The following is a 113,163-nucleotide window of genomic DNA, read 5'->3' as shown; positions in this document are numbered from 1 at the left end:
ATCACCCGCGAGGGCTTCGAATGGGCCCTGCGGAACGCCTGCCTCTCCCACTACAAGCGCGGGTTCCACCCCGACCAGGCCACCTGGAAGCGGGAGTTGAGACAGGCGCCGGCACGCGTCCAGTGGGACCCCGAGCGCGACCCGCACCTCCGGGCACTCCCGTACCGCTCGCTCCAGCTCGGCCTGTCGGGCGAGGCGTCGCGCCGGTACGCGGACGAGTGGACGGTGTCCGTACGCGACGTGACCCCGCTCGCGCACCGGGTCCACGAACTGGTCCGCTCGGGTGACCTGGAGGCGGCGGGACTCCTGCTCCCGCGCGAGGAGCCGTACCCGGAGCCGGCAGGCCTGTTGGACCACCTGCGCGGGCAGGGCCTGCGGGAGCTCAGGCAGCCGGTGTCGGCGCTGTGACGACCGAGAAGTTGAAGTCGCCGGTGCCGAGCATCCCGTAGAGCCGCAGCCACAGCTGGACGAGCTGCTCGGTGGCGCGGGCGCTCGTCAGGTCGCCGAGGTCGAGGATCCGGTCGGGGGCCCAGCCGAAGGAGCCGAGCAGGCCGGCGACGACGGCCTTGGCGTCCTCGTCGTCGCCGCTGAGGAAGACGTTGTGGTGGCCGGGGACGCGGCCGGGCTCGACCATGACGGTGTTGGTCATGGTGTTGAGCGACTTGACGATCCGGGTCTCCGGGAAGGCGCGCTGGAGCTGCTCGGCGATGCTGACGCCGTCGGGGGTGACGACCTTGGGCGGGAAGCCCTCGGAGAAGTCGAGCCCGTTGGACACGTCGAGGAGGACCTTGCCGCGCAGCTTGTCGGCACCCACGGACTGCAGGACGGCGAGGGAGACGAGCCCACCGGTGGCGTTGACGACGAGCTCGGCGGGCCCGGCGACGTCCGCGAAGGTCCCGTGCCCGCCGCCGTACTCGTCGGCCCACTTGACGGCCTCGGCGTTGTCGGCGGTACGGGAGCCCATGGCGACGTCGTGGCCGAGGGAGGCGAGCTTGGTGGCGAGGCGGCGGCCGACATCGCCGGTGCCGAGGACGGCGATCTTCATGAGGGGTGCTCCTTCGGGGGAGACGACGGCCGGGATGCCGACCCTACGCCGGACGCCAGGCGCCCGCCGCTCCAATCGCGCCCTCGGGGGAGGTCGGATGCTGGAGGGGCGGGGTGTGGGAGTGCGGGTCCTTTGGTTTCTTGGGGTGGGCCGGGTTCGTGGGTGTCGGGTGGGACCGCCCTCTTTCCGAGAGTCGCTCCTTGAGGTGGTGCGTGGGCCGCGGTCACGGCCGGGCTTCGGGCAGCGGTCGGCGTGGGAGGGCGGATGCCGGCCGGTGGGTGGGGGCTTGGTTCGTGGCCGGGGTGGGTGGGCCTTGTTCCGTCGGTTCAGGGTGCGCGGTCGTTGAATGGGGCGGTCGGGCTCCGGCTCAGCGGGATTCCGTGGCCGGTCGGCCGGGCTTCAGGCCCCGGTGGTCACTCCCGGTGGGAGGGACGTGAGTAACTGCGCACTACTCCGAGTAACAGGCTTCGAAATATCCCCCAAGAGGCATGAATCGCCCTTATCGGGCGATGAAAGTGCAAGAAACTCACGCCACCCGCTCCCACCACCCACCAAGACAGACCAGCGGGGCCCGGACCCCAGCCCCAGGACTGCGGTCGGCCGCTAAGCCGGACCCCGGCTGCCCCATTCAACTGCCGCGCACCCCGAACCGACCGACGGAAGCCCACCCACCCCGATCGCGAACCAAGCCCCCACCCACTGGCCGGCACACGCCCACCCACCCCGGACACTGCCCGGGGCGTCCGCGTAGGCCTCGGCCCTCGGCCGCCACACTCGGAAAGAGGGCGGCCGCACCCGGGACTCCCAAATCCGGACCGCCCCAAGAAACCGAAAGACCCGCACCCCCACCCGCCGTACCCTCCCTCCCATGGACCAGGATCCCCCCGTCCCCCCGCTCCTCCGTGACGTCCACCCCTCCCTCGTCCGTGAGCTCGTGCGGCTGCTCGAAAGCGAGGGCGAGCGTGAGCTCGCCCTCGTCGTCCACGACGTGCGGATGTACGGGCCCTGCGGCTGCAGTGACGACTTCTGCCAGAGCATCCGCACCTCCGACCACCCCCAGGGGCAGCCCTTCGGCGAAGGTCATCGCTGCGTCCCGCTCCTCCCCGAGGACGGGATGCTCAACCTGGACGTCGTGAACGGCCGGATCGCCTTCATCGAGGTCATCGACCAACCCCCTCTGATCCGCGCCGACTTCAGCCCCGACACCCCCTCGCCCTCCCACTGAAACTCGGTCGAGGAGCACGCCCGGTCCTCCTACGATCACGCCCATGGCGACCTTCGTTCACCTCACCCCCGCCGCCCACTCCGCCCGCGTCCGCCGCTCCGGCCTCAAGGCCGCCGGGCACGCCCAGTGGCGCGGCGTGTTCCTCTTCCCCGTCCTCCCCTCGTACACCCTCACCCACCAGTGGTTGCGCGAGCTCGCCCGCCGCCCCGGTCCTCGCGGGCTCGTCGCCGTCCACGTACGGCTGCCCGACGACGAGCCCGTGACCGTAGGGCGCTACAGCGACCACCAGCCCCCGCGGGTGTCGGCCGCCGAGGCCGTGCGGCGGGTCGCCGACGCCGACGACTGCCGGGGCTGGGAGGTGTTCCTGCCTCGCTCCGTCGCCCCCGCCGAGGTCCGGCACATCCGGCCCGTACGCCAGGTCAACGGGTGGCGCTACCGCCCCGACGCCCACGGCAGGCCGCCGTGCCTCTGTTTCGGCTGCCGGGACCGCGGCGGCTACGGCGCCCGCCGGCTCCGCGAGCGGCGACCCCATCCGCTCGACGGGCCGCCGCCCGCCCCCCGCGTCCTGCTCGCCCGGGTCGAGGCCGCCGAGGCCCGTGGCGACACGGTGGCGCTCCGCGAGGCCCTCAGCTGGTACGGGATGCGGCGGCGCGCTCCGCTGGCGCGGCTCTCCCGGCTCGCCCGGCACGACGACCCGACCGTGCGGATCGCCCTCGTCGGGGCTGCCTCCGCCTGGTCGACGCCCGGAGTCGACCTGCTTCTGAGGGAGTTGGCGAACGACCCGGATCCGGGGGTGCGCGAGGCCGTCGTGGAGGCGCTCGTCCGGTGAGCGAACGCACCTGACCGGTTTCCGCTCTTGACGTGGAGTCAAAATCTCACTGAACATTCAGCACGCACAACAGAACATCTGAACACCCAGACAACTGAACACAGCACACGCACTCGCACAGCTCCAGCGCCTCGTGGCACTCAAGCCCGAGGCGTCTCGCACGTTCCGTCCCATCCCCGTTCGGAATCCGGAGCCCCCACAGATGAACATCTCCGTGCCCAGACGTGTCACCAAAGCCACCGCGGTCGCCGCTCTCGCGGCGCTCGCTCTCGCCGGGCTCACCGGCACCACCGCCTCGGCCAACCCGGCCGCTGCCGCGGCCGCTCCCGACATCCCGCTGGCCAACGTCAAGCAGCACTTGACGGACCTCCAGTCGATCGCCACCGCCAACGGTGGCAACCGCGCCCACGGCCGTACCGGCTACAAGGCGTCGATCGACTTCGTGAAGGCCAAGCTGGACGCCGCCGGATACACCACCACCGTCCAGCAGTTCACCTCCGGCGGGTCCACCGGCTACAACCTGATAGCCGACTGGCCCGGCGGCGACCCGAACCAGGTCCTGATGGCCGGTTCGCACCTGGACTCCGTGACCTCGGGTCCCGGCATCAACGACAACGGTTCCGGCTCCGCGGCCGTCCTGGAGACCGCCCTGGCCGTCGCCCGCTCCGGCTACCAGCCCACCAAGCACCTGCGTTTCGGCTGGTGGGGCGCGGAGGAGCTCGGTCTCGTCGGTTCGAAGTACTACGTGGCGCAGCTGCCCACCGCCGAGCGCGCCAAGCTCTCGGGCTACCTGAACTTCGACATGATCGGCTCGCCGAACCCGGGTTACTTCGTCTACGACGACGACCCGACGATCGAGACGACCTTCAAGAACTACTTCGCCGGTCTCGGCGTTCCGACGGAGATCGAGACGGAGGGCGACGGACGCTCCGACCACGCCTCCTTCAAGAACGTCGGCGTGCCCGTCGGCGGTCTGTTCACGGGTGCCAGCCGGGTCAAGTCCAGTGCCCAGGTGCAGAAGTGGGGCGGTACGGCCACGGCCTTCGACCGCTGCTACCACTCGTCCTGCGACACGACGTCGAACATCAACGACACGGCCCTCGACCGCAACAGCGACGCGATCGCGCACGCGATCTGGACGCTGTCCGCCGGTACGACCACGCCGCCCGGCACGGTCTTCGAGAACACGGCCGACGTCTCGATCCCGGACAACGGCGCCGCGGTGACCTCGACGGTCAACGTCACGGGTGTCACGGGCAACGCCCCGAGCAATCTCGCCGTCGGCGTGGACATCGTCCACACCTACCGCGGTGACCTCGTCGTCGACCTCGTCGCCCCGGACGGCTCGGTCTACAGCCTGTCCAACCGGTCGGGCGGCAGCGCCGACAACATCGTCCAGACCTTCACCGTGAACGCCTCCTCCGAGGTCGCCAACGGCGCCTGGAAGCTCCGCGTCCAGGACAAGGCCTCGGCCGACACGGGCTACATCAGCGGCTTCAAGCTGACGTTCCCGTAAGGCCGTAGGTACGGCGACACAAGAACGCCCGGGCGGGTCGGTGAACATCGCCCCCGACCCGCCCGGGGTCCCAACTCTCTGCCGCCCGGCCTTACTTGCCGGCGTTCGCCGCGGCCACCAGCGCGTCCTTCGTCACCGCGCCGACGTAGACCTTGCCGTCGTCGGTGAGGAGCGCGTTCACGATCTTCGTCTTGAAGAGGGTGCCCGAGCCGAACGGGCCGGTGACCTTGTCGCCGAAGGAGTCCAGGAGCCCCTGGACCTCCTTCGGCGCCTCGTCCGTCTTGGGTGCCGGCGCCCCGCTGTCGATCTTCGCGATCGTCGTCCAGCCCTCGCCGATGACGTTCACGCCGCCCTTGTCGGAGCCCGCGCCGGGACCGAAGCCGCCGAAGGCGTCTTCAAGGCCCTCCGGCAGCTGCCCGCCGAACGGGTCGCTCTCCTCGCCCGCCGGCTTCTCCGCCCCGCCCTCGGTGACCTTCGCGCCCTCCGGCGCCTTGAAGGTGAAGTCCGAGGCCGCCGGCTTCGAGAAGTCGACCTTCGTGAAGCCCGCGTCGACGACGGGCTTGCCGCCCTCGACCGAGGAGAGGGTGAACTTCAGCGGGGTGCCGTTCGCCGCGTCCACCGCGATCTTCACGGACTCGACCGTCGAACCGGACTGCTTCGGCTTGATCACCAGCTGGTACGCGTCCCGGCCGGCCACCTTCGCCGTACCGTCGACGGTGATCGACGTGGTGTCGCCCGCCGCCTTCAGGACCTCGTCCGCGAGCTGCTTGGGCGTGCCCGGGAGCTCCTTGCCCTTCGGGCCTTCGTGGGCGCCCGGGGCGTCCGCGCCCGCCGGGGCCTTCTCGTGGAAGACCTCCTTGGACTTGCTGTCGTAGGCCCAGACGTCGTCGCCGTTGTGGATCAGGCTGTACTCGTCGGAGCCGTCGAGCAGGGTCAGCTTCTGGCGCTCGGGGCCGTCCGCCGCCACCCGCAGGGTGTGGCTGCCGGAGACGAGCTGGGTCAGCCGCTCCGAGGGGTCGGCCGACGAGCTGCCGCCGGCGCCGCCGCCCATGCCGCCGGCGAGGCCGCCGAGGCCGGACGTCAGGCCCTCCAGGGGCAGACCGAGGTCGGTGGAGATCCGGAACGTGCCGGACAGGGTCTGGGTGTCGGAGGCGGCGATCTTCTCGATGAGCTGCTGGGCGGTGATCTCCGGCAGATCGGGGTCGCCGGACGCCGCCAGCGCCGGGACAAGGCCGATGGTCGCCGCGGCAACTCCTGCCACCGCGACCGGGACGATGTACCGGCTCGCCTTACGGGTCTGTGCCATGGTCTCCCCTACCTCCGTGCCCTTCGCGGGCCCTCGTGGTCGATGTCTCCATCTCACCAAAGGGGAGGGGCGGAAGCGTCAGCCCGGGGGATCAACCTCACGTACTGCTTCGGGATGACCCGACCCTGAGACGGGCCGCCGTGCGGCGGACCGCGCCGGGGCCGTCCGTGGGCCGTTCCCAGGGGCGGTGCGCCGTTCCCTGAGGCCGTCGGCCCGTCCGTGCGCCGTTCCCGGGGGCCTCAGCCCGCCCGGTGGACCACCGCGTCGCACATCTCGGCGAGGGCCGCCTTCGCGTACCCGTCCGGCAGCGGCGCGAGCATCGCGCGCGCCTCCTCGGCGTACCGCACGGTGTCCCGGCGGGCCTGCTCCAGGGCCGGGTGGGCGCGCAGCCGGCGCAGTACCTCGGCGTGCCGGGCGTCGTCCGTCAGATCGCCGTCGACGAGCTCGACGAGCTCCAGGTCCTCGGGGCGCCCGTGTGCGGCGGCCGCGGCCCGCAGGTGCAGGACGGGCAGGGTCGGGATGCCCTCGCGGAGGTCGGTGCCGGGGGTCTTGCCGGACTCGTGGGAGTCGGAGGCGATGTCGAGGACGTCGTCGGCGAGCTGGAAGGCGACGCCGAGCCGCTCGCCGTACTGGGTGAGGATGTCGACGACGCTCTCGTCGGCGCCGGACATCATGGCGCCGAAGCGGCAGGAGACGGCCACGAGGGAGCCGGTCTTGCCGCCGAGGACGTCGAGGTAGTGGTCGACCGGGTCGCGGTCCTCCTGCGGGCCGGCGGTCTCCAGGATCTGGCCGGTGACGAGCCGTTCGAACGCCTCGGACTGGATGCGTACGGCCTCAGGGCCGAGGTCCGCGAGCGTGTGCGAGGCGCGGGCGAAGAGGAAGTCACCCGTGAGGACGGCGATCGAGTTGCCCCAGCGGGTGTTGGCGCTGTCGACGCCGCGCCGGACGTCGGCCTCGTCCATGACGTCGTCGTGGTACAGCGTGGCCAGGTGGGTGAGTTCGACGACGACGGCGGAGGGCACGACGCCGGGCGCGTAGGGGTCGCCGAACTGGGCGGCGAGCATCACGAGCAGGGGGCGGAACCGCTTGCCACCGGCCAGGACGAGGTGCTGCGCGGCCTCCGTGATGAAGGGGACATCGCTCTTGGTGGCGTCGAGGAGGCCCGCCTCCACTGCCGCCAACCCGGTCTGGACATCGGCCTCAAGAGCCTGGTCCCGCACGCTAAGACCGAACGGCCCGACGACGGTCACGAGGGGGTCTCCTGTCTGCTGACGCCTGCTGATGTTCCCACGAATCGTTCACACGGATTGCGGGCGATCACGCTGACGATCACATGGATTGTCGATGTGTCGCTCGATTCACTCAAGCCAGCGTATCCGGTCACCTTTCGATCACCGTGGGCGCCTTCCCGTCACCCCCGGTATGTTCGGGATCAGCTCATACGACCAGGAGTATGCCCTTTGTCCCGAACAACGATCGACACCGATACGAACGGCGAGCAGCCTCCCCCCGAGGACGACCACGCCTTCTTCGGGCATCCCCGGGGTCTGCTGACCCTCTCCGGCCTGGAGGTCTGGGAGCGGTTCTCGTTCCTCGGCATGCAGGCCATCCTCGTCCTCTACTTCGCCGCGGCCGTCTCCGACGGCGGTCTCGGCATGGCGTCGGGCACCGCGGCCTCGGTCTCCGCGGCGTACGGCACGCTCGTCTACCTGGTCTCGGTGGCCGGCGGCTGGCTCGCGGACCGCATCCTCGGCTCGTACCGGGCGGTCCTCTGGGGCGGCATCCTGATCGCCTGCGGGCACTACGCGATGGCCGTGCCGACGGCCGCCATGACCTGGGTGGGCCTCGGCCTGATCAGCGCGGGCACGGGACTGCTCAAGCCGAACGTGGCGACCATGGTCGGCAAGCTGTACCGGACGGACGACGACCGCAGGGACGCCGGTTTCGCGCTCTACTACATGGCGATCAACATCGGCGCGTTCGCCGGCCCGCTGATCACCGGCTGGCTCGCCGACCACAAGGGCTACCACTGGGGCTTCTCGGCCGCCGCGCTCGGCATGACGCTCGGCCTCGTCCAGTACGTGGCGGGCCGCCGTCACCTGGCCGGACGCAAGCACTCCGCCGAGTTCGCGCTGGCCCCCGAGGCCATGCGGCGGGCGGTCCGGCTGATGATCGGCGGCGCGGTCGTCGTGGCCGTCGCCGCCACCGCCCTCGCGCTCGCGGGCTGGCTGACCATGGACCGCTTCGTGGACGTGCTGACCGTGATCTCGGTGATCGCGCCGGTCGTCTACTTCTGGGTGATGTTCACGAGCCCCCGGGTCACCGCCGAGGAGCGCGGCCGCCTCAAGCCGTACGTCGTGCTGTTCCTGGCCTCGGTCGTCTTCAACTTCATCCTCTTCCAGGCGTACTCGACGATGATCCTGCTGGCCTCCACCAACGCCCGTACGACCATCCTCGGCTTCGACTTCCCGGCGAGCTGGTACGCCTCCGCCCTCGGCGCCTTCGAGGTGGCCCTGGCACCCGTGGTGGCCGCCGTCTGGGCCCGGATGGGCCACCGGCAGCCGCACGCCTCCAACAAGATCGCCTTCGGCGTGATCCTCGGCGGTCTGTCGTTCCTCCTGATGGTCCTGCCGACCTCCGGGCACGCCGACGACACGTACCGGATGGCCGCCTGGTGGATCGTCGGCTCGTACCTGCTGCTCGGCCTCGGTGACGTGCTCCTGGAGACCTCCGGGATGTCGGCCACGAGCAAGCTCGCACCGAAGGCCTTCGCCAGCCAGACCATGTCGCTCTGGTTCCTCTCGCTCGCGCTCGCCAACGGCATCCAGGCGCAGACCGTGAAGCTCTACGACGACGTCTCCAAGCCCGTCTACTTCGGTGTGAACGGCGCCGTGGCCGTGCTCGTCGGCCTCGTCGTGATCGCCCTGGCGCCCTGGCTGCGCCGCACCATGCACCCCGTCCACTGAGGACCGCCCCGCCCGTCCATTGAGGTGACGTGATGACGAAGATCCGTACCGACTTCCCGTACGAGACCCGCCACGAGGACCTCCGCATCCCGCTGCCGGACGGAACCCGGCTGTACGCGCGCGTGTGGCGGCCGCTCACCGACGAGCCCGTGCCGGCGCTCCTGGAGTACCTGCCGTACCGGCTCACCGACTGGACGGCGCCCCGGGACTGGCAGCGCCACCCCTGGTACGCGGGCCACGGCTACGCCTCCGTACGGGTCGACGTCCGCGGCCACGGCAACAGCGAGGGCCTGCCCGGCGACGAGTACGACCCGGTCGAGCTCGCCGACGGCGTGGCCGTCGTGAACTGGCTCGCCGAACAGCCGTGGTGCACCGGCAAGGTCGGCATGTTCGGCATCTCGTGGGGCGGCTTCAACTCGCTCCAGATCGCCGCGCTCGCCCCCGAACCCCTCAAGGCGATCGTCACCGTCTGCTCCACCGACGACCGCTACGACAACGACGTCCACTACATGGGCGGCTCGGTCCTCGCCGTCGACATGCACGCCTGGGCCGCCACCATGCTCGCCTTCGTCTGCCGCCCGCCCGACCCGCGGTACGTGGGCGAGGAGTGGCGCGACATGTGGCTGAAGCGCCTGGAGGCCGTGGAACCGTTCCTGCACACCTGGCTCTCCCACCAGACCCGCGACGCGTACTGGCGGCACGGCAGCGTCTGCGAGGACTACGGCGCGATCCGGGCCGCCGTCCTCGCCGTCGGCGGCTGGCACGACCCGTACCGCGACACCGTCCTGCGGCTCGCCCAGCACCTCCCCCAGGACCGGGTGCGCGGCATCATCGGCCCCTGGTCGCACCAGTACCCGGACCGCGGGCTGCCGCCCGGTCCGGCCATCGGCTTCCTCCAGGAGACCCTGCGCTGGTGGGACCACCACCTCAAGGACGCCGACAACGACGTGATGGCCGAGCCGCTGCTCCGCTCCTGGATCAGCGACTCGCACCTGCCGGCGACGGTGTACGACGAGCTGCCGGGGCGCTGGGTCACCGACCCCGCCTGGCCCTCCCCGAACGTCACCCCCGTGACGTACGCCTTCCAGGGCGCGCCGGTCATGGTCGACTCGCCGCAGCAGACCGGGCTCGACGCGGGCCGCTTCTTCCCCTTCGGCAACGACGCCGACCTGCCGCCCGACCAGCGCGACGAGGACGCCCACTCGGCCTGCTTCGACTTCGCCGTCCCGGCGGACGGCGGCCCCGTGGAGATCCTCGGACGCCCGTCGGTGAGCCTCGCGCTGCGCACGGCCGCCCCGACCGGGCAGGTCGTCGCCCGGCTCTGCGACATCGCCCCCGACGGCTCCTCCACCCTGGTCACCCGGGGCGTGCTGAACTTCTCCGCCCGCTACGGCCGCGACCGGGCCGTGGAGGCGCAGATCGGCGAGACGGAGAGCTTCGTCTTCGAGCTGAACGGCATCGGCCACGCCTTCGCGCCCGGCCACCGGGTGCGTCTCGCGGTCTCGTCCACGTACTGGCCGTGGATCTGGCCGCAGCCGGACGCGGCGGGCTTCACCCTCGACCCGGCGGGCTCCTCCCTGACCCTGCCGGCCCGCCGCCCCACCCAGGACGCCGTCGAATGGGAGGAGCCGGAGCAGTCGGAGCCGCTCGGCGTGGTCTTCCCGAGCACCCTGGAGGAGCCGCGGCCCGAGCGGGTGGTGGTCAGGGACGTGGCGAAGGGCGAATGGACCCTGGAGGTCGACCCGAGGTACGGCGGCACGCGCGTGTACCCGGACGGCCTGGAGTTCACCGAGGACGCGGTGGAGACGTACACGATCGACGAGAGCGGCCCGCTGTCCGCCCGTACGAACTCGGAGTGGACGATCCGGCTCCACCGCCCGGAGCTGGCCTGGGACGTCACGGTCGACACCCGCTCGGAGATCACCTGCGACGCGGACGCGTTCTTCACGACGAACGAGGTGGTGTGCAAGGAGGGCGGGGAGGTCGTCTTCCACCGGACGTGGGAGAAGACGATCCCCCGTACGGCGGGCTGAGGGCACGCCGTACGGGGGACCGGAGGAGCGGGGTCTGGTTACGCGTTCGTGCCGGCCTTGCGGCGGCGGGCGATCACCAGGGCGCCGGCGCCGAGGGCGACGGTCGCGGCGGCCGCGAGGCCGAGCTGGGTGAGGTTCTCGTTCGCACCGGTGGCGGCGAGGCTGCCCTTCACCGGGGTGCTCGACGAACCGCCCTGCTGGGTGGTGTTGCTGTTGCCGCCGTTGGTGGGCGCCGGGGTGGGCGTCGCGGTGGTCTCCGACGGCGTCGGCTCGGGCTTCGGCTTGTCGGTCTTGGCCGCGAGGATGTCGAAGTTCGCGTGCGCGTACTCCTCACCGAGGCCGCAGGTCTTGTCGTTGTTCTCGTACGCGCCGACGGCGAAGGCGACACCGGGGCCGACCGGAGTCTTGGCGTCGAGCGTGAGGCGCAGCTTCACGTCGGCGTGGCCGCCCTTGGCGATCGCGCCGACCTCGACCGCGTCGAAGTCCTCCGTGACGGGCGACCAGTGCGGGTTGCCGGCGCCGGTCCACTCGACGGTGATGTACCGCTTGAAGAAGCCGTTCTCGTCTTCCGGGCCCTCGCCGTCCACGAGCGGGGTGGCGTCGGCGTAGGCCTCGACCTGGTCCAGGACCCGGTCAGTCGTGTTGGTGATACGCAGGGAGAAGATGGCGCTCGTGCCGACGGTGACCTTCTTGGGGCCGGTGAGCGCGACCTTGACGGCGTCGTCCACCTTGCAGTCGTCGAGACCGCCGTTCTCGAAGTCCTCCAGGGCCTTCTCGGCGGCCGCGAGCTCCTCCTTCGCGGTCTTCAGCTCCTTGTCGATGCGCGAGAGCTGACGGAAGAGCGCCACCAGGGCGTCGTCGTAGGCCTCGTCGGCGGCGTCGAACCGGACCTGCGCGGCGGCCTTGGCGGCGTCGGCGGCCTCGGCGGCCTTCTTCGCGTCGGCGACGGCCTTCTCGGCGTCCGCCTTCTGCTGCTCGGTGGGCGGCGTCTCGCCCTCGGCGGGGGTCTCCAGGAGCTTCTTCAGCGCCGCCTCGGCCTTGGCCAGCGTCTCGTCGGCGGTGGTCTTGGCGGCCTTGGCGGCTTCCAGGGCCTTCTTCGCCTGGGCGAGCTCGGTCGCCACGGCCTCGCCGACGTCATCGGCGTCGATCTTCTTCTCGTAGCCGTCGCGCTCGGCGTTGAGCGCCGCGATCTTCGCCTCCGCCTTCGTGACGGCGGCGACGAGCTTCTCGTACTCTTCGAAGTCCGGGTCTTCGTCACCCGGGGCGGTCTTCTGCGTCGACGCGGGCGCCGGCTTCGTGTCGGCGAACGCGGGCGCGGCCGAGAGGAACACGACAGGGGTGGTCACGGCGGCGGCCACGGCGGTCGCGAGGATGCGACGAATCTTCACAGTGCGGACCCTTTTTCCTGGTCAGGGAAGGATGAAAGACATACGGGGCGCGCCTGCGGCAACTTCACGCGGCGCGATACCACCGTGATCGTATGGCCAGGACCGGCCGTTCGGGAGACCTGTTTTCGCAGCTCGGGACGGGGTTGGGCGCACTCCGGCCACACAAAGCGCACAAAGCTCGACAGTTGCCCACGGAGGCCGCACTTTCTGTGTGATCCATGTCATCCACGCCCGACAGCGCGCCCCGTAACGTGTCCCCCACACACGTGGAAAGCGAGGCACGCACCGATGTCCGAGCACAGCCCGCTCGACCTGGCCGAGGGCGATCCCTTCGGCCCGCACAACCTCCCGTACGGCGTCTTCTCCACCGCCGACGAGCCCGACCGGCGCCGACTCGGCGTCCGGATCGGCGGGCACGTGCTGGACGCGGGTGCCGCGGCGCACGCGCTCGGCTCCCCGTACGCGGCGCTCCTCGACCGGCCGAGCCTCAACCCGCTCCTCGCGGCCGGGCGGACCGCCTGGCGTGACGTCCGCCGGGCGCTCACCGCCTGGGTGACGGTGCCCGCGCACCGGGCGGACATCGAGCCGCTGCTGCACCCGCTCGACGGGGTGACCCTGCATCTGCCGTACGAGGTCGCGGACTACGTCGACTTCTACGCGAGCGAGCACCACGCGACGAACGTGGGCCGGATCTTCCGCCCCGACGGCGACGCGCTCACCCCCAACTGGAAGCACCTGCCGATCGGTTACCACGGTCGCGCGGGCACGGTCGTGGTCTCCGCCACCGATGTCGTACGCCCTTCGGGGCAGCGCAAGGCCCCGGCGGACCCGGCGCCGGTGTTCGGCCCCTCCGTCAAGCTGGACATCGAGGCGGAGGTCGGCTTCCTGGTCGGCACCCCGTCGGAGCTCGGCAGGCCGGTCGCGCTCGGCGACTTCCGGGAGCACGTCTTCGGTCTGACGCTGCTCAACGACTGGTCGGCGCGGGACGTGCAGGCCTGGGAGTACGTGCCGCTGGGCCCGTTCCTGGGCAAGTCGTTCCAGACCTCGGTGGCGGCGTGGGTGACGCCCCTGGAGGCGCTGGACGCCGCCCGGACCGCCCCGCCCGCGCGGGACTTCCCGCTCCTTCCGTACCTGGACGACGCGGGTGAGGAGGAGCCGGGCGGCTTCGACGTGCGGATCGCGGTGGAGATCAACGGCGAGGTGGTGGCCGAGCCGCCGTTCTCCACCATGTACTGGACGGCCGCGCAGCAGCTCGCCCATATGACGGTGAACGGCGCCTCGCTGCGTACGGGTGACCTGTACGGCTCCGGGACGGTGTCCGGGCCCGAGGTGAACCAGCGCGGTTCGCTGCTCGAACTGACCTGGAACGGCCGTGACGCGATCGAACTCGCGGGTGGCAAGCGGACGTTCCTGGAGGACGGCGACGAGGTCGTGATGACGGCCTGGGCGCCGGGCCCGGACGGTACGCGGGTGGGCCTGGGCGAGGTCCGGGGCCGGATCGTCCCCTCGGCCTGACCGGTCCGCCTACACGGCCCGCCAGAGCGCGGGCACGTTCGGCGGCTCCCAGCCGGCCTGGCCCGTGTGCGCCTGCAGGCACACATAGGCCGGGCCGCCGTAGGTGACCCGGTCCCCCGCCCGGTAGGCGGTCCCGGCGGCCCAACTCCCGCCGGGCGGCTGGGTGGTCGCGGTGGCCGTCGGGCTCGGGCCGGGGTTCTGCGGCACGTTCAGGACGAAGTCGAAGGCCGCCTCCTTGGCCGCGCCCGCGTCCCGCACGCTCATCAGGAGCCGGGCGTCGAAGATGCTGTCGGTGTTGTTGCGGGGCTCGCCCGGGAAGTACAGCTGCGAGGTGAGCACCGGGCGCCCGGGGGCCTGCACCTTGACGTGGAGGTGCCGGGTGCGGCCCGGGTAGAGGCCGGGCACGATCGTGGTCAGCTTGAACGCGCCCTGGGCGTCGGTGAACTGGTGCCCGCGGAAGCGGAAGCCGGTGTTGTCGTAGGCGCCGTTGGTGTCGGCCTGCCAGAAGTCGAGCAGGGCGCCGGCTATCGGCCGGCAGGCGAGCCCGAAGACGAAGCCGCTCACCGTCAGCCGGACGCCGGCCGTGCCCGACTCCAACAGGCTGTTCCGCAGGGGCGAGTTGGGCTTGAAGTACGGGCCCTCTGTCTGCGGCACCGTGGGGTCGTCGCCGTCGTCGCACTCCGGCGTCAGCGCGGGCGCCACCTCGCCCGCCGTGAGGGTACGGGCGAGTGCCGGTACGCCCATGAGGACCGCGGGCGCCGCGATGCCTGCCGCGAGGGCGGCCCGCAGCACCGCCTTACGGGTGACGTGCCCGGTACTGGTCTCGTTGTCCATGCCTGCCTGCTCCTCGCGTGGGGGCTGAGGGGGGTCGGCACTGAACCTAGGCGGGCCGGGCGCCGCCTTCGATGGACGGATCACGGCGGTCGTGGTGTTTCCGTTCGTCGCGCCTCCGTTCGTCGCGCTTCCGTTCGTGGGACCTCCGGAAGTCCCCGGGGCTGAGACCCGTCTCACGGCGGAAGAAGCGGCAGAAGTACGCGGGGTCGTCGAAGCCGGCCCGGGCCGCCACCTGACGTATCGAAAGACCGGTTCCGACGAGCAGGCGTTGGGCCTCCCGGGAGCGCGCCTCGCGGAGCAGCGCGCCGGGGGTGCGGCCCGTGGCGGTCCTGACGGCTTCGGTGAGGTAGCCCGGGGTGACGCCGATCAGCTCGGCGCACTCCCGTACGGTCAGCCCTTCCGTTCCGGTACGGGCGAGCAGGCGGGCGAACTCCTCGGCGACGGCCGCGGGTCTGCCCGGTGGGGGCGCGTGCGTGCCGGGGCCGCGCAGTCTCGCCGTACGGACCAGGAGGACGTGCAGCAGGGAGCGCAGGACGGTCGCGAAGCCGTCGGCGCCGTGCCCGTACTCCTCGATGAGTTCGCCCATCAGACGGCCGGTACGCGCGTGCGTGGGTCCGTCGAGGGTGAGCCAGGGCCGCTCGCCGAGGCGGCGCAGGAGGTCGCGGTCGCCGGGGTGGTCGAGGAGGAAGTCCTCGGTGAAGAGGACGACGGTGCCGTCCAGTCCCCGGGTGTCCTCCCAGTGGTGCAGCTGTCCGGGCAGGATGAGGCCCAGATGGGGTGGGTGGAGCTCCCAGCGGGCGAGGTCCACGACGTGGGTGCCGGTCCCGGCGGTGACGTGGACGATCTCGTAGAAGGTGTGCCGGTGCGGGAACGCGGCCCTGGACATGGGGCCGATGGTGTCGAAGGTCCCCACGGCGAAGGGCACCTGGTCGGGCAGCCGAACCTCCAGGCGGTGCATGGGCGGGTCGCCGGCTCTCGGGGCGGTACAGGGAGTCCCGGGTAAGGCGGTCGTGCCGCTCATGGGCGGCTCCCCTCTCCTCGACTGGTACAGACCACTGGGGGTGGTTCCCACGATGGCACGGCACCCTCCCCCGGGTCACCCCCGCGTACGACGAAGGGCCCGGCTCGCCCCCGAGCCGGGCCCCTCACGCGTCCGTCCGGAGCTACCGGACGAACACGCTCGCCTGGTTCGCGAGATCCAGGAAGTACTGCGGCGCGAAGCCGAGCACCAGCGTCACCGCCACACCCGCCGCGATCGTGACCGTCGTCAGGGCCGAGGGCACGGCGACCGTGGGGCCGTCCGCCTTCGGCTCGCTGAAGAACATGAGCACGATGACCCGGATGTAGAAGAACGCGGCGATCGCCGAGGAGATCACACCGACCACGACGAGCGCGCCCGCGCCGCCGTCCGCCGCCGCCGAGAAGACCGCGAACTTCCCGGAGAAGCCGGAGGTCAGCGGGATGCCGGCGAAGGCGAGCAGGAACACCGCGAAGACCGCCGCGACGAGCGGCGAACGCCGCCCGAGACCGGCCCACTTGGAGAGGTGGGTGGCCTCGCCGCCCGCGTCCCTGACCAGCGTGACGACGGCGAAGGCGCCGATGGTCACGAAGGAGTAGGCGCCCAGGTAGAAGAGGACGGACGAGATTCCGCTGGGCGTGGCCGCGATGACACCGGCGAGCAGGAAGCCCGCGTGCGCGATCGACGAGTAGGCGAGGAGCCGCTTGATGTCGGTCTGGGTGATGGCGACGATCGCACCGCCCAGCATGGTGACGATGGCGACGCCCCACATGACCGGCCGCCAGTCCCAGGTGAGGCCCGGCAGCACCACGTACAGCAGGCGGAGCAGCGCGCCGAACGCGGCGACCTTGGTCGCGGCGGCCATGAAGCCGGTGACCGGGGTCGGGGCGCCCTGGTAGACGTCCGGGGTCCACATGTGGAACGGCACGGCGCCGACCTTGAAGAGGAGCCCGGTGAGGATCATCGCGAAGCCGATGAGCAGCAGTGCGTCGTTGCCCATGGTGTCGGCGAGCGCCGGGTTGACGGTGGCGATGGAGCCGTCGACGACCTGGGCGATGGTGGCGTACGAGACGGAGCCCGCGTAGCCGTAGAGCAGGGCGATCCCGAAGAGCAGGAAGGCCGAGGAGAACGCGCCGAGCAGGAAGTACTTGACGGCCGCCTCCTGCGACATCAGCCGCTTGCGGCGGGCGACGGCGCAGAGCAGGTAGAGCGGGAGGGAGAAGACCTCCAGGGCGACGAAGAGCGTCAGGAGGTCGTTGGCGGCCGGGAAGACGAGCATGCCGGCGATGGCGAAGAGGGCGAGCGGGAAGACCTCGGTGGTGGTGAACCCGGCCTTGACGGCGGCCTTCTCGTGGTCGCTGCCGGGGACGGCGGCGGCCTCGGCGGCGAAGGAGTCGACCTTGTGGCCGTGGTCGGCCGGGTCGAGCCTGCGCTCGGCGAAGGTGAAGATCGCGACGACGGAGGCGAGGAGAATGGTGCCCTGGAGGAAGAGGGCGGGTCCGTCGACGGCGATGGCACCCATGGCCGCGATGTGGGCCTTGGTGGAGCCGTAACCGCCGGCCGCGAGGCCGACGATGGCGGCGAAGGCGGCGACGAGCGCCACGACGCTGAGGAAGACCTGGCTGTGGTAGCGGGCCTTGCGGGGCACGAAGGCCTCGACGAGGACGCTGACGATCGCGGCGCCGAGCACGATGAGTACGGGCGAGAGCTGGACGTACTCGATGTGGGGTGCCGGGATCTTGTCCAGCGGTTCGGCAGCGGTCGTCCACAGGCTGTGGACAGAGGACGCGACGGCTGATGTGCTCACTTGGCCGCCTCCACTTCGGGGCTGGGGTCCTTCTGCTGGACGTCGGACATGGTGTGCTGCACGGCCGGGTTGACGACGTCCGTCAGCGGCTTCGGGAAGACCCCGAGGAAGATCAGGACGGCGATCAGCGGGACGACCACGGCGAGTTCACGCACCCGCAGGTCGGGCAGCTGCCGCACCTCCTCCTTCACCGGCCCGGTCATCGTCCGCTGGTACAGGACGAGGGTGTAGAGCGCGGCGAGGACGATGCCGGTGGTGGCGATGACACCGGCCACCGGGTAGCGGGCGTACGTGCCGACCAGGACGAGGAACTCGCTGACGAACGGGGCGAGTCCGGGCAGCGACAGGGTCGCGAGACCGCCGATGAGGAAGGTGCCGGCGAGCACCGGGGCGACCTTCTGCACACCGCCGTAGTCGGCGATGAGCCGCGAGCCGCGCCGGGAGATCAGGAAGCCGGCGACGAGCATCAGGGCGGCCGTCGAGATGCCGTGGTTGACCATGTAGAGCGTGGCGCCGGACTGGCCCTGGGTGGTCATCGCGAAGATGCCCAGGATGATGAAGCCGAAGTGCGAGATCGACGCGTAGGCGACCAAGCGCTTGATGTCCCGCTGGCCGACGGCGAGCAGCGCCCCGTACACGATGCTGATGAGGGCGAGGACGACGATCGCGGGGGTGGCCCACTTGCTCGCCTCGGGGAAGAGCCCGAGGCAGAAGCGGAGCATCGCGAAGGTGCCGACCTTGTCGACGACGGCGGTGATGAGGACGGCGACCGGGGCGGTCGCCTCCCCCATCGCGTTCGGCAGCCAGGTGTGCAGCGGCCAGAGCGGCGCCTTCACCGCGAAGGCGAAGAAGAAGCCGAGGAACAGCCAGCGTTCCGTGCTGGTCGCCATCTCCAGCGAGCCGTTGGCCCGGGCCTCGGCGATCTCGGTGAGCGAGAAGTTCCCCGCGACCACGTAGAGCCCGATGACGGCGGCCAGCATGATGAGGCCGCCGACCAGGTTGTAGAGGAGGAACTTGACGGCCGCGTACGAGCGCTGGGCCGCCGCGTTCTCGTCGGAGCCCGTGTGGGCGCGGTCGCCGAAGCCGCCGATGAGGAAGTACATCGGGATGAGCATGGCTTCGAACAGGATGTAGAAGAGGAAGACGTCGGTGGCCTCGAAGGAGAGGATCACCATCGCCTCGACCATGAGGATCAGGGCGAAGAAGCCCTGGGTGGGCCGCCACCGCTTGGAGGAGGTCTCCAGGGGGTCGGCGTCGTGCCAGCCCGCCAGGATGATGAACGGGATCAGGAGTGCGGTCAGCGCGATGAGCGCGACCCCGATGCCGTCGACCCCGAGCTCGTAGCGGACGCCGAAGTCCTTGATCCAGGAGTGGGACTCGGTCAGCTGGTACCGCTCGCCGCCGGGCTCGAACCGTACGAAGACGACGGCGGCGAGCACGAGCGTGGCGAGCGAGACGAGCAGCGCCAGCCACTTGGCGGCGGTGCGGCGGGCGGCGGGCACGGCGGCGGTGAGGATCGCACCGACCGCCGGAACCGCTGCCGTCACCGTAAGGAGCGGGAATGACATGGTGGTTACACCGCCCTCATCAGCAGGGTCGCGGCGATCAGCACCGCCGTACCTCCGAACATGGAGACCGCGTACGAGCGGGCGTAGCCGTTCTGGAGCTTGCGCAGCCGACCGGAGAGTCCGCCGACACCGGCCGCGGTGCCGTTGACCACGCCGTCGACCAGGGAGTGGTCGACGTAGACGAGCGAGCGGGTCAGGTGGGTGCCGCCGCGGACGAAGACGGCGTGGTTGAAGTCGTCCTGGAGGAGGTCGCGGCGGGCGGCCCGGGTGAGGAGCGAGCCGCGCGGGGCGACGACCGGGACGGGCTTGCGCCCGTACTGGACGTACGCGAGGCCGACACCGATCACCATGACGGCGACGGTGGCGGTGGTGACGGCGGCGGCGCTGAGCGGCGAGTGGCCGTGGGCGAAGCCGGTGACCGGCTCCAGCCATTCGACGAACCCGGCGAACTCGAAGTAGGCGCCCGCGGCGACGGAGCCGACGGCGAGCAGGACCATGGGGATGACCATGGACCTGGGCGACTCGTGCGGGTGCGGCGGGTTGCCGTCCGCGTCGTTCTGCCAGCGCTTCTCGCCGAAGAAGGTCATCAGCATCACGCGGGTCATGTAGTACGCGGTGATGGCCGCGCCGAGCAGGGTGACCGAGCCGAGGATCCAGCCCTCGGTGCCGCCCTTGGCGAAGGCCGCCTCGATGATCTTGTCCTTGGAGAAGAAGCCGGACAGGCCGGGGAAGCCGATGATCGCGAGGTAGCCGAGGCCGAAGGTGATGAAGGTGACCGGCATGTACTTCCGCAGGCCGCCGTACTTCCGCATGTCGACCTCGTCGTTCATGCCGTGCATGACCGAACCGGCGCCGAGGAACAGACCGGCCTTGAAGAAGCCGTGGGTCACCAGGTGCATGATCGCGAAGACGTAGCCGATGGGGCCGAGGCCGGCGGCCAGGATCATGTAGCCGATCTGCGACATCGTCGAGCCGGCGAGGGCCTTCTTGATGTCGTCCTTCGCGCAACCGACGATCGCACCGAAGAGGAGCGTGACCGCGCCCACGATGGTGACGACGAGCTGCGCGTCGGGGGCGGCGTTGAAGATGTCGGCGGAACGGACGATCAGATAGACACCGGCGGTCACCATCGTGGCCGCGTGGATGAGGGCCGAGACCGGGGTCGGGCCCTCCATCGCGTCCCCGAGCCAGGACTGCAGCGGCACCTGGGCCGACTTGCCGCAGGCGGCGAGGAGCAGCATCAGACCGATCGCGGTCAGCTTGCCCTCGCTGGTCTCGTCGGTCGCCGCCAGCACCGGCCCGAAGGCGAAGGTGCCGAAGGTGGTGAACATGATCATGATGGCGATGGAGAGGCCCATGTCGCCGACCCGGTTGACCAGGAAGGCCTTCTTCGCGGCGGTGGCCGCGGTGGGCTTGTGCTGCCAGAAGCCGATCAGGAGGTACGAGGCGAGGCCGACGCCCTCCCAGCCGAAGTACAGGAGCAGGTAGTTGTCGGCGAGGACGAGCAGGAGCATCGCCGCGACGAACAGGTTGAGGTAGCCGAAGAAGCGGCGGCGGCGCTCGTCGTGCTCCATGTATCCGATGGAGTAGACGTGGATGAGCGTGCCGACCCCGCTGATCAGCAGGACGAAGGTCATCGACAGCTGGTCGAGCTGGAAGGCCATGTCCGCCTGGAAGCCCTCGACGGGGATCCAGGTGTAGAGCCGCTGGTGCAGGGCCCGGTCGTCGGCGCTCCTGCCGAGCATGTCGGCGAAGAGCGCCAGGCCGATGGCGAAGGAGGCGGCCGCGAACAGCGTGCCGATCCAGTGCCCGGTCTTGTCGAGCCGCCGTCCGCCCAGGAGCAGGACGGCCGCGCCGAGCAGGGGTGCACCGATGAGCAGCGCAATGAGATTTTCCACGGTCAGCCCCTCACAGCTTCATCAGGCTGGCGTCGTCGACCGAGGCCGAGTGGCGGGCACGGAAGACGGACACGATGATCGCGAGCCCGACGACGACCTCCGCGGCGGCGACGACCATCGTGAAGAAGGCGATGATCTGGCCGTCGAGGTTTCCGTGCATACGGGAGAAGGTGACGAACGCGAGGTTGCAGGCGTTGAGCATGAGCTCGACGCACATGAAGACCACGATCGCGTTGCGCCGGATCAGGACCCCGGCCGCACCGATGGTGAACAGCAGCGCGGCGAGGTACAGGTAGTTGACGGGATTCACCGGGTGGCCTCCTCTTCGTCCCGGTCCCGGCCGAGCCGCTCCTCGGAGCGCTGCTCCAGGGCCTTGAGGTCGGCGAGGGCCTCGGTGGACACGTCCCGGATCTGGCCCCGCTTGCGCAGGGTCTGCATGACGGTGAGCTCCGCGGGGGTGCCGTCGGGCAGCAGACCGGCGATGTCCACGGCGTTGTGCCGGGCGTAGACGCCGGGCGCGGGCAGCGGCGGCACGTGCGTGCCCTCGCGTACGCGCTGCTCGGAGAGTTCGCGCTGGGTGCGGGCCTTCTCGGTGCGCTCGCGGTGGGTGAGCACCATCGCGCCGACGGCGGCGGTGATGAGGAGCGCGCCGGTGATCTCGAAGGCGAAGACGTACTTGGTGAAGATGAGGGCGGCGAGGCCCTCGACGTTTCCGCCGTGGGCGCTGTTGGCGGCGCCGAGTCCGGCGAACTCCTTCAGCGAGGCGTTGCCGATGCCGGCGACGAGCAGGACGCCGAAGCCGAGGCCGCAGGCGACGGCCCACCAGCGCTGGCCCTTGATGGTCTCCTTCAGCGAGTCCGCAGCCGTGACACCGACCAGCATGACGACGAAGAGGAAGAGCATCATGATCGCGCCGGTGTAGACGACGATCTGGACGATGCCGAGGAAGTACGCCCCGTTGGCCAGGTAGAAGACCGCCAGGATGATCATGGTTCCGGCGAGGCAGAGCGCCGAGTGCACGGCCCGCCTCATCAGGATCGTGCAGAGGGCGCCGATGACGGCGACGGTGCCGAGGACCCAGAACTGGAAGGCCTCGCCCGAGGACGTCGTGTACGCCGCGAGGTTCGCGCTCATGCCTCCGCCCCCTCCGGCTCGCCCTTCTCCCCCTTGGACACGGCGACCTGGCGGACGGTCCCGGGTGCGGCCCCTTCGACGAGGCCCAGGTAGTAGTCCTGCTCCGTCATGCCCGGGAAGATCGCGTGCGGCGAGTCGACCATGGTGTCCTCCAGGCCCGCGAGGAGCTGCTCCTTGGTGTAGATCAGGTTCTCGCGGGAGGAGTCGGCCAGTTCGAACTCGTTGGTCATCGTCAGCGCCCGGGTGGGGCAGGCCTCGATGCAGAGTCCGCAGAGGATGCAGCGGGCGTAGTTGATCTGGTAGACGCGGCCGTACCGCTCGCCCGGGGAGTAGCGCTCCTCGTCCGTGTTGTCCGCGCCCTCGACGTAGATGGCGTCGGCGGGACAGGCCCAGGCGCACAACTCGCAGCCGACGCACTTCTCCAGACCGTCGGGGTGACGGTTGAGCTGGTGCCGGCCGTGGAAGCGGGGCGCCGTCGTCTTCTGCTGCTCCGGGTACTGCTCGGTCAGCCGCTTCTTGAACATGGCCTTGAAGGTCACGCCGAAGCCGGCCACCGGATTCTGGAAATCAGACACCGTCCGTCTCCTTTCCATCACTCGCGGTAGCAGTATCGGGGGCGCCACTGACAACGAGGTCCCGGTCCTGCCGCGGCCTGCGCCGGGGCACGGGCGGCAGGGACTGTCCGGGCTTGGGCGGTACGGGGAAGCCTCCGGCCATCGGGTCGAAGGAGCGTGCGTCCTCCGGCGCGGGTGCCGCGGCCTTCGCCCTCCGGTCGCGGAACACGTCGACCACGAAGGAGAGCAGCAGCAGTCCGAGGACGGCGCCGGCGACGTACAGGACGATGTTGCCGAAGGCGATGTTCTCGTTCCGCAGCGCCCGGACGGTGGCGACCAGCATCAGCCACACGACGGAGACCGGGATGAGGACCTTCCAGCCGAGCTTCATCAGCTGGTCGTAGCGGACGCGGGGCAGCGTGCCGCGGAGCCAGATGAAGAAGAAGAGCAGCAGCTGCACCTTGATGACGAACCAGAGCATCGGCCACCAGCCGTGGTTCGCGCCCTCCCAGAAGGTGGACACCGGGTACGGGGCCCGCCAGCCGCCCAGGAAGAGGGTCACCGACACGGCCGAGACCGTCACCATGTTCACGTACTCGGCGAGCATGAACAGCGCGAACTTGATGGACGAGTACTCGGTGTTGAACCCGCCGACGAGGTCGCCCTCGGACTCCGGCATGTCGAACGGGGCGCGGTTCGTCTCACCGACCATCGTGACGATGTAGATGATGAACGAGACCGGCAGCAGGATCACGAACCAGCGGTCGGCCTGCGCCTCGACGATCGCCGAGGTCGACATCGACCCCGAGTAGAGGAAGACGGAGGCGAAGGCGGCGCCCATGGCGATCTCGTACGAGATCATCTGCGCGCAGGAGCGCAGACCGCCGAGCAGCGGGTACGTCGAGCCGGAGGACCAGCCGGCGAGGACGATGCCGTAGATGCCGACGGAGGCGACCGCGAGGACGTACAGCATCGCGATCGGCAGGTCGGTCAGCTGCATCGAGGTGCGGTGGCCGAAGATCGAGACCTCGTTGCCGGCCGGACCGAAGGGGATCACGGCGATCGCCATGAACGCCGGGATGGCCGCGATGATCGGGGCGAGGACGTAGACGACCTTGTCGGCCTTCTTGACGATCACGTCCTCCTTCAGCATCAGCTTGACGCCGTCCGCGAGGGACTGGAGGAGGCCCCAGGGGCCGTGCCGGTTGGGGCCGATGCGCAGCTGCATCCAGGCGACGACCTTGCGCTCCCACACGATGGAGAACAGCACGGTGATCATCAGGAAGGCGAAGCAGAAGACGGCCTTGATCAGGACGAGCCACCAGGGGTCCGTACCGAACATGGACAGGTCTTCGGCGGCGAGCGGCGTGGTCATGCCTGCACCTCCGTGACATCGACGGGGCTCGGGGTCGCCGGGCCGATGCGGACCAGGTCGCCCGGGTGGGCGCCGGTGTCGGAGAGGACGCCGCGCCCGGCCGAGTTCAGCGGGAGCCAGACGACGCGGTCGGGCATCTCGGTGACCTGGAGCGGGAAGGCGACGGAGCCCGCGGGGCCGGCGACTTCGAGGGTGTCGCCGTCCTTGACGCCGGTGTCGGCGGCGGTGGCGGCGGAGAGCCGGGCGACGGCCGCGTGCCGGGTGCCCGCGAGGGCGGTGTCGCCCTCCTGGAGCCGGCCGAGGTCGAGCAGCATCCGGTGTCCGGCGAGGACGGCCTCGCCGTCGCCGGGCCGCGGCGCGGCCTGGCCGGGCTCGACGGGCTCGGAGGCCCGCTCCTCCGTCCAGCCGCCGAGCCGGTCGAGTTCCCGGCGTACGGCCCTGAGGTCGGGCAGCGCCAGGTGGGCGTCGAGGGCGTCGGCGAGCATGTGGAGCACGCGCGCGTCCGCCGGGGCCAGGGGCCGGGTCATCTGCTCGGGCTTGAGCGCGGCCTCGAACATCCGGGCCCTGCCCTCCCAGTTGAGGAAGGTGCCGGGCTTCTCGGCGACGGCGGCGACCGGGAGGACGACGTCGGCGCGGGCGGTCACCTCGCTGGGCCGCAGCTCCAGGGAGACGACGAAGGCCGCGTCGAGGGCCTCGCGCGCGCGTGCCGGGTCCGGGAGGTCGGAGACCTCGACGGCGCCGACGAGCAGGGCGGCGAGCTCCCCGGTGGCGGCGGCCTCCACGATCTGGCCGGTGTCGCGGCCGTAGCCGTGCGGGAGTTCACGGACTCCCCAGGCGGCGGCGACCTCCTCACGCGCGCGCGGGTCGGTCGCGGGCCGGCCGCCGGGCAGCAGCGCGGGGAGCGCTCCGGCCTCGACGGCTCCGCGTTCGCCGGAGCGGCGCGGGATCCACACGAGCCGGGCGCCGGTGGCGGCGGCGGTGCGCAGAGCGGCGGTCAGGGCGCCGGGGACACCGGCGAGGCGCTCGCCGACGGCCAGGACCGCGCCGTCCTTGCGGAGGGCCTCGGCGGCGGCGAGTCCGTCGCCTTCGAGGCCGACGCGGGAGGTGAGCGCGTCGAGCCACTCGGTCTCGGTGCCGGGGGCGGCGGGCAGCAGGGTGCCGCCCGCCTTCTCCAGGCCGCGGGTGGCGAAGGCGGCGACCGCGTAGGTCTGCTGGCCGTGCTTGCGCCAGGCCTTGCGGAGCCGCAGGAAGACGCCGGGGGCCTCCTCCTCGGCCTCCAGGCCGACGAGGAGGACGGCCGGGGCGGCTTCGAGCGAGGTGTACGTGACACCCGTGCCGTCCAGGTCGCGGCCGCGTCCGGCGACGGCGGAGGCCAGGAAGTCGGCCTCCTCGCCGGAGTGGATCCGGGCCCGGAAGTCGATGTCGTTGGTGTCGAGGGCGACCCGGGCGAACTTGGCGTACGCGTAGGAGTCCTCGACGGTCAGCCTGCCGCCGGCGAGGACGCCGGTGCGGCCGCGGACGAGACCGCGGGCGGCCGCCTCCAGGGCCTCGGGCCAGGACGCGGGCTCCAGTTCACCGGTGTCGGCGTTGCGGACCAGCGGGGTGGTGAGCCGGTCGCGCTGCTGGGCGTAGCGGAAGCCGAAGCGGCCCTTGTCGCAGATCCACTCCTCGTTGACCTCGGGGTCGTCGGCGGCGAGCCGCCGCATGACCTTGCCGCGCCGGTGGTCGGTGCGGGTGGCGCAGCCACCGGCGCACTGCTCGCACACGGACGGCGAGGAGACGAGGTCGAAGGGGCGGGAGCGGAAGCGGTAGGCGGCGGAGGTGAGGGCGCCGACCGGGCAGATCTGGATGGTGTTGCCGGAGAAGTACGACTCGAAGGGGTCGCCCTCGCCGGTGCCGACCTGCTGGAGGGCGCCGCGCTCGATGAGTTCGATCATCGGGTCGCCGGCGACCTGGTTGGAGAAGCGGGTGCAGCGGGCGCAGAGGACGCAGCGCTCGCGGTCGAGCAGCACCTGGGTGGAGATCGGAATCGGCTTCTCGTAGGTGCGCTTGACGCCCTCGAAGCGGGACTCGGACTGCCCGTGGGACATGGCCTGGTTCTGCAGGGGGCACTCGCCGCCCTTGTCGCAGACCGGGCAGTCCAGCGGGTGGTTGACGAGCAGCAGCTCCATCACGCCGTGCTGGGCCTTCTCGGCGACGGGGCTGGTCAGCTGCGACTTCACCACCATGCCGTCGGTGCAGGTGATGGTGCAGGAGGCCATCGGCTTGCGCTGGCCCTCGACCTCGACGATGCACTGTCGGCAGGCGCCGGCGGGGTCGAGGAGCGGGTGGTCGCAGAAACGCGGGATCTCGATGCCGAGCTGTTCGGCGGCGCGGATGACCAGGGTCCCCTTGGGGACGGAGATCTCGATGCCGTCGATCGTCAGTGAGACCATGTCCTGGCCGGCGGCCCCTGGCGATCCGGCCGGGCTGCCGCCGCCGGCGGGCTGGGGCGTGGTGACGGTCATGCGGTCACCTCCTTGTGGTTGTCCGCCCAGGCGGTCGACTTGGCCGGGTCGAAGGGGCAGCCGCGGCCGGTGATGTGCTGCTCGTACTCGTCGCGGAAGTACTTGAGCGAGGAGAAGATCGGCGAGGCGGCGCCGTCGCCGAGGGCGCAGAACGACTTGCCGTTGATGTTGTCGGCGATGTCGTTGAGCTTGTCGAGGTCGGACAGCTTGCCCTTGCCGGCCTCGATGTCACGGAGCAACTGGACGAGCCAGTAGGTGCCTTCGCGGCAGGGCGTGCACTTGCCGCAGGACTCGTGGGCGTAGAACTCGGTCCAGCGGGTGACGGCCCGGACGACGCAGGTGGTCTCGTCGAAGCACTGGAGGGCCTTGGTGCCGAGCATCGATCCGGCGGCGCCGACGCCCTCGTAGTCGAGGGGCACGTCGAGGTGCTCGTCGGTGAACATCGGGGTGGAGGAGCCGCCGGGCGTCCAGAACTTGAGCCGGTGGCCGGCGCGCATGCCGCCGCTCATGTCGAGGAGCTGGCGCAGGGTGATGCCGAGGGGGGCCTCGTACTGGCCGGGCGAGGTGACGTGCCCGGACAGCGAGTACAGCGTGAAGCCCGGGGACTTCTCGCTGCCCATCGAGGTGAACCACTCCTTGCCCCGGTTGAGGATCGCGGGAACGGACGCGATGGACTCCACGTTGTTCACCACGGTGGGGCAGGCGTACAGACCGGCGACCGCGGGGAAGGGCGGGCGCAGCCGGGGCTGGCCGCGGCGCCCTTCGAGGGAGTCGAGCAGCGCGGTCTCCTCACCGCAGATGTACGCGCCGGCGCCGGCGTGCACGGTGATGTCCAGGTTCAGTCCGCTGCCGAGGATGTCCCGGCCGAGGTAGCCGGCGGCGTACGCCTCGCGCACCGCCTCGTGGAGGCGGCGCAGGACGGGGACGACCTCGCCGCGCAGGTAGATGAACGCGTGCTCGGAGCGGATCGCGTAGCAGGCGATGATCATTCCCTCGATGAGGGAGTGCGGGTTGGCGAAGAGGAGGGGGATGTCCTTGCAGGTGCCGGGCTCGGACTCGTCGGCGTTGACGACGAGGTAGTGCGGCTTGCCGTCGCCCTGCGGGATGAACTGCCACTTCATGCCGGTGGGGAAGCCGGCGCCGCCGCGTCCGCGGAGGCCGGATTCCTTGACGTAGGCGATGAGGGCGTCGGGGCTCATCGCGAGGGCCTGCCTGAGCCCCTGGTATCCCTCGTGCCGCTCGTACGTCTCCAGGGTCCAGGATTCGGGCTGGTCCCAGAAGGCGGAGAGGACGGGCGAAAGGAGCTTCTCGGGGCTGCTGTTGTTGATCTCGGCGGCCAAGGTCATCACTCCCCCTCCTGACCAGAGGTCTCACCGCGCGGGTGGACGATTCGGTGGTGCGGCTGCTCGCCCTTGGCGAGTCGGAGTCCCACGAGCGAGGCGGGGCCCGCGCCGCCGGTGGCCTCGACGGCGCCGGGGCGCTCGTCGGGGAAGCCGGCGAGGATGCGGGCGGTCTCCTTGAACGTGCAGATCGGGGCGCCGCGGGTGGGTTCGACGGTCCGGCCGGCCCGCAGGTCGTCGACCATGCGCTTGGCGGACTCGGGGGTCTGGTTGTCGAAGAACTCCCAGTTGACCATCACCACGGGGGCGAAGTCGCAGGCCGCGTTGCACTCGATGTGTTCGAGCGTGATCTTGCCGTCGTCGGTGGTCTCGTTGTTGCCGACGGCGAGGTGCTCCTTGAGCTCCTCGAAGATGGCGTCGCCGCCCATGACCGCGCAGAGCGTGTTCGTACAGACGCCGACCTGGTAGTCGCCGGAGGGCTTGCGCCGGTACATCGTGTAGAAGGTGGCGACGGCGGTGACCTCGGCGGTGGTCAGACCGAGGGTCTCGGCGCAGAACGCCATGCCGGTACGGGTGACATGGCCCTCCTCCGACTGCACGAGGTGCAGCATCGGCAGGAGCGCGGAGCGGGAGTCCGGGTAGCGGTCGATGATCGCCCGCGCGTCCTCGGTGAGGCGGGCGTGGACCTCGGCCGGGTAGGCGGGGGCGGGGAGCTGGGGCATGCCCAGACTGATCTGGTCGGTCATCGGTCGACGCCTCCCATCACGGGGTCGATGGAGGCGACGGCGACGATGACGTCGGCGACCTGGCCGCCCTCGCACATCGCGGCCATGGCCTGGAGGTTGGTGAAGGACGGGTCGCGGAAGTGGACCCGGAAGGGGCGGGTGCCGCCGTCGGAGACGACGTGCACGCCGAGCTCGCCCTTGGGCGACTCGACGGCCGCGTAGGCCTGCCCGGCCGGGACCCGGAAGCCCTCGGTGACCAGCTTGAAGTGGTGGATCAGGGCCTCCATGGAGGTGCCCATGATCTTCGCGATGTGGTCCATCGAGTTGCCGAGGCCGTCGGCGCCGAGCGCGAGCTGCGCGGGCCAGGCGATCTTCTTGTCGCCGACCATGACGGCGCCCGGCTCCAGACGGTCGAGGCACTGCTCGACGATCCGGAGGGACTGGCGCATCTCCTCCAGGCGGACGAGGAAGCGTCCGTAGGAGTCGCAGGTGTCGGCGGTGGGGACCTCGAACTCGTAGTTCTCGTAGCCGCAGTACGGGTCGGTCTTGCGCAGGTCGTGCGGGAGGCCCGCCGAGCGCAGGATCGGTCCGGTGGCGCCGAGCGCCATGCAGCCGGTGAGGTCGAGGTAGCCGACGTCCTGCATGCGGGCCTTGAAGATGGGGTTGCCGGTGGCGAGCTTGTCGTACTCCGGCAGGTTCTTCTTCATGGTCTTCACGAACTCGCGCACGGCGTCGACGGCGCCGGGCGGCAGGTCCTGGGCGAGGCCGCCGGGGCGGATGAACGCGTGGTTCATGCGCAGGCCGGTGATCAGCTCGTACAGGTCCAGGATCATCTCGCGGTCCCGGAAGCCGTAGATCATGATCGTGGTGGCGCCGAGCTCCATGCCGCCGGTGGCGATGCACACCAGGTGGGAGGAGAGCCGGTTGAGCTCCATCAGCAGGACGCGGATGACGCTGGCCCGGTCCGGGATCTGGTCGGTGATGCCGAGCAGCTTCTCCACGCCCAGGCAGTACGCCGTCTCGTTGTAGAACGAGGTGAGGTAGTCCATGCGCGTGACGAAGGTGGTGCCCTGCGTCCAGGTCCGGTACTCGAGGTTCTTCTCGATGCCGGTGTGGAGGTAGCCGATGCCGCAGCGGGCCTCGGTGACGGTCTCGCCGTCGATCTCCAGGATGAGCCGGAGCACGCCGTGGGTGGACGGGTGCTGGGGGCCCATGTTGACGATGATGCGCTCGTCGTCGGCCTTGGCCGCCGACTGGACGACCTCTTCCCAGTCGCCGCCGGTCACCGTGTAGACGGTGCCTTCTGTGGTCTCTCGGGGAGACGCGTGGGACGTGGACATCAGCTGTACGACCTCCGCTGGTCCGGAGCCGGGATCTGGGCGCCCTTGTACTCGATGGCGATGCCGCCGAGGGGGTAGTCCTTGCGCTGCGGGTGGCCCTGCCAGTCGTCCGGCATCATGATCCGGGTGAGGGCGGGGTGGCCGTCGAAGACGATGCCGAAGAAGTCGTACGTCTCGCGCTCGTGCCAGTCGTTCGTCGGGTAGACCGCGACGAGCGACGGCAGGTGCGGGTCGGTGTCCGGGGCGGACGTCTCCAGGCGGATCAGCCGGCCGTGGGTGAGCGAGCGCAGGTGGTAGACGGCGTGCAGCTCGCGGCCCTTGTCGCCCGGGTAGTGGACGCCCGAGACACCGGTGCACAGCTCGAAGCGGAGCGCCGGGTCGTCGCGGAGGGTCCGGGCGACGCGGACGAGGTGCTCCCGCTCGATGTGGAAGGTGAGCTCGCCGCGGTCGACGACCGTCTTCTCGATGGCGTTCCCGGGGAGCAGACCCTGCTCCTCCAGCGCGCCCTCGAGTTCGTCGGCCACCTCGTCGAACCAACCGCCGTAGGGGCGGGAGGCCGGTCCGGGGAGCCGGATCGAGCGGACGAGTCCGCCGTAGCCGGAGGTGTCGCCGCCGTTGTTGGCGCCGAACATGCCGCGCTGGACGCGGACCTCCTCGCCGTGCTCCCCGCGCTGCCCCGGCAGGTTCTGCGCGCTGAGGTCCTTCTCTGGGTTGGGTGTCTCGTCGCTCACCGGAGCAGGCCCTTCAGTTCAATCGTCGGCAGTGCCTTGAGCGCCGCCTCCTCCGCCTCCCGGGCCGCCTCCTCGGCGTTCACGCCGAGCTTGGAGCCCTGGATCTTCTGGTGGAGCTTGAGGATCGCGTCGAGCAGCATCTCCGGCCGCGGCGGGCAGCCGGGCAGGTAGATGTCGACCGGCACGATGTGGTCGACGCCCTGGACGATCGCGTAGTTGTTGAACATGCCGCCCGAGGAGGCGCAGACGCCCATGGAGATGACCCACTTGGGGTTGGGCATCTGGTCGTAGACCTGCCTCAGGACCGGCGCCATCTTCTGGCTGACCCGGCCGGCCACGATCATCAGGTCGGCCTGGCGCGGTGAGCCGCGGAAGACCTCCATGCCGAAGCGGGCCAGGTCGTACCGGCCGGCTCCGGTGGTCATCATCTCGATGGCGCAGCAGGCGAGGCCGAAGGTCGCGGGGAACACGGACGCCTTGCGCACCCAGCCCGCGGCCTGTTCGACCGTCGTCAGCAGAAAGCCGCTCGGGAGTTTCTCTTCGAGTCCCATAGGTGCCCCTCAGCCCCTCAGTCCCATTCCAGGCCGCCGCGACGCCACACATACGCGTAGGCGACGAAGACGGTGAGCACGAAGAGCAGCATCTCCACGAGCCCGAAAAGCCCCAGGGCGTCGAAGGTGACGGCCCAGGGGTAGAGGAAGACGATCTCGATGTCGAAGACGATGAAGAGCATCGCCGTCAGGTAGTACTTGATCGGGAAGCGGCCGCCTCCGGCGGGAGTGGGTGTCGGCTCGATGCCGCACTCGTACGCCTCAAGCTTTGCCCTGTTGTACCGTTTTGGCCCGATAAGCGTGGCCATGACCACGGAGAAGATCGCAAACCCCGCACCCAGGGCACCGAGCACGAGGACGGGCGCGTACGCATTCACGCTCCTCGCTCCTTCCAGTCGTCCTTGACCGTTGGACCGCACGGCCGGACCGTGAAAGATCGCCCCCATGTGAGGCAGTTCACAAGCCCGGCTGCCCCGCATCTTATGCCCGCCCCTCTGTGATCTGCGACACGGGGTACAGCAACGACTTTGTGATCTCCACCACCTGACGAAGGATCATGAAGTCGGATGAGCGGTGATCTTGTTGCGCGAAGCGCCCAGGTGATCACCAGATGTGACATCCGCACCGGAAATCGCTGCTCGGAGGGGGTGTCGCACTATCAAGTGATGGTCACTACAGGCAAATTGGTGATGGACGCATCCGGGTGATAAAGGAAGCGCCCGTCGCCCGGTCGGGGGGTCCGGCGTACGAGGGTGGACGCGTGCGCTCATTCACGAGCGTTGGCGAGACGGAAGTGTGACCTGCACCACACCTCGAAGCCCTCAAAAACATGGGGCTTGGCCACATGCGTCAAGAGGTGGTAAGCGTCGGGCAATTCGGACGTTTCATTGAAAACCCATGATCAAGGGCCAGATGAGCCGTGCCCGATTTGCCCGTTACGGCGTCAATAAGGGCGCCACGGAAGCGGATTAGGAGATTCCGAACGTAACTGTGGCGCAACCCACGTTTCTTGAAGGGAACCGTGAAGCCCTGATAGCGGTTGTCCTCATGTCCCACACCGCTCACATACCCAGCCACCGGAAGCCCCGCCGCAGCGCCTCGAAGCTCGCGCTGCGAGCCGGAGTTGCCGGTGGCGTCCTCGGCACCATCGCGGTGGCCGGTGCTGCCGGGCCGGCGAATGCCGAGCCGGTGACCGAGACCATCGAAATGCCCACCCTGGGCTCGCTCGAGACCGGCGCCGGTCTCGCCTCCGCCGTGGCCGCCTCCGCCGAGGCCTCCCAGCAGGAGGCGCTCGACCAGAGCCTCCAGACGCAGGAGAACCTGGCGCTGCAGAAGGCCGCCGCGGAGGCCAAGACGGCCAAGGCCCAGGCCGACCGCAAGGCCGCCGCCGAGAAGGCCGAGAAGGCCCGCCTCAAGGCCGAGGCGGAGGCCAAGGCCGAGCAGGAGCGCAAGGACGCCCAGGAGCGCGCCTCGCGCACCAGCGAGCGCACCCGGCTCGCCGCCGCGTCCGCGAGCGACAACTCCTCGGACTCCGGCTCCTCCAGCGGCTCCTCGGCCGGTTCCGGCGAGAGCCAGACGCAGGCCCCCTCCGGCTCCGCCGCCGCGATCGTGGCCTTCGCCCGCGCCCAGGTCGGCGACTCGTACGTCACCGGCGGCACCGGCCCCAACTCCTGGGACTGCTCCGGCCTCGTCCAGGCCGCCTACCGCCAGGCCGGCATCGACCTGCCCCGCATCTCGTACGACCAGTCGAGCATGGGCACCTCCGTCTCCCTGAGCAACCTGCAGCCGGGCGACATCCTGTACTGGGGCAGCCGCAGCGGCTCGTACCACGTCGCGATCTACGTGGGCGGCGGCAACTACGTCGGCGCGCAGAACTCGTCGACCGGTGTCGTCGAGCGCTCCCTGGACTGGGACATGCCCTCCGGCGCGGTCCGTCTCCTCTGATCACCTGAGCGCGAAGAGCCGTCACTCCTCGGGGGAATGACGGCTCTTCGTCGTTTTCGCCCTACTTGCTCCGGAAGGCCTCGATGAGCCGGGCATAGCTGTCGCCGCCGTGCCCCGCCGCCACGGCCTCCCGCATCAGCTCCAGGTGCAGCCGCGGCAGCCGCCCGTCGATCCCGCGCGCCTCGCCGGCCTCGATGAGGTGGCCGATGGTCGCCACCTGGACGTCGATGGTGGCGTCCGAGCCCGGGTACTCCCCCGCGTCGATCTGCTCGGCGTACGTGCTGAGGAACCAGGAGACCGTCTTCAGCCAGCGGTTCGCGAGCGCGGTGAACTCCTGGGCCGCCACCCCGTCCGCGCCCGCGAGGGCGGTGGCGTGCAGCCAGCCGCCGAAGACCGACCACATGAGCCCGAGCAGCCCCGCGTCGTACAGCGACGCGAGTCCGGCGTCCGCGCCGAGGTCGACCGGGTCGCCGAGCACGGCCAGGGTCGCCCGGTGTTCGGCGAACAGCGCCGGCGAGCCCGCGTAAAGGATCATGTTGCCGCTGTCGCCGATCCCCGGCGGCGTCGTCATGATGCCCCCGTCCAGGAAGCCGATGCCGTGCTCCGCCGCCCATTCCGCTTCCGCACGGGCCTGTTCGGGCGAACCGCTGGTCAGGTTGACCAGGACCCGGCCCCGCAGCGACTCGGTCACGGGGGCGAGGAGTTCACGTACGGCCCGGTGGTCGAGGACGCAGACCACGACGAGCTCGCTCGCCTCGACGGCCTCGGCGACGGAGGCGGCGAGGACGGCGCCCCGGGCGACGAGGGCGTCGGCCTTCCCGGGGGTGCGGTTCCAGACGGTGGTGCGGTGGCCGGCGGAGAGGAAGGCGTCGGCGAGGGCGGCGCCCATCTGCCCGAGACCGATGACCGTGACGTTCTGTGCGTCGGTGTTCTGTGCGCTGACGTTCTGTGCGCTGACGTTCTGTGCGTTCATGGGGTCCACGCTCGCAGCGGCGGATTCCGGCCGACAGTGGCAGGACCGACGCCGACCGCACGATTCCTGCCGCGCTCTGACGTACGGTCGGGAGCATGAACGCCGGAGTCGTCGCCATCGCCGTCGTACCCGACCGGCGGATCGGAACATCGCTGTGGGAGCTGTACGAGCTCTCCCTGGCGCTGGGGGTCTTCGGCATCCCGCATCCGGACCTCGCCGACCCCTGGTACCGGCTGCGGCTGTGCGGGGACCCCGGCGAGGGCGGCGTCTTCTCCGTGCGGACCGACCACGGTCTCGACGGACTCGTGGGCGCGGACACCGTCATCGTGCCGTCCGTGCCCGACGCGGTCGTGGAGGACGGCGAGGAGGTGCCGGCCGAGCTGGTCGAGGCCCTGCGCGCGGCCGCCGCGTCCGGCGCCCGGATGGTGTCGCTGTGCACCGGCGCCTTCGCGCTCGCCGCCGCCGGCATCCTCGACGGCCGCCGGGCCACCGCGCACTGGCAGCACAGCGCGCAACTGGCCGCCCGCCACCCCGAGGTGATCGTGGACGACTCGGTCCTCTACACGGACGAGGGATCCGTCCTGACGAGCGCCGGGGCCACCGCCGCGCTCGACCTCTGCCTGCACCTGGTGCGCACCGACCTCGGGGCGACCGTCGCCGGGCAGCTCGCCCGTCGTCTCGTCGTGCCTGCCCACCGGCCCGGCGGGCAGGCCCAGTTCATCGAGGCGCCGCTGCCGCCGAGCGACGACGACAGCCTGGGGCCTGTACTGCAGTGGGCGACCGAGCACCTGGCCGAGCCGCTGACCGTGGAGGAGCTGGCGCGGCGGGCCCGGATGAGCCCGCGCACCTTCCACCGGCGGGTGCGCGAGGAGTACGGCACCACCCCGCTGCAGTGGCTGCTGCAGCAGCGGGTGGCCCGCGCCCAGACCCTCCTGGAGTCCACCGACCTGCCCGTGGAGCTGGTCGGCGACCACAGCGGGCTGGGCTCCGCGGCCAATCTGCGCCGCCACTTCACCCGTGCCGTCGGGGTGTCCCCGTCCGGCTACCGGCAGACGTTCAGGCCTTCGGGGCCACCTTCGAAAGTCCGTTGATGATGCGGTCCATGGCGTCGCCGCCCGACGGGTCGGTCAGGTTCGCCAGCATCTTCAGCGTGAACTTCATGAGCAGCGGGTGGGTCAGACCGCGCTGGGTCGCGATCTTCATGACCTTCGGGTTGCCGATGAGCTTCACGAAGGCGCGGCCGAGCGTGTAGTAGCCGCCGTAGGTGTCCTTGAGGACCTGCGGGTAATTCTGCAGGGCGAGTTCGCGCTGGGCGGGGGTCGCGCGGGCGTGGGCCTGGACGATGACGTCGGCCGCGATCTGGCCGGACTCCATGGCGTACGCGATGCCCTCGCCGTTGAACGGGTTGACGAGGCCGCCGGCGTCACCGACGAGCAGCAGGCCCTTGGTGTAGTGCGGCTGGCGGTTGAAGGCCATCGGGAGGGCGGCGCCGCGGATCGGCATCGTCATGTTGTCCGGGGTGAAGCCCCAGTCCTCCGGCATCGAGGCGCACCAGGCCTTGAGGACCTCGCGCCAGTCCAGCTCGCGGAAGGCCTTGGAGGAGTTGAGGATGCCGAGGCCGACGTTGGACGTGCCGTCGCCCATGCCGAAGATCCAGCCGTAGCCGGGCAGGAGCCGGTCCTGCGCGCCGCGCCGGTCCCACAGCTCCAGCCAGGACTCCAGGTAGTCGTCGTCGTGCCGGGGCGAGGTGAAGTACGTGCGGACGGCGACGCCCATCGGGCGGTCCTCGCGCCGGTGCAGGCCCATCGCCAGGGAGATCCGGGTGGAGTTGCCGTCGGCGGCGACGACGAGCGGGGCGTGGAAGGTGACCTCGCGCTTCTCCTCGCCGAGCTTGGCGTGGACGCCGGTGATCCGGCCCGTGCGGTCGTCGATGATCGGGGCGCCGACGTTGCAGCGCTCGTAGAGGCGCGCGCCGGCCTTCTGGGCCTGGCGGGCGAGCTGCTCGTCGAAGTCGTCGCGCTTGCGGACGAGTCCGTAGTCCGGGTACGAGGCGAGTTCCGGCCAGTCGAGCTCCAGGCGGACGCCGCCGCCGATGATCCGCAGGCCCTTGTTCCGCAGCCAGCCGGCCTCTTCGGAGATGTCGATGCCCATGGAGACGAGCTGCTTGGTGGCGCGGGGGGTGAGGCCGTCGCCGCAGACCTTCTCGCGGGGGAACGCGGTCTTCTCCAGGAGGAGGACGTCCAGTCCGGCCTTGGCGAGGTAGTACGCGGTGGTGGATCCGGCCGGGCCTGCCCCGACGACGATGACGTCCGCGCTGTGCTCGGAGAGGGGCTGCTCGGTCACGGCGAGATCTCCCGGTGATTCGGCGATGGGAACGTAGCGAAGTCTAGGGGGGCCGGTCGCGCCGGACCCGGAGGGTCGTCCTCCTGCTCCCCGGGACGGGAAGGCCGTCCCGGGGTCGGAGGGCGCGCTCGGAGGGCCGGTGCACACTCCGCGGGCCGACCGTCCTCGGGGGACGGACGCCAGGAGGGATCAGGCGGGCTTGAAGCCCCGGTGGAGGGCGACGATGCCACCGGTCAGGTTCCGCCAGGCCACCTGCGACCAGCCGGCCTTCTGGAGCATGCCCGCCAGCGTCGGCTGGTCGGGCCAGGAGCGGATCGACTCGGCCAGGTACACGTACGCGTCCGGGTTCGAGGAGACCGCGCGGGCCACCGGCGGCAGCGCGCGCATCAGGTACTCCTCGTACACCGTGCGGAACGGCGCCCAGGTGGCGTGCGAGAACTCGCTGATGACGACCCGGCCACCGGGCTTCGTCACGCGGTACATCTCGCGCAGCGCCTGCTCGGTGTCCTGGATGTTCCGCAGGCCGAAGGAGATGGTGACGGCGTCGAACACGTCGTCGCGGAAGGGCAGCTTCGTGCCGTCGCCGGCCGTGAACGGCATCCACGGGTGGTTCTTCTTGCCGACCCGCAGCATCCCGAGCGAGAAGTCGCAGGGCACGACGTACGCGCCCGCGCGGGCGAAGGGCTGCGAGGAGGTGGCCGTACCGGCGGCCAGGTCCAGGACCTTCTGCGCGGGGCGCGCGTCGACCGCCTTCGCGACCTCCTTGCGCCAGCGCCGGTCCTGGCCCAGGGAGAGCACGTCGTTCGTGAGGTCGTAGTTCGCCGCCACGTCGTCGAACATCGAGGCGACTTCGTGCGGCTGCTTGTCCAGGGTGGCGCGGGTCACTGGCGTTCGGCCTCGCAGAATCGGGGTACGGGCGGGCCCGTCCATTGTCTCAGGGCCGCTCCCGGCCCGACCGGCAGGGCGCGCTCAGCGGGCCCGGTAGACCAACTTGCCGCCGATGACGGTGGCCACGCAGGTGGACGCGCCGAGGCGGGCCAGGGAGGCCCGGTCAGGGACGTCGAAGACGGCGAAGCGGGCCGGGGACCCCGGCGCCAGGGACGGCAGGAGCACCAGCGGCACCGGGGAGAACGACGGCCCGCCGGGGAGCTTCGCCGGGCGGCGGCCGACGGCGAGGCCGGCCCGGCGCACGGCGTCCACGGCGGCCCGGTCGCGCAGTTCGCCGGCGACGGCGACCGTCCCGTGGGCGAGGAGCCGCTGCACGCAACGGCGGGCGGAGGCGCCGCGGCGGGACGCGTCGGCCCGGAAGATCCGCTGCGCCCGCTCGCCGGTGATCGGCTCGGTGCCGAACCCCTCGGCCTCCCGGGGGTCCGGGTGGTACATGCCTTCGAGCAGCTCGGGGCCGAACGGGTTGAGGAGTCCGGGGGTGAGGATGCCGGGCCACCGCCGCACCCGGGCCTTGGGGACGACGGCGGCCAGGTCGTCGAACGGGCCGATGGCGGCGATGCGGTCGCCGTCGACGAGTACGGCGGTCTCGGGCGACGCCTCGGCGACGTGGATGGTCAGCACGGGCGCGTCAGTTGGCGTCGAGGAGCTTCAGCTCGGGGTGCGCCGTGCCGCCCTCGATCGCCGTGGAGGAGATGTGGGAGGCGACGCGCTCGTCGACCGGGTCGTTCGCCGGGTCGTCGTGGACGACGATGTGCTCGTACGTGGTGGTGCGCTGCGCCGGGACGCGGTCCGCCGTACGGATCATGTCGATCATCTCGCGCAGGTTGGAGCGGTGCTTGGCGCCGGCCGAGGAGACGACGTTCTCCTCCAGCATGATCGAGCCGAGGTCGTCCGCGCCGTAGTGCAGGGTGAGCTGGCCGATCTCCTTGCCCGTGGTGAGCCACGAGCCCTGGATGTGGGCGACGTTGTCGAGGAACAGCCGGCCGATGGCGATCATGCGCAGGTACTCGAGGAGCGTGGCCTGCGTGCGGCCCTTGAGGTGGTTGTTCTCGGGCTGGTACGTGTACGGGATGAAGGCCCGGAAGCCGCCCGTCCGGTCCTGCACGTCACGGATCATCCGCAGGTGCTCGATCCGCTCGGCGTTGGTCTCGCCGGTGCCCATCAGCATGGTGGACGTCGACTCGACGCCGAGGCCGTGCGCGATCTCCATGATCTCCAGCCAGCGCTCGCCGCTCTCCTTGAGCGGGGCGATGGCCTTGCGCGGCCGCTCCGGCAGGAGCTCGGCGCCGGCGCCCGCGAAGGAGTCGAGGCCCGCCGCGTGGATGCGGGTGATGGCCTCCTCGACGGAGACGCCGCTGATCCGGGCCATGTGCTCGACCTCGGACGCGCCGAGGGAGTGGATGACCAGCTGCGGGAACTCGGCCTTGATGGCGGCGAAGTGCTTCTCGTAGTACTCGACGCCGTAGTCCGGGTGGTGGCCGCCCTGGAACATGATCTGGGTGCCGCCGAGCTCCACGGTCTCCGCGCAGCGGCGCAGGATGTCGTCGAGGTCGCGGCTCCAGCCCTTCTTCGTGTCCTTGGGGGCGGCGTAGAAGGCGCAGAACTTGCACGCCGTCACGCAGACGTTCGTGTAGTTGATGTTCCGCTCGATGATGTACGTCGCGATGTGCTCGGTCCCCGCGTACCGGCGGCGGCGCACGGCGTCGGCGGCGGAGCCGAGGGCGTGCAGGGGCGCCGAGCGGTAGAGGTCGAGCGCCTCCTCGGGGGTGATCCGGCCACCCGCGGCGGCGCGGTCGAGAACAGACTGGAGTTCGGCCTTCTCGGTCACCGGGTGTGTCCCTTTCGGAGGGGTTCTGTCGACCGAACCAGCCTACGCCAGCGCTCCTCACGGCTTCCGTCGGGTGGCGTGCGGGGGCGGGGCGGTAATACGGACGGTCCGGACACGGATAAAGGGGTGAATTACCGAACGGGGACGCGACGGCGAATTCCGGGAAGCCGGCGGAAGGCCCGCGGGAGATCGGCCGGAAGGCCGGCGGCAGCCGAATCGGGAACCCGGAACGCGCGCGCCCCGCTAATCCCGTGCGGGCCGGAGCAGTTCGACGGCGACGTCCGCGGGGAAGCCGGTCGTGGGGCCGGTGCGGCGGGCGAACTCGCGGACCCCGGCGAGCTGCTCGGGGCCGAAGCGGAAGTCGAGCGTACGGAAGTACCGCTCCAGGAGTTCGGCGTCGAAGGTCTCCCAGCGGGCGGCCTGCTCTGCGACCTTGGCGACCTCCTCCAGGGAGAGGTCCCGGGAGGCGAGGAACGCCTGGTGCACCTCGTGGACGGTCTCCGGCTCGCGCGCCAGGAAGTCCTTGCGCGCCGCCCACACGGCGAAGACGAACGGGAGGCCCGTCCAGTCCTTCCACATGAGGCCGAGGTCGTGGACCTGGAGGCCGAGCCGGGGCGCGTCGTGCAGCGAGGCACGGAGCGCGGCGTCGCCGATGAGGACCGCCGCCTCGGCCTCCTGCATCATCAGGCCCAGGTCAGGGGGGCAGGTGTAGTAGTCCGGCGTCACCCCGTACCGCTCGGCGAGGAGCAGCTGCGCGAGGCGTACGGAGGTACGGGAGGTGGAGCCGAGCGCGACGCGTGCGCCGTCCAGGTCCTCCAGCGGCCGCTGCGAGACGATCACGCAGGACATGACGGGCCCGTCGCAGCCGACGGCGATGTCGGGGAGCGCGATCAGGTCCGACGCGTTGCGGAGGTACTCGACGAGGGTGATGGGGCCGATGTCCAGATCGCCCCGGACGAGCCGCTCGCTGAGCTTCTCGGGGGTGTCCTTGGTCAGCTCGAGGTCGAGGAGCGTTCCGGTCCTGGCCAGGCCCCAATAGAGGGGGAGGCAGTTCAGGAACTGGATGTGCCCGACGCGGGGCCGGCTGCGCTGCTGGTCGTCGGTTGCATTGTCCACATCGTGAGGCTAGACCCGTCTCGTACCGTGGGCATCGCCGGGGCACGCGCGTCAGCCCACGGAGCGAGATCAAACATGCGAGTGACGTGATCTTTCCCTCTACCGTCCTGGGCGGCCTGCGTGCTACGCTCAACGCAAGTTGCAGTTTGGTTTCCCTTGCAGTACAGAGCCTGCGGAGCATGTGACCCGCAGGCTTTTGTAGTTTTCAGACTTGTTTGCAGGTTCTGGAGCAGGGCGACCCTTTGGCCCATAGGAGGGCTCATGGCTACCGGAACCGTGAAGTGGTTCAACGCTGAAAAGGGCTTCGGCTTCATCGCCCAGGACGGCGGCGGCCCGGATGTCTTCGTCCACTACTCCGCGATCAACGCGAACGGCTTCCGTTCGCTCGAGGAGAACCAGCTCGTGACCTTCGACGTCACGCAGGGCCCGAAGGGCCCGCAGGCGGAGAACGTCTCCCCGGCCTAAGGGCCTGGGTCGGCGAACACGCACGACTAGAGCAGTACCCAAGGAGCCCCGCTCCGTGCTTTCGGGCACGAGCGGGGCTCCTGCCCTTCCGGCCCTTTGCGGCCCTTTCGGGGCTCCGCGGACCTCGGGGCCTTCCCCGGCGCTCAGCAGTCCGGGATCACGGTTCCGTTGTTGTCGCGGGCCTCGTCGTTGCCCCAGCGGGACAGGTAGTAGGCGGACACGTACGCCCCGCGCCCGTTCTTCCCGGCGTACACGGTGTCCAGGTCGGTCCTGAGCCACCAGTGGTTGAAGTTCCCGGCGCCGTCCCGGATCTCCTGGCCCCAGACCTTGCAGTAGACGTAGTTCGTGCCCTGGTTCAGGACGCCCTGGGGGGCGGCGGTGTTGGCCTGGGCGTAGCCCGTGGCGTTGGCGAAGGTGTCGACCCAGTACTTCCCGCCTCCCCCGCCCGAGCAGCCGTTGTCGCTGGTCAGAGACTTGGAACCGTACGAGCCGGGGTAGGGCGCGAGCGAGTGGCCGTTGATCACGATCGACTGGCCGACGCCGTTGTAGAGCTGCTCGTAGTGGATGTGGGCGCCGGAGCTGTTGCCGGTGCTGCCGGTGGTGCCGATCTGCTGGCCCTGGGAGACCGCGGCGCCGTTGGCGACCGAGTACGCGTTCAGGTGGAAGTAGTACGTCTTCCAGCCGCCCCCGTGGTCGACCACGATGTAGTTGCCGGCGCCGGACGGCTGGGAGTAGCGGTACGCGGTACCGGACGCCGAGGCCAGGACCGGGGTGCCGGCGGTCGTCCCGCCGTCGGACCGGATGAAGTCGAGGGCCTGGCGGACCTCGGCCGAGTGGTGGCTGTACGTCCAGGTCTGGCCGCAGGGGAACGGCGCCTTGAAGAGCGGCGCGGCCTGGGCGGGGGTGGTGGTGACGAGCGCGGTGAGCAGGCCCGCGACGAGCGCGAGCAGGGTGCCGAGGGGGGTGATCCGGGCACGCATGCGTCCTCCGGTACGTGGGGGTCGGTGGCCTGGGACAAGGGTCGACGCGCGTTGACCCACAGGGAACGGACCACAGCGTGCCGGAAGATCGCGTCTCGCAGTAGACGGCGAACACCACACCCGCACCGCGGGGCTTACGTAGTCTGGACACATGACCGAACGCAAGCCGCCCGGAGTCAGCTTCGAGTCGTTCGTGGACAAGCAGATCCGCGAGGCGTCCGAGCGTGGAGAGTTCAGCAGCCTGACGGGGTTCGGGAAGCCGCTCCCCGACGACTCGGCCCCGTACGACGAGCTGTGGTGGATCAAGGGAAAGATGCACCGCGAGGGCGCGTCCGTGCTCCCGCCCTCGCTGGCCCTGCGCAAGGCCGCCGAAGACGCGGAGGAGGCGGTGGCCGCGGCGGTCTCGGAGGGCCAGGTCCGTCGCATCCTCGGCGAGATCAACACGAGGATCACCGAGGCACTGCTCCGCCCGCCGGCCGGACCGCCGCTGAACCTCAAGCCCTTCGACGTCGAGGCGACGGTCGAGCGGTGGCGGGCGGAGCGCGGCTCGTGACCCCTGCTCAGCGGAGCCCGTAACCCCCGCGCGCCCGCCGTCGAGAGGAGCCCCTCATGTCCCCCATGAACAGCGCCGGTCTGCTGGCCGACTCGTTCGGCCGGATCCAGGAGGCCGTCCACGAGGCCGTGGAGGGCCTCACCGAGGACGAGCTCGCCGCCCGGGTCGATCCGGGCGCCAACTCGATCGCCTGGCTCGTCTGGCACCTCACCCGGATCCAGGACGATCACCTCGCGGGCGCCTTCGACACGGACCAGCTGTGGGACACGGACGGCTGGCGGGACCGCTTCGGGCTGCCCTTCGGGAAGCGGGCGACCGGTTACGGCCAGACGAGCGCCCAGGTGGGCAAGGTGCGCGCCCCGGCCGACGTGCTGCTGGGCTACTACGACGCGGTGCACGCGCGGACCCTCGGCCTGGTGCGGCCGGTGACGAACGCGGACCTGGACCGGGTCGTCGACAGCGCCTGGGACCCGCCGGTCACGCTCGGCGTGCGCCTGGTGTCGGTGATCGCGGAGGACCTCCAGCACGCGGGGCAGGCGGCGTTCGTACGGGGTGTGGTGGAGCGGCGGTAGAACGGGGCCGCCCGCGTACAACCATCGGTGTCGATCATGGGTCCAACCGGAGTGCGGTGACCGCCGCAGCCGGTTGTTCTTGGGGGGAATCCACCGTGCAGTACCGTTCGTCCACCCGTCTTCTCGCCGCCGTCGCCGCAGCCCTGGCCGTCACGGCCGGCACCGCGCTGACAGCTGTCCCCGCGACCGCCGCCCCGGTGACCGCCGTCCAGGCGCCCGCCCAGGCGGCCGCCGTGGTCACGCTGCCCCACCCCACGGAGATCGTCAGCGCCGGCGCGACCGGCTACCTCACCCGCGCCGTGTACCCGTCCGGTACGGAGTACCGCTGGACCAAGTACTCCGACGGCGCCACCACGTCCCTGACCACGCCCCGGACCACGTTCATGGGCGCCCAGTCCGACATCGTGTTCTCCCGCGAGGACACCAAGGTCACGTACTGGCTGAACGACATGACGAGCAACGACCCCATGCGGTACGGGCTGTCCCACAACAACCAGCGGTACGTGCTCAACGGCATCGCCGGCGAGACGCTGGTCATGTCGGACACCGACGAGGACACCGGTGCGCTCGACGTCGACCTGCTGAGCCGCGCCACGGGCACGAACACCATCACCGACGTCCCCGCCGTCCCCGACAACGCCCGCATAGGCCGCGTCTGGGCCAGCACCCCCGGCGTCGCGCTGATCCAGTACCACACCGGCACCGGCGCCGACCTGCGCACCTTCATCGTCGCCGTGGACACCGCTACCGGCCAGGCCGTGGACGGGCCGCGCCAGACGCACTCCGAGCGGACCGGCGCCGACGCCTTCGTCTCCCGCACCCACTGGGCCTGGATCGAGCGCACCACCACCAACCGCGTCCGGCTGGTGACCACCGTCCGCGGCGTCACCGCCCCGGAGGTCACCACGGACCTCGGCCAGGCCTCGACCAGCGCCGACATCGACGTCAACCTGGTGGGGAACTGGGTGACCACCGCCGAGCTCAACGGCCGCACCGCCACCGTCGCCTCGGGCCTCTTCCCGCTGACCGCCCGCTCCCTGGCCGACCCCAGGAGAACGGTCAAGCTCCTCGACCACGTCTCCAGCTCGGCCACCGCCCCCAACGGCGACCTCTACGCACGCGGCGGCACGGTCGCCCAGGGCGAGGGCATCTACCACATCTTCCCCGGCGACAACGGCGAGCCGGTCGCCACCCTGGTGGCCGGCACCGACGCCCCCACCGCGCTGGCTCTCACCTTCACCGACGTCCCGTCCACGGTCGACCTGGACAAGAACGGCGGGAAGGCGACGCTCCAATGGCAGCTGTCCCGCGAGAACGCGGCCGGCAAGGTCACCCTGCGCCACGTCCGCACCGGCAGGACCGTGGAGTTCCCGTTCGGGAACCAGGGCGAGATCCGCCGCGAGTGGCAGGGCACCCTGGCCGACGGCTCCCTCGCCCCCAACGGCGACTACACCTGGCAGCTCGACGCCAAGCCGCTCAACGGCATCGGCCCGGACCTGAAGAAGACCGGCACCTTCAAGGTGACCCGCAAGGCGGGCCTGCACGACTGCGACGACAACGGCGCCCCGGACCTGCTGTCCCGCGACGCCTCCGGCCGGCTGTGGCGCGACGAGGTCAGGAAGTCCGCCTCCTCCGCCGACTACTGGTCGCTGGAGAGCAAGCTCGTCGGCGCCGGATGGAACGCCTACGACCAGATCGAGGCCGTCGGCAACGTCGCCGGTGCCCCCGCCCCCGACATGGTCGCGCGGGACGCCTCCGGCGTCCTCTGGCTGTACCTCGGCAAGGGCGACGGCACCTTCGCCGACCGGACCAGGATCGGCGCCGGCTGGAACGGCTACAACAAGATCACCGGCGGCAGCGACCTCAACGGCGACGGCTGGTCCGACCTGCTCGCCACCGACGCGTCCGGCGTCCTGTGGGCGTACCGGGGCACGGGCAACTGGTCCTCGCCCTACCTCGGCCGTACGAAGGTCGGCGGAGGCTGGGGCGGGATGAACCAGATCACCGCCGTCGGCGACATCGCCGGCACGCCGCAGGGCGACCTCCTCGCCCGCGACACCTCCGGCGTCCTCTGGCTCTACCAGGGCGCCACCGGCTCCTCGTTCGCCACCCGGGTCCGGGTCGGCCCGGGCTGGGGCGCGTACACCCACCTCGTCGGCATGGGCGACGTGGACCGCGACGGACGCAACGACCTGTTCGCCTACGGCACGGGCGGCTCGTTCGTCTACCGGGGCACGGGCAGCGCCGCGGCGCCGTTCGGCCCGCGCGAGTCCAGCTCCGTCTACCCGGCGACGCCGACCCCGCGCCACCCGATCGTCTGACGGACCGTCCGGCCGGACCGGACGTCCGATGAACGGCGGGGCACCCCGCCCGTGGCCGCACCGCCGCGGGCGGGGCTCCCCGCCACCCATCGCAGTCTCCTGAGTTCGTCGCTTCCGAGAGGACCGAAAGATCTCCGTGAACCACAGACCCGTACGCCGGAGGCGGCAGACCGCCGCCGTCTCGGCGGTGCTCGCCGTCATCACCGCCGCCGGACTCGCGAGCCCGGCCCTGGCCACCACCCCGACCGCCCCCGTGCCGTCGGTCACGGACGAGCAGGGCACGCCGTTCACGCTCCCGGACGGCTCGAAACTCGTCAGCGCCGGCCGTACGGGCATGCTGAGCGTCACCGACGGATCGAGCGTCGTCTACCGCTGGACGCGCTTCTCCGACGGCGTCACCACGACGCTCCCCGGCAAGCGATGGGGAGCCCAGGGCACGGACACCGTCGCCTCCCAGGATGGGGCCGTGGTCACGCTCACCGACATGAGCGGGGACGCGGAGCCCGTCGTGATCGACACCTCCGCCTTCAGCACGGCCGCCACCCCGTACGCCCTCAACCGGGTCATCGGCTCCGCCCTCCTCATGACGACAAGCGTGTCCGGCGCCCTGGAGTACCACCTGGTCTCCGAGGAGGAGGGCCGGGCCGTCGACCGCGAGGTCGCCCTGCCCGAGGGCGCGCGGCCCCTGCTGGCTTACACCAACGGCCCCGGCAGCTTCGTACTCCACTACAACCGCGTCGTCGGCGAGACCTGGACGAAGCACGTGGCCGTCGTGGACTCCGCCACCGGCGCGATCACCCGGACGTACGACACCCTGCCGGCCACCGTCACCCGCTCCACCACCCTGTCCCCCACCCACGTGGCCTGGACCGAGACCCCCGCCGGCGGCACGGCGACCCTCGCCGTCGCCCGCCGGGACGGCCCGCAGGTCGAGCGGACGACGCTGGACCCGCTCAGGAACGCGGAGGGCATCCTCCTCCACGTCGTCGGCGACTGGCTGACGTACAACCGGAACGGCGGCGGCACGGCCGGCTGGACCGACGCCCTCCACCCCCTGACGGCGCGCTCCCTGGAGACCGGCGACACGGTCGCGGTCATGGACCACGTCCAGTCCAGCACCGTCGACCCGGACGGCAACCTGCTCGCCCTCGGCGGCACGGTCGAGCACGGCGAAGGCCTGTACCGCGTCGCCCCCGGCGCCGACGGCACCCCGGTCGCCACCCTGCTGACCGGCACCGGCCGGCCCACCGCCCTCACCCTGACGAACGAGAGCCTCCCGCCGGCCGGCGCCGTCGACTTCGACCGCAACGGCGGCGTGCTGAAGGCCTCGGGGAAGGTGAGCCGGTCCAACGCGAGGGTGAGCCTCTCCGTCACCCACATCGCGTCCGGACTGACAGGGGGCGCCGGCCTGTCCCTGGCCACGGGAGTGACCGACTTCGCCCTCACCTGGAACGGCCTCTTCCTCAACGGCGTCCCGGCCTACAACGGCGACTACACCTGGACGCTGACGGCGAAGCCCACCAACGGCATCGGCCCCGACGTCGTCCGCACCGGCACCTTCACCCTCACCCGCGCGCCGAAGCCCCACGACTTCGACGACAACGGCTCGCCGGACCTGCTCGCCCGGGACGGGGCGGGCCGCCTGCGCTCGTACGACATCCAGCAGATCGAGGGCTCCTCCACGATCCATGCGCTCGACCCGGTGAACCTCGGGACGGGCTGGTCCGCGTACGACCGGATCACGGCCACCGGCGACATCGTCGGCACGACCGCCCCCGACCTCGTCGGCCGCGACAGGACCGGCGTCCTCTGGCTCTACCAGGGCAACGGCAAGGGCCTCGCCCCCCGGACCCGGATCGGCGCCGGCTGGCAGATCTACAACACGCTCACCGCCGGCTCCGACGTCACCGGCGACGGCCGCCCCGACCTCCTCGGCACCGACACCGCAGGCGCCCTCTGGCTCTACAAGGCCACCGGCGACGCCACCGCGCCCTTCGCCAAGCGGGTGAAGGTCGGCGGCGGCTGGGGCGTCTACAACCAGCTCACCGCCACCGGGAACCTCGCCGGCGCCCCCGCCGGAGACCTCCTCGCCCGCGACACGACCGGCACGCTCTGGCTCTACCTCGGCAAGGGCGACGGCACCTTCGCGCCCCGCGTCAAGGTCGGCGTCGGCTGGAACACGTACGTGAGCCTCGTCGGCGCGGGCGACGTGGACCGGGACGGCCGGAACGACCTGATCACGTACGACGCGAACGGCGGCTTCTACAGCTCCCTCTACGTCTACAAGGGCACGGGCAACTGGAACGCGCCCTTCGGCACGCGCCGGGCCCCCTACAACCCCGGCCTGGGTGAGGGCTCGATCGATCTCTTCTGAACCGGTGCGGTCGCCTGCTTCGCCTCCGTGGCCGGCCGGCGGCCGTTTCCGTCATGCGTCACCCACACCCTATTATCGTCACATTGACGGTAATAGGGTTGATCGCAACGGGTGAAGGGACTCCATGCACTGGATGTCCGAGGAGCACGCCTTCGACAGGTTCAGCTCCTCCATGCGGGGCCGCTTCAAAAGGGATGCGGGAGTCGTCACGGTCTACGCGACGACGGCGCGGATGACCCGGCCCCAGGGCGAACGACTGACCGGCATGACGGACCCGTACTACTGGGAACCCGCCGCCCGCATCGCACGGTTCGTAGGGACTCCGGACAGCACGCGCGTGCGGCGGTTCCGTGGCAACGCCTGGGCACGGATCACCCAAGAGGAGTCGAACCACGCCTACTGGGTGGCGGCCGAAGGCAGGGTCGACATCTCCACTCCCTCACGGGAGCCGGGCGACGACATCGAGCAGGAGATCCGGACCACCACCGACCACCTGCAGTGGGCGGAGAAGCCGGAGCACGAGCAGTGGGAGAGGGAGTTCGGCCTCCCGCGCCCCCCGGTGCGCGGCCTGGTGGTGGTCCGGCTGCACGTCACCGAGATCTACGGCGCGTTCCGCCCCGAGGGCGAGCTGGACGAGTGGGTGGAGCCGATGTACTGGTGATGGGGCCGCTGATGGGGCCGCGCCCCCAGGAAGGATGAGGGGATGGCGTCGATCATTACCGCTCTCCCGGCAGAGTTCTGGACCGTCCGGTACGAGGGCTCGCGCTTCCCGGGCGCCGCCGCCGTGGCCGCCCGGCCGGGACTGGCGGCCGGCGCCAACTGCCAGCTGTTCGCGTACGAGGTGCTCAGGCACTTCGGCCTGACCCCTCCGGAACTGCGCTCCTCCGAGCTGTGGAGCGACACCGAAGCCACGGTCCACGTGCCGGTCGCGCAGCCCCTGGACCTGGTCCTGTTCAACTCCACGGCCGGCGCGTACGGGGCTCATGTCGGCGTCCAGGTCGATGACGACGCGATCCTCCACCTGTGCGCTGAGGCCGGACGCCCGGTGGTGTGGGCAGCGGCGGACTTCGCGGCACGAGAGCGGTACGCCGTCCGGCTCGGCGCCAAGAGAGTCCTTCCCCGGCCTGCCTGAGACGTCCCCGGGCGGCCCGAGACGACCATGGGCCCGTCGCGGGCCGGCCGGCGGGGGACGAGGCGGCCCGCACGCAAAAACACATCGACAGGAACGCGGTGTTCGGAGACCCTTCGTGCGATGACCAGAATCGGCGACACTCCGTCCGCGTGGGACGAGCGCACCCAGCTCACCACGTTCCTCGACTACGCACGTGACACCGCCCGCGCCAAGTGCGAGGGCGTCTCCGCGGAGAACGCCCGCACGGCGCCTCTCCCGGGCTCACCCCTGATGACCCTGAGCGGAGTGGTCAACCACCTCCGCTGGGTCGAGTACTACTGGTTCCAGGTGGTCTTCCTCGGCGAAGAGGACAAGGGCCCCTGGACCGAGGAGGACCCCGACCGCGAGATGCGCATCGCGGTCGACTTCCCCCTCACGCAGCTGCTCGACGAATACGCCGAACAGAGCGCCCGCTACCGCGAACTCGTCGCCCGGAACGACCTGGACACCCGGGCCGAGCGAACCATCCGCGACGGCCTGCACGTCGACCTCCGCTGGATCCTCCACCACCTCGTCGAGGAGACCGCCCGGCACAACGGCCATCTGGACATCCTGCGCGAGCTGGCCGACGGCACGACCGGCTCCTAACATCGGGCACATGACCAGCACGTTCGTTCTCTTCGACGTCGACGGCACCCTCATGGACGCCGTCGCCAACCAGCGCCGCGTCTGGCACGAGTGGGCCGCCCGGTACGGGGTCGACGGGGACGAGGTGTACGCCGTCGCACTCCGGACGCGGCCCGTCGAGACGTTCGCGGCCGTGGTCCCGGAGCGGGACCCGGGCGAGTGCCTCGCCCTGCTGCACGCACTGGAGGACGAGGACGTCCGGACGGGCTCGTACGGGGCCTTCGACGGGGCCGCCGAGCTGCTCAACGCCCTTCCGGTGGACCGGTGGGCGCTCGTCACGTCGAACTACGAGCACCGGGTGCGGGGGCGGTTCGAGCGGACCGGTCTTCCGATGCCGGGGCTGATCGTTGACGCGGCGTCGGTGGCCGAGGGGAAGCCGTCCCCGGTGCCGTACCTGCTCGCGGCGGAGAAGCTGGGCGCGGACCCGGCGGACTGCCTGGTGATCGAGGACGCGCCGTCCGGCGTCCGCTCCGGCCTCGCGGCCGGGATGACGGTCTGGACGGTCAACACCGAGACCCCGCACCCCGAGGCCCATCGGCACTTCAGGTCCCTGGCGGAGGCCGCGCCGCACATCGTGGGTGCGCTGTCTTGAGGAAGTGCCGGACGTCAAAGGGTCGTTGACGCCTTGCCCGCGTTTCGGGACGGTCGCCCCGAGCCCATGATGCGGGTATGAAGATTCCCGACCGACGGATCGAACTGTTCACCGGCGCCGAGAGCGAGCGCCGGTTCGGCGGCCCCGCGACCGGCGACGAGAGGACCATGCTCGTGGCCATGCTGGACGCCCAGCGGGCCACTTTGAAGCTGAAGTGCTCAGGGCTGTCGGCGGAGTTGGCCGTACGGTCCGTGCCGCCTTCCTCACTGTCCCTGCTCGGCCTCGTACGGCACCTCGCCGACGTGGAACGCCGCTGGTTCCGGTCCGTGCTCGCCGGACACGACGTCGAGCTGCGCTTCTCCTCCGTCGAAGCCCCCGAGGGCGACTTCGACGGCTCCGGCCCCGAACCCGAGGTCGTCGCGGAGTCCTGGGAGGCCTGGGAGGCCGAAGTCGCCTTCGCGGAGAGCCTCGTGACCGAGGCTCCGCACCTCGACGTCGAGGGCCATGACTCGTGGCGGGGAGCGGTCTCACTGCGCTGGGTGCTGATCCACATGATCGAGGAGTACGCCCGCCACAACGGTCACGCCGACCTGATCCGCGAACGGATCGACGGAGCGGTCGGGGTGTGATCCCGCGCCGGTTCACCCGTGCTTCGGGCTCGTGTCGATTCCCGTACAACCTCCTCACGGGCTCGCGGGTCTTTCGTCGCGTGGGCGTACGAAGCGCCCACATCGCCGCACGCAGGGAAACCGTGGGACTCGCGTCATCGGTCCCCTGAAAGGAACACGTTGCCTCCCATACGCCATACCGGCACCCGCACCCGCTCCCGGCGTCTGACGGCGGCGATCGCGGCCGCGCTCGCCGTCACGGCCGGCAGCATGGCAGCGGCTCCGGCGGCCACCGCCACCACCCAGGCGGCGGCCGCCGCGACGACGACGGTCGATGCCGTGCCCGCGTTCCCGCTGGACTCCGAGATCATCAGCGCGGGCACCACCGGCTACCTCAGCAGGAACGCGTCCGGCGAGTACCGCTGGACACGCACCGCCGACGGCACCTCGACCGTGGTCGACTCCCAGGCCCCCGTACTCGGTGCCGCCTCCGACGTCCTCGTCGCCACCGTCGGCGACCGCGTCCTGCGTCTCACGGACATGGCCACCACCGGAGCGACCCCGGTCGACATCGACCTCAAGACACTCACCGACGGCACCCACACCGCCTTCGGCGCGGTCGGCACCACCGTCCTCACCAGCGTGACCACCCCGGCGGGGGCCACGGAGCTCCACCTCGTCTCCCCCGGCGACAACGGCACCGCCACCAACCGCACCGTCACCGGACTCCCGGCCGGGGCCGGGTCGTTCACCCTCGCCTCCGCGATCCCCGGCACCGCCCTCGTCGGCTTCAAAGTCGGCGGCAAGACCCAGTTCGCGGTGATCGACCTCGCGACGAACACGGCGCCCGAGACCTACCAGGCCCCGCTGTCGACCTCGGAATCACCGTCCGCCGCCCTCTCCGCCACCCACGTGGCCTGGGTCGAGACGACGCGGGACCGGAACGGAGAGCCGCAGGCCGACGTCGTCGTCACCGACCGCAAGACAGCCGAGAGTCCCCAGAGCCGACGCTTCAGAGTCCAGTGGGAGCCCATGGGCATTCGCGTCGGCCTGACGGGAAACTGGGTGACGTACGGCGAGGACGCCACCGACCCCGTCCACTTCCGCCATCCGTTCATCGCCCAGCCCCTCACCGCGGGCTCCGGCTCGGACAAGCCGCTTCTGGCGCACGCGACGAGCCTCACGACCGCTCCCGACGGAAGCCTGCTCGTACGCGGCGGTTCACTGACGGACGGCGAAGGCGAAGGGCTGTACCGGGTCGTCGCGGGTGCCGACGGCACCATCGACCGCAGACTCGTCGCCGGGACCGGCGAGACGACCCGGTTCGTGGTGACGGGACACAACATCACGGACACCATCGAGTTCGACAAGAACGGCGTCGGCTTCCCCTTCACGTTCTCCACGAACCGGAAGGGCGCGCACGTCTCCTTCGAGATCAAGTACGCCGGTGCCAATTACCGCTACGACTGGCGGGGCGAGGCATCCGTCCTGGACAGCGGGAGCGGTCCCGGTTCGGTCACTCTCCGGTGGGACGGCCACCGCCTGGACAGCGATGGCGAGCCCTCGTCGTCATATGGGCTCATGCGCAACGGCCCCGTCGAGTGGACCGCGATCGTCTCACCGGTCGACGGTGTGGGCGGGTCCGTGGAGCTGAGCGGCACGAGCACGATCACGCGCAAGCCACATCCGCACGACTTCACCGACGACGGATCGCCGGACCTGCTCATGCACAACCAGGGGTACGTGTCCTTGAAGAACAGCATGTTCCACCCGAAGGACGGCTCCTTCTCCTGGGAGGACATGAGTACGCCCTACACCGGCTGGAGCGTCTACGACCGCTTCTCCGTCCCCGGGGACCTCGGCGGAAGCAACGCGCCGGAGATCATCACCCGGGACAAGAGCGGCGACCTGTGGCTCTACTCGAAGGCGGAGGGGAACAGCTACATCCCGAAGCTGGCCCCGCGTGTGCGGATCGGAAGCAACTGGGGTGTCTACGACAAGATCGTCGGTGGCAGTGACGTCACCGCCGACGGCAAGCCGGACCTCCTCGCCACGGACAAGTCCGGCGGCCTGTGGCTCTACCCCGGCACCGGCGACCTCAAGGCCCCGTTCGGTGACCGCAAGAAGATCGGCGGCGGCTGGGGCATCTACAACCAGATCGTCGCCACCGGAAACCTCGCCGGAGCCCCGGCGGGCGACCTGGTCGCCCGCGACGCGGCGGGCGTCCTGTGGATGTACCTCGGCAACGGGGACGGCACCTTCGCCCCACGCGTGAAGCTCGGCGGCGGCTGGAACGAGTACACACGGATCGTCAGCGTCGGAGACCTCAACTACGACGGTTATGGGGACCTGATCACGTACGCCCCCGAGAACGTGGACATCCCCACCTCCCCGTCGTCCACGAACGCCTATGTGTACTGGGGCACGGGCGACTGGCGGGCCCCGTTCAAGCCGAGGGTCGCACGCTGGGTCCCCGGCAAGGGCGTGCAGGACGTGTTCTAGCGGCGAGGTCCCACCCGGCCGGACTACGGCGGCACAGAGTCGACGTGCCTGGAGAGTCTCGGGTGGGACCGCCCTCTCTCCGAGAGTCGCTCCTTCCGGCGGCGCGTCAAGGGCGCTCCCTGCGGTCGCGTCGCTGCGCGATGGCCTACGGCCACCCTTGACCCACCACCTCCAGGAGCGAAAACACTCTCGGAGGGCGGTCCGGGGGCCGGGGTCCACGCCGGGCTTCGGGCATTGTCGGGGGTGGGAGGGCGCGTGCCGGCCGGTGGGTGGGGGCTGGGCGTGTGGCGGGGGTGGGCTTCCGTCGGTGGGTTCGGGGTGCGCGGTTGTTGAATGGGGCGGTTGGCGTCCGGCTCAGCGGGATTCCGTGGCCGGTTGGCCGGGCCGAAGGTTGCCGGGTACGGGAAGTGTGCGGTGTTCGACAAACGAGGATGCTGTTGTCGTTCAGCGTGAGGCGGGGGAAGGAAGAGGTACGGACGATGCTGTTCTCGGTTCCGGATCAGGCCTGGTGGTGGATCGCGGCTGGGGCGACCGTGGCGGCCGTGATCACGTTCGTGGTGCTGCCGCCCGAGCCCGACGAGGTGCCAGAAGCGGTCCGAGCCGCAGTCGAGCGGAACAGGAGGATCGGCAAGTGGGGTGCCTGCCTCGGGGTCCCCGTCCTCTGTGCCATGGCCGCCCTGACAGCGCTGATCCGGCCGGAGCCGGCGCCAGTCATTCTGTTCCTGTACAGCGTTGCGGCCGGATCCATGCCGATCGCCCTGCTCCCGATCCGGCGTCGGATGTATCGGCACTACTTCGCCCAGCTGCAGACCCCCGGGAGCAAAATCACCTTGGACCGCCTCTCGGCCACCTGGCTCTACAGCATCCTTGGCATTGTGATCCTCGCATCGACTGCGGCAGTGATGTCGGCGACGTATGAGCCCAGAGGTCTTTGAGGCAGCGCCCTACCCGGTGAGTCGTCGGTAGTTGATGAGGTTGGTGGCGATGGCCGTGAAAGCGAGGAAGTGTTCTGGCTCGCGTTCGTAGCGTCGGGGGAGCCGATTGCAGCCGGCGAGCCAGGACATGGTCCGCTCGATGACCCATCGGTGACGGCCGAGCCGCCCGGAGGTCTCGATGCCCCGGCGGGCGATCCGTGGCGCGATGCCGCGGACCGTCGGCCAGGCCGGCCCGAACAGCGGTGGCACCTGCCGCCACGTGCAGCCCGACGTGGCCACGAACACGATCGCGGCCAGACACTCGCGATCCCCCGCCCGCCGGCGACCCCCTCCTTGCGGGCGTATCACCACCGTCTCCGGCACCACTCTGCGGAACAACTCCCACAACTCATCCGGCACCAACCGCTCGGCAAGACTCGTCAAGCCCAGCGCAACGAGCCAAACCGCCAAGAGAAACGAGGTCTAACTGCGCGCTACTCCGAGTAACAGGCGGGGAATTACTCCTCATTGGGGATGAATCGCCCTTATCGGGCGGTGAAAGTGCAAGAAAATCACGCCACCAGGTCCCACCACCCACCAAGACAGACCAGCGGGGCGTGGAGCCCAGCCCGAGGACTGCGGTCGGCCGCTAAGCCGGACCCCGGCTGCCCCATTCAACTGCCGCGCACCCCGAACCCACCGACGAAGACCCACCGGTCCCCGCAACGAACCAAGCCCCCACCCCCCGGCCGGCACACGCCGGCCAACCCCCGACACTGCCCGGGGCGTCCGCGTAGGCCTCGGCCCTCGGCCGCCCTCCGAGTGTGAAAAGGCGGCCTCCGCCGCCGGGTCAAGGGTGGGCGCAGCCCATCGCGCAGCGACGCGACCGCAGGGAGCGCCCTTGACGCGGCGGCGGAGGACGCCACACTCGGAAAGAGGGCGGCCGCACCAGAGACCCACACATCCGGCCCACCCCCAGAACCCCCACCTGCCGCACCCCCAGCCCCAGCCCCAGCCCCCAGCCGCGTTCACCCCTTCTTCGAACGCAAGTTGATTCCCGTACAACCTCTCCGTCGGCTCGTGGGTCTGTTGAGGTGTGGCGCGCGAAGCGCCCACACCTCAACAATCGGGGGGATACCCACCATGCCTCGTGCAGCCCGCACCCTGGCAGCCGCCGTCACCACCGTGCTCGCACTGACCTCGGGAGCGCTCGCCACCGTGCCCGCGACCGCCGCCCCGGCGGCCGGTACCGCGAACGCGGCCGTCGGCGCCGAGGAGCAGACCGCGCTGTCGTTCCCCGCCAAGAGCGAGATCGTCAGCGCGGGACCGCACGGTTTCCTCACCAAGGGTGAGAAGTACCAGGATCTCCTCTGGACGCGTTACGCCGACGGCTCCACCACCAAGCTCACCGGCACCCCGCTCGGCAACACTCGGTCGGACGCCGTCGTCGTGGAGTCGTCATGGGACGTCTACCAGATCCACGACATGGCCGGGGGCGGCGAGCCCGTGACCATCGACCTGTCCGATCGAGGCATCCCCTACCGCTTCCTGGCGCTCAGCGGCTCGACGCTCGTCATGTGGTCCGACGATGCTCTCCACCTGGTCAGCAAGGCGGGCGGCCGGATCGTGGACCGGAGGGTGGAGGGGCTGTCCTCCACGATCGCGGAGGCCACGCCCGACACGATCCTGGTCGAGCGTGGCTCGTCCGACGGCACGCCGCAGTACAGCGTCGTGGACGTCTCCACCGGCACCGTCACCGGGACCGTCACCGGCACGGCAGCGGTGCCGGAACTGAGCGACAAGGTCGCCTCCTCGGCCACCACCCTCGCGACCAGCCGGCGGGCGGCCGACGGGACCCGCGGGCTCGTCCTCGTCGACCGGGCCTCCGGCACGGTCACGACCAAGCCGTTGGGAACCGGCGACCGCGTCCAGGTCGAGATGATCGGCGACTGGGCCCTCACGGCGGACCCGCTCGGCCTGACCCAGGCCGTCTCCCCCGACCTGGTCCCCCTGACCGCGCACCACATCAAGGACGGACGGACGGTCACCCTGCTCGACCACCGCTCGTCCTCGGTCGTCGCCCCCGACGGGACCCTGCTGATGCGCGGTGGCACCAAGGCGCACGGTGAGGGTCTCTACCGGATCTCGCTCGGCTCCGACGGGGTCCCGGCCGCCGAGCCCGTCGCGAGCAGCGGCGAGTCCGCCGCTCTCAGCCTGCTGCAGTCCGACGTCGCCGAAGCCGTCACCTTCGGTGGCCCGGGCGGCCACGACGAGGTCCTCACGTGGGAGCTGTCGCGGCACAACGTGCGCTTCGAGGTCGTCCTGCGCCACACCGCGACGGGTCTGACCCGGCGGCACACGAGTACGTCGTATCCGCAATCACACAGCCTGTACTACTGGTGGAACGGCAACCTGGACGGTGCGGCCGGTCCCAGCGGCGCCTACACGTGGGAGCTGACCGCCACCCCGCTCAACGGCGTCGGCGAACCCGTCCGCACCTCGGGCGAGTTCACCGTCTCCCACACAGGCACCCCGCACGACTTCAACAGCGACGGCTCGCCGGACATCCTCGCCCGGGACGCCGCCGGCCGGCTGTGGCGGGACGACACGTACTACGAGAACTCCAAGCTGAAGTCCTCGCGGCGCACCCTGATGGGCGGTGGCTGGCAGGTGTACGACCGGATCGAGGCGACCGGCGACCTCGCCGGCTCCGCCGTCGGCGATCTGCTGGCCCGGGACAAGGCCGGTGCGCTCTGGTTCTACCGGGGCAAGGGCGACGGCGGGTTCACGGACCGGGCCAGGATCGGGACCGGCTGGGGCATCTACGACAAGATCACCGGCGGCAGCGACCTGACCGGCGACGGCAGGGCCGACGTGCTCGCCACCGACAGGTCGGGCGGCCTCTGGCTCTACCCGGCCAGCGGAAACGTCAACGCCCCGCTCGGCAACCGCAAGAAGATCGGCAGCGGTTGGGGCGTCTACAACCAGATCACCGCCGCCGGGAACCTCGCCGGCACCCCGGCCGGAGACCTCGTCGCCCGCGACGCGACCGGCGTCCTCTGGTCGTACCTCGGCAAGGGCGACGGCACCCTCGGCCCGCGGGTCAAGATCGGCGGCGGCTGGAACAAGTTCACCCACCTCGTCGCCTCCGGCCCCCTTCACGCCGGGTACTACAACACCGTGCTCGGGATCGGCCCGGCCGGCACGGTCTCGTACTTCGCGACGAATACGGCGGAGTGGCCGATCGCCTACGGCCGCTCCGAGGCCCTCTACGCGGGTGAGACCGCCAAGTTCAACGACTACTCCTGACCCGCGCCCCGACTCGCGTCCCGACGCACGTCCCGACCCGTGTCCCGACGCGGTCCGCAGGTCCGGCGGTCACCCGTCACCGGCCTCCTGGAAGGAACCGACCTTGTCCCCCGTACGACACCACCGCTCCCGGCGCCTGACCGCGGCGATCACCGCCGCCCTCGCCGTCACCGCCGGGACCCTGGCCGCGGCCCCCGCCGCGCTCGCCACCACCACCGTCGTCTCCGCGCCCGCCGCGGCCGCGGAAGTGATCCCGTTCCCCCTCGGCTCCGAGATCGTCAGCGCCGGTGCCACCGGCTTCCTCACCAGGAACACCGCCGGTGAGTACCGCTGGACCCGCCTCGCCGACGGCACCTCCACCGTCGTCGCCTCACAGGCCCCCGTCCTGGCGGGTGCCTCCGACGTCCTGGTCACCACCACCGGCGACCGCGTCCTGCGTGTCCAGGACATGGCCACCGGCGCGGCACCCGCCGACATCGACCTCAAGGCGCTGGCCGACGGCACCCACACCGCCTTCGGCGCGGTCGGTACGACTGTCCTCACCAGCGTGACCACCCCCGCCGGGGCCGTGGAACTGCACCTTGTCGGCTCCGCGGCCGACGGCCCGGTATCGAACCGGCCCGTCACCGGACTGCCCGCGGGCGCCGGTTCGTTCACCCTCGCCTCGGCCGCGCCGGGCACCGCCCTGGTCGGCTTCCGGGCCGACGGCAAGTCCCGCTTCGCGGTGATCGACCTCGCGACGAACGCGGCCACCGAGACGTACGAGAACCCGCACCCTTCGGCCCTCTCCCCCCTCGCCGCCGTCTCCGCCACCCACGTGGCCTGGGTCGAGAGCCAGAGCACGGGCAACTACGAAACGGTGGTCGTCACCGACCGGACGACCGGTGCGGTCCAGCGGTTCGCCGCCCAGTACTCCAAGGGCGTCAGAATCGGCCTGACGGGTTCCTGGCTGGTCCACGGGACCTACCGGAACGGCCAGTCGGCCTTCGAAGCCAAGTCCCTGGCCACCGACCCGGCGAAGCAGGTCCTGGCCCACGCGACGAGTCTGGCCACCGCCCCGGACGGCACCCTCCTGGTGCGCGGCGGCTCCCTGACGGAAGGCGAGGGCGAGGGGCTGTACCGGGTCGCCGCCGACACCGACGGCGGCATCATCCGGCAGCTCGTGGCCCGCACCGGCGAGCCGACCGAGGTCGTGATGAAGGGGCACAACATTCCGCAGGTGCTGGACCTCGACAAGAACCAGGGCGTCGTCCCGTTCACCATCGACGTGAGCAGGGCGGCATCGGTCGACCTTCGCCTCAATCCGGGCAGCAGTCCGGTGTGCGGTGACTACTGGATGTCCGCCTGGAGCGGGAGCGGTTCCACGGCCGGTCCCGGAAGCGTCACCATGACCTGGGACGGCAGTTACGCCTACCCCGACGGGGGCGATTTCTCGTACGGCCCGGCGGAGAACGGCACGTGGACGTGGTGCGTCACCATGCACCCGGCCGACGGCGTGGGTCCCTCGGTGGAGAAGATGGGCACCTTCACCGTCGCCCACAAGCCCCACCCGCACGACTACAGCGACAACGGGTCTCCCGACCCGCTCATCGTGGACGGCGCGGGCGCCCTGCAGTCGTTGGACGCCGACTACGACCCGTCCAGCGGGAGGGCCGGGTTTTACGGCTCCAGGCAAGCGGTCCGGGGGACCGGCTGGAACATCTACGACCGGTTCACTGTCCCCGGCAACCTCGGCGGCAACGCCGAACCCGACGTCGTCACCCGGGACAGGAGCGGCGGTCTGTGGCTCTACCCCAGCAGCGGGACCAGTGCCCAGCTCGGCAGCCGCAAGAAGATCGGCACCAACTGGGGTGTCTACGACAAGATCAACGGCACCGCCGACATGACCGGTGACGGAAAGCCCGACCTCCTGGCCACCGACAAGTCGGGAAACCTCTGGCTGTACCCCGGCACGGGGAACATCGACGCCCCGCTCGGAGACCGCAGGAAGATCGGCGGTGGCTGGGGCGTCTACAACCAGATCGCCGCCACCGGGAACATCGCCGGAGCGCCCGCCGGAGACCTCGTCGCCCGCGACGCGGCCGGCGTCCTCTGGCTGTACCTCGGCAAGGGCGACGGCACCTTCGCCTCCCGGGTGCGGATCGGCGGCGGCTGGAACGAGTACACCCGGTTCATCGCCCTCGGCGACGTGACCCGCGACGGCCGCGGCGACCTGCTCGTGTCCTATCCGAACGCGGAGGTCTGGGGCGGCGAGAGCGGCTACGTGTACGAGAGCACCGGCGACTGGCGCACGCCCTTCAAGCCCCGCCGGGAGGCCTACACCCCCGGAAGCCGCGGAGACGTCGCCGTCTTCTGACCGACCGGAACTCTCCTTCCATGAGGTCCAGTTGAAGCCGAGCCCCCTCACCTGATCGATATTCAGATCGCGAGGGGGCTCGGCTACTGTGTGGCCCATGCAGGGGGAAATGGAAAACAATTCGAATTCGGGCGTTCTGGAAGGCAGCGGGGCCATGCCGCTCGCACCGGGTGATCCCCGGCAGATCGGCGCGTTCAGGCTGCTGGGGGTCCTCGGGTCCGGGGGGATGGGGCGGGTCTATCTCGGTGCCGTGCCCGGGAAGTTCGCCGCCGTGAAGCGGGTTCTTCCCGTACTCGCCGAGGACGCCGACTTCCTCAGCCACTTCGGCCACGAGCTCGACAACCTCGCCCGGCTCCCCGCCGGCGCCAACACCAAGCTGCTCGCCAGCGACCGCACGGCCAAGCCGCCGTGGTTCGCCACCGAGTTCATCCCGGGCATCACCCTCAACGAGGCCATCCGGCTGCACGGCGGCCCCCTTCCGGGTCCCGCCCTCTGGCGGCTCCTGCGCGAGGCCGCCGCCGGGCTCGGTGTCGTCCACGGCGCCGACATGGTGCACCGCGACCTCAAGCCCTCCAACGTCATGCTCACCTCCTCCGGCCTCTCCCTCATCGACTTCGGCGTCGCGCGCGCCGCCGACCAGAGCCGGCTCACCAAGACCGGCATGGTCATCGGCACCCCCGCCTACATGGCCCCCGAGCAGGCTGTCGCCGACCGCCGGCTCACCGGCGCGGCCGATGTCTTCGCCCTCGGCAGCCTCCTCCTCTACGCGGCGAACGGCCGCCCTCCCTTCGGCGACGGCTCCGGCCCCGACCTGCTCTACCGCGTCGTCCACGCCGAGCCCGAGTTCGGCGGGCTCACCGAGACCGAGCCCGAGCTCGCCGAGATCGTCCGGACCTGCCTCGCCAAGGACCCGGCGGACCGCCCCACGGCCGCCGAGCTCGTCGAGCGCACCTCCGAGCGCGCGGCGGGCGCCCCCTGGCCCTCCGCCGTCGGTGAACGCATAGCCGAGCGGGCCGCCTTCGCCGCCGAGGTGCCGACCGCCGAGCATCTGGCGGAGCTCGCGAAGGCCGAGCCCGCCGAGGACGTCGCCACCGCCTCCCTCACTCCGCAGGCGGGCTCGAAGGAGCCGGACACCGCCTCGCCCGATCCGCTCGCCGTCACCGGTTCCGCTTCTCGCGGGCCGCGCGAGAAGCGGCGCAACCGGTTCGTCATGTTCGCGGTGCCCGTGGTCGTGGCGACCGGCACGACCCTGACCGTGGCCCTCGGCCCGTACCAGATCGGTCAGCTCGGCGCGGGCGCCGGGCCTTCCTCGTCGCCGTCCGCCGTGGCCTCGCAGCCGGCGAACGTACAGCTGCCGTCGACCGCTCCCGGCTCGCCTTCCGCCAAGACCCCGCCCGGCTCCAAGCCTCCGGCGTCCAAGCCGCCGGGCTCTTCGCCCGGCGCGCCTCCGCCCGCCGACGGCGGTGCGGGTGGTGGGGCGGGCGGTGGCGGCGGTGTCGTCGGCGGCACCGGCACCCAGCCCGGTGGCGGTGGCGGGAACGGCAGTGGTTCCGGCGGCGGGGCCGACCCCTCCGGTGCTTCCGGCGGCGGTTCCGGCCCCACGAACCCCGGCGGTGGCACGACGACCCGTCCTCCGGCCACGCAGCCGGCGCGGACCACGAAGCCCGCGCCGCCGCCGGCCACCGGCGGCTCGACGCCCTCGGGGACGTACTCCCTGGAGAACGCGTCCACCGGCAACTGCCTGGCGGAGTACAACGCGGGCTTCGGCGACCTCGTCACGTCCGCCGCGTGCGGGTCGACGGGCAGCGGCGGCAGCACGTACTGGTTCTCGTGGACCTACTCTCCCGGTGCCGACGGCACCTTCCGGCTGAAGAACCAGCATTCCGGCCGCTGCCTCCAGCCGGCGGGGAACACGGCCGTCACCACCGCCGCGTGCACCGGTTCCTCGGCCCAGTCCTGGAAGGTCGTCTCCTCGACTTCCGCCGGGCGGATGTTCAGGAACGCGAGCGACGGGCGGTGTCTGACGGCCGGGTCGTTCGCCATGACGTACACCTGCGGCTCCTCCGGCCAGAGCGAGCAGGTCTGGCGGAACATCTCAGCCCTCTGACGGCGGGCCGAAGACGGGGACCTCCACCTCCCCCTCGCTCCGGAAGGCGACCTCCAGTTCCATCCCGATCCGGAGGTCGCCCTCCGGCACGTCCACGACCTCCGTCATCATGCGCGGACCCTCCGCCAGGTCGACGACCGCCGCCACGTACGGGACGCGCTCGCCGAAGGGCGGGAGGTCGTTCCGGTGGACGACCGACCAGGTGTAGAGGGTCGCGCGGCCGCTCGCGCGCTCCCAGGTCACGTCCTCGCTCCAGCAGTACGGGCAGAACTCGCGCGGGTAGTGGTGGACGCGGTCGCAGGCGGCGCAGCGGCGCAGGAGGAGGTGCCCCTCTGCGGCGGCGTCCCAGTACGGGCGGGTGAAGGTGTCGATGTCGGGGTCGGCGGCGGTCATCAGAAGAGTCCGATCGCGTGGTCGAGGGACCAGGTCTGCCAGGACATGGCGAGGAGCGCGACGATCGAGATGAGGGCCATCATCGCGTTCTGTCCCTGCTCGGCCCAGTCGTGGATCATGAGCACGAGGTAGAGGAGGTTCAGGAGCAGGCCGCCGATCAGGGCGACCGGGGTCAGGAAGCCGGCCACCAGGCCGAGCCCGAGGGCCAGTTCGGCGTAGACGACGACGTACGCCATGAGTGTGGGGCGCGGGGCGACGATCGTCTCGAAGCCCTTCCTGACCGGGGGCCACTTGTGCTTGCCCGCCACGTCGGCGGCCCAGGCCATGCCGGTGCCGCGCTCGAACCAGCCCTTCTTGTCCTTGTGGCGCCAGCTCTCCAGCCACCACAGGCCGAGGCCGATGCGGAGGACGGCGAGCCATTCGGCGCCGGTGAGCCAGACGGTCTGCATGCGCGCTCCCCCTCGTGGGACACCACTGGATCTGACGGTACGTCAGTTCAGCGCAGCCCGGCGTCCGGCGCAAGAGGCGGGCGCCGGGCGGCCGGTGCGGGCGGTCGGCGTGACCGATTCGCAACCGAAATCCCTCTTGACCGAGACCCACAGCGTGTACACGTCATTACGCTCAGCATTCATGGCCACCACCCCCCTTGCACCCTCTCCACAGGCTGATCACCCCGTGTACGTCATCGGCGCGGGCCCCGGCGGGCTCGCGGTCGCCGCCGCCCTGCGCGCACGGGGCGTCCGGGCCGTCGTCCTGGAGAAGTCCGACGCCGTCGGCGCCTCCTGGCGCGCCCACTACGACCGGCTGCGACTGCACACCACCCGGCGGCTCTCCGCCCTCCCCGGCCTCAAGATGCCCCGCTCGTTCGGGCGCTGGGTCGCCCGCGCGGACGTGGTGCGCTATCTGGAGAAGTACGCCGAGAAGCACGAGCTGGAGATCGTGACGGGCGTCGAGGTCTTCCGTGTCGAGCGGGCCGGGGCCGACTGGGTCCTGCACGCGACCGGCGGGCGCCGGCTCACCGGCCGGGCGGTCGTCGTGGCCACCGGCTACAACCACACCCCGCGCCTGCCCGACTGGCCCGGCCGCGACACGTACAAGGGGCGCCTCGACCACGCCCGGACCTATCGCAACCCGGAGCCGTACACCGGGAAGGACGTCCTCGTCGTCGGCATCGGCAACACCGGCGCCGAGATCGCCGCCGACCTCGCCGACGGCGGTGCCGCGCGGGTGCGGCTCGCGGTGCGGACCGTCCCGCACATCGTGAAGCGCACCACCGCCGGCTGGCCGGCGCAGCGCTCCGGCATCCTCGTCCGCCGCCTGCCGACGGCCCTCGTCGACCGGCTGGGCGCCGTCGCGGCCCGGGTCGGGACGCCGGACCTCTCGGCGTACGGGCTGCCCCGGCCGGACAAGGGCCTCGCGACGCGCCAGCGCGAGGGCGCGATCCCGGTGCAGGACGTGGGTCTGATCGCGGCGGTGCGGGCGGGGAAGGTCGAGGTCGTCGCGGCCGTGGAGGGCTTCGAGGACGGCGAGGTGCTCCTCGCGGACGGCACCCGGATCGCCCCGGACGCGGTGATCGCGGCGACCGGCTACCGGCGCGCGCTGGAGCCGCTGGTCGGGCACCTGGGCGTGCTCGACGGGCGCGGGCATCCGGTGGTGCACGGGGCGCGCTGCCCGCGCGAGGCGCCCGGGCTGTACTTCACGGGGTTCACGAACCCGATCAGCGGGATGTTCCGCGAGCTGGCGATCGACGCGGAGAAGATCGCGCGGCGGATCGCCCGCCAGATCGCACGGTGACCCGGCGGAGCTGCCGACGTGACGGATCGCGGTGACCCGGCGGAGCTGCCGGCGTGACGGATCGCGGTGACCCGGCGGAGCTGCCGGCGTGGCGGATCGCGGTGAAGGGCGGGCTGCCCGCTCGGCGGATCGCGTGGCTTGTCGCGATGCTCCGACGGTGCTGCCCGCTCGGCGCCTCGCGGTGACCCTGCGGGCGGGGACCGCGAGGCGAGGCGGGGGCCGTGCCCGCCCCCCGGAGACGCACGGGGGGCGAGCACCTGCTGACCCCGGGGGACGGGATCAGAGCGTGGTGATGCCCTTCCAGCCCCGGCCGATCTGCACCCGGGGCTTCAGGCCGCCCTTGCCGTCGCCGTCGTAGCGCCACAGGGCGCCGGCGGTGTCGGTGGCGAGGACGTCGGGAACGCCGTCGCCCGACAGGTCACCCGCGCCCGTCAGGTGCAGGGCCTTCCAGCCCTGACCGATCCTGGACCGGCCGCCCCGCTCGTAGCGGTAGAGGTCCCCGGCCGGGGTCTGGGCGACGTAGCTCTGGTAGCCGCCCGCCGTGACCGCGCCGACGCCCGTCAGGCGGTAGCCGGTGAAGCCCTGGCCGGTCTTCTGGCGGGTCCGGAGGCCGCCGCTGCCGTTGCCCGCGTACTGCCAGAGGGCGCCCGAGGGGTCGGTGGCCAGGACGTCCGGGAAGCCGTCGCCCGTCAGGTCGCCGGCCCCGGTGAGCCTGAGGTCCTTCCAGCCGGTGCCGATCTTCACCTTCGTCGCGAAACGGCCGTCCGCTGTCCCGTCGAGCCGCCAGAGGCCGCCGGCGGTGTCCTGGGCGAGCGCGTCGGGGCGGCCGTCGGCGTTGAGGTCGCCGGCGGCGGTGAGGCGGTAGCCCTTCCAGCCCCCGCCGATCCTCACGCGGGGCTTGAGGGCGCCCGTTCCGTTGCCGTCGTAACGCCAGAGGACACCCGCGCCGTCCAGGGCGAGGACATCGGCGCGGCCGTCGCCGGTGTAGTCGTGGCGGAAGGTGCCGTGGGGGTTCCAGCCGCGCGGGATGACCCAGGAGAGGCCGGAGGCGGTGGTGTCGGGGGCCGAGAGGATCTTGGGCGTGCTGCCGGGAGCGGTGGCGCTGCTGACGGTGGCCTGCTGCTGTGTGCCACCGGAGATGTACGCGACCTGGGAGCCGTCCGGGGACCACTCGGGGAACATCACGTTCTTGCCCTTGGACAGGGAGTACTCGCTGCCGCTGCTCAGGACGCGGGCGCGGACGTCGTACGCGCCGTCGACATAGGCCGAGAAGGTGATCCGCTCGCCGTTCGGCGAGAACGTCGGGTGCAGGCCGTAGGTGGCGCGCTTGGGGGCGCCGCCCACGCGCGGGTCCCAGATCTGGACGGAGCTGCCGCGCAGGAAGGCGATGCGGCCGTCCCAGGCCACGTCGACCTGGCCGTCCCAGGTCAGCTCGGGTGAGGTGAAGACGTAACCGAGGCCGGAGCCGTCGAGGTTGACCCGCATGATGCGCAGGCGGTCGTGGCCCGGCTTGGCCCCGAAGCTCAGGTAGAGCTGCTTGCCGTCGGGGGTCCAGTCGAGGCCGCTGAGCCAGCCGTCCGGCTCGTCGATGTCCATACGGACGGGGCGGGCGTTGCGGCCGTCGGCGTCGGCGACCCAGATGTCGCCGTAGCCGTCGTTGTTGATGAAGGCCATGCGCAGGCCGTCGGGCGAGTAGGTGACGCCGCTGATGTCGGCCCTGGTCAGACCCGGGCCGGTGGGCACGAGCGTGCGCCGGTCGGTGCCGTCGGCGTTGACCGTGACGAGGGTGCTGTGGCGGATGCCGTCGACGTCCTTGTACTCGGTGAAGACCACGCGGGGCTTCGGCGCGCCCCCGGCGGCCTGGGCCGGTGCCGTCGTGACCGCGGTGAGCGCGGCGGAGGAGGCGAGGACGGCCAAGGCGGCCCCGAGGGCGCGGCGGCGCCCCCGGATGCGGGTGGAGCGGGTCAAGTGATCCCCCAGGAGGAACGGATGTCGTCGGACACGGTCGGTCACGTGGTCCGGGGAGTAGGACGGTCCGCCCTGCCGAAGGGTTGTACGCCGCCGGGGAATCCGTTCCACACCCGCCGCCCCACGAGGGCCGCCTCACACGGGCCGCCTCACACCTATTCCTGACTGGGCGTCAGTTCTGTAATCTGACTGAGCGTCAGGTGTATACGGATGGGTGAAGGGCGGGCGGAACACATGCTTGGATCGACTCACGGCACCTTCACCACCGATCTCCGCGCCCGCGTGGTCGCCTGCGGGGAGTCGCCCCGCACCACCGTGCACGGCGTCGCCGCCGCCCCCGGCGACCAGGACGTCAGCGGGCGCCCGCTGCACGCGGCCGTGCCCGACCTCGACCGCTTCTTCCGGCCCGAGTCCGTCGCCGTCGTCGGCGCGTCCGACGCCGAGGGCCGGCCCAACACCGGGATCACCCGGCAGCTGCTCGCCTGGGCCGAGCGGGTCGGCGCCCGGCTGGTGCCCGTGCACCCCACCCGTACCAGCGTGTTCGGGATCGACTGCGTACCCTCCGTCGGCGCGCTCACCGAACCCGTCGACCTCGCCGTCCTCCTCGTGGCCGACCCGCTCCCCGTGATCGAGGAACTCGCCGAGACCAAGGTGAGGTTCGCGGTCGCCTTCGCCTCCGGCTTCGCCGAGACCGGCGAGGCCGGGGCCGCCGCGCAGGAACGTCTCGCCGCAGCCGTACGCCGCTCCGGACTCCGTCTCCTCGGCCCCAACACCAACCTCAACGCCTTCGAGCGCTTCCGCGAGGACCTCGAAGGCCCCGCCGTCGCCCTCATCACCCAGTCCGGCCACCAGGGGCGGCCCGTCTTCACCCTCCAGGAGCTCGGCGTCCGCCTCTCCCACTGGGCGCCCACCGGCAACGAGGCCGACCTGGAGACCTCCGACTTCATCTCGTACTTCGCGGGACGGCCCGAGGTCGGCGCCATCGCCTGTTACGTCGAGGGCCTCAAGGACGGCCGCTCCTTCCTCCTCGCCGCCGACCGGGCCGCCCGTCACGGCGTCCCGGTCGTCGCCGTGAAGGTCGGCCGCACCGAGACCGGGGCCCGTACGGCCGCCTCCCACACCGGCAAGCTCACCGGCGCCGACCAGGTCGTCGACGCGGCCATGCGCCAGTTCGGGGTGATCCGGGTCGACGGGCTCGACCAGCTCCAGGACACCGCGACCCTGCTCGCCCGCGCCCGCCGCCCGCGGGCCGACGGCGTCGTCGTCTACTCCATATCCGGCGGTACGGGTGCCCACTTCGCCGACCTGGCCACCGAGGCGGGTCTCCAGCTGCCCACCCTCCCGCAGGCCAAGCAGGACGAACTGCACGAGTGGATACCCGAGTACCTCTCCGTCTCCAACCCCGTAGACAACGGCGGCCACCCGGTGGGCGACTGGCGCGGCCGGAAGATCATCGACGCGATCCTCGCCGACCCGTCGGTGGGCGTGCTGATCTGTCCGATCACCGGCCCCTTCCCGCCCATGAGCGACAAGCTCGCCCAGGACCTCGTCGACGCCGCCGAGGCGACGGACAAGCTGGTGTGCGTGGTGTGGGGGTCGCCGGTCGGCACGGAGGACGCGTACCGCACGACCCTGCTCGGCTCCTCGCGCGTCGCCACCTTCCGTACCTTCGCCAACTGCATCGGGGCCGTGAAGGCCTATCTCGACCACCACCGCTTCACCACCGCCTACCGCTCCCCCTTCGACGAGGCACCCCGCACCCCCTCCCCCTCCTTCCGCAAGGCCCAGGCCCTCATGCGGCCCGGCCGGCGGCTGAGCGAGCACGCGGCGAAGCAGCTCCTGCGGGCGTACGGGATTCGGGTGCCGCGCGAGCAGCTCGTCACCAGCGCGGCGGCGGCCGTCCGGGCCGCCGGGCTCGTCGGCTACCCGGTCGTGATGAAGGCCTCGGGCGCGCAGCTCGCCCACAAGACCGAACTGGGCCTGGTGAAGGTCGGGCTGACCTCCGCGAGCCAGGTCAGGGACGCGTACCGAGAACTCACCGACATCGCCCGCTTCGAGTCGATCGACCTCGACGGGATCCTCGTCTGCCAGATGGTCGGGCGCGGGGTCGAGATGGTGGTGGGCGTGACCCGCGACGACCTGTTCGGTCCGACGGTGACGGTCGGGCTCGGCGGGGTCCTGGTGGAGGTCCTCAACGACACGGCCGTACGGGTCCCGCCGTTCGGGGAGTCCGAGGCGCGCTCGATGCTCGGCGAGCTGCGCGGCCGGGCCCTTCTCGACGGGGTACGGGGCGCGCCGCCGGCCGACGTGGACGCGCTCGTCGAGGTGGTGCTGCGGGTGCAGCGGATGGCCCTGGAACTCGACGGCGACCTCGCCGAGCTCGACATCAACCCGCTGATGGTGCTGCCGCGGGGACAGGGTGCGGTGGCCCTGGACGCGCTCGCGGTCTGTCGCTGAGGAGACCGGTCATGGCCGAAGTACTGCACGCCGTCGAGAACGGCGTCTCGTGGATCACGCTCAACCGCCCCGAGGCGATGAACGCGGTCACCAGGGACCAGCGGGAACGGATCATCGCCCTGCTCGCCGAGGCCTCCGCCGACCCGGACGTCCGGGCGGTGGTCCTCACCGCCACCGGGCGCGGCTTCTGCGCGGGCGCGGATCTGCGGGGTGCGCCGTCCGCCGGGGAACCGGTGGCGGGGGACGTGGCCCGGATGATCCGCCTCGGGGCGCAGCGCTTCATCGGGGCCGTCATGGACTGCGAGAAGCCGGTGATCGCGGCGGTGAACGGGACGGCGGCGGGGATCGGGGCGCATCTGGCGTTCGCGTGCGATCTGGTCCTGGCGTCGGAATCGGCGCGGTTCATCGAGGTGTTCGTACGCCGTGGGCTCGTCCCGGACGGGGGCGGCGCCTATCTCCTCCCCCGGCTGATCGGGCCGCAGCGGGCGAAGGAGCTGATGTTCTTCGGGGACGCGGTGTCGGCGGCGGAGGCGCACGGCATGGGCCTGGTGAACCGGGTCGTCCCGGCGGAGGAACTGCCGAAGACGGCCCGGGAGTGGGCCGAGCGCCTCGCCCAGGGTCCGACGCGGGCACTCGCGCTGACGAAGCAGCTGGTGAACGCGTCGCTGGACGCGGACCGCGCCGCCGCCTTCGCGGCGGAGGCGGCGGCGCAGGAGATCAACATGACGACGCGGGACGCGAAGGACGGGGTGGCGAGTTTCGTGGAGCGGAGGGAGGCGCGGTACGAGGGGCGGTAGCGGAGGCTGTCGTACCGGAGCCCTAGGGTGTGCAGCGCATATGCCTGACACTGCCGCTCCGGGGGGAACGGAATGCCCAACTCCGCGCGCTCGCGCAAAAAGTCCCGAAGATCCGGAAGATCGCTCCTTCTGGTCCCTGCGCTGCTGACGGCCCTGGTCGGGCCGATGCTCCCGACGGGTGCCGCGTCGGCCGCGACACCGACGCCGACGGTCAACGCCGCACCCGCGGACGAGCCGACGCCGGACCCCACGGCGGACCCGACGCCCGCGCCGAACCCGACGGGCGAGCCGACGCCCGCGCCGACGCCGACCGTCGAACCGTCGCCGAACCCGACGGAACCGACGGCTGATCCGACGCCCAGCACGGAACCCACCACCGACCCGTGCCCCGCCCTGGCGCTCGCCCCGCTGGGCGGCGACCCCGGGGACGCGATCGGACGGGTCACGCTGGAGCCGGACGACACCGCCTGCTTCACGGTGACCGTGGACGAGCCGGGACCGCACCAGTTGCTCAGCAACGGGGACGGCTCCGTGACGGCCAGGCTCTACGACGGCGAGACGCCGCTCGACTGCTTCGACCCGCGCACCTACACGCGCACCTGGTGCCGGCCGGGCCACGCGGGTACGTACACCCTGCGGGCCACCAACGGCGGTACGAGCCGGGCATCGGCCGCGTTCGCCGTCCAGCCCCTCGCTGCCACGGCGGCCTGCGGCACCGAGGTGAGCACCCGCTACGACGCGGAGCCCGTCACCGGAACGGCACAGAGCGGCTTCGCCCTCCTCTGCCAGAACTTCGCCGGCCTGCCGGGTGAGCGCATCACCGTCGACACCAGGACCGGCAGCGGCGGGGCATCCTCCTGGATCACCGACAAGACCGGGAACCAGATCTGTCCCAAGTTCAACCAGGACGGGTCGACGGGGTGCGTGCTTCCCGGCCGAGGCCCCTACCGGGTGCTGACCAGGGTGGGAGGCTCCGCCCCGGTCTACCCCGTCACGTACACCCAGAAAATCCGCCGGCTCTCCGACCCCGCGGGCTGCGCCTCCCTGACGGTCCACGACTTCGCTTCGGTTCCCACCACCTCGCCGGGTACGGCGTGCGCGACCTTCACGCCCACCGCCACCGCCCCGCACGACGTCCACGCCGTCGAGGGCTCCTCCGCGCAACGGCTCACCGTGTACGGGACGGACGGCGGCACGGTCTGCGAGGCGTGGGCGGAGGTGTGCCGCCTCACCGCCGGTACCCGCTACACCGTGGTCACGGAGGACCCGGTCCAGATCCTCGACCGCTCCTCCGCGGCGGGCTGCACCACCGCCACCATCGGCGGGAACACGAACGCCACGTTCGACGTGGTCGGCGAGGTCGACTGCCTGACCCTGCCGCTGCCCGAGGGCGCCCACCTGGCCGCCGCGCGGTCGTACGGCAGCGCCACGCCGTATCCCGAGGTGACGGTCGTCGACGCGAGAGGCGAGAAGATCTGCGCCTCCGACGCCCTGGAGGCGGGTGCGTGCGAGCTGACCGGCCCCGGTCCGCACCGTGCCCTGGTCACCATGTACGGCACCCTCATCGGCTCCCCGACCATGACGGGCGCCTACCACCTCGCCTTGCACCGCACCGACGCCGAGAATGCCTGCCCCGTGCTGCCTGCGGGCGACTTCACGGCGGACAGCCCGCGGGCGGTGGTCACGATCGGCGGCGGGGACTTCGCCCAGTGCCTCTCCATCCCCGCCGACGACCACACGGGCGGGGAGTTCATCCGATTCGGTCCGTCCCACTGGTCGGGAAGCCTGTCGGTCTTCGACTCGAACGGGGAACGGGTCTGCTTCCTGTCGTCCGGCGGATGGACCTCCTGCGCCCTCACCCCGGGGCTCTCGCACACGGTCCTTCTCTCCGACGCGTACTGGGGCAGCACTCGCACCGTGTCCCGGCATGACCTCACCGCCACCGCACGCGGCTGCGTCACGACCCCGGCCACCGCCGTCGGCGGCCCGTCCAGCGGCGGCGCCATGCCCGCGGACGACACCTTCCTGTGCCTGCGGGTGACCACGGCCGACGCGAGGGACACCCTGCACCTCGGCATCCGCGACGCGCAGGGCAGAGCACTGTTCAGCGCCTACGACGCGAACGGCGAGCTCGTCTGCGGCTCCTACGCGAAGGGCTGCGCGGCCACCGGTTCCGCCGCCTACCAGGTGCTCATCAGCAAGGACTGGTCGAGCGCCCCCGCCTACCGGTTCGACGCGCTGCGCATCGGCACGGCGAGCGGCCCCGCGCCCGAGTGCGTCAAGGTCCCGAACGTCAGCTACGGCTTCGGGCCTCTCGTCGGCACCCTCAGCGAGCAGCACACCGCGATCTGCGCGGTGCTGCCGACCGCCGAGGGCGACGACTTCAGCCTGGCGCTCACACCGGCGGGTTCCTTCGAGCAGTCTCCGACCCCCCGGCTCTACGCCGAGTCGGGTTCCGAGGACGTCTGCCGCGGGTCGTACACCAGCGAGGGCGACACCTACCGCTGCTCCGTACCGGGATACTCCTCGCCGCGGGTGTCCCGGCCGTCGACGCTCGTCATCGGGCTCCCGGCACAGCCCGCGCAGGCGTCCACGGCGGTGCGGGCCACGGCCACGTGCACCGACACGTACTGCGGCGTCGAGAAGCCGGCCATCGGCACCGTGAGCCCCGCCGTGGGTGGTGCGGGGAAGATCACCGTCACCCTCACCGGCACCGCGCTGCACGAGAACGACCAGGTGGCGGTCCTCGGGACGGACGGCGCGTGGCGCCGGTCCACGACGGTGTCGGTCGCGCCCGACCGCCGCAGCCTGACGGCGGCCCTCGATCTGACGGGCGTGAGCCTCGGCGCGCGCAGCCTGAGCGTGTTCACGCACAACGGCTGGGAGTACGACAAGGGCACGTTCACCGTCGCCGCGCCCCTCCGCGCCACCGCCGCCCCCGGCATCACCGGCACCGCCGTCGTCGGCGGCAAGGTGACGGCGCGGGCCGGGTCCTGGACGCCTGCGGCCGAGTCGTACGCGTACCAGTGGCGGGCGAACGGGGTCGCGATCGCGGGAGCCACGGCCGCCACGTACACGATCCCCGCCGCCCTCCAGGGCAAGCAGCTGTCCCTGGCCGTGACCGCCCGCAAGGCCGGGCATCCCGTCGTCACGGCGGTCAGTGGGTACCTCGTCGTCAAGGGCCTCGCGCCCAAGCCCACCAAGGTCCCGTACCTGTCCGGCGCCACCCGGGTCGGGAGCAAGGTGTCGGCCGTCGTCGGCACCTGGGCGCCCGCGCCGACCTCGTACGCCTACCAGTGGCGGGCGAACGGTGTCGCCATCGCGGGTGCCACGGGGTCCTCGTACGTCCCGCCCGCGTCCGTCGTCGGCAAGAAGCTCTCGGTGACCGTGACGGCGCACCGCACCGGGCACCTCAGCGGGACGTACACGACGGTCGGGTACGCCGTCGCGTACGGCTACGCGCCGAAGGCGACCAAGGCGCCCTACGTCACCGGCACGGTCAAGGTCGGGCGGACGCTCACCGTGAACCGGGGCACGTGGACGCCGGCGCCGACCTCGTTCGCGTACCAGTGGTACGCGAACGGACGGGCGATCAGCGGGGCCACCCGCGCCACGTTCACGCTCACCAAGGCCCAGCGCGGGACCCGGATCACCGTCAGGGTGACCGCCCACCGCACCGGGCACACCTCGGGTGTCGCCTGGTCCCGGCCGACGGGCGCCGTCGCCGGCTGATCCCGCGGTCGTACGAGTGAGGAGCCCCCGGGGCGGCGGTCCTGCCGTCGCCCCCGGGGGCTCTCGCGTGCGGGGCTTCCCGCGGTCTCCGCCCCCTTCTCATCTGACGAACCGTCAGGTTCAATGGATGACGTGATGGGACACGCGGGGATGGCGGCCACCGTCGTCCGACACCTGAGAGCGGCCGGTTCGCCGACGGCCGTGGAACCACTGCCCCGGCCGGTACTGCGCGCGGTACGGGAGGACGAGCGACCGCCCGTCGACCCGGCCGAGTTCCGCCGCGTCCTCGGCCACTTCGCGAGCGGGGTCACGATCGTGACCGCGCTCGACGCGGAAGGACCGGCCGGATTCGCCTGCCAGTCCTTCGCCTCCCTCTCCCTCGACCCGCCCCTGGTCGCCTTCATGGTCGCCCGTACGTCGACGACCTGGCCCCGGATCGCGGGCGCGGGCACCTTCTGCGTCAACATCCTCGGCGCCGGCCAGGGCCCGCTGTGCCGGTCGTTCGCGGTCAGCGGGGCGGACAAGTTCGCGGGCGTCGACTGGACCCCGGCCCCGGTCACGGGCTCCCCGAGGCTCGCCGGCACGCCCGCCTGGATCGACTGCGCGATCACCGCCGTGCACACCGGCGGCGACCACCTGATCGTGGTGGGGCGGGTGGAGTCGCTGGGGGCGGAGGAGGACGGGGATCCGCTGCTCTTCCACCGGGGGAGGTTCGGGCGCTTCAGCGCCTAGACGCGAAGGCGCCTGAGCGCGAAAACGTCCCAGCGCCAAAGCGTCTGAGTGCGAGAACGTCTCAGCGCGCCGGCGCCTCAGGCCTCGATCACGCCCGTGTGCAGGCCCACGGTGCCCAGCAGGAACACGGTCAGCACCGTCACCGTCCCCCACACCAGCAGCGCCACGAAATAACCCCGCCGCGCGTGACGCGTGACCAGCACCGCCGCGGCCAGGCACACCGTGGCCACCAGCCAGCCCGGCCCGCCCGCGAGCGGCCACAGCAGGGCCCCCGCGGCGGTCGACAGGAGCAGCTGCCAGCCGGTCGGACGGCCGCCCAGCCGGCGCGTCAGGGCCTCGCCCAGGAGCACGATCGGCAGCACGAGCGCGGCGGAGACGGCGAACGCCGGAACCAGCCAGACCACCGAGAGGAGCGGGAGCGCGAGGAGGGTGAGCGCGCTGAGGCGTTCCTCGCCCGGCTCCGGCTGCCCGGCGTCACCGAACACCACGAGGAGGATCAGGGCGACGGCCCCCTCCAGGGCCAGCGCGAGCACCGAGGCCCACAGCATCCTGCTGTACGTGCGGCCGTCGTCCCGCTCGTTCACGGACCGAAGGCCCGTTTCCCGCACACCCGTGTCCTGACCGCTCATGCGCGATCACCCCCTCGCGGCCATCATGCTCCCGCCAGGGACACCGTCTCCGTGCGGGGTCGGCGGATCACCAGGGCCATCAGCGCCGCCGCCGCGCACAGCGCGCCCGAGGCGTACCAGACGAGGTCGTACGAGCCGAAGACGTCGCGGGCCACTCCGCCCGCGAACGCGACGGCCGCCGCGCCCACCTGGTGGGAGGCGAGGACCCAGCCGAAGACGATCGCCGAGTCCTCGCCGTAGTGCTCGCGGCACAGGGCGATCGTCGGCGGGACCGTGGCCACCCAGTCCAGGCCGTAGAACACGATGAAGAACAGCATCGGCGGGTGCACGGACGGTGCGAGCAGCATCGGCAGGAAGAGGAGGGAGACGCCGCGGAGCGCGTAGTAGACCGCGAGGAGCCGGCGGGCCTCGAAGCGGTCGGTGAACCAGCCCGAGGCGATCGTGCCGACGACGTCGAAGACCCCGATGACCGCGAGCAGTCCGGCCGCCGCCGTCACCGGCATCCCGTGGTCGTGGGCCGCCGGTACGAAGTGGGTCTTCACCAGACCGTTCGTGGACGCCCCGCAGATCGCGAACGTGCCCGCCAGGAGCCAGAACGGGCCGGTCCGGGCCGCCTTGAAAAGGACCGTGACCGCACGCCGGGCCGCGCCGGTGACGGGCGCCGGCTTCTCGGCGTACTCGCCGCCGTACGGGGCGAGCCCGACGTCCGCCGGATGGTCGCGGAGCAGCAGCCATACGAACGGGACCACCGCGAGCGCGGCGAGCGCCACGGTCACGGCCGCCGGGCGCCAGCCCTGGTGCTCGACCAGCCAGGAGAGCAGCGGCAGGAACACCAGCTGTCCGGACGCGCCGGCCGCCGTGAGGATGCCCGTCACCAGGCCCCGGCGGGCCACGAACCAGCGGTTGGTGACCGTCGCGGCGAACGCGAGGGCCATCGAGCCGCTGCCGAGCCCGACGAGCACGCCCCAGAAGAGGACGAGCTGCCAGGGTGCCGTCATCCACACCGTGAGCAGCGAGCCGAGCGCGATGACCGACAGCGCCACCGCGACGATCCGGCGGATGCCGAAGCGGTCCATGAGGGCGGCGGCGAAGGGGGCCGTGAGGCCGTAGAGGGCGAGGTTCACCGAGACGGCGAAGCCGATCGTGCCCCGCGACCAGTCGAACTCCTCGTGCAGCGGCTCGATCAGGAGGCCCGGGAGCGAGGCGAACGCCGCCGCGCCGATGATCGTCACGAAGGTGACCGCCGCGACGAACCAGGCGCGGTGGACGCGAGAGGTGCGGGCGGGGGACCCCTCAGGGGTGCGGGCGGGAGTCTCGGTTGTCTGGGCCATGCCACCGAGCATCCCGGCCCGCCCCCGCCCCGACCATTGGCCCGCATGACAGCTTTCCAACGGATCGGGCCACGCACCTGGGCCCCGCGCCGCCGCTCACACCCTCGGCAGCGTCCTGATCGGGCGCACCGCGAGCAGCGCGCCCACCACGAGCACCGCGATCCCCGCTCCCACCAGCAGCACCTCCTCCGTGCCGACCGCCGCCGCCACCGGCCCCGACAGGGTGCGGCCGACGCCCATCATCAGGAGCGAGCCGGCCACGTCGTACGCGTGCATCCGGTTCAGGGCCTCCTGCGGTACGTGCGTCTGCACGGCCGTCGACCACATCACCAGCCAGAAGGCGAAGGCCGCGCCGCCGATGAACTGGCCCGCGCCGAGCAGCGCCACGGGCGCGCCCAGGCCGAGCAGCGCGAGGTTCACGGGGAGGCCGAGGAGGGCGACCGCGCCCGCCGCGAGGGGGGTGCGCGGGCGCAGCCGGAGGGCGAGCAGGCCGCCGACGGCGCTGCCCGCGCCGTTGACGGCCATGAGCACGCCGTACGTGGCCGAGCCGTGGTCCCCGGTGACCAGGCTCGCGGTGAGCGGCACCATGGGGCCGGCCACGGTGAGCCCGTACACGGTCCAGATGGCGATGACGCCCCAGAGCCAGTTCCGCGCCTTGAACTCCCGCCAGCCGCCCACGAGTTCGGCACCGAGGGAGTCGCGCCGCAGCGAGTCGGAGGGGATCGGGGCGATCCGCATCAGGGTGAGGCAGAGGGCGCTGACGGCGAACGTCGCGCCGTTGACGGCGAAGGCGGCGCCCGCGTTCCACACGGCGACGAGCACGCCCGCCGCCGCCGGGCCCGCCATGATCATGAGGGCCTCGACGACCCGGAGGACGGCGTTGGCGCGCTGCACGTCGGGGGCGATGCGCGGGATGGTCGAGGCGACGCCCGGCTGGAAGAGGGCGGCGCCGACGCCGCTGAGGACGGAGAGGGTGTACACCGCCCAGAGGGGCGGGCCGCCGAGGGTGAAGGCGACGGCGAGGACGGCCGCTCCGGGCAGCCGCAGCAGATCCGCGAGGATCATCATGCGGCGGGCGGTGAAGCGGTCGGCGAGGACGCCGCCGAAGAGGACGAAGAGCGCGAAGGCGGCGGTCCAGCCGCCGAGCGCGTAGCCGACGGTGGCGCCGGAGTGGCCGGCGCCGAGGAGTCCGGCGGCGAAGGCGACCGGGACCATGCCCTCACCGAAGACGGCGACGGCCCGGGCGACGAAGAAGAGCCGGAAGTTACGGTTCCACAGTGCGGGCGGCTCGGCCGGGGCGGGAATCCGCTCGGCGGCCTCAGACTTGTACGTGTTGTCCGTCACGGAGAGGTAGACCTATCACCACGTGGTCTACACCACCACTGAATTTCGACCGATCTCCGGAGGGAGCACCGCCCGTGCCGCCGTCGTCCGAACCGCCCCCGCACCGCGTCGCCGTGCTCGCGCTGCCCGGCCTCCTCCCCTTCGAGCTGGGCATCCCGCACCGCATATTCGGCCGCGCGAAGGACGCCGGGGGACGGCCGCTGTACGAGATCGTCACGTGTGCGCCGGTCGCGGGCCCCGTCCCCACCGACGCCGACTTCTCGATCCACGTCGAGCACGGCCCGGAGGCGCTCGCCACCGCCGACACCGTCGTCGTACCCGCCTCGTACGAGCTCGGCCCGGTCTACGACGAGGGCCGCCTCACCGACGAACTGGCCGCCGCGCTCGCTCACATCCGGCCCGGCACCCGGCTCGTCTCCATCTGCACCGGCGGGTACGTGCTCGCCGCCGCCGGGTACCTCGACGGCCGCCCGGCCACCACCCACTGGTCCTCGGCCGAGCACTTCCAGCGGCTCTTCCCGCGCGTGCGGGTCGACGCGGACGTGCTGTTCGTCGACGACGGCGACGTCCTCACCTCGGCGGGCGTGGCCGCCGGGATCGACCTGTGCCTGCACATCGTGCGCCGCGACCACGGCACGGCCGTCGCCAACGACGTCGCCCGCAGGACCGTCGTACCGCCGCACCGGGACGGCGGTCAGGCCCAGTACATCGAGCGGCCCCTGCCGGAGTCCGGCACCCACACGACGACCACCGCGCGGGCGTGGGCCCTCGCCCACCTCCACGAGCCGATCCAGCTGCGGGACCTGGCCGAGAAGGAGGCGATGAGCGTACGGACGTTCACCCGCCGCTTCCGTGACGAGGTGGGCGTCAGTCCCGGCCAGTGGCTCACCCAGCAGCGGGTCGAACGCGCCCGGCACCTCCTGGAGTCGACCGGCCTGCCCGTCGACCGGGTCGCGCAGGACGCGGGGTTCGGGACGGCGCAGTCGCTGCGGGTGCACCTGATGAGCGCGATCGGGGTGACGCCGACGTCCTACCGGCGGACGTTCCGCACGGCCGCGTCCGCGTCCCCGGATTCCGCCCCGGATTCCGCCCCGGAGACCGCCGCGGAGGCCGCTTCCTGAGGCCGGGGGCGAGCCAGGTCGCCGTCCTCCCGTTCCCGGACGAGCCGCCGCTCCCCCACCGCGCCGATCAGGATGAGCAGGCCGGTCAGACCGACCCCCCAGAGGATGGCCGTGGACGGCGCCACGACCTTGAGCAGACCCCCGGCGAGGGTGCCGCTGGCCGCGTAACCGGCCCCCACCGCCGCGTACATGACCGAGTAGCCGGCGGCGAGCGCCGACGGTGGCAGCAGCTCTCTGAGGGCCAGGTTCCGGGCCAGGCTCGCCGGGGCCTGGAGGAGCCCGGCCGCCACCAGGGCCACCGCGATCCCCGCCGCCGAGGGCAGTACGGCGACCAGGGCGACGCCCGAGGCGACCGCGAGGACCAGGACGAGGGACTGGGCGGTCAGCGTGCCCGGCCAGCCGGCCCGGAGGCCGTACGCGAACGCGCCGACCGCCGAGCCGATCGAGAACCCGGCGAGCAGCAGACCCGCCCAGCCGATGCCGATCCCGCGCTGTTCGAGGAGCGCGGGCAGGATCAACTCGGCGAGCGCGAGCAGCGTCAGACCGGCCGCCCCCAGGACGTACACCGGCCAGGCCCGGAGCAGCGCCCGCCGCGTCGACGCGCCGTCCCCCTTGGCCGCCTGCTGCCAGCCGGGCGGGAGCATCCACAGCCCGGCGACCGCCAGACCCAGCAGGACCCCCATGAGCAGCAGGGGTACGGCGGGGTCGACGCCGAGCGCCAGGCCGGTGACGAGGGCGGGAGCGGCGGCCCAGATCGCGAAGACCAGCACCGACTCCATGCTCATCGCCTGGGTCACGGCCCGCTCGGGGACGAGGCTGGTGAGGAGCGCGCGCAGCCCGCCGGGCACGGCGGCGGGCCCGGCGCCGCCGAGCAGGGCGAGGGCGGCGAGCACGACGGGGTGCGCCCCGGGCACGAGCCCGAGACCCGTGAACCCGGCGGCCCCGACGACGAGTCCGGCGACGAGCTGCGGCCGGGCGTGCTCGGCGTCGAGCCGCAGGCCGAGGACGGGCGCGGCGACGATCTCCCCGATGACGTACGCGGCGGCGAGCACGGCTCCGAGCGAGTAGCCTCCGGGGCGCTCCCGGACGAGGAACACGAGGGCGAGGGGGGCCATGGCGACGGGGAGCCGGCCGGCGACGGTCACGGCGGACCAGGCGAGAACGGGGCGGGTGGCGAGCTCGCGATAGGACATGCTCAGGACCGTAACGACGTACACCCGTGAGGCCCACCTCGTTTTCCCCGGCTCGTTCTCCGGGGCGCTCACCTTCTCCGCCCGCTCCGGCGTCCTGCTCCACGGACTCCTGCCCGCCATCACCCCCCGGCCGGACCACCGGACCGGACTCCCGACGCGAGGTCGACACATGAAGCACACCACCCACCCCCGTCACGTGATCTTCGGCTCCGGTGCCGTCGGCACGGCCGTCGCCGAGGCGCTGGTCCGTCAGGGGGAGTCCGTACGCGTCGTGAACCGGTCCGGCCGGGCGGCCGTCCCCGACGGTGTCGAGGTGACGGCGGGCGACGCGGCCGATCCCGCGTTCACCACCGCCGTCGCGGCCGGCGCGACCGTCGTCTACCAGGCCCTCAACCCGCCGTACCACCGCTGGCGGCAGGAGTTCCCCGCCCTCCAGGCCGGGGTCCTCGCCGCGGCCGAGGCGAGCGGCGCCCGGATGGTCTCGATGGACAACGTCTACAGCTACGGGCCGCCGCCCGGGGGCCGCCCGTTCACCGAGGAGACGCCCGACGCCGCGACCACCCGCAAGGGCAGGCTCCGGGGCCGGATGACCCAGGACCTGCTCGCCGCCCACCGGGCCGGGCGCGTGGAGGTGGCGATCGGGCGCGCCTCCGACTACTTCGGGCCGCGCGGCGGCGCCCAGTCCAACCTCGGCGACCTGGTCGTCCCGGCCCTGCTCGCCGGGCGCACCGCGACCGTCCTCGGCGATCCGGACCAGCCGCACACCTACACGTTCATCCCCGACATCGGGGAGGCGCTCGCCCTGCTCGGCCGGCACCCCGACGCGCCGGGCCGCGTCTGGCACCTCCCCAACGACCCGCGCACCCGCACGACCCGCGAGCTGGTCGACCTGGCCCACCGCGCCACCGGCCGCCCCGGCTCCGCCCGGCTGCGCCGGATGCCGACGGCGGCGCTGTACGTGCTGGGCGCGTTCAATCCGACCGTGCGCGAACTGATCGAGATGCGCTACGAGTTCGCGGAGCCGTTCGTCGTCGACTCCGCGCTCGTCGAGGAGCGGCTCGGCGCCGTCGCCACCCCGGTCGAGGAGGCCCTCGACCGGACCGTGGCGGCGTACCGCGCCCTCAGAAAGTGAGGACCCCCCGGGCCACCTTGCCCGCCTCCGCGTCCTCCACGGCCCTCGCGAACTCCTCCACCGGATAGGTGGCGGTGACGAGTTCGTCGAGGAGGAGGCGGCCGGAGCGGTACAGCTCGGCATAGAGCGGGATGTCGCGCTGCGGGCGGGAGGAGCCGTACCGGCAGCCCAGGATCGACTTGTCCAGGAACATCGCGGCGGGCAGGAAGCTCGCCTCCGCCTTCGGCGCGGTCATGCCGAGGAGGATGGCCTGCCCGTGCCGGTCGAGGAGGTCGATCGCGGTCCGGACGAGCCCGGTGTGCCCGACGCACTCGAAGACGTGGTCGGCGCCGGTGGGGAGGATCGCCCGTACCCCGTCGGTGGAGGTCAGGAAGTGGCTCGCGCCGAACCGCCGGGCCACGGCCTCCTTCGCCGGGTTCGTGTCCACGGCGACGATCGTCAGCGCGCCCGCGATCCGCGCGCCCTGGAGGACGTTGAGCCCGATCCCGCCGGTGCCGATGACGACGACGGTCTCGCCCCGCCCGACCTTCGCCCGGTTCAGTACGGCCCCGACGCCGGTGAGGACGCCGCAGCCCATCAGGGCCGCCGAGGTCAGGGGGATGTCCTGCGGGATCTTCACCGCCTGGACCGCCTTCACGACGGTCCGCTCGGCGAACGACGAGTTCGACGCGAACTGGTGGAGCGGCCGTCCGCCCCGCGAGAACGGCTGCCCCGGCATCCCGATGGCCTTCCGGCACATGGTGGGCCGCCCGCGGTCGCAGTCCGCGCAGGCCCCGCAGTTGGCGAGCGTCGACAGGGCCACGTGGTCGCCCGGGACGACGTGCGTGACCCCTGGTCCGACCGCCTCGACGACCCCGGCGCCCTCGTGCCCGAGGACGACGGGAGGGGGGAAGGGGATGGTCCCGTCGACGACCGACAGATCGCTGTGGCACAGTCCGGCCGCCGCGATCCCCACCAGCACCTCGCCGGGTCCGGGGTCCCGCACCTCCAGGTCGTCGACGACCTCGACCTGCTTCCCGTCGAAGACCACGCCCCTCATGAGCCGTCCTCCGTCCCGGTGCCGGCCGTGCCCGCGTTGGCGCCGGGGCCCGTGCCCGCGCCGGGGCCCGTGCCCGCGTTGGGGCGGTCGCCCGCCGCCGCGGCCCGGGCCATCTCCTCCAGCCGCGCCAGCATCGGCATCGGATCGACCCCCACCGTCCCCGGGAGGAAGTCCGCGATCCGCTCCGGGGTCCAGGCGCCGCCCTCCGCGTATCCCGCCCGCAGCTCCCTGGGCTGCGCCCAGACCGCGATCTTCGGGCCGGCGATCGTGTAGACCTGGCCGGTGATCCTCTCCTCGCGGGCCCGCTCGGAGAGCAGGTAGACGACGAGGGCCGCCACGTCCTCCGGCTCCCCGATCTCCTTCAGCTCCATCGGGACGTTCGCCGACATCCGGGTCCGGGCCACCGGTGCCACCGCGTTCGCCGTCACCCCGTACTTGTGGAGACCGAGCGCCGCCGACCGTACGAGGGAGATGATCCCGCCCTTCGCGGCCGAGTAGTTGGCCTGCGCCACCGAACCCTGGTGGTTGCCGCTCGTGAAGCCGATCAGCGTCCCGGTCCCCTGGCGCCGCATGATCGCCGAGGCCGCCCGGAAGACCGTGAACGTGCCCTTCAGATGCGTGGCGACGACCGGGTCCCACTCCTCCTCGGACATGTTGAAGAGCATCCGCTCGCGCAGGATGCCCGCCACGCACACGACCCCGTCCAGGCGCCCGTACTCGGCGAGGGCGACGTCGACGACCCGCTGTCCGCCCACCATCGTCGAGATGTCGTCGGCGACCGCGACCGCCGCGCCACCCCCCGCCTCGATCTCCTTCACCACCGACAGCGCGATCTCCGAGGTCGGTTCACCGCCCTCGATCGACACCCCGTAGTCGTTGACGACGACCTTCGCGCCCTCCGCCGCGCACGCGAGGGCCACGGCGCGGCCGATGCCCCGTCCCGCGCCCGTCACGGCGACGACCTTGCCAGCCAAGAAGTTCCCCACGCCCGGCCCCTCCCGCAGTTTCTGACGGTCCGTTAGATTCATTCGTCGTCAGGATTCTACGGTCCGTCAGATACCGGAAAACAAGACCCCGGAGGCCCCGATGTCTCTGCCCGCCGCATTCCACGAGATCGCCAAGCGCGTCAACAACTGGGGACGTTGGGGCCAGGACGACGAGATCGGCACCCTCAACCTCGTCACCGACGAGGTCGTACGGGAGGCCGTCGCCACCGTCCGCACCGGCCACCGCGTCCCCCTCGCCGTCGACCTCAAGCAGGACGGCGTCCAGACCGGCATGATCCCCGGCCGGGTCAACCCGCTCCACGTCATGGTCCAGATCAACCAGGAGCTCTTCGGCCCCGGCACGGTCGCCACCAGCGACGACGCCGTGACCCTCGGCCTCCAGGCCGGCACCCACTGGGACGCCCTGACCCATGTCTCCCACTCGGGCCACCTCTACAACGGCCGCCCCGCCGCCACCATCACCCCACACGGCCGCTCCGAGTTCAGCGGCATCCACACGGCCCGCCACCTGGTGAGCCGCGGGGTCCTGCTCGACGTGGCCGCCGCCAAGGGCCTGGACCGGCTGCCGGGCGACCACGCCGTCACGCCCGAGGACCTCGACGAGGCCGCCGACTTCGGCGGGGTGACCGTACGGTCCGGCGACATCGTGCTCGTCCGGACGGGTCAGATGCAGTCGTACCTGGCCGGTGACCGGCACGGATACGCCTTCCCGTCACCCGGGCTCTCGATCCGTACGCCGGAGTGGTTCCACGCCCGGGACGTCGCGGCCGTCGCCAACGACACCCTCACCTTCGAGATCTTCCCGCCGGAGATCGAGGATCTGTGGCTGCCCGTGCACGCCCTCGACCTGGTCGAGATGGGCATGCTCCAGGGGCAGAACTGGAATCTGGAAGCTCTGTCCACAGCCTGTGCACAAGAGCGGCGCTACGCCTTCCTGCTCTCCGCGATGCCCGAGCCCTTCGTGGGCGGCACGGGCACACCGGTGGCACCGGTCGCCGTCCTCTGAGCACCGTTCCGACGACGGGTGGGCGGGTGACGCCCGGCTCGGCCGCCGGCACCCGCCACCCAGCGCCTGGCACCCGCCGCCGGCCACCCGGCCGCGAACCGTCAGCAGTGCACCCGGCCGGGCGCCACCGACGCCCCCGGACCCGGCGAAGGCGCGGCCGGAGCCGGGTCCACCTCGCACCAGATGCTCTTGCCGGCACCCTCGGGCTGCCAGCCCCACCGGTCCGCGAGGCCGTCGACCAGCTCCAGGCCGCGCCCATTGGTGTCGTCGCCCTCCGCGTGCCGGGGCCGCGGCGGGCGGTCGCTCGCGTCCGCCACCTCGACCCGCACCCCGCCCTCCGCCGCGAACAGCATCCGCAGCACGGCCGGACAGCCGGTGTGCACCACCGCGTTGGTCACGAGCTCGGAGATGAGCAGCACCAGCGTCTCGGCCAGCGGCTCGTCATCGCCTATGCCCGAACCGGCGAGCCGCGACCGGGCCCACCTCCGGGCTCGCCCCACCTCCGCCGGGTCCGGCCCGACCTCCAACTGAACCTGAAGCACCTGCACCGCTCACACCATCCGAACCGGCGGACACATCGCCTCGCGCCTCACAGCCATCGACGCCCTTACGGAACGTGATTCCCTTGTGAGACAGCATGGTTGACGTACAGTCACCGCAACAAGCGCTTCGGGCATATTCCAGCGCGAAGGAGTACGCGTAGTCCATACTGTGCGACGCACGCTGCGGGGAGTCGAACAGGAGCGCGCGGAGCGCGTCCTCGGGGCGCGAGCGGCGCGCATTCCCGGGCCCGGAGTCACCTCAGGGGCGACACCGGGACGATCCGGGCCAACGAGCACTCGCATCCCACGGAGCGTACCGGAGCCGGAGGCCGACTCCGGGCCGTGACGGCCGCGCCGAAGGACACAACCAGATATCAACATTCCGTGACCCGGAGAGCGCGGAGAGCGAGGGCGGGAGTCACAGTCCGGCGGCCACCGCCTCCTCGGCGCGCGCGGCGGGCAGGCGCAGCCCGGCCCGTACCCAGGCGCGCTTGAGGTGCAGGTGGACGTCGGCCTCCCAGGTGAATCCCATGCCGCCGTGGACCTGGAGGCAGTCGCGGGCGTTGGCGGTCGCGGCCTCGTCGGCGAGGAGCTTGGCGCCGGCGATCTCGACGGGGTCGGCGGTGAGGGAGGCGGCGCGTACGGCGGCGCGGGCGAGCTCGGTGCGGACGAGCATCCCGGCGCAGAGGTGCTTGACGGCCTGGAACCCCCCGATGACCTGCCCGAACTGCTCCCGCTCCCGTGCGTGGGAGACGGCCGCCCCGATGGTGGCGTCCGCACTGCCCACCTGCTCGGCGGCGGTGAGCAGGACGGCTTCGAGAGGCGCCGCTCCCCCGCGGACGGGGGTGGGCACGGGGACCCGGTGGAGCGGGGTGAGCGGATCCACCGACCGCATCGGTACGGCCCCCGTGGCGTCGCCCAGCACCACATCCGCCTCGTCCAGCCAAGGGACCAGGCCCTCGGCCACCTCGGTCACCACCACCTCCCCCTCCGCCGCCCCCGGCACGATCCCCGCCGCCCCATGCGTGGCGACCAGCGGCCCCGGCAGCAGCACCCGGCCCGCCTCCTCGAACACCAGGACCGCCTCCGGAAGGCCGAGGCCCACGCCCCCTTCCTCCTCGGGGAGGCGCAGGGCGAAGAACCCGGCCGCGCCGAGCTCCCGCCACAGGTCGCGGTCCAGCGTCCCGCCGGAGTCGACCGCCGCCCGCAGCGCCTCCCGGCCGAAGCGGCCTTCGAGGAGGTCCCGTACACCGCGTCGCAGGGCCTTCTGGTCCTCGGTGAGTCGGAAGTCCATGGCGGGGGTCACCGGCCCTTCGGCAGGCCGAGGATGCGCTCGGCGACGATGTTGCGCTGGATCTGGGAGGTGCCGGCCGCGATCGTGTACGAGAGCGAGGACAGCCGGTCGAGGGTCCAGTCGCGGCCGAGGTCGAGCGCGTCGGGGCCGAGGACGGCGGCGGCGGCCTCGTACAGCTCCTGGCGGGCGTGCGAGTAGTGCAGTTTGAAGACGGAGCCGCCGGCGCCGGGCACCCCGCCGGTCGCCTGGGCCTCGCTGACGTTTGCCTGGACGATCCGCCACAGGGCCTGGAACTCGGCGGAGAGCCTGCCGAGGCGGCGGCGCAGGACGGTGTCGTCCCAGGTGCCGTTCTTCCGGGCGGTGCGGGCGAGTTCGCCGAGGAGGCGGCGGCAGGCGACGACCTCGCCGACGAACGCGGTGCCGCGTTCGAAGGAGAGGGTGACCATGGTGACCCGCCAGCCGTCGTTCTCCTCGCCGACCCGGTTCTCGACGGGCACCCGCACCTCGTCGAGGAAGACCTCGGCGAACTCCGTGGAGCCGGCGAGCGTCCGCAGCGGCCGTACGGTGATGCCGGGGGCGTCCATGGGCATCGCGAGCCAGGTGATGCCCCGGTGTTTGGACGGCGCCTCGGGGTCCGTCCGGACGAGGAGTTCGCACCAGTCGGCGACCTCCGCGTGCGAGGTCCAGATCTTCTGGCCGGTGACGACGTACGCGTCCCCGTCCCGGACCGCCCGGGTCCGCAGCGAGGCGAGGTCGGAGCCGGCGCCGGGCTCGCTGAAGCCCTGGCACCAGACCTCGTCGCCGCGCAGGACCGGGGGCAGCCAGCGGGCGCGCTGCTCGGCGGTACCCTCGGCGGCGATCGTCGGGCCCGCGTGGAGGAGGCCGACGAAGTTGGCGCCGACGTAGGGCGCCCCGGCGAGTTCGGTCTCCTCCAGGAAGATCAGCCGCTGCGTCGGGGAGGCGTCCCAGTGCACGTCGGCGTACCCGGCGTCGTACAGCCGGCGCTGCCAGCCGCAGTCGTACGCCCGGCGGGCCGGCCAGTCCATCGGGTCGGGTCTCGGCGGGAGTCCGGGCAGGGTCGCGGTGAGCCATTCCCGGAGCCGGGCGCGGAACTCCTCCTCCTCGTCGGTGCAGGAGAGGTCCATCAGGCGATGCCCCGCCCGGGGCCGGCACCCCGCCCCGGGCCGACGCCCCACCCGAAGTCGACTCCCCGGTCGAGGTCCAGGTCGAGCATGCGGATGGCGTTGCCCCGCATGAGCTTGTAGATCGTCTCGTCGTCGAGGCCCTGGACGTGGTCGAGGGCGACCTCCTTGGTGTGCGGGAAGGTCGAATCGACGTGTGGGTAGTCGGTCTCGAAGGTGGCGTTGTCCCGCCCCACCACGTCGAGCGAGGCGATCCCGTGCTTGTCGCGGAAGAAGCAGCAGAAGATCTGCCGGTAGTAGTACGTGGACGGCGGCTCGGGGACGAGGTCGCGGACGCCACCCCAGGCGCGGTGCTCCTCCCACACGTCGTCGGCGCGCTCCAGGGCGTACGGGATCCACCCCATCTGGCCCTCGCTGTAGGCGAGCTTGAGGCGGGGGAACTTCACGAGGACCCCGCTGAAGAGGAAGTCCATCATCGAGGCCATCGCGTTGTTGAAGCTGAGCGAGGCCTGGACGGCGGGCGGGGCGTCGGGCGAGGCGGCGGGCATCTGGCTGCTGGAGCCGATGTGCATGTTGACCACCGTGCCGGTCTCCTGGCAGACGGCGAAGAAGGGGTCCCAGTAGCCGGAGTGGATCGACGGCAGGCCGAGGTGGGTGGGGATCTCGGAGAAGGTGACGGCCTTGACGCCGCGGGCGGCGTTGCGCCGGATCTCGGCGACGGCCAGGTCGATGTCCCAGAGCGGGATGATGCAGAGCGGGATGAGCCGGCCGCCGCTGTCGCCGCACCACTCCTCGACCATCCAGTCGTTGTAGGCGCGCACGCAGGCGAGGGCGACCTCCTTGTCGTGGGCCTCCGCGAAGGTCTGGCCGCAGAAGCGGGGGAAGGTGGGGAAGCAGAGGGAGGCCTCGACGTGGTTGAGGTCCATGTCGGCGAGGCGCGCCTTGGGGTCCCAGCAGCCGCGCCGCATCTCGGCGCGGGTGATGCCCTCCAGGGTCATGTCGTCGCGGTCGAAGCCGACGGCGGCGATGTTGCGCTTGTACGGGAACTTGAGGTCCTCGTAGATCCACCAGTCGGTCGGCGGGCCGTCCGGGTCCATCGTGATCTGGTACTTGCCGGCGACGTAGGCGAGCTCTCCGATGCCGGCCGTGAGGGGCTGGGGTCCGCGGTCGCGGTACTTCTTCGGGAGCCAGGTCTCGAAGAGGTGGGCGGGCTCGATCACGTGGTCGTCGACGCTGATGACGCGGGGCAGTTCCGTCATGACCCCTCCATGTTTCTGATGGACCGTCAGATCTGACGGCATCAGGCTAGCCCCGCGCCCCTGGACCGACAAGCGCCCGGCCTCTACGCTCACCGGACGATCTGACGGAACGTCAGCCAAGAGGAGTCCGGTCATGGATCAGACCGCACACGCCCTGGGCTCGGCCCGCACGCTCTGGGAGCTCGTCGAGCGCCGCGCCGCCCTCACCCCCGACCGGCCCGTCCTCCTCCAGGGCGACCGGGTCCTCACCTTCGGCGGACTGCGCGACCGCGCCGAGCGCTGCGCCGCGGGCCTCCACGCCATGGGGGTACGGCCTGGCACGGTGGTCGCCTGGCAGCTGCCCACCCGCATCGAGACCGTGGTGCTCTCCTTCGCGCTCGCCCGCATCGGAGCCGTACAGACGCCCGTGATCCCCTTCTACCGGGACAAGGAGGTCGGCTTCGCGCTGCGCGAGTCCAAGGCCGAGTTCTTCGCCGTCCCCGGAGAATGGCGCGGATTCGACCATACGGAGATGGCCCGGCGGCTCGGCGCGCACGGGATCTTCGAGGCGTACGGCCCCGACTCCCTGCCCGACGGCGACCCGGCGGTGCTGCCCCCGCCGCCCTCCTCCGGGACCGACGTCCGCTGGATCTACTGGACCTCGGGCACCACCTCCGACCCCAAGGGCGTCCTGCACACCGACCGCTCGCTCCTCGCGGGCGGCTCCTGCCTCGCCCACGCGCTCGAGCTCACCGCGTCAGACGTCGGCTCGATGGCCTTCCCGTACGCGCACATCGCCGGGCCCGACTACACGGTGATGCTGCTGCTGTACGGGTTCCCGGCCGTCATGTTCGAACAGTTCGCGCTGCCCGAGGCCCTCGGCGAGTACCGGCGGCACGGCGTGACGGTCGCCGGCGGCTCCACCGCCTTCTACTCGATGTTCCTCGCCGAGCAGCGCAAACAGCCCGGCGAGCCGGTCATCCCCACCCTGCGGCTGCTCGCGGGCGGCGGGGCGCCGAAGCCCCCGGAGATCTACCACGCCGTACGGAAGGAGCTGGGCTGCCAGCTCACCCACGGGTACGGCATGACCGAGGTCCCCATGATCACCATGGGCGCGCCCGACGACACCACCGAGAACCTCGCCACCACCGAGGGCCGCCCGCCGGCCGGCATGGAGATCCGGATCACCGGCTCCGGGGAGGTGCGGCTCCGCGGGGAGGCCGTCTGCCGGGGCTATCTGGACCCGGCGCAGACGGCCGCCGCCTTCGACGAGGACGGCTTCCTCATCACCGGCGACGTCGGACACCTCACCCCGAGCGGGCACCTGGTCCTGACCGGCCGCATCAAGGACATCATCATCCGTAAGGGAGAGAACATCTCGGCCAAGGAGATCGAGGACCTCCTCCATCGGCACCCGGACGTCGGCGACGCCGCCGTCATAGGCCTCCCGGACGCCGAGCGCGGCGAGCGCGTCTGCGCCGTCGTCGAACAGCCCCCGGGAGCAGCCCCGCTGACCCTCCCCGCGGTGACGGCCTTCCTGCGGGAGGCGGGCCTGTCGGTCCACAAGCTGCCGGAGCAGCTGGAGGTGGTGGACGCACTCCCCCGCAACGAGACGCTGCGGAAGGTGCTGAAGTACAAGCTCAGGGAGCGATTCGGTCGGTGACCCGCTGTCCGGGCACGGTCGCGTCGGCGAGCCCCGCCGTTCCCGCCGGCCCCGTCGGCCCCGCCGCCCCCGTCAGCGCCCCCGGCACGTCCTCGTACACCTCGAAGAGGCGCCGGACGCCGAGCGCGGCGAGGACCCGGCCGACGTGGCCGACGTGACCGTCCCGGTCCTCGGGGAGGATCAGGCGCAGGCGGCCGCCGCAGGAGCGGAGCAGCCGGCGGGACGCGATCAGCACGCCCACCCCGCTGGAGTCGCAGAACCGCACTGCGGACAGGTCGATCACCAGGTCGTGGCGGCCGCCCGCCACGGCGTCGTGGACGCGACGGCGTATCCGGGGGGAGGTGACCAGATCCATCTCGCCCCGGACACGGAACACCGTCCAGGAGCCGTACTCGTCCTCGTCGACCTCGATCGTCGTCACGGTCGCCGCCTGCCCCACCGGCACGGTCCGAAACCCCCGGGCGCGGGGATGACGCTTTCCTTACCATCCGGGCCCGCGTCAAGGGCGCACTTGCGGCAAACACTCGTGCGTTGTCGGGGCGGCACACTACTTTGGAGTAGAAGCGGAGAGCCGCCGGAGCCGGGAGGGGCGAGGGTCGGATATGGCGATGGACACACCACCGCGCTGGGACCGCAGGATGCAGCAGCGGCTGGCGCGCGGCGAGGCCGCCGCGCTCGGCGAGCTGTACGACCGGTTCGCCGCCCTGGTGCACAGCCTCGCCCACCGGGTCCTCGACGACGACGACGCGGCCGACCAGATCACCCGCGAGGTCTTCGGCTACATCTGGGAGAACCCGGACGCCTACGACCCGAAGCAGGGGAACCTGCGCTCGTGGGTGGCCAAGCTGACGCAGCGACAGGCCGTCCACCGGCTGCGGCAGGCCGAGACGACGGCGTACGCGGAGACCGGCCGGGGTTCGGCGGAGGAGCTGGAGCAGAAGGTCCGGCGGGCGTCGGTCGCGGCCCGCGCCGACTACATCGTGACGTCCATGCCGACGCCGCTCCGGGCCGCGCTCGAACTGGCGTACTTCCAGCGGCGGGACTACCGGCAGACCGCCGCCGACCTCGGCGTCACCGAGGACGAGGCGCGACGGCGCCTGCGCCTCGGGCTCCAGTTGCTCTCCTCGGCCAACCGGCCCTTCGCGGAGGGCGGCGGTCCGCCCGGCTACGGACGGGCTCGGTGACCCGGGCGAACGGCGACGACGGGGACGACGTCGCACGCGCCCCGTGGATACCGGGGCCGCGCCGGGCGGCGGACGACCACGCGGACCTGACGGCCGACCCGAGCGAGGCGCCGGAAGAGGAGAAGCCCGGGGTGGAACCCGAGCCCGAGGTACCCGTCCTGACGCACGGGGTGCTCAAGTCCCTTCTCGGGGCCTGGGCGCTTTCGGCGTGCTCGCCCGGGGAGACGCGGGCCGTCGAGGACCATCTGACGGCCTGCGCGCCGTGCGCGGACGAGGCGCTGCGGCTGCGGGACGCGGTGGCGCTGCTGCACGAGGACCGCGATCTGGACCTCGACCCGCTGCTGCGGTCCCGGGTGCTGGAGAACTGTCTGGGCCGGCGGCCGGCGCGCATCCCGGTGCCGGAGTGGGTCACGCCGTACGACGCGGAGACCGCGCGGCTCGACGCCCTGCTCCGGGACATCGGCGAGTCGGAGTGGCACGCCCCGGTCCGGCTGAAGTGGTACGAGGAGGGCCGGATCGTCCGCCGGAAGGCGACGGTCGCCGGGGTCATGGGTCATCTCCTCGCGGTGGACGGGCTCGTGTCGGCGGCGCTCGGCCTGGAGGACCCGCTGGGCGCGGGGACCCCGGAGCTGTCCCCGTCGGAGCGGACCGAGGCGTTCTGGTCGGGCCTCGACCGGCCGCCGAACCGCACGATCCGCGGCCCGTGGCGGGACCAGAGCCACGCGCTGATCCGGACGGTGTCGTTCGCGGGCCGTGGCGTGGCCGACCTGACGGTCACGTACAAGGACTTCGCGCTGCCGCTGCGGGACTCGCTGCTTGAGCGGGCGTTCGAGTGCTGGGTGCACGCGGACGACATCGCGAACGCGGTGGCCTACCCGTACGCGGCGCCGGGCGGGGCGCATCTGCACAGCATGATCGACCTGGCGGCGCGCCTGCTCCCGGGCGCGCTGGCGAACCGGCGCCGCACGGGCCTCGCCTCGCCGGCCCGCCATCTGGTCGCGGCGGGCGCGGCGGGCCGCTCGCTGCACCTGGAGGTGGAGGGCGCGGGCGGCGGCCACTGGTACATCGCGCTGGACTCCCCGGCGGCGCTCGGCTCGCCGGAGCGGGTGGTGGCGCAGGTGGCGATGGACGGGGTGGAGTTCTGCCAGCTGGTGGCGGGCCACATCTCCCCGGAGGAAGCGGCGGCGGGCCAGGACGGCGACCGCGAGGCGATCAGGGACGTCCTGTCGGCAGCGGCGTCGCTGAGCCGGCTGTAGCCGGCGGGCGGGGACCCCCTCGTCGGAGTCCGGCGTCCCCGCCGCCACCGAGGGTGTTACGCGAAGACCACCGTGCGGCGGCCGTTCAGCAGGATGCGGTGTTCCGCGTGCCACTTCACCGCGCGGGCCAGCGCCTGGCACTCCACGTCGCGGCCGATCGCGACCAGCTGGTCGGGGGTGACCTCGTGGCCGACGCGCTCGACCTCCTGCTCGATGATCGGGCCCTCGTCGAGGTCGGCCGTCACGTAGTGGGCCGTCGCGCCGATCAGCTTCACGCCGCGCGTGTGCGCCTGGTGGTAGGGCTTGGCGCCCTTGAAGCTCGGGAGGAAGGAGTGGTGGATGTTGATGATCCGCCCGGAGAGCCGCTTGCAGAGGTCGTCGGAGAGGACCTGCATGTAGCGGGCGAGGACGACCAGTTCGACGTCCTCCTCGCGGACCAGGTCCAGGAGCTCGGCCTCGGCCTCCGCCTTGGTGTCCTTGGTGACGGGGATGTGCCGGAAGGGCAGCCCGTACGAGCCGACGAGTTCCTGGAAGTCGGTGTGGTTGGAGACGACGGCCACGATCTCGACCGGCAGCGCGCCGATCCGCGAGCGGAACAGCAGATCGTTCAGGCAGTGGCCGAACTTCGACACCATGAGGACGACCCGCATGCGCTCGTCCGCGCGGTGGATCTGCCAGTCCATCTCGAAGGAGTCGCCGACGGCGACGAAGCTGGCGCGCAGCTTGTCGACGTTCACGGGGGCCTCGGCCGAGAAGTGGACCCGCATGAAGAAGAGCCCGGTGTCGCGGTCTCCGAACTGCTGACTGTCCTCGATGTTGCACCCGGTGATGAAGAGGTAGCTCGACACGGCGTGCACGATGCCCTGCTTGTCGGGGCAGGAGAGGGTGAGGACGTACTGGTCGGTCATCCCGTCAGCCTGCCATATCCGGAGGCGCGCGGTGACCCACCGTCCGTCAGGCGGACCCCGTCATGATGTGCAGCACGTCGAGGGAGCGCGGTGGTGTGTCCGGGTCCTCCCCGTCCGCCTGCGCGAGGCGTACGTGGGCCTCGCGGGCGGCCCGTACGGCCTCGGGCCACCCGGGGTGCTGGAGGTAGGCGGAGACGGGGGCGTCGGGGCCCACCTGGTGCATGATGCGCAGCACCCGGAGGACGGCGACGTCGACGAGGGCGGCCTCGCCGGTGTCCCGGAAGATCGAGCCGACGTACTTCTCGGCGGACCAGTTGTCGAGCCAGGTGTCCTCGACCAGACGGTAGACGGCGTCGGTGACGTCGCCGTACCCGTCGAGGCCGGCCAGCCAGGTGGTCTCGTGGAACCCGGGGTCGGAGAGCATGTGCAGCGCCGAGCGCACGTTGCTGCGCCAGCGCCACCAAGGCATGTCGTTGAGCGGCATGCCGCCCATGGTGGAGGAGCGACGGCCGCGACGGGAAGAGTTAACCGAACCGGAGACTGGACTGGACACGTTTCGATCGTACGTTCCCTTGTCCGGTAACCGGAGCCGCCCCCTCGCAGCCCCCGTAATTCACCTTCACGTCACCCCCTGTTGAACCATGCTCACTCCCGCGTTACCCATGAGGCGGAAATGTGCGTGTCCATGACCGGACGGCGACTGACCTCACTCCTCGCGTACGTCACGACCGCGACGGCCGGAGCCTCGTTGCTCACCGGTTGTGGCGTGCTCCCTGGAACCACGGGGGGTTCCAGGGAGCCCGTCACCGTCATGACATGGGCTCCCGACCAGACCCGCGCCACCAATATGCCCGGAATGCCCGCCATGGCACAGACCTACGCCCGCTGGGTCAACTCCCAGGGCGGCATCGACGGCCACGAGCTGCGCATCCTCACCTGCAACGAGCACAACACCAGCGCCGGCGCCGCCGCCTGCGCCCGCCGCGCCGTCCGGGAGAAGGCCGTCGCCGTCGTCGGCTCGTACAGCCAGAACGGGCGCGCCTTCATGGCCCCCCTGGAGGCCGCGGGCATCCCGTACATCGGCGGCTACGGCATCTCCGAGGACGAGTTCACCAGCCCGCTCTCCTATCCCGTCAACGGCGGGCAGGCCTCGCTCATCGCCGGTCACGGCATGCAGCTCGCCGCGTCCTGCCGCAAGGTCTCCCTCGTCCGGCCCGACACCCTCGCCGGCGACAAGCTCCCCGAGCTCCTCAACTCGGGCCTGCGCAAGGCGAGCCACCGCAGCGCCGTCGACATCCCCGCCGTCGAGGACGCCGCCGAGTACACCGAGCCCGCCATCAAGGCCCGCGAGAGGGCCGGCGCCGAGGACGGCTGCGTCACCGCCGTGCTCGGCGAGCGCACCCAGACCTTCTTCGACTCCTTCCGCCGCCTCCCGCAGCAGGAGAGCGACGGCGAGAACGGCGGCGGCTCGGGCGACGGCTCCGGATCGGGCTCGGGCGACGGCTCCGGCAAGAAGAAGGACGGCGTGCGGATCTCGTCCGTCCTCGGCAGCGTCGGCCAGCCCGTGATCGACCGCACCGGCGGCGCCCACAGCCCCTTCGAGGGCGCGTTCGTCACCGGCTGGTACCCGGAGGCGTCCGACAAGAGCTGGGCGCCGATGCGGAAGGTCATCCAGGAGCACGCCTTCGCCGACAACCGGGTCGACCCGGCCGACGCGGGCGTCCAGACCACCTGGATCGCCTACACGGTCCTCAAGGAGGTCGTCGAGTCCCTCGACACCGACAAGATCACCGCCACCCAGATCGCGTTCGCCCTCGACCGGGGCGCGCGGATCGACACCGGCGGCCTGACCCCGACCCTGCGCTGGAAGTACGAGGACCTGCTCGGCGCCCCGGGCTTCCCCCGGATCGTCAACCACGAGGTGACGTTCCAGGTGGTCCGCAAGGGGCAGCTGGTGGCGCAGCGGCCCGGTTTCGTCGACGTCGGCGAGACCGTCCTGAGCGCCCCCTGAGCCCTCCCCGGCCCTCCCCCGCTGTGGCCGTGGCCACAGCGGGGGCTACGGCCGGGCCTGCGGCCGGGGCGCTAGAGCTGGGTGTACGTCCGCTTCTCCAGGCCGTACTTCGAGGCCGTCGGGTTCCACAGCGAGGCCGCCTGCTTCTTGGCGGCGGTGGCCTCGCCGCTCTTGTTGTTCGCCGCGGCCAGCTGCGGGGTCGAGCGCGCCTTGCCGCCCTTGCAGGCCTTCTTGGCCTTCATCTGGTCGCCCCAGGCCGCGTAGTGGTCGTCCGCGGCCGCCGAGGCCTCCCAGGCCTTGGTGAGCGCGGCCGTCAGGGCCGGGTTGTCCGGGATCTTGTCCACCGACAGCGACTGGAGCTTGGTCACCAGGCCACGGCGCTGCTCGGCGGCGCCCCGCAGGTCGCTCGCGGCCTTGTCCAGGTTCTTGCACTGCTTGATGGACTCGACCGAGCTGATCACCGTGTCACGGCTGTTGCTGCTGGTCGCGAGGAGCTTGCTCAGCTCCTGCGCCTGCGGCTCCGCCGGGTCGGCCGGCTTCTCGGTGGGCGCGGTCGTCGGCTCGCCGGACGGGGCGGCGGAGCTCTCCGCCACGGTCTGGGTGCCCTTCTTGGGGTCCTTCTCCTCGTCGCCGCCGCTGAGCAGCGCGCCGGCACCGAGGCCGACGACCGCGCAGCCGACGACGACGGCGGCGATCAGCGCGACCGGGGACTTGCGGCGCGGGGGCTCGGGGTCGGCACCGTCGTCGTAGTAGGCCCCCTCGTACGCGTACTGCTGCGGGGGCGCCGGCGGCTGGTGGTGCTGCTGCTGGTGCTGCGGCGGCTGGTGCTGCTGCTGGTACGGGGCCGGGGCGGGCTGCTGGTACGCCTGCGCGTGCGGCTGCTGCGGGGCCTGCGGCGCCCGCGGGGCCTCCGTGCGGAAGAGGTTGTCGAACTCGGCGGGCGGCTGCCGCTCACCGGGCTCCTGCGCCGGTACGGGGGCGATGTACTGGGTCGCGTCGGAGGCGCCCGCGGGCCCGGGGCCCTGCGCCTGGAGCGGCCCGGTGCCCAGGAACTGGGTCTGGGCAGCACCCCCGCCCGGCTGCGGCGGCACGGGGGCGATGTGCTGGGTGGCCTGCATGTCCCCGGCCGGCGGCGGATAGCCGTACCCGGGCCGCTGACCGGCCTGCGGCATTCCGCCCGGCTGCTGCTGCGGGTACCCGTAGCCCGGCTGCGGGCCCGGCTGCTGCCCCGGCACCGGCGGCATGGGGGGCATCCCGCCCTGGACCGGGGCCACCGGCGGCATCCCGCCCGGGACCGGCGCGATGTGCTGGGTCGCCTGCATGTCGGCGCCGCCCGGGGCACCCGGCCCCGGGTAGCCGTAGCCGGGCTGCGGCGGGACCGGCGGCAGGTACTGGGTGGACTGCGTGTCGGCGGTGCCGCCCGGCGCCGCCTCCGGAGGCAGGGGCTGCGCGGGCGGCAGCGGCTGCCCGCCCGGCGCCGCGCCGGCGGGACCCCAGGCGCCACCGTACGGCTGTGCTCCCCCTTGGGCGTTCTGCGCGGGGGGCACCGCCGGGTACTGCGGCTCCGGACCCTGTCCGTTCTGCGTCACCGGGACTCCTACTGATGGACCTACGGAATCGTCGGCTCACGCTACCGGGTGCGCCCGGGGCTCCGCACATACGTGTGAGCCCGGTTACACAACCTTCTCGAACGGCACGGCTCCCGGCCGGGACTAAGCGGCATAGAGCTCCATGCGCGCCCCGAACTCCCGTACCACCGCCTCCCCCGCGTACGGCTCCAGACGCTCCCGCAGGTCGTCCAGGTACTCCGCGCCCCTCGACGACCGCAGCGTGCCGAGCAGTTCGAGCGCGCGCGTGCCCGTGCGGCAGGCCTGCTCGACCTCGCGCTGCTGGACCTGCGCCGAGGCGAGCAGGGCGAGGCCGATCGCCCGGCGCCGCGCCCGCGTCTCCGGGTGTCCGGCGATCGACTCCTCCGCCGCCCGCGCCGCGGCATCCGCCTGCCCCAGATCCCGGTAGCAGTGCGCCAGTTCGTCCGCCAGGTACGCCTGATCGAAGTGCGCGATCCACGCCGGGTCGTCGCCCGACTCCGGATCGGCCCGCTCCAGGGCCCGTACGGCACGGCCCGCCGCCGTCTCGAAGGCGCTGAGGTCCCCGAGCAGGGCGTGCCCGCGCGCCTCGGCCGCGTGGAACATCGCCTCCGCGCGCGGCGGCACCTTCCCGCGCGCCCCCTCCTGCGCGGCCCGCGCCAACTGGGCGATCTCCCGGGGGTTTCCGAGCTGCGCGGCGAGGTGGCTCATGGAGGCGGCGAGGACATAGCCGCCGTAGCCGCGGTCGCCGGCGGCCTGCGCGAGCCGCAGCGCCTGGATGTAGTACCGCTGGGCGAGGCCCGGTTCGCCCGTGTCCACCGCCATGTACCCGGCGAGTTCGGTCAGCCGGGCGACGGCCGCGAACAGTTGCCGGCCGACCGCCTCCCGGTAGGAGCCGGACAGCATCCCCGACACCACGCTGTTCAGGTAGTGGACGACCACCGGGCGCACGTGCCCGCTGCCGAACCGCCGGTCGAGGTCGACGAGCGCCGCCGTCATCTCCCGTACGGCCGCCACGTCCGCGACCCCGACGCGCGCCCCCGCCATCCGGGCCACATGCGTGTCCGGGCCCGTGATCAGCCAGTCCCGGCTGGGCTCGACGAGCGCGGAGGCCGCGACGGTGGAGCCGGAGAGGAAGTCGCGGCGGCCCACGTCGCTGCGCCACAGCTCGCAGACCTGCTCGATCGCGCCGGGCACGGTCGGCGCGAACTGGAGCCCCACCCCGGCCGCGAGGTTGCGCCCGTTGGCCATGCCGACCTCGTCGATGGTGACCGTACGGCCCAGCTTGCGGCCGAGGGCCTCGGCGATGATCCCCGGCGCGCGCCCGCGCGGCTGCTGCCCGCGCAGCCAGCGTGCCACCGACGTCTTGTCGTACCGCAGGTCGAGGCCGCGCTCCGCGCCGACCATGTTGACCCTGCGGGCGAGGCCGGCGTTGGAGCAGCCCGCCTCCTGGATGAGCGCCTGGAGCCGTTCGTTGAGCTGACGCGGAACGAGTGGCCTGGCTGCCATGAGTACCCCCTGAGGCCGTGCGGTGATCACCGGAGAAGGGATCACTGCCCGGTGGATATCCGGTCAATGCCGATGTGAACACGCGAAACCGGACACGTCGGTTGCGACTTCGCCGCCGGCGCCCCCACCTGTCCGTACCCACCCCAGCTCCCCGGCCCCCCGCGCGCCCCCGCCCGTGCACCGATGCGCCCCGCGTGCAGGATCGATGCCTCACACCGCTCCACGCCCTGGCCGTAACCCCAGGTGGCGGGGGAAGTTGTGTTCCACGTGGAAGAGACCATCGGAGTCACGGAAGCCGCACAGATCCCCAAGCAGCGCGGCGAGCAGCTGCTGGACAGTGCCGTGCGGTACGCGGAAGAGCGGCACTGGGACGTGTTTCCCGGGACCTGGCTGGAGGCCGTCGAGGGCCGGGAGCGCTGCTCCTGCGGGGCGGACGCGTGCGCCGTGCCCGGCGCCCACGCGGTCAGGCCCGACTGGTCGACCCAGGCGACCGGCAGCGGGGTCGGGGCCCGGCGGATGTGGTCGAAGCAGCCGAAATCGTCGATCCTGCTGCCGACGGGCCGTACGTTCGACGCCATCGAGGTGCCCGAGTCGGCCGGGTTCCTGGCGCTCGCCCGGATGGAGCGGATGGAGCTGACGCTCGGCCCGGTCACCTGCACCCCGGACCGCCGGATGTACTTCTTCGTCCTGCCGGGCGCCGCGACCAAGGTGCCCGACCTCGTCCGCAAGCTCGGCTGGGTCCCGGCCTCCATCGACCTCACCACCCTCGGCGAGGGCCACTACGTGGCGGCCCCGCCCACCCGCATCGGCGGCAGCGGCGCGGTCCAGTGGGCCCGGCGCCCCACCCCGGCGAACCGCTGGCTCCCCGACGCCGAGGAACTGATCAGCGCCCTCGCGTACGCGTGCGGCCGGGAGGCGGCGGAGGCCAGAAGCCGCACGTCCTGACCCTCGGTCCCCACGGGCCCCGCCCTTAGGGTGGGGCCCGTAAGACACACGGGGACGACGAGGGGCAGACAGACCATGCCTGACCAGGCATTTGACGGAGCGTTCGACACGGCGGGCGCCGCACCGGGGGACGGTGCGGCGCCTGCCGTACGCATCGAGGGCCTGTGGAAGCGATTCGGCCAGCAGATCGCGGTGAACGGCATCGACCTGGTGCTGCCCGCGGGCAAGTTCATCGGGCTCGTGGGGCCCAACGGCGCCGGCAAGACCACCACCCTTTCGATGATCACCGGCCTGCTCCGTCCCGACCAGGGACGCATCCAGGTCGCCGGGCACGACGTGTGGGCCGACCCCGAGTCGGTCGCCCAGGTCAAGGCCCGCATCGGCATCCTGCCCGAGGGCCTGCGGCTCTTCGAGCGGCTCTCCGGCCGCGAACTCCTCGCGTACAGCGGCCGGCTGCGCGGGCTGCCCGGCTCCGAGGTCGACAAGCGGGCCGCGCAGCTCCTCGACGTCCTCGACCTCACCGGCTCGCAGAACAAGCTGGTCGTCGACTACTCGACCGGTATGCGGAAGAAGATCGGGCTCGCGGCGGCGCTCCTCCACAACCCCGAGGTGCTCTTCCTCGACGAGCCCTTCGAGGGCGTCGACCCGGTCTCCGCGCAGACCATCCGCGGCGTCCTGGAGCGGTACACCGCCTCCGGCGCCACCGTCGTCTTCTCCAGCCACGTCATGGAGCTCGTCGAGTCGCTCTGTGACTGGGTCGCCGTGATGGCGGCCGGCCGGATCCGCGCCCAGGGCACGCTCGCGGAGGTACGGGGCGACGCGCCGTCGCTGCAGGCGGCGTTCCTGGAGCTCGTCGGCGCGAACGGGCGCGAGGCGGCGGGCGACTCGCTCGACTGGCTGGGCGGCGGGGCGCAGCGATGAGTGTCTTCCCGACCACGACCGCCACCGGCACCACGGCCCCGGCCGGCCCCGTCCCCTCCCTCACCTCCGTCTTCGTACGGCTCAAGCTGAGCCTGCTGCGCAACGGGCTGCGGCAGTCGGGCGGCCGGACAGCCGCGTACATCCTGTCCATCGTCTTCGGAGCGGTCTTCGCCGCGGCCCTCGTGCTGGCCTTCGTCCTCATGCGGGGCAGCGCCGACGCCGACAGCGTCGCGATCCTCCTCACGGGCGCGCTCGCGCTCTCCTGGGCGGTGATGCCGCTGTTCATCCCGAGCGGTGACGAGACCCTCGACCCGTCGCGGCTCGTCATGCTGCCGCTGCGGCCGCGGCCGCTGGTCCGCGCGCTGCTGGTGGCCTCCCTCGTGGGTATCGGCCCCGCCCTCACCTTCGTCCTGGCCCTGGGCGCCGCGCTGTCCGTCGCGCACGGCGCGGCCGGCGCCGTCCTCGCCGTCCTGGCCGTACCGCTGACGGCCGTGACGTGCGTGGCCCTGTCCCGGGCCGTGGCCGCCGCCAACGTCCGGCTCCTCACCTCCCGCAAGGGCCGGGACCTGGCGCTGCTCAGCGGCCTGCTCATCGCCGTCGGCATGCAGGTCGTGAACTTCGCCGCCCAGCGCCTGGGCCAGGCCGGCGGCCTGGAGTCCCTCGAACCGGCGACGGCCGTCGTCGGCTGGCTGCCGCCGGCCGCCGCGATCGCCGCGGTCGACTCCGCCGGCCAGGGCGACTACGCGGTGGCGGCGGTCCGGCTGCTGCTCACGGCGGCCACGCTCGCGGCGCTCGTGTACTGGTGGCAGCGGAGCCTCGTACGGCTGATGGTCGAGCCCGACGGCTCCACGATCGGCGCGGCCTCCGACGCGGGCGTCCGTGACAAGGCCGACGGTACGGGGCGGCTCGCCCGCATCCTGCCGGACGGGCGCACGGGCGCGGTCATGGAGCGCAGCCTGCGCTACCTGTGGCGCGACCCGAAGACGAAGGCCGGGGCCGTGACGTCGCTCGCCCTCGGCCTGATCGTCCCGCTCGTCAACGCGCTCCAGGGCACGGGCTCGATCTACTGGGCGTGCTTCGCCTCCGGCATGCTCGGCATGCTGATGTACAACCAGTTCGGGCAGGACACCTCGGCGTTCTGGATGGTCGCCCAGACCATCTCGACGACGGCCGACGCGTACGCCGAACTCCGGGCGCGCGCCCTGGCCCTGCTCATGGTCACCCTCCCGTACGCGCTCTTCGTCACGGTCCTCACGGTCGCCGTCCTCGGCGACTGGGAGCGGCTGCCGGACGCCGTCGGCCTGGCGCTCGGTCTGCTCGGCGCGATGCTGGCGACGGGCTCGGTGGCCTCGGCCGCCTTCCCGTACTCGATCCCGCAGGACAGCGGCTACAAGAACGTGGCTCCGGGGCAGGGCGCCCTGGCGTGGATCTCGATCTTCGGCGGCATGCTCACGGCCCCGTTGCTGTGCGCGCCGCTGATCGGCGCGACGATCTACCTCCATGTCTCCGACCAGCAGTCCCTGCTCTGGCTGCTGCTCCCGGCCGGCACGCTCTACGGCGCGTTCCTGATCTGGGCGGGCCTGAAGGTGGCGGCGCCGCGGACGGCGCGGCGGCTGCCGGAGATCCTGGCGGCGGTCAGCAAGGGCTAGCCTCCGCCCCCACGCCCCCTACGTCGACGGCCCGCCCGGCCCACCCGGGCGGGCCGTCGGCGTACCGGTCGTCGTGGACGTGAAAGCTCACGGGCGGTACGAGGCGACCAGTCGGGCCAGATGCCGGCCCGCGACCTCCAGGGGGGTGGCGCTACGGGCCACCTGGGCCGCCAGTTCCGCGCCCTCCAGTGTGGCGATCACCGTGTGGGCCAGCTCCTCCGCGTCCGTCTCCGTGAAGCCCGACGCGGCCAGCTTCCGGGCGACGACGGCACGCCACCTGGCGAACGCCTCGGCCGCCGCCTCCTGGACGCCGGGCGCGCTGTTCGCCGTACCGACGACCGTGGACGTGACCGGGCAGCCGTCGAGCCAGTCCGAGTCGCGCAGTCCTTCGGCGAGAGAGGCGGTGAGCGCGACGAGCGCCTTCCCGGGCTCCGGTTCCGCGTCCAGCGCCTCGGCCAGGAGCTCGGCGAACTCCTCGTCGCCGAGCCTCACCGCCGCCGTGCCGAGCTCCTGCTTGCCGCCGGGGAAGAAGTGGTACACGGAGCCGAGGGTGGCCCCGGCCTCGACGGAGATCTGTTTGACGCCGGTGCCCTCGTAGCCCTGGCGCTGCATCAGGCGTGAGGTCGTGCGGACGATCCGCTCGCGGGTTCCGGCGGTCTCGGGATCGTGCGGGGCCTTGGTCTTCACGCCACCAGAGTACCGAACTAGAGCGATCATTCTAGCCCTGTGCTACGTTCCTGTCTAGATAGAGCGTTCGTTCTAGTGATGCGGGGAGAACTCTGTGAACACGTCCGCCGTCAGCAACCCGTCGGTGACCGTCATCGGCCTCGGCCCCATGGGCCGCGCCATGGCCGGCGCCTACCTCGACGCCGGCTACCGCGTGACCGTCTGGAACCGCACCGCGAGCCGCGCCGACGACCTGGTCGCCAGGGGCGCCGTCCGCGCCGCCACCGTCGAGGAGGCGCTGCGGGCCAACGAGGCGGTGGTGCTGAGCCTCACCGACTACGCCGCCATGTACGCGATCCTCGAACCCGCCGTCTCCGCGCTCGAAGGGCGGGTCCTGGTCAACCTCAGCTCGGACACCCCGGATGAGGCCCGCAAGGGCGCCGCCTGGGCGGCGAAGCACGGGGCGCGGCACCTCACCGGCGGGGTCCAGACGCCGCCGTCCGGCATCGGCACCCCGGAGTCCGGCACCTACTACAGCGGCCCCCGTGACCTCTTCGAGGAGTACGAGGGTCTCCTGAAGGTGCTGACGGACACGGACTACCGGGGCGAGGACCCGGGGCTCGCCGCGCTCTACTACCAGCTCCAGATGGACCTCTTCTGGACCGCCCTGACCGCCTGGCTGCACATGGCGGCGGTGGCGGACGCGAACGGCATCGGTCTCTCCGAGATCAAGCCGTACGCGACCGAGACGCTGACCGGGATGGGCCAGTTCCTCGACTTCTACACGCCGCGGATCGAGGCGGGGGTCCACGGCGGCGACGTCGACCGGATCTCGATGGCCGTGGCGAGCCTCGACCACGTCGTCCACACGACACGGGACTCGGGCGTGGATCCGGCGCTGCCCGCCGCCGTCCTGGAGACGTTCCGGCGGGCGGCCGCCGCGGGCTACCAGGACGACAGCCTGACCCGGCTGTTCGAGGTGTTCGGCCGACGGCCCTGACGTCGGGAGCCGGCTCCGCTACGACCGGTAGTACGCGTCGATCGGTGCGCGCGCCTCGTCGAACAGGGCCGGTCCGTCCTGCGGGACCGTCGGCCACCCGCCCGACCGCGGGTTGAGCTCGACCAGCTGCTCGGTGGCGAGCGCGTACACGACCCGGCCCAGACCCGAGCGCACGATGCCGCCCGCGCACATCCCGCACGGCTGGCAGCTCGTGTACATCGTGGTGCGCGCGGCGGTGTCCGGGTCGAGTTCGCGGGCCGCCCAGCGGGCGAGCTTCAGTTCCGGGTGGGCGGTGATGTCGTCGTCGCGCCGCACCGTGTTGTGGGCCTCGGCGAGGATCTCGCCGTCCGGGCCGGCGAGCAGGGAGCCGTACGGCGCGTCCCCGAGGGTGACGGCGTGGGCGGCGAGGCCGATGGCGCGCCGCAGGAGCGCCTCGTCGGCGGTAGTGATCATGGGGTGGTCCTCCAGTGGGTGGCCACGGTGGTGAGCGCCCGCCAGGCCTCGTGGGGCCTGCGGGTCTCCTCCGGATCTCCGTGGTACGGGTCGAGTACGACGGTCTCGGCGCCGAGCAGCCGGAGCCGGTCGAGGTCGTCGAGGATCTGCTCGACGGTGCCGACCCCGGCGGGCCGTTCGGGGTCGTCGACGGGCGCGGTGGTCAGCCGCAGGGCGATACGGGGCGCGAACCCCGGCAGCGTGTGGTCCGCCAGCACGGCGCGCATCCGGTCCATGGACAGCCGCAGCGGGTGCCAGGCGTCGCCGAACCTGACGGCCCGGCGGATCCCCGCCTCGCTGTTGCCGCCGACCCATACGGGGATGGGGGCGGGGGCCGCGGCCGTGGCGTTCTCGTCCCGCGTCGCGCGCCACACCTCCCTCAGCGTGCCCAGGTACACGTCGGTGAGCCTGCCGCGCGCGGTGAACGGCACGTCGAGCGCGTCGAATTCCGGGCGCGACCAGCCGACGCCGACCCCGAGGACGAACCGGCCGCCGCTGAGCTGGTGGAGGTTGGCCGCCATGCGCGCCACGAGGAGCGGATGCCGGTACGGCAGGACGAGGACGGTGGTGCCGAGCCGCAGCCGTGTGGTGAGGCCGGCCAGCCAGGACAGCGTGGTGAACGGCTCGTAGAACGGCTCCGGGTACCGCTCGGCGACGTCCGGGGTGACGGCCACGTGGTCCGACACCATGAGCAGGTCGAAGCCGAGGCCCTCCACCGTCCGCGCCCATTCGCGCAGCACGCCGGGGTCGGTTCCGGGCCCGAAGTTCGGGACGTTGACGCCAAGTTGCATGCTTCGAGGCTATCCCTGCGGTCAGGGGATACGGAACCGAACTCTCCCGGCGGCACCGACTTTCTCCCGTGCTTCTGCCGGTAGAATCGTCGTATGGCCGTGAATCTCGACGAACTCGACTGGGCGATCATCGAGCAGCTGCAGCAGGAGGCCCGCATCTCCCTCAGCGAGCTGGGGCGGCGCGTGAACCTCAGCCCGTCGGCCACCACGGAGCGGGTGCGGAACCTGGAGTCGCGGGGCGTCATCACCGGCTACCACGCCGTGGTGGACCTGGCGAAGGCCGGTTACCCCGTCCTCGCCGTCGTACGGCTGAAGTACCCGGGCAACCGGCACCAGCCGTTGCGCCGGCTGCTCGCCGAGCGGCGGGAGATCCTGGAGTGCCTGCGGACCACCGGCGACGACTGCTACACGCTGAAGGTGGCCGCGACCTCCATGGAGCACCTGGAGACCCTGGTGGACGAGCTCGCGGGCTTCGGCAGCACGACCACCAGCGTCGTCTACAGCCGGACGCTCCCCCAGCGCGGCCCCGGCCGCCCCTGAACGGCCGCCCCTGAACGCCCGCTCCTGAACGCCGTGCCGGGCCGCGCCGCAATTCGGATGCGCGAACCCCCGGCGTCTGCGACCCTCACGCCTTGTGACCCTTGACGACCTTGAGATCCGGCGTGCCGGCGACTCCGACGCGGCCGCGACGGCCGAGGTGTGGCTGCGCTCCTTCGACGCCGCGCTGCCGACCGTACGCCGCGCGCACGACGACGACGCGGTACGGGGCTGGTTCACCCATGTCGTCGTGCCGCAGTACGAGACCTGGGTCGCGGTGGCCGGCGAGTCCGGTGTGGTGGGCCTCCTCGTACTGGACGGCGGGGACCTGGAGCAGCTCTACCTCGACCCGTCGTGGCGCGGCCGCGGCCTGGGCGACCGCTTCGTGGAACTGGCCAAGCGGCAGCGGCCGGAGGGCCTGGACCTGTGGACGTTCCAGGTCAACGCACCGGCGCGGAGGTTCTACGAGCGGCACGGCTTCGTCGAGGCGGAACGGACGGACGGGCAGCGCAACGAGGAACGCGAGCCGGACGTCCGCTATGCGTGGCGGCCGGTGAAGGACTGATCCAAGGCAGCGCGTCCGGACCCCGGGTCCGCGCGCCGGCCGTCCGGCGCGCGGTCCGATGCGCCGGGCCGTCGGCGGGGCGGCTACCGCGCGGGGGCCGCGGGGACGGAGCCGCCTCCGGACCGCTCCGCGCGGATCACTGAGTAGAGCACCGAGTCGCGCCACTGCCCGGCGAGCCACACCGCGGACCGGAGCACGCCCTCCCTGGCGAAGCCCGCCTTCTCCAGCGCGCGTTGCTCGGCGATGTTGTCGATGTCGGTCCAGGCCTGGATGCGTTCGGCCCTCGTGTGGTCGAAGAGGTACTCCGCGACGAGGCGCTGGGCCCGGGTGCCCGTCCCCCGGCCGCGCGCGCCGGGCACCAGCTGGATCGCCAGGCTCCAGTTGGCCATGTCGGGGCCCCAGCTGCCGGGGTACCACTTGACCCGGCCCACCGTCACACCGCCCTCGGCGACCGCGAGGGTTCCACCGTCGTGGCCGAGGAGGCCGTTCTCCGCGAAGCGGCGGCGAAGGTCGGCGGTCGACTGGAAGCCGGACCACGCGTGGGGTCCGCTGCCCTCCGGCCCGCTCAACTCCCCCTCGAACAGGTCGAGATCCTCGACGGTGACGGGGCGCAGTGTGATCTCGTCCGACACGGAACGGCTCCTGATCCTCGGCGTGTGACGTGGCGTTGCCCCTGTCGGGACGCGCTCCGGCGGGATGCCGGTTCCGCCGCGCCGAGGACCCCTGGTCAGGAGCGGGCCAGTACCGCCCCGCCCGCGTAGCGCGCTGAGGCGCCGAGCTCCTCCTCGATCCTGATCAGCTGGTTGTACTTCGCGGTGCGGTCGGACCGGGACAGCGAGCCGGTCTTGATCTGTCCGCAGCCCGTCGCCACCGCCAGGTCCGCGATGGTGGTGTCCTCCGTCTCGCCGGAGCGGTGCGACATGACGACGGTCCAGCCGGCGCGGTGCGCGGTGGCGACCGTGGCGAGGGCTTCGGTCAGGGTGCCGATCTGGTTGACCTTGACCAGGACGGAGTTGCCGACACCGGTGCGGATGCCCTCCCGCAGCAGGTTCTCGTCGGTGCAGAACACGTCGTCGCCGGTGAGCTGGCAGCGGTCCCCGACTCGGGCGGTGAGCTCCCGCCAGCCGTCCAGGTCGTTCTCGGCCATCGGGTCCTCGATGGAGACGATCGGGTACGCGTCGATCAGCTTGGCCAGGTAGTCGGCGTGCTCGGTGGGCGTACGGCGGACGCCCTCGCCCTCGTACACGTACGCGCCGTCCCGGAAGAACTCCGACGAGGCCGGGTCCATGACCAGGCCGATGTCCGTGCCGGGCCGGTAGCCGGTGCGCTCGACGGCCGCCATGACGAAGTCGAGTGCCTCCTCGGCGGTACGGAGCGCGGGCGCGAAGCCGCCCTCGTCGCCGACGCCGGTGGCGTGCCCGGCGGACAGCAGGTCGCGGCGGAGGGTGTGGAAGATCTCGGAGCCCATGCGTACGGCTTCCGCGAAGGTCTCCGCCCCGATCGGGGCGATCATGAACTCCTGGAAGTCCAGCGGATTGTCCGCGTGCGCGCCGCCGTTGACGATGTTCATCATCGGGAGCGGGAGGAGGCGGGCGTCGGCGCCGCCGAGGTAGCGGTAGAGCGGCTGGCGGTGGGCCGCCGCGGCGGCCTTCGCGACGGCGAGGGAGACGCCGAGGAGGGCGTTGGCGCCGAGCCGGGACTTGTCGGCGGTGCCGTCGAGCGCGACGAGCGCGGCGTCGAGGCCGGCCTGGTCGTCGGCGTCGCGTCCGACGACCGCCGCCGCGATGTCGCCGTTGACGTGGGCGACGGCACGGTCGACGCCCTTGCCGTGCCAGCGGCCGGGGTCCCCGTCACGCAGCTCGACGACCTCGCGTGCGCCGGTGGAGGCGCCGGAGGGGACGGCGGCGCGGCCGAGGGAGCCGTCGGCGAGGAGGACATCGGCCTCGACGGTGGGGTTGCCCCGGCTGTCGATGACCCTGCGGGCGGTGACGGACGTGATGACGGTGGTCTCGACTGCCGTGGAAGCCATGGTGGTCCTTCGTGTGGATGCGCGCCGCGGCCTTGCTGCGACAGCGCTGGCGCGTGCCGCGGCAGCACTGACTCTACAGCAATGCTGTGCAGTTTTGCTGTTCAGTTTTGCTGCACAGTTCGGCATCGGAGCCGTACTACGGGGTCGCACCACCGGTTAAAGTGGCCTATGCCCACCCCGGAACCCGCCGCCGTCGCCACCGAACTGCGTACCGCGATGGGCAAGCTCACGCGGCGCGTGAAGCACGAGGACCAGATCCCGCTCGGCCACGTCTCCGTGCTCGGCACCCTGGACCGCGACGGCGCCATGACGACCAGCGACCTGGCGGCGGACCAGCGCGTCCGGCCCCAGTCCATGGCCCGCTCGGTCGGGCTCCTCATGGAACAGGGACTCGTCGTCCGCCGGGCGCACCCCACGGACGGCCGCAAGTCCCTGGTGGAGCTCTCCCCCGCGGGACGGGCCGCCCTCGACGCGGAGCGCGGACGGCGGGTGGGCTGGCTCGCCCAGGCGATCGAGCTGGAGCTCACCGGCGAGGAGCGCGAGGTGCTGGCACGCAGCGCCGCCCTGATGGAACGGCTCGCCGCGCGCTAGGAGAAAAACTGATCCCGGAGACCTGTCACAACTCCGCGGAGCGCTCCGTCAGTGCTGTGAAGACGCCGAGAAGGGCGTCGACGAAGGAGAGCAGCGATGACGAACACGAACTCCACCACGGCCACCACGACCGCCGCCGCCCCCCGGACCCCCCTCTCCCGGATGCCCAACCCCGGTGAGTTCGTACCGGAGTTGAGCGACATCAGCGCCGCCCTCTTCCGGGCCACCGGCAACCGCTCGGTGCCGCGCGCCACCATGAGCCTCGTCCACCTGCGGGCAGGGCAGATCGTCGGCAACACCTACCTGACGATCCTGAACACCGGTTTCCTCCGCAAGGCCGGCCAGTCCGAGGAGCGCATCACCGCCGTCTCCTCCTGGCAGGACGCCCCCTACTTCACCGACGCCGAGCGCGCCGCCCTCGCCCTGGTGGAGGCCACCCTCCAGCCCGCCCCGCACGGCCGGGAGCGCGTCTCCGACGAGCTGTACGCCGAGGTCGCGAAGCACTACGACGAGAAGGCACTCGCCACCCTGACCATCGCGATCGGCCAGATCAACTTCTTCATCGCCCTGGCCGTCATCGGCAAGCCGCACCCGGTCAGCTCCCTCGCGGACGAGCAGTGGGACTGACCGCTCCCCGAGCGACACGAGCGACACGAGCCTGCGGACGGCGACCGGCACCGGCCCCGGCCCCGCACACCGGCCCCCTACCGGGCCCGCGCCCCTCCCGCCGCGCCGACGCACCGCGGCCTCCGGCATCATGTGCGGATGACGGACACCGCAGCACGCACCGCTCTTCTCGACCATCTCCGCCGGACGCTCCCTGGTCGCGTCATCGATGAGGTCGCCGGTGTGGACGGGCCCATCGAGGATCGCGTGCCCGGATTCCGGGTGTTCCGCATCCATCCCGCGCGGCCGGGCGGCTGGTGGCTGTATGTGACGTCGGGCTGCTGGGAGGCGACTCAGCAGGACGGTCATGGCACGGAGTTCTTTCTCGCGGCCCCGCGCGACGAATGGATCAACCTGGAGAGCGTCACCGTCAACGCGTACTACCACTGCGGACCGGAACACCAGCGACTCGACGTCGGACACACCGTCCCCATCGGCCGACCGTGGATCGACGACTCCGCCTGCGACCACTACCTGGTGAGCCTGCCGTATCCCTTCGGGCCCGACTTCGAGGTCTGCGAGTGGGAAGGCGGAGCCCACGCCCGGATCCTGTGGCTGCTGCCGATCACCGAGGCGGAGAAGAACTTCCGTCGGGAGAGCGGACTCGAAGCGCTTGAAGTCCGTTTCGACGAGCAGGCGATCGACCCCGTCGATCCGAAGCGGGCCTCCGTGGTCTGACGGACGGGCGGAGTCCGCGGCCGCCGCGTACGGCGAAGGCCCCCACCCCGGCGATACCCGAGCGGGGGCCTTCGACCGTCAGGAGCGGTGGATCAGAACGCGCCGTTCAGGTGCCACCAGGTGTCGGTCTCCAGAGAGCCGGGGCCGAAGGTGCCCGCGCCCGTGCCCGCGTACATCACGAGCGCGCCCGCTCCCCGGTGCTGGGGGGAGACATAGCTGGGGTTCGTGATCGCGGACAGGTCGTTGCGGCCGTCACCGTTGTGGTCGCCGACGGCCAGGACCGAGGCCATGGTGTTCCAGCCGCTGCCCACGAGCGTGCGGGCGCCGAGGGCCCCCGCCTTGGCCGGGTAGGCCCACAGCTTGCCCGTGGACGCCTCGCGGGCGAGCAGGTCGGCCTTGCCGTCGCCGGTCAGGTCGCCCGGCGCCGCCAGCGAGTTCATGGCGTTCCAGCCGCCCGCGCCGAGGAGCTTCCGCGCGCCGAGCGCGCCCGTGGACGTGCCCGGGTACAGCCACAGCTTGCCCGTGGCCTTCTCGACCGCGAGGACGTCGGAGCGGCCGTCGCCGGACAGGTCACCGAAGGCGGTGACGCTGTTCATGACGTTCCAGCCGCCCGCGCCGATCAGCTTGCGGGTTCCGAGCGCGCCGGCACCGTTGCCGGGGTACAGCCACAGCTTGCCGCTGGACGTCTCGCGGGCGATGACGTCCTCGCGGCCGTCGCCGCTGAAGTCCCCGTGCCGGGTGAGGAGGTTCATGACGTTCCAGCCGCCCGCGCCGACCAGCTTGCCGGAACCGTCACCGGCCAGGAACCAGAGGCGGCCGGCCATGTCGCGGACGAGGACGTCCGAGGTCCGGTCGCCGTTCAGGTCGCCGAAACCGCCGGCCTTGGGGGCCTGGGCCGCGTACCACTCGGGGTACGGGTCCAGGGCGCACTCGCGCTCGGTGGGGACGAACTTCACCGAGCTGACGGAGTTGCTGCCGGGACCGCCCCATTCGGTGCCCGAGGGGTTCGGGTCCATGACGCCGACGTCGCCGTCGAGGCCGTGGTTGGCGTCGTCGTACAGGCAGGCGAACTTGTTCGTACGGTTCATCACCGACCGGAACGTGTTGTCCCAGGTCCCGAGCGTCGACACGCTCACGTTGGTCTTGTACATCGTGCCGGAGCCGTTGTCGGTCTTCCAGGCACAGAAGTAGCCCGACGGGCAGTCGCTCAGCGCGGCCTGAGCGGGCGCCGCGCCCGCGCCGAGGAGCCCGGCCGAGCTGAGCCCCAGCGCCGTGGCCACCGTGGCCAGGCGCCGCAGCATTGAATTGCGCATGCGTTTCCTCCCTGAAGCGGCGCGGAGAAGACCTCGAACGCGCCGCGACAGGGAAGGTACCTCGTCCCGCCCACGCGTCCGTCAGGAGGGTGGCCTCTCGCCGGGGCGGCCCGCCTGACTCTTTCCTACGAGGTCAGGACGCCGTTCAGGAAGGGGCCTACCGCCTCGCGCCAGGCGTCCGGGTGCTCGTAGTGGAGGAGGTGCCCGGCGTCGGGGATCTCCGCGTACGCGCCGTGCGGCAGGACGCGGACCATCTCCTGGGCCTCGGCTCTGCCCAGCTCGCCGTCCAGGCCGCGGACGACCAGCGTGGGGCAGCGGACCTGGGCCAGGGACTCCCAGTGGGCGTCGTGCACCCAGGTCGCCCGGGAGGTCAGCATCTGCTCCGGGTCGAAGACCGGCCGCCAGCCGTCCGGGTGCTCGGCCATCACCTCGGCGAAGAAGGCGCCCCGGGCGGGGTTGGGGCGCTCGACCCACGGGTCCTCCTCGCCGAACCAGCGGCGGGCGGCGTCGAGCGAGGGGAACGGGGTCGGCCAGCGGCGGAACCAGTCCCGCCACTCGCGCTGCGAGGCCGCGCCGAGCGCCGAGGCGCGCATGTCGCAGATGACGAGGGCGTGGACGAGGTCGGGGCGCTCGGCGGCCAGCTGCCAGGCGGTGAGGGCGCCCATGGAGTGGCCGATGAGGGTGGCCGGGCCGAGGCCGAGCTGCTCGACGGCGGCGGCCGCGTCCGCCACGTACGCCTCGCGGGTGAAGGACGCGGCGGGAGGCTTGTCGCTGTGCCCGTGGCCTCGCTGGTCGAGGGCGATGGTGCGGGGGTGGTTGTGGGGATGGGGGGTCGCGTCGGGGCGGGCCGCCGCTTCCGCGAGACGGCTGATCGCCGGGGACCAGTGGGCCGCGTGGCCCATCAGGCCGTGGAGGAGTAAGACGCCTGGGCCGGCCTGCGGCGCGGTCCCGGGCGTGAAGTCCCAGGCCGCCAGCCGTACGCCGTCGGCCCCGGTGACGTCGAGTCGTCGCGCCATCCCTGGCACCCCCTCTTCTTGCCGTCGAACCACGCCAGACTATCGAACTTGCATTCGAAAATGCGCTCCTGCCGCACAACACCCCTCGTTCGAGTGACAGGCCTCAAGGATTGACGGGCGCCGCCGAGGGGAGATCTTGAACGGGAGGCGGACCGCTCGGGGAAAACGGTCCGAGGGGATTGACCTTGAGAGCTCGGGGCTCCAGGTCAGCACAGGGGAGGACAGGCCCCGGCGCCGCGAGGCGCCGGGGCCCTCTGCCGTCCGGGCCGGGCAGGGGCCCGTTGCCGTACGTGGCAGGCGTGAGCCCGCCGCCGTCCGGGGCGCGCGGGCCGCCGGGGCGGACGGCATCCGACGTACGGCTTCCGCTTGCTGCACGGCCCCCACCCCTCCCCGGTCTCGCACCACTCCGCCCCTCGTATCGCACCACTCCGCCCCAGCGTGGCACGGCCAGGGCGCGGGCGTAGCCATTCCGGCGTAAACCGGGGCGCACAAGGGCCGTTGGCCCGGACGCGACACTCGAACGTGTCCTATTTCCGGGGCGCCCGGACGCCGGTTCCCGGGCGGAGACGCCGAAGGGTGCCTCACCGGTCGTCGAGGACGACGACCGGTGAGGCACCCTTCCCGCGAGAAGCGGTGTCAGCCGAGGCGCGGTGTCAGCGCGTCAGCGCTTCGCCACGAACACATGGGCGGCGACGTCCGCGTCCAGCTCGGCCGCCTCGCCGCTGCTGCCGACGAGGATCCCGCCCGCGGACTCCGTCACCGACACCACGGAGCCGGGCTGCACGCCCGCGCGCCGCAGCGTGTACATCAGCTGGGCGTCCGTCTGGATCGGCTCGCCGATCCGGCGGACGACCACCGTCTTGCCCTCGCTCGCGTCCAGCTCGGCGAGCGACACCATCGAGTCGTCGAGGAAGGCCTCGGCCTCCGCCTTCTCGCCGAGCTCCTCGAGACCGGGGATCGGGTTCCCGTACGGCGACTCCGTCGGGTGACGCAGCAGCTCCAGGACGCGCCGCTCCACGGCCTCGCTCATCACGTGCTCCCAGCGGCAGGCCTCGGCGTGCACCTGCTCCCACTCCAGGCCGATCACGTCGACGAGCAGGCACTCCGCGAGGCGGTGCTTGCGCATGACGCGGGTGGCGAGGCGGCGGCCCTCGTCGGTCAGCTCCAGGTGCCGGTCGCTGGCGACGGCCACCAGTCCGTCGCGCTCCATCCGGGCCACCGTCTGGCTCACCGTTGGGCCGCTCTGGTCGAGCCGCTCGGCGATCCGGGCACGCATGGGGACCACACCTTCCTCCTCAAGCTCGAGGATGGTGCGGAGATACATCTCCGTTGTGTCGATCAGTCCGGACATACGTGCCCCTCGATGAGTCGTGCGCTGGCCCTGCACCAATTCTGACGCATCGCGCCGACAACCGGGCCTCACCGGCCCAAGGCGGTATTGACAGAGCAATGGTCCAGACCGCACCGTGATCGGCGACCGGGGCAGGA

General features: G+C 71.8%; 99 protein-coding genes (1 of these 99 running past the window's edge). 45 read left to right on the top strand and 54 right to left on the bottom strand.

Annotation, left to right across the window (positions count from 1 at the left end; translation table 11 throughout):
• Positions 1-408, top strand: the 3' portion of a protein-coding gene (locus ACIP8Z_RS18500; RefSeq protein WP_402084598.1) for a DUF4291 domain-containing protein. Its footprint begins 246 nt before the window's first position; 408 of the gene's 654 nt are visible here — the last part of the coding sequence; its start codon lies off the left edge, out of view; the stop codon is at positions 406-408.
• Here the strand turns inward: ACIP8Z_RS18500 and ACIP8Z_RS18495 are convergent.
• The gene (locus tag ACIP8Z_RS18495; protein ID WP_402084596.1) at positions 383-1,045 is read right to left on the bottom strand and encodes an NADPH-dependent F420 reductase; all 663 of its coding nucleotides are present in this window, start codon (positions 1,043-1,045) and stop codon (positions 383-385) included. The genes ACIP8Z_RS18500 and ACIP8Z_RS18495 overlap by 26 nt on opposite strands.
• An 868-nt stretch (positions 1,046-1,913) precedes the next feature.
• Here ACIP8Z_RS18495 and ACIP8Z_RS18490 point away from each other — a divergent pair.
• From ACIP8Z_RS18490 to ACIP8Z_RS18480, 3 genes are all read left to right on the top strand, one after another.
• The gene (locus ACIP8Z_RS18490; RefSeq protein WP_402084594.1) at positions 1,914-2,270 is read left to right on the top strand and encodes a hypothetical protein; all 357 of its coding nucleotides are present in this window, start codon (positions 1,914-1,916) and stop codon (positions 2,268-2,270) included.
• Positions 2,271-2,313: 43 nt separating this feature from the next.
• A complete protein-coding gene (locus tag ACIP8Z_RS18485) occupies positions 2,314-3,099 on the top strand; it encodes a HEAT repeat domain-containing protein (protein WP_402084591.1) in 786 nt (261 codons plus the stop codon).
• Between the two features lie 202 nt (positions 3,100-3,301).
• Positions 3,302-4,615 (top strand): M28 family metallopeptidase, encoded by a 1,314-nt coding sequence (locus ACIP8Z_RS18480; protein ID WP_402084589.1) that lies wholly within the window; start codon positions 3,302-3,304, stop codon positions 4,613-4,615.
• 91 nt (positions 4,616-4,706) lie between these two features.
• On the opposite strand, the gene ACIP8Z_RS18475 is transcribed toward ACIP8Z_RS18480, so the two are convergent.
• Together ACIP8Z_RS18475 and ACIP8Z_RS18470 are read right to left on the bottom strand one after the other, a co-directional pair.
• On the bottom strand, positions 4,707-5,921 hold the full coding sequence (locus tag ACIP8Z_RS18475; protein ID WP_402084586.1) for an outer membrane lipoprotein carrier protein LolA: 1,215 nt from the start codon (positions 5,919-5,921) through the stop codon (positions 4,707-4,709).
• A 239-nt stretch (positions 5,922-6,160) separates the two neighbouring features.
• Entirely contained in the window at positions 6,161-7,171 is a 1,011-nt protein-coding gene (locus ACIP8Z_RS18470) for a polyprenyl synthetase family protein (RefSeq protein ID WP_073910987.1), read from the bottom strand.
• A gap of 210 nt (positions 7,172-7,381) precedes the next feature.
• Here ACIP8Z_RS18470 and ACIP8Z_RS18465 point away from each other — a divergent pair, with 210 nt between their 5' ends.
• Both ACIP8Z_RS18465 and ACIP8Z_RS18460 read left to right on the top strand, forming a co-directional pair.
• Positions 7,382-8,887, top strand: coding sequence for a peptide MFS transporter (locus tag ACIP8Z_RS18465; RefSeq protein WP_402084583.1), 1,506 nt, complete (start codon positions 7,382-7,384; stop codon positions 8,885-8,887).
• Between the two features lie 32 nt (positions 8,888-8,919).
• The gene (locus ACIP8Z_RS18460; RefSeq protein WP_402084581.1) at positions 8,920-10,920 is read left to right on the top strand and encodes a CocE/NonD family hydrolase; all 2,001 of its coding nucleotides are present in this window, start codon (positions 8,920-8,922) and stop codon (positions 10,918-10,920) included.
• Between the two features lie 38 nt (positions 10,921-10,958).
• On the opposite strand, the gene ACIP8Z_RS18455 is transcribed toward ACIP8Z_RS18460, so the two are convergent.
• Positions 10,959-12,308 carry a peptidase gene (locus ACIP8Z_RS18455; RefSeq protein ID WP_402084578.1) on the bottom strand — a complete coding sequence of 450 codons (1,350 nt, stop codon included), beginning with the start codon at positions 12,306-12,308 and terminating at the stop codon, positions 10,959-10,961.
• A gap of 288 nt (positions 12,309-12,596) precedes the next feature.
• On the opposite strand from ACIP8Z_RS18455, the gene fahA reads away from it, so the two are divergent.
• Entirely contained in the window at positions 12,597-13,823 is a 1,227-nt protein-coding gene (gene fahA / locus ACIP8Z_RS18450) for a fumarylacetoacetase (protein WP_402084576.1), read from the top strand.
• 9 nt (positions 13,824-13,832) lie between these two features.
• Here the strand turns inward: fahA and ACIP8Z_RS18445 are convergent, their stop codons facing one another.
• From ACIP8Z_RS18445 to ACIP8Z_RS18370, 16 genes are all read right to left on the bottom strand, one after another.
• Entirely contained in the window at positions 13,833-14,657 is an 825-nt protein-coding gene (locus tag ACIP8Z_RS18445) for a carbohydrate-binding protein (protein ID WP_402084573.1), read from the bottom strand.
• Positions 14,658-14,703: 46 nt separating this feature from the next.
• Entirely contained in the window at positions 14,704-15,678 is a 975-nt protein-coding gene (locus ACIP8Z_RS18440) for a helix-turn-helix domain-containing protein (RefSeq protein ID WP_402084570.1), read from the bottom strand.
• A gap of 142 nt (positions 15,679-15,820) precedes the next feature.
• Positions 15,821-17,482, bottom strand: a complete 1,662-nt coding sequence (gene nuoN / locus ACIP8Z_RS18435; protein ID WP_319310796.1) for an NADH-quinone oxidoreductase subunit NuoN — start codon at positions 17,480-17,482, stop codon at positions 15,821-15,823.
• Positions 17,479-19,050: an NADH-quinone oxidoreductase subunit M gene (locus ACIP8Z_RS18430; RefSeq protein ID WP_402084568.1), complete on the bottom strand. Its 1,572-nt coding sequence runs from the start codon at positions 19,048-19,050 to the stop codon at positions 17,479-17,481. The genes nuoN and ACIP8Z_RS18430 overlap by 4 nt, the downstream gene beginning before the upstream one ends.
• 5 nt (positions 19,051-19,055) lie before the next feature.
• Entirely contained in the window at positions 19,056-20,948 is a 1,893-nt protein-coding gene (gene nuoL / locus ACIP8Z_RS18425; RefSeq protein WP_402084566.1) for an NADH-quinone oxidoreductase subunit L, read from the bottom strand.
• Positions 20,949-20,958: 10 nt separating this feature from the next.
• Positions 20,959-21,258, bottom strand: coding sequence for an NADH-quinone oxidoreductase subunit NuoK (gene nuoK / locus ACIP8Z_RS18420; RefSeq protein ID WP_017239464.1), 300 nt, complete (start codon positions 21,256-21,258; stop codon positions 20,959-20,961).
• Positions 21,255-22,082 carry an NADH-quinone oxidoreductase subunit J gene (locus ACIP8Z_RS18415; RefSeq protein ID WP_319310805.1) on the bottom strand — a complete coding sequence of 276 codons (828 nt, stop codon included), beginning with the start codon at positions 22,080-22,082 and terminating at the stop codon, positions 21,255-21,257. The genes nuoK and ACIP8Z_RS18415 overlap by 4 nt, the downstream gene beginning before the upstream one ends.
• Positions 22,079-22,675 carry an NADH-quinone oxidoreductase subunit NuoI gene (nuoI, locus tag ACIP8Z_RS18410; RefSeq protein ID WP_266968159.1) on the bottom strand — a complete coding sequence of 199 codons (597 nt, stop codon included), beginning with the start codon at positions 22,673-22,675 and terminating at the stop codon, positions 22,079-22,081. The genes ACIP8Z_RS18415 and nuoI overlap by 4 nt, the downstream gene beginning before the upstream one ends.
• Positions 22,650-24,011, bottom strand: coding sequence for an NADH-quinone oxidoreductase subunit NuoH (nuoH, locus tag ACIP8Z_RS18405; protein ID WP_402084563.1), 1,362 nt, complete (start codon positions 24,009-24,011; stop codon positions 22,650-22,652). Before nuoH ends, nuoI begins: the two co-directional genes overlap by 26 nt.
• The gene (locus ACIP8Z_RS18400; protein WP_402084561.1) at positions 24,008-26,518 is read right to left on the bottom strand and encodes an NADH-quinone oxidoreductase subunit G; all 2,511 of its coding nucleotides are present in this window, start codon (positions 26,516-26,518) and stop codon (positions 24,008-24,010) included. The genes nuoH and ACIP8Z_RS18400 overlap by 4 nt, the downstream gene beginning before the upstream one ends.
• Complete coding sequence (gene nuoF, locus ACIP8Z_RS18395; RefSeq protein WP_319310812.1) at positions 26,515-27,867, bottom strand: NADH-quinone oxidoreductase subunit NuoF; 1,353 nt, start codon at positions 27,865-27,867, stop codon at positions 26,515-26,517. Before nuoF ends, ACIP8Z_RS18400 begins: the two co-directional genes overlap by 4 nt.
• Positions 27,864-28,604, bottom strand: coding sequence for an NADH-quinone oxidoreductase subunit NuoE (nuoE, locus tag ACIP8Z_RS18390; protein ID WP_030318838.1), 741 nt, complete (start codon positions 28,602-28,604; stop codon positions 27,864-27,866). Before nuoE ends, nuoF begins: the two co-directional genes overlap by 4 nt.
• On the bottom strand, positions 28,601-29,923 hold the full coding sequence (locus ACIP8Z_RS18385) for an NADH-quinone oxidoreductase subunit D (RefSeq protein WP_402084559.1): 1,323 nt from the start codon (positions 29,921-29,923) through the stop codon (positions 28,601-28,603). The genes nuoE and ACIP8Z_RS18385 overlap by 4 nt, the downstream gene beginning before the upstream one ends.
• Positions 29,923-30,654, bottom strand: coding sequence for an NADH-quinone oxidoreductase subunit C (locus ACIP8Z_RS18380; protein WP_319310817.1), 732 nt, complete (start codon positions 30,652-30,654; stop codon positions 29,923-29,925). The genes ACIP8Z_RS18385 and ACIP8Z_RS18380 overlap by 1 nt, the downstream gene beginning before the upstream one ends.
• Positions 30,651-31,205, bottom strand: a complete 555-nt coding sequence (locus tag ACIP8Z_RS18375) for an NADH-quinone oxidoreductase subunit B family protein (protein ID WP_319310819.1) — start codon at positions 31,203-31,205, stop codon at positions 30,651-30,653. The genes ACIP8Z_RS18380 and ACIP8Z_RS18375 overlap by 4 nt, the downstream gene beginning before the upstream one ends.
• 17 nt (positions 31,206-31,222) lie before the next feature.
• Entirely contained in the window at positions 31,223-31,582 is a 360-nt protein-coding gene (locus ACIP8Z_RS18370; protein ID WP_019888619.1) for an NADH-quinone oxidoreductase subunit A, read from the bottom strand.
• A gap of 670 nt (positions 31,583-32,252) precedes the next feature.
• On the opposite strand from ACIP8Z_RS18370, the gene ACIP8Z_RS18365 reads away from it, so the two are divergent.
• Positions 32,253-33,149, top strand: coding sequence for a C40 family peptidase (locus tag ACIP8Z_RS18365; protein WP_402084555.1), 897 nt, complete (start codon positions 32,253-32,255; stop codon positions 33,147-33,149).
• 61 nt (positions 33,150-33,210) lie between these two features.
• On the opposite strand, the gene ACIP8Z_RS18360 is transcribed toward ACIP8Z_RS18365, so the two are convergent.
• A complete protein-coding gene (locus ACIP8Z_RS18360) occupies positions 33,211-34,122 on the bottom strand; it encodes an NAD(P)-dependent oxidoreductase (RefSeq protein WP_402084554.1) in 912 nt (303 codons plus the stop codon).
• 95 nt (positions 34,123-34,217) lie between these two features.
• On the opposite strand from ACIP8Z_RS18360, the gene ACIP8Z_RS18355 reads away from it, so the two are divergent.
• Positions 34,218-35,213, top strand: coding sequence for a GlxA family transcriptional regulator (locus ACIP8Z_RS18355; RefSeq protein WP_402084551.1), 996 nt, complete (start codon positions 34,218-34,220; stop codon positions 35,211-35,213).
• Here the strand turns inward: ACIP8Z_RS18355 and ACIP8Z_RS18350 are convergent.
• The 5 genes from ACIP8Z_RS18350 to ACIP8Z_RS18330 all read right to left on the bottom strand — a co-directional run bounded on the left by ACIP8Z_RS18350 (position 35,179) and on the right by ACIP8Z_RS18330 (position 40,357).
• Entirely contained in the window at positions 35,179-36,465 is a 1,287-nt protein-coding gene (locus ACIP8Z_RS18350) for a geranylgeranyl reductase family protein (protein ID WP_383587344.1), read from the bottom strand. The genes ACIP8Z_RS18355 and ACIP8Z_RS18350 overlap by 35 nt on opposite strands.
• A gap of 189 nt (positions 36,466-36,654) precedes the next feature.
• Positions 36,655-37,350 (bottom strand): demethylmenaquinone methyltransferase, encoded by a 696-nt coding sequence (locus ACIP8Z_RS18345; RefSeq protein ID WP_319310828.1) that lies wholly within the window; start codon positions 37,348-37,350, stop codon positions 36,655-36,657.
• A gap of 84 nt (positions 37,351-37,434) precedes the next feature.
• Entirely contained in the window at positions 37,435-38,034 is a 600-nt protein-coding gene (locus ACIP8Z_RS18340) for an imidazolonepropionase-like domain-containing protein (protein WP_402084548.1), read from the bottom strand.
• Positions 38,035-38,041: 7 nt separating this feature from the next.
• The gene (gene mqnC, locus ACIP8Z_RS18335; protein WP_187623262.1) at positions 38,042-39,241 is read right to left on the bottom strand and encodes a cyclic dehypoxanthinyl futalosine synthase; all 1,200 of its coding nucleotides are present in this window, start codon (positions 39,239-39,241) and stop codon (positions 38,042-38,044) included.
• Positions 39,242-39,484: 243 nt separating this feature from the next.
• Complete coding sequence (locus ACIP8Z_RS18330) at positions 39,485-40,357, bottom strand: menaquinone biosynthetic enzyme MqnA/MqnD family protein (protein WP_402084546.1); 873 nt, start codon at positions 40,355-40,357, stop codon at positions 39,485-39,487.
• Positions 40,358-40,618: 261 nt separating this feature from the next.
• Between ACIP8Z_RS18330 and ACIP8Z_RS18325 the strand changes: the two genes are divergently transcribed.
• Complete coding sequence (locus ACIP8Z_RS18325; protein ID WP_015035453.1) at positions 40,619-40,822, top strand: cold-shock protein; 204 nt, start codon at positions 40,619-40,621, stop codon at positions 40,820-40,822.
• 143 nt (positions 40,823-40,965) lie between these two features.
• Here the strand turns inward: ACIP8Z_RS18325 and ACIP8Z_RS18320 are convergent, their stop codons facing one another.
• Positions 40,966-41,802: a M23 family metallopeptidase gene (locus ACIP8Z_RS18320; protein ID WP_402084543.1), complete on the bottom strand. Its 837-nt coding sequence runs from the start codon at positions 41,800-41,802 to the stop codon at positions 40,966-40,968.
• A gap of 151 nt (positions 41,803-41,953) precedes the next feature.
• Here ACIP8Z_RS18320 and ACIP8Z_RS18315 point away from each other — a divergent pair, with 151 nt between their 5' ends.
• The 11 genes from ACIP8Z_RS18315 to ACIP8Z_RS18265 all read left to right on the top strand — a co-directional run bounded on the left by ACIP8Z_RS18315 (position 41,954) and on the right by ACIP8Z_RS18265 (position 54,057).
• The gene (locus tag ACIP8Z_RS18315; protein WP_402084541.1) at positions 41,954-42,355 is read left to right on the top strand and encodes a DUF1992 domain-containing protein; all 402 of its coding nucleotides are present in this window, start codon (positions 41,954-41,956) and stop codon (positions 42,353-42,355) included.
• 65 nt (positions 42,356-42,420) lie between these two features.
• Complete coding sequence (locus tag ACIP8Z_RS18310; RefSeq protein WP_402085298.1) at positions 42,421-42,927, top strand: DinB family protein; 507 nt, start codon at positions 42,421-42,423, stop codon at positions 42,925-42,927.
• 95 nt (positions 42,928-43,022) lie between these two features.
• Entirely contained in the window at positions 43,023-45,248 is a 2,226-nt protein-coding gene (locus tag ACIP8Z_RS18305; protein ID WP_402084538.1) for an FG-GAP repeat domain-containing protein, read from the top strand.
• Positions 45,249-45,384: 136 nt separating this feature from the next.
• Positions 45,385-47,622 carry an FG-GAP repeat domain-containing protein gene (locus ACIP8Z_RS18300; protein WP_402084535.1) on the top strand — a complete coding sequence of 746 codons (2,238 nt, stop codon included), beginning with the start codon at positions 45,385-45,387 and terminating at the stop codon, positions 47,620-47,622.
• 124 nt (positions 47,623-47,746) lie between these two features.
• Positions 47,747-48,283 carry a hypothetical protein gene (locus tag ACIP8Z_RS18295; protein ID WP_402084532.1) on the top strand — a complete coding sequence of 179 codons (537 nt, stop codon included), beginning with the start codon at positions 47,747-47,749 and terminating at the stop codon, positions 48,281-48,283.
• 42 nt (positions 48,284-48,325) lie between these two features.
• Positions 48,326-48,754, top strand: a complete 429-nt coding sequence (locus tag ACIP8Z_RS18290; RefSeq protein WP_402084530.1) for a hydrolase — start codon at positions 48,326-48,328, stop codon at positions 48,752-48,754.
• 120 nt (positions 48,755-48,874) lie between these two features.
• The gene (locus ACIP8Z_RS18285) at positions 48,875-49,381 is read left to right on the top strand and encodes a DinB family protein (protein ID WP_402084528.1); all 507 of its coding nucleotides are present in this window, start codon (positions 48,875-48,877) and stop codon (positions 49,379-49,381) included.
• 10 nt (positions 49,382-49,391) lie between these two features.
• The gene (locus ACIP8Z_RS18280; protein WP_402084525.1) at positions 49,392-50,012 is read left to right on the top strand and encodes an HAD family hydrolase; all 621 of its coding nucleotides are present in this window, start codon (positions 49,392-49,394) and stop codon (positions 50,010-50,012) included.
• Between the two features lie 77 nt (positions 50,013-50,089).
• Positions 50,090-50,641, top strand: coding sequence for a DinB family protein (locus tag ACIP8Z_RS18275; RefSeq protein ID WP_402084522.1), 552 nt, complete (start codon positions 50,090-50,092; stop codon positions 50,639-50,641).
• 159 nt (positions 50,642-50,800) lie between these two features.
• A complete protein-coding gene (locus ACIP8Z_RS18270; RefSeq protein WP_402084520.1) occupies positions 50,801-53,122 on the top strand; it encodes an FG-GAP repeat domain-containing protein in 2,322 nt (773 codons plus the stop codon).
• 479 nt (positions 53,123-53,601) lie between these two features.
• Positions 53,602-54,057 carry a hypothetical protein gene (locus tag ACIP8Z_RS18265; protein WP_402084517.1) on the top strand — a complete coding sequence of 152 codons (456 nt, stop codon included), beginning with the start codon at positions 53,602-53,604 and terminating at the stop codon, positions 54,055-54,057.
• 9 nt (positions 54,058-54,066) lie between these two features.
• On the opposite strand, the gene ACIP8Z_RS18260 is transcribed toward ACIP8Z_RS18265, so the two are convergent.
• Positions 54,067-54,456 (bottom strand): transposase, encoded by a 390-nt coding sequence (locus tag ACIP8Z_RS18260; protein WP_402085295.1) that lies wholly within the window; start codon positions 54,454-54,456, stop codon positions 54,067-54,069.
• Positions 54,457-55,179: 723 nt separating this feature from the next.
• On the opposite strand from ACIP8Z_RS18260, the gene ACIP8Z_RS18255 reads away from it, so the two are divergent.
• The 3 genes from ACIP8Z_RS18255 (at position 55,180) to ACIP8Z_RS18245 (ending at position 61,808) form a co-directional block, all read left to right on the top strand.
• Entirely contained in the window at positions 55,180-57,345 is a 2,166-nt protein-coding gene (locus tag ACIP8Z_RS18255) for a VCBS repeat-containing protein (protein ID WP_402084515.1), read from the top strand.
• Positions 57,346-57,448: 103 nt separating this feature from the next.
• Positions 57,449-59,701, top strand: a complete 2,253-nt coding sequence (locus tag ACIP8Z_RS18250) for an FG-GAP repeat domain-containing protein (RefSeq protein ID WP_402084513.1) — start codon at positions 57,449-57,451, stop codon at positions 59,699-59,701.
• A 154-nt stretch (positions 59,702-59,855) separates the two neighbouring features.
• Complete coding sequence (locus ACIP8Z_RS18245; RefSeq protein ID WP_402084511.1) at positions 59,856-61,808, top strand: protein kinase; 1,953 nt, start codon at positions 59,856-59,858, stop codon at positions 61,806-61,808.
• Here the strand turns inward: ACIP8Z_RS18245 and ACIP8Z_RS18240 are convergent.
• Together ACIP8Z_RS18240 and ACIP8Z_RS18235 are read right to left on the bottom strand one after the other, a co-directional pair.
• A complete protein-coding gene (locus ACIP8Z_RS18240; protein ID WP_402084509.1) occupies positions 61,797-62,201 on the bottom strand; it encodes a Zn-ribbon domain-containing OB-fold protein in 405 nt (134 codons plus the stop codon). The genes ACIP8Z_RS18245 and ACIP8Z_RS18240 overlap by 12 nt on opposite strands.
• A complete protein-coding gene (locus tag ACIP8Z_RS18235) occupies positions 62,201-62,650 on the bottom strand; it encodes a DoxX family protein (protein WP_402084507.1) in 450 nt (149 codons plus the stop codon). The genes ACIP8Z_RS18240 and ACIP8Z_RS18235 overlap by 1 nt, the downstream gene beginning before the upstream one ends.
• A gap of 181 nt (positions 62,651-62,831) precedes the next feature.
• On the opposite strand from ACIP8Z_RS18235, the gene ACIP8Z_RS18230 reads away from it, so the two are divergent.
• On the top strand, positions 62,832-63,995 hold the full coding sequence (locus ACIP8Z_RS18230; protein ID WP_402084505.1) for a flavin-containing monooxygenase: 1,164 nt from the start codon (positions 62,832-62,834) through the stop codon (positions 63,993-63,995).
• Between the two features lie 279 nt (positions 63,996-64,274).
• Here the strand turns inward: ACIP8Z_RS18230 and ACIP8Z_RS18225 are convergent, their stop codons facing one another.
• Positions 64,275-65,963, bottom strand: coding sequence for an FG-GAP-like repeat-containing protein (locus tag ACIP8Z_RS18225; RefSeq protein WP_402084503.1), 1,689 nt, complete (start codon positions 65,961-65,963; stop codon positions 64,275-64,277).
• Positions 65,964-66,197: 234 nt separating this feature from the next.
• On the opposite strand from ACIP8Z_RS18225, the gene ACIP8Z_RS18220 reads away from it, so the two are divergent.
• The 4 genes from ACIP8Z_RS18220 (at position 66,198) to ACIP8Z_RS18205 (ending at position 73,681) form a co-directional block, all read left to right on the top strand.
• A complete protein-coding gene (locus ACIP8Z_RS18220; RefSeq protein WP_402084501.1) occupies positions 66,198-68,420 on the top strand; it encodes an acetate--CoA ligase family protein in 2,223 nt (740 codons plus the stop codon).
• Positions 68,421-68,431: 11 nt separating this feature from the next.
• The gene (locus ACIP8Z_RS18215; RefSeq protein ID WP_402084498.1) at positions 68,432-69,217 is read left to right on the top strand and encodes an enoyl-CoA hydratase/isomerase family protein; all 786 of its coding nucleotides are present in this window, start codon (positions 68,432-68,434) and stop codon (positions 69,215-69,217) included.
• 165 nt (positions 69,218-69,382) lie between these two features.
• On the top strand, positions 69,383-72,949 hold the full coding sequence (locus ACIP8Z_RS18210; RefSeq protein ID WP_402084496.1) for a hypothetical protein: 3,567 nt from the start codon (positions 69,383-69,385) through the stop codon (positions 72,947-72,949).
• A 135-nt stretch (positions 72,950-73,084) separates the two neighbouring features.
• Complete coding sequence (locus tag ACIP8Z_RS18205) at positions 73,085-73,681, top strand: flavin reductase family protein (RefSeq protein ID WP_402084494.1); 597 nt, start codon at positions 73,085-73,087, stop codon at positions 73,679-73,681.
• Positions 73,682-73,758: 77 nt separating this feature from the next.
• Here ACIP8Z_RS18205 and ACIP8Z_RS18200 read toward each other — a convergent pair whose 3' ends face one another.
• The 3 genes from ACIP8Z_RS18200 to ACIP8Z_RS18190 all read right to left on the bottom strand — a co-directional run bounded on the left by ACIP8Z_RS18200 (position 73,759) and on the right by ACIP8Z_RS18190 (position 76,985).
• The gene (locus ACIP8Z_RS18200) at positions 73,759-74,310 is read right to left on the bottom strand and encodes a hypothetical protein (RefSeq protein ID WP_402084492.1); all 552 of its coding nucleotides are present in this window, start codon (positions 74,308-74,310) and stop codon (positions 73,759-73,761) included.
• A gap of 23 nt (positions 74,311-74,333) precedes the next feature.
• Positions 74,334-75,641 carry an MFS transporter gene (locus ACIP8Z_RS18195; RefSeq protein WP_402084489.1) on the bottom strand — a complete coding sequence of 436 codons (1,308 nt, stop codon included), beginning with the start codon at positions 75,639-75,641 and terminating at the stop codon, positions 74,334-74,336.
• Between the two features lie 96 nt (positions 75,642-75,737).
• Positions 75,738-76,985, bottom strand: a complete 1,248-nt coding sequence (locus ACIP8Z_RS18190; protein ID WP_402084486.1) for an MFS transporter — start codon at positions 76,983-76,985, stop codon at positions 75,738-75,740.
• A gap of 74 nt (positions 76,986-77,059) precedes the next feature.
• On the opposite strand from ACIP8Z_RS18190, the gene ACIP8Z_RS18185 reads away from it, so the two are divergent.
• Complete coding sequence (locus ACIP8Z_RS18185) at positions 77,060-78,106, top strand: GlxA family transcriptional regulator (RefSeq protein ID WP_402084483.1); 1,047 nt, start codon at positions 77,060-77,062, stop codon at positions 78,104-78,106.
• Here ACIP8Z_RS18185 and ACIP8Z_RS18180 read toward each other — a convergent pair.
• Positions 78,016-79,299, bottom strand: a complete 1,284-nt coding sequence (locus ACIP8Z_RS18180) for an MFS transporter (RefSeq protein WP_402084481.1) — start codon at positions 79,297-79,299, stop codon at positions 78,016-78,018. The genes ACIP8Z_RS18185 and ACIP8Z_RS18180 overlap by 91 nt on opposite strands.
• Between ACIP8Z_RS18180 and ACIP8Z_RS18175 the strand changes: the two genes are divergently transcribed.
• A complete protein-coding gene (locus ACIP8Z_RS18175) occupies positions 79,298-80,431 on the top strand; it encodes an NAD-dependent epimerase/dehydratase family protein (protein ID WP_402084478.1) in 1,134 nt (377 codons plus the stop codon). The two genes, ACIP8Z_RS18180 and ACIP8Z_RS18175, sit on opposite strands and share 2 nt — an antisense overlap.
• Here the strand turns inward: ACIP8Z_RS18175 and ACIP8Z_RS18170 are convergent.
• Together ACIP8Z_RS18170 and ACIP8Z_RS18165 are read right to left on the bottom strand one after the other, a co-directional pair.
• Positions 80,421-81,470, bottom strand: coding sequence for a Zn-dependent alcohol dehydrogenase (locus ACIP8Z_RS18170; protein ID WP_402084476.1), 1,050 nt, complete (start codon positions 81,468-81,470; stop codon positions 80,421-80,423). The genes ACIP8Z_RS18175 and ACIP8Z_RS18170 overlap by 11 nt on opposite strands.
• Complete coding sequence (locus ACIP8Z_RS18165) at positions 81,467-82,456, bottom strand: SDR family oxidoreductase (RefSeq protein WP_402084474.1); 990 nt, start codon at positions 82,454-82,456, stop codon at positions 81,467-81,469. The genes ACIP8Z_RS18170 and ACIP8Z_RS18165 overlap by 4 nt, the downstream gene beginning before the upstream one ends.
• 100 nt (positions 82,457-82,556) lie before the next feature.
• On the opposite strand from ACIP8Z_RS18165, the gene ACIP8Z_RS18160 reads away from it, so the two are divergent.
• A complete protein-coding gene (locus ACIP8Z_RS18160) occupies positions 82,557-83,483 on the top strand; it encodes a cyclase family protein (RefSeq protein WP_375881505.1) in 927 nt (308 codons plus the stop codon).
• A gap of 101 nt (positions 83,484-83,584) precedes the next feature.
• Here ACIP8Z_RS18160 and ACIP8Z_RS18155 read toward each other — a convergent pair whose 3' ends face one another.
• The 4 genes from ACIP8Z_RS18155 to ACIP8Z_RS18140 form a co-directional block, all read right to left on the bottom strand.
• Complete coding sequence (locus ACIP8Z_RS18155; protein ID WP_319310892.1) at positions 83,585-84,031, bottom strand: ATP-binding protein; 447 nt, start codon at positions 84,029-84,031, stop codon at positions 83,585-83,587.
• A 412-nt stretch (positions 84,032-84,443) separates the two neighbouring features.
• Entirely contained in the window at positions 84,444-85,319 is an 876-nt protein-coding gene (locus ACIP8Z_RS18150) for an acyl-CoA dehydrogenase family protein (protein ID WP_402084471.1), read from the bottom strand.
• A gap of 8 nt (positions 85,320-85,327) precedes the next feature.
• On the bottom strand, positions 85,328-86,464 hold the full coding sequence (locus tag ACIP8Z_RS18145; RefSeq protein WP_402084469.1) for an acyl-CoA dehydrogenase: 1,137 nt from the start codon (positions 86,462-86,464) through the stop codon (positions 85,328-85,330).
• On the bottom strand, positions 86,464-87,720 hold the full coding sequence (locus tag ACIP8Z_RS18140) for an amidohydrolase family protein (protein ID WP_402084467.1): 1,257 nt from the start codon (positions 87,718-87,720) through the stop codon (positions 86,464-86,466). Before ACIP8Z_RS18140 ends, ACIP8Z_RS18145 begins: the two co-directional genes overlap by 1 nt.
• Before the next feature lie 133 nt (positions 87,721-87,853).
• Between ACIP8Z_RS18140 and ACIP8Z_RS18135 the strand changes: the two genes are divergently transcribed.
• Positions 87,854-89,362, top strand: a complete 1,509-nt coding sequence (locus tag ACIP8Z_RS18135) for a class I adenylate-forming enzyme family protein (protein WP_402084464.1) — start codon at positions 87,854-87,856, stop codon at positions 89,360-89,362.
• On the opposite strand, the gene ACIP8Z_RS18130 is transcribed toward ACIP8Z_RS18135, so the two are convergent.
• Positions 89,340-89,783 (bottom strand): STAS domain-containing protein, encoded by a 444-nt coding sequence (locus ACIP8Z_RS18130; RefSeq protein ID WP_402084461.1) that lies wholly within the window; start codon positions 89,781-89,783, stop codon positions 89,340-89,342. The two genes, ACIP8Z_RS18135 and ACIP8Z_RS18130, sit on opposite strands and share 23 nt — an antisense overlap.
• A gap of 181 nt (positions 89,784-89,964) precedes the next feature.
• Here ACIP8Z_RS18130 and ACIP8Z_RS18125 point away from each other — a divergent pair, with 181 nt between their 5' ends.
• Together ACIP8Z_RS18125 and ACIP8Z_RS18120 are read left to right on the top strand one after the other, a co-directional pair.
• Positions 89,965-90,546, top strand: coding sequence for a sigma-70 family RNA polymerase sigma factor (locus tag ACIP8Z_RS18125; RefSeq protein WP_266968060.1), 582 nt, complete (start codon positions 89,965-89,967; stop codon positions 90,544-90,546).
• Complete coding sequence (locus ACIP8Z_RS18120; protein WP_402084458.1) at positions 90,543-91,802, top strand: maleylpyruvate isomerase N-terminal domain-containing protein; 1,260 nt, start codon at positions 90,543-90,545, stop codon at positions 91,800-91,802. Before ACIP8Z_RS18125 ends, ACIP8Z_RS18120 begins: the two co-directional genes overlap by 4 nt.
• A 56-nt stretch (positions 91,803-91,858) precedes the next feature.
• Here the strand turns inward: ACIP8Z_RS18120 and purU are convergent, their stop codons facing one another.
• Positions 91,859-92,710 carry a formyltetrahydrofolate deformylase gene (gene purU, locus ACIP8Z_RS18115; RefSeq protein ID WP_319310904.1) on the bottom strand — a complete coding sequence of 284 codons (852 nt, stop codon included), beginning with the start codon at positions 92,708-92,710 and terminating at the stop codon, positions 91,859-91,861.
• A gap of 46 nt (positions 92,711-92,756) precedes the next feature.
• A complete protein-coding gene (locus ACIP8Z_RS18110) occupies positions 92,757-93,203 on the bottom strand; it encodes a hypothetical protein (RefSeq protein WP_055601323.1) in 447 nt (148 codons plus the stop codon).
• Between the two features lie 192 nt (positions 93,204-93,395).
• Here ACIP8Z_RS18110 and ACIP8Z_RS18105 point away from each other — a divergent pair, with 192 nt between their 5' ends.
• Complete coding sequence (locus ACIP8Z_RS18105) at positions 93,396-94,721, top strand: ABC transporter substrate-binding protein (protein ID WP_402084456.1); 1,326 nt, start codon at positions 93,396-93,398, stop codon at positions 94,719-94,721.
• 71 nt (positions 94,722-94,792) lie between these two features.
• Here the strand turns inward: ACIP8Z_RS18105 and ACIP8Z_RS18100 are convergent, their stop codons facing one another.
• Positions 94,793-96,310: a hypothetical protein gene (locus ACIP8Z_RS18100; protein WP_402084453.1), complete on the bottom strand. Its 1,518-nt coding sequence runs from the start codon at positions 96,308-96,310 to the stop codon at positions 94,793-94,795.
• A 123-nt stretch (positions 96,311-96,433) separates the two neighbouring features.
• Positions 96,434-97,816: a transcriptional regulator gene (locus tag ACIP8Z_RS18095; RefSeq protein WP_402084451.1), complete on the bottom strand. Its 1,383-nt coding sequence runs from the start codon at positions 97,814-97,816 to the stop codon at positions 96,434-96,436.
• A 258-nt stretch (positions 97,817-98,074) separates the two neighbouring features.
• Here ACIP8Z_RS18095 and ACIP8Z_RS18090 point away from each other — a divergent pair, with 258 nt between their 5' ends.
• The 3 genes from ACIP8Z_RS18090 (at position 98,075) to ACIP8Z_RS18080 (ending at position 101,331) form a co-directional block, all read left to right on the top strand.
• Complete coding sequence (locus ACIP8Z_RS18090; protein ID WP_402084448.1) at positions 98,075-98,761, top strand: bifunctional DNA primase/polymerase; 687 nt, start codon at positions 98,075-98,077, stop codon at positions 98,759-98,761.
• A gap of 75 nt (positions 98,762-98,836) precedes the next feature.
• Positions 98,837-99,682: an ABC transporter ATP-binding protein gene (locus ACIP8Z_RS18085; RefSeq protein ID WP_402084447.1), complete on the top strand. Its 846-nt coding sequence runs from the start codon at positions 98,837-98,839 to the stop codon at positions 99,680-99,682.
• Complete coding sequence (locus ACIP8Z_RS18080) at positions 99,679-101,331, top strand: transporter (RefSeq protein WP_402084444.1); 1,653 nt, start codon at positions 99,679-99,681, stop codon at positions 101,329-101,331. The genes ACIP8Z_RS18085 and ACIP8Z_RS18080 overlap by 4 nt, the downstream gene beginning before the upstream one ends.
• An 87-nt stretch (positions 101,332-101,418) precedes the next feature.
• Here ACIP8Z_RS18080 and ACIP8Z_RS18075 read toward each other — a convergent pair whose 3' ends face one another.
• Positions 101,419-102,018 carry a TetR/AcrR family transcriptional regulator gene (locus ACIP8Z_RS18075; RefSeq protein WP_402084442.1) on the bottom strand — a complete coding sequence of 200 codons (600 nt, stop codon included), beginning with the start codon at positions 102,016-102,018 and terminating at the stop codon, positions 101,419-101,421.
• Between the two features lie 94 nt (positions 102,019-102,112).
• Here ACIP8Z_RS18075 and ACIP8Z_RS18070 point away from each other — a divergent pair, with 94 nt between their 5' ends.
• Complete coding sequence (locus ACIP8Z_RS18070) at positions 102,113-102,997, top strand: NAD(P)-dependent oxidoreductase (RefSeq protein WP_402084439.1); 885 nt, start codon at positions 102,113-102,115, stop codon at positions 102,995-102,997.
• 18 nt (positions 102,998-103,015) lie between these two features.
• Here ACIP8Z_RS18070 and ACIP8Z_RS18065 read toward each other — a convergent pair whose 3' ends face one another.
• Positions 103,016-103,450 (bottom strand): nucleoside deaminase, encoded by a 435-nt coding sequence (locus tag ACIP8Z_RS18065; RefSeq protein ID WP_402084437.1) that lies wholly within the window; start codon positions 103,448-103,450, stop codon positions 103,016-103,018.
• A complete protein-coding gene (locus ACIP8Z_RS18060; RefSeq protein WP_402084435.1) occupies positions 103,447-104,280 on the bottom strand; it encodes a TIGR03619 family F420-dependent LLM class oxidoreductase in 834 nt (277 codons plus the stop codon). Before ACIP8Z_RS18060 ends, ACIP8Z_RS18065 begins: the two co-directional genes overlap by 4 nt.
• Positions 104,281-104,373: 93 nt before the next feature.
• Here ACIP8Z_RS18060 and ACIP8Z_RS18055 point away from each other — a divergent pair, with 93 nt between their 5' ends.
• Together ACIP8Z_RS18055 and ACIP8Z_RS18050 are read left to right on the top strand one after the other, a co-directional pair.
• Positions 104,374-104,820 carry an Lrp/AsnC family transcriptional regulator gene (locus ACIP8Z_RS18055; protein WP_319310919.1) on the top strand — a complete coding sequence of 149 codons (447 nt, stop codon included), beginning with the start codon at positions 104,374-104,376 and terminating at the stop codon, positions 104,818-104,820.
• Positions 104,821-104,914: 94 nt separating this feature from the next.
• Positions 104,915-105,382 (top strand): GNAT family N-acetyltransferase, encoded by a 468-nt coding sequence (locus ACIP8Z_RS18050; RefSeq protein WP_402084432.1) that lies wholly within the window; start codon positions 104,915-104,917, stop codon positions 105,380-105,382.
• Between the two features lie 83 nt (positions 105,383-105,465).
• Here ACIP8Z_RS18050 and ACIP8Z_RS18045 read toward each other — a convergent pair whose 3' ends face one another.
• Positions 105,466-106,014, bottom strand: a complete 549-nt coding sequence (locus ACIP8Z_RS18045) for a GNAT family N-acetyltransferase (protein ID WP_402084429.1) — start codon at positions 106,012-106,014, stop codon at positions 105,466-105,468.
• 95 nt (positions 106,015-106,109) lie between these two features.
• Entirely contained in the window at positions 106,110-107,411 is a 1,302-nt protein-coding gene (gene eno / locus ACIP8Z_RS18040; protein ID WP_402084427.1) for a phosphopyruvate hydratase, read from the bottom strand.
• A gap of 168 nt (positions 107,412-107,579) precedes the next feature.
• On the opposite strand from eno, the gene ACIP8Z_RS18035 reads away from it, so the two are divergent.
• The 3 genes from ACIP8Z_RS18035 to ACIP8Z_RS18025 all read left to right on the top strand — a co-directional run bounded on the left by ACIP8Z_RS18035 (position 107,580) and on the right by ACIP8Z_RS18025 (position 109,346).
• Positions 107,580-108,002 (top strand): MarR family winged helix-turn-helix transcriptional regulator, encoded by a 423-nt coding sequence (locus tag ACIP8Z_RS18035; protein WP_402084424.1) that lies wholly within the window; start codon positions 107,580-107,582, stop codon positions 108,000-108,002.
• 96 nt (positions 108,003-108,098) lie between these two features.
• Complete coding sequence (locus ACIP8Z_RS18030; RefSeq protein ID WP_402084421.1) at positions 108,099-108,629, top strand: carboxymuconolactone decarboxylase family protein; 531 nt, start codon at positions 108,099-108,101, stop codon at positions 108,627-108,629.
• A 138-nt stretch (positions 108,630-108,767) separates the two neighbouring features.
• Positions 108,768-109,346 (top strand): suppressor of fused domain protein, encoded by a 579-nt coding sequence (locus ACIP8Z_RS18025; RefSeq protein WP_402084418.1) that lies wholly within the window; start codon positions 108,768-108,770, stop codon positions 109,344-109,346.
• Positions 109,347-109,438: 92 nt separating this feature from the next.
• Here ACIP8Z_RS18025 and ACIP8Z_RS18020 read toward each other — a convergent pair whose 3' ends face one another.
• The 3 genes from ACIP8Z_RS18020 to ACIP8Z_RS18010 form a co-directional block, all read right to left on the bottom strand.
• Complete coding sequence (locus ACIP8Z_RS18020; protein ID WP_402084415.1) at positions 109,439-110,659, bottom strand: FG-GAP-like repeat-containing protein; 1,221 nt, start codon at positions 110,657-110,659, stop codon at positions 109,439-109,441.
• Positions 110,660-110,784: 125 nt separating this feature from the next.
• Positions 110,785-111,675: an alpha/beta fold hydrolase gene (locus ACIP8Z_RS18015; protein WP_402084412.1), complete on the bottom strand. Its 891-nt coding sequence runs from the start codon at positions 111,673-111,675 to the stop codon at positions 110,785-110,787.
• A 661-nt stretch (positions 111,676-112,336) separates the two neighbouring features.
• Positions 112,337-113,026 carry a metal-dependent transcriptional regulator gene (locus ACIP8Z_RS18010; protein ID WP_030322213.1) on the bottom strand — a complete coding sequence of 230 codons (690 nt, stop codon included), beginning with the start codon at positions 113,024-113,026 and terminating at the stop codon, positions 112,337-112,339.
• Between the last annotated feature and the right edge of the window lie 137 nt (positions 113,027-113,163).

Source organism: Streptomyces sp. NPDC088553, assembly GCF_044752965.1.
Taxonomy (GTDB): Bacteria; Actinomycetota; Actinomycetes; order Streptomycetales; family Streptomycetaceae; genus Streptomyces.
The sequence above is the reverse complement of the archived record's forward strand: the minus strand, read 5'-3'. Positions and strand labels throughout refer to the sequence as shown.

What these genes read in the sequence shown, in the direction of transcription:
- ACIP8Z_RS18495 (WP_402084596.1), bottom strand. Translation starts at nt 1,045, where the DNA reads ATGAAGATCGCCGTCCTCGGCACCGGCGATGTCGGCCGCCGCCTCGCC.
- ACIP8Z_RS18490 (WP_402084594.1), top strand. Translation starts at nt 1,914, where the DNA reads ATGGACCAGGATCCCCCCGTCCCCCCGCTCCTCCGTGACGTCCACCCC.
- ACIP8Z_RS18485 (WP_402084591.1), top strand. Translation starts at nt 2,314, where the DNA reads ATGGCGACCTTCGTTCACCTCACCCCCGCCGCCCACTCCGCCCGCGTC.
- ACIP8Z_RS18480 (WP_402084589.1), top strand. Translation starts at nt 3,302, where the DNA reads ATGAACATCTCCGTGCCCAGACGTGTCACCAAAGCCACCGCGGTCGCC.
- ACIP8Z_RS18475 (WP_402084586.1), bottom strand. Translation starts at nt 5,921, where the DNA reads ATGGCACAGACCCGTAAGGCGAGCCGGTACATCGTCCCGGTCGCGGTG.
- ACIP8Z_RS18460 (WP_402084581.1), top strand. Translation starts at nt 8,920, where the DNA reads ATGACGAAGATCCGTACCGACTTCCCGTACGAGACCCGCCACGAGGAC.
- fahA (WP_402084576.1), top strand. Translation starts at nt 12,597, where the DNA reads ATGTCCGAGCACAGCCCGCTCGACCTGGCCGAGGGCGATCCCTTCGGC.
- ACIP8Z_RS18445 (WP_402084573.1), bottom strand. Translation starts at nt 14,657, where the DNA reads ATGGACAACGAGACCAGTACCGGGCACGTCACCCGTAAGGCGGTGCTG.
- ACIP8Z_RS18440 (WP_402084570.1), bottom strand. Translation starts at nt 15,678, where the DNA reads ATGAGCGGCACGACCGCCTTACCCGGGACTCCCTGTACCGCCCCGAGA.
- ACIP8Z_RS18430 (WP_402084568.1), bottom strand. Translation starts at nt 19,050, where the DNA reads ATGTCATTCCCGCTCCTTACGGTGACGGCAGCGGTTCCGGCGGTCGGT.
- ACIP8Z_RS18415 (WP_319310805.1), bottom strand. Translation starts at nt 22,082, where the DNA reads ATGAGCGCGAACCTCGCGGCGTACACGACGTCCTCGGGCGAGGCCTTC.
- nuoI (WP_266968159.1), bottom strand. Translation starts at nt 22,675, where the DNA reads ATGGAAAGGAGACGGACGGTGTCTGATTTCCAGAATCCGGTGGCCGGC.
- nuoH (WP_402084563.1), bottom strand. Translation starts at nt 24,011, where the DNA reads ATGACCACGCCGCTCGCCGCCGAAGACCTGTCCATGTTCGGTACGGAC.
- ACIP8Z_RS18400 (WP_402084561.1), bottom strand. Translation starts at nt 26,518, where the DNA reads ATGACCGTCACCACGCCCCAGCCCGCCGGCGGCGGCAGCCCGGCCGGA.
- nuoE (WP_030318838.1), bottom strand. Translation starts at nt 28,604, where the DNA reads ATGACCGACCAGATCAGTCTGGGCATGCCCCAGCTCCCCGCCCCCGCC.
- ACIP8Z_RS18385 (WP_402084559.1), bottom strand. Translation starts at nt 29,923, where the DNA reads ATGTCCACGTCCCACGCGTCTCCCCGAGAGACCACAGAAGGCACCGTC.
- ACIP8Z_RS18375 (WP_319310819.1), bottom strand. Translation starts at nt 31,205, where the DNA reads ATGGGACTCGAAGAGAAACTCCCGAGCGGCTTTCTGCTGACGACGGTC.
- ACIP8Z_RS18365 (WP_402084555.1), top strand. Translation starts at nt 32,253, where the DNA reads ATGTCCCACACCGCTCACATACCCAGCCACCGGAAGCCCCGCCGCAGC.
- ACIP8Z_RS18360 (WP_402084554.1), bottom strand. Translation starts at nt 34,122, where the DNA reads ATGAACGCACAGAACGTCAGCGCACAGAACGTCAGCGCACAGAACACC.
- ACIP8Z_RS18355 (WP_402084551.1), top strand. Translation starts at nt 34,218, where the DNA reads ATGAACGCCGGAGTCGTCGCCATCGCCGTCGTACCCGACCGGCGGATC.
- ACIP8Z_RS18325 (WP_015035453.1), top strand. Translation starts at nt 40,619, where the DNA reads ATGGCTACCGGAACCGTGAAGTGGTTCAACGCTGAAAAGGGCTTCGGC.
- ACIP8Z_RS18320 (WP_402084543.1), bottom strand. Translation starts at nt 41,802, where the DNA reads ATGCGTGCCCGGATCACCCCCCTCGGCACCCTGCTCGCGCTCGTCGCG.
- ACIP8Z_RS18315 (WP_402084541.1), top strand. Translation starts at nt 41,954, where the DNA reads ATGACCGAACGCAAGCCGCCCGGAGTCAGCTTCGAGTCGTTCGTGGAC.
- ACIP8Z_RS18310 (WP_402085298.1), top strand. Translation starts at nt 42,421, where the DNA reads ATGAACAGCGCCGGTCTGCTGGCCGACTCGTTCGGCCGGATCCAGGAG.
- ACIP8Z_RS18295 (WP_402084532.1), top strand. Translation starts at nt 47,747, where the DNA reads ATGCACTGGATGTCCGAGGAGCACGCCTTCGACAGGTTCAGCTCCTCC.
- ACIP8Z_RS18290 (WP_402084530.1), top strand. Translation starts at nt 48,326, where the DNA reads ATGGCGTCGATCATTACCGCTCTCCCGGCAGAGTTCTGGACCGTCCGG.
- ACIP8Z_RS18285 (WP_402084528.1), top strand. Translation starts at nt 48,875, where the DNA reads ATGACCAGAATCGGCGACACTCCGTCCGCGTGGGACGAGCGCACCCAG.
- ACIP8Z_RS18280 (WP_402084525.1), top strand. Translation starts at nt 49,392, where the DNA reads ATGACCAGCACGTTCGTTCTCTTCGACGTCGACGGCACCCTCATGGAC.
- ACIP8Z_RS18275 (WP_402084522.1), top strand. Translation starts at nt 50,090, where the DNA reads ATGAAGATTCCCGACCGACGGATCGAACTGTTCACCGGCGCCGAGAGC.
- ACIP8Z_RS18265 (WP_402084517.1), top strand. Translation starts at nt 53,602, where the DNA reads ATGCTGTTCTCGGTTCCGGATCAGGCCTGGTGGTGGATCGCGGCTGGG.
- ACIP8Z_RS18255 (WP_402084515.1), top strand. Translation starts at nt 55,180, where the DNA reads ATGCCTCGTGCAGCCCGCACCCTGGCAGCCGCCGTCACCACCGTGCTC.
- ACIP8Z_RS18245 (WP_402084511.1), top strand. Translation starts at nt 59,856, where the DNA reads ATGCCGCTCGCACCGGGTGATCCCCGGCAGATCGGCGCGTTCAGGCTG.
- ACIP8Z_RS18240 (WP_402084509.1), bottom strand. Translation starts at nt 62,201, where the DNA reads ATGACCGCCGCCGACCCCGACATCGACACCTTCACCCGCCCGTACTGG.
- ACIP8Z_RS18235 (WP_402084507.1), bottom strand. Translation starts at nt 62,650, where the DNA reads ATGCAGACCGTCTGGCTCACCGGCGCCGAATGGCTCGCCGTCCTCCGC.
- ACIP8Z_RS18230 (WP_402084505.1), top strand. Translation starts at nt 62,832, where the DNA reads ATGGCCACCACCCCCCTTGCACCCTCTCCACAGGCTGATCACCCCGTG.
- ACIP8Z_RS18220 (WP_402084501.1), top strand. Translation starts at nt 66,198, where the DNA reads ATGCTTGGATCGACTCACGGCACCTTCACCACCGATCTCCGCGCCCGC.
- ACIP8Z_RS18215 (WP_402084498.1), top strand. Translation starts at nt 68,432, where the DNA reads ATGGCCGAAGTACTGCACGCCGTCGAGAACGGCGTCTCGTGGATCACG.
- ACIP8Z_RS18210 (WP_402084496.1), top strand. Translation starts at nt 69,383, where the DNA reads ATGCTCCCGACGGGTGCCGCGTCGGCCGCGACACCGACGCCGACGGTC.
- ACIP8Z_RS18205 (WP_402084494.1), top strand. Translation starts at nt 73,085, where the DNA reads ATGGGACACGCGGGGATGGCGGCCACCGTCGTCCGACACCTGAGAGCG.
- ACIP8Z_RS18200 (WP_402084492.1), bottom strand. Translation starts at nt 74,310, where the DNA reads ATGAGCGGTCAGGACACGGGTGTGCGGGAAACGGGCCTTCGGTCCGTG.
- ACIP8Z_RS18195 (WP_402084489.1), bottom strand. Translation starts at nt 75,641, where the DNA reads ATGGCCCAGACAACCGAGACTCCCGCCCGCACCCCTGAGGGGTCCCCC.
- ACIP8Z_RS18175 (WP_402084478.1), top strand. Translation starts at nt 79,298, where the DNA reads ATGCTCAGGACCGTAACGACGTACACCCGTGAGGCCCACCTCGTTTTC.
- ACIP8Z_RS18180 (WP_402084481.1), bottom strand. Translation starts at nt 79,299, where the DNA reads ATGTCCTATCGCGAGCTCGCCACCCGCCCCGTTCTCGCCTGGTCCGCC.
- ACIP8Z_RS18170 (WP_402084476.1), bottom strand. Translation starts at nt 81,470, where the DNA reads ATGAGGGGCGTGGTCTTCGACGGGAAGCAGGTCGAGGTCGTCGACGAC.
- ACIP8Z_RS18160 (WP_375881505.1), top strand. Translation starts at nt 82,557, where the DNA reads ATGTCTCTGCCCGCCGCATTCCACGAGATCGCCAAGCGCGTCAACAAC.
- ACIP8Z_RS18150 (WP_402084471.1), bottom strand. Translation starts at nt 85,319, where the DNA reads ATGGACTTCCGACTCACCGAGGACCAGAAGGCCCTGCGACGCGGTGTA.
- ACIP8Z_RS18145 (WP_402084469.1), bottom strand. Translation starts at nt 86,464, where the DNA reads ATGGACCTCTCCTGCACCGACGAGGAGGAGGAGTTCCGCGCCCGGCTC.
- ACIP8Z_RS18140 (WP_402084467.1), bottom strand. Translation starts at nt 87,720, where the DNA reads ATGACGGAACTGCCCCGCGTCATCAGCGTCGACGACCACGTGATCGAG.
- ACIP8Z_RS18135 (WP_402084464.1), top strand. Translation starts at nt 87,854, where the DNA reads ATGGATCAGACCGCACACGCCCTGGGCTCGGCCCGCACGCTCTGGGAG.
- ACIP8Z_RS18125 (WP_266968060.1), top strand. Translation starts at nt 89,965, where the DNA reads ATGGCGATGGACACACCACCGCGCTGGGACCGCAGGATGCAGCAGCGG.
- purU (WP_319310904.1), bottom strand. Translation starts at nt 92,710, where the DNA reads ATGACCGACCAGTACGTCCTCACCCTCTCCTGCCCCGACAAGCAGGGC.
- ACIP8Z_RS18110 (WP_055601323.1), bottom strand. Translation starts at nt 93,203, where the DNA reads ATGGGCGGCATGCCGCTCAACGACATGCCTTGGTGGCGCTGGCGCAGC.
- ACIP8Z_RS18105 (WP_402084456.1), top strand. Translation starts at nt 93,396, where the DNA reads ATGACCGGACGGCGACTGACCTCACTCCTCGCGTACGTCACGACCGCG.
- ACIP8Z_RS18095 (WP_402084451.1), bottom strand. Translation starts at nt 97,816, where the DNA reads ATGGCAGCCAGGCCACTCGTTCCGCGTCAGCTCAACGAACGGCTCCAG.
- ACIP8Z_RS18085 (WP_402084447.1), top strand. Translation starts at nt 98,837, where the DNA reads ATGCCTGACCAGGCATTTGACGGAGCGTTCGACACGGCGGGCGCCGCA.
- ACIP8Z_RS18080 (WP_402084444.1), top strand. Translation starts at nt 99,679, where the DNA reads ATGAGTGTCTTCCCGACCACGACCGCCACCGGCACCACGGCCCCGGCC.
- ACIP8Z_RS18065 (WP_402084437.1), bottom strand. Translation starts at nt 103,450, where the DNA reads ATGATCACTACCGCCGACGAGGCGCTCCTGCGGCGCGCCATCGGCCTC.
- ACIP8Z_RS18060 (WP_402084435.1), bottom strand. Translation starts at nt 104,280, where the DNA reads ATGCAACTTGGCGTCAACGTCCCGAACTTCGGGCCCGGAACCGACCCC.
- ACIP8Z_RS18055 (WP_319310919.1), top strand. Translation starts at nt 104,374, where the DNA reads ATGGCCGTGAATCTCGACGAACTCGACTGGGCGATCATCGAGCAGCTG.
- eno (WP_402084427.1), bottom strand. Translation starts at nt 107,411, where the DNA reads ATGGCTTCCACGGCAGTCGAGACCACCGTCATCACGTCCGTCACCGCC.
- ACIP8Z_RS18035 (WP_402084424.1), top strand. Translation starts at nt 107,580, where the DNA reads ATGCCCACCCCGGAACCCGCCGCCGTCGCCACCGAACTGCGTACCGCG.
- ACIP8Z_RS18030 (WP_402084421.1), top strand. Translation starts at nt 108,099, where the DNA reads ATGACGAACACGAACTCCACCACGGCCACCACGACCGCCGCCGCCCCC.
- ACIP8Z_RS18025 (WP_402084418.1), top strand. Translation starts at nt 108,768, where the DNA reads ATGACGGACACCGCAGCACGCACCGCTCTTCTCGACCATCTCCGCCGG.
- ACIP8Z_RS18020 (WP_402084415.1), bottom strand. Translation starts at nt 110,659, where the DNA reads ATGCGCAATTCAATGCTGCGGCGCCTGGCCACGGTGGCCACGGCGCTG.
- ACIP8Z_RS18015 (WP_402084412.1), bottom strand. Translation starts at nt 111,675, where the DNA reads ATGGCGCGACGACTCGACGTCACCGGGGCCGACGGCGTACGGCTGGCG.
- ACIP8Z_RS18010 (WP_030322213.1), bottom strand. Translation starts at nt 113,026, where the DNA reads ATGTCCGGACTGATCGACACAACGGAGATGTATCTCCGCACCATCCTC.